General features: G+C 58.4%; 104 protein-coding genes, 1 other RNA gene and 1 pseudogene (1 of these 106 only partly in view). 61 read left to right on the top strand and 45 right to left on the bottom strand.

Going from position 1 to position 115,343, the window contains the following annotated elements:
• From L861_RS19255 to argC, 14 genes are all read right to left on the bottom strand, one after another.
• Positions 1-51: the start of a F0F1 ATP synthase subunit delta gene (locus tag L861_RS19255; protein WP_016418325.1), read on the bottom strand. The gene continues 486 nt to the left of window position 1, outside the view; 51 of the gene's 537 nt are visible here — the first part of the coding sequence; the start codon lies at positions 49-51; its stop codon lies beyond the left edge, outside the window.
• 11 nt (positions 52-62) lie between these two features.
• Positions 63-533, bottom strand: coding sequence for a F0F1 ATP synthase subunit B (locus L861_RS19250; RefSeq protein ID WP_016418324.1), 471 nt, complete (start codon positions 531-533; stop codon positions 63-65).
• Between the two features lie 65 nt (positions 534-598).
• Positions 599-847 carry a F0F1 ATP synthase subunit C gene (gene atpE / locus L861_RS19245; protein ID WP_016418323.1) on the bottom strand — a complete coding sequence of 83 codons (249 nt, stop codon included), beginning with the start codon at positions 845-847 and terminating at the stop codon, positions 599-601.
• A gap of 52 nt (positions 848-899) precedes the next feature.
• On the bottom strand, positions 900-1,763 hold the full coding sequence (atpB, locus tag L861_RS19240) for a F0F1 ATP synthase subunit A (protein WP_016418322.1): 864 nt from the start codon (positions 1,761-1,763) through the stop codon (positions 900-902).
• A 14-nt stretch (positions 1,764-1,777) separates the two neighbouring features.
• Positions 1,778-2,176 (bottom strand): F0F1 ATP synthase subunit I, encoded by a 399-nt coding sequence (locus L861_RS19235; protein ID WP_016418321.1) that lies wholly within the window; start codon positions 2,174-2,176, stop codon positions 1,778-1,780.
• A 197-nt stretch (positions 2,177-2,373) separates the two neighbouring features.
• Positions 2,374-3,306: a ParB/RepB/Spo0J family partition protein gene (locus L861_RS19230; RefSeq protein WP_016418320.1), complete on the bottom strand. Its 933-nt coding sequence runs from the start codon at positions 3,304-3,306 to the stop codon at positions 2,374-2,376.
• Between the two features lie 30 nt (positions 3,307-3,336).
• Positions 3,337-4,107: a ParA family protein gene (locus tag L861_RS19225; RefSeq protein WP_016418319.1), complete on the bottom strand. Its 771-nt coding sequence runs from the start codon at positions 4,105-4,107 to the stop codon at positions 3,337-3,339.
• A 55-nt stretch (positions 4,108-4,162) separates the two neighbouring features.
• Positions 4,163-4,825 carry a 16S rRNA (guanine(527)-N(7))-methyltransferase RsmG gene (gene rsmG / locus L861_RS19220; RefSeq protein WP_016418318.1) on the bottom strand — a complete coding sequence of 221 codons (663 nt, stop codon included), beginning with the start codon at positions 4,823-4,825 and terminating at the stop codon, positions 4,163-4,165.
• Positions 4,822-6,717, bottom strand: coding sequence for a tRNA uridine-5-carboxymethylaminomethyl(34) synthesis enzyme MnmG (gene mnmG / locus L861_RS19215; RefSeq protein ID WP_016418317.1), 1,896 nt, complete (start codon positions 6,715-6,717; stop codon positions 4,822-4,824). Before mnmG ends, rsmG begins: the two co-directional genes overlap by 4 nt.
• A 549-nt stretch (positions 6,718-7,266) precedes the next feature.
• Positions 7,267-8,037: an amino acid ABC transporter ATP-binding protein gene (locus tag L861_RS19210; protein WP_016418316.1), complete on the bottom strand. Its 771-nt coding sequence runs from the start codon at positions 8,035-8,037 to the stop codon at positions 7,267-7,269.
• Positions 8,038-8,046: 9 nt separating this feature from the next.
• Positions 8,047-8,718: an amino acid ABC transporter permease gene (locus L861_RS19205; RefSeq protein ID WP_016418315.1), complete on the bottom strand. Its 672-nt coding sequence runs from the start codon at positions 8,716-8,718 to the stop codon at positions 8,047-8,049.
• Between the two features lie 112 nt (positions 8,719-8,830).
• On the bottom strand, positions 8,831-9,562 hold the full coding sequence (locus tag L861_RS19200; RefSeq protein ID WP_035568941.1) for a transporter substrate-binding domain-containing protein: 732 nt from the start codon (positions 9,560-9,562) through the stop codon (positions 8,831-8,833).
• A 195-nt stretch (positions 9,563-9,757) separates the two neighbouring features.
• Entirely contained in the window at positions 9,758-10,126 is a 369-nt protein-coding gene (gene erpA, locus L861_RS19195; RefSeq protein WP_016418313.1) for an iron-sulfur cluster insertion protein ErpA, read from the bottom strand.
• 91 nt (positions 10,127-10,217) lie between these two features.
• The gene (argC, locus tag L861_RS19190) at positions 10,218-11,252 is read right to left on the bottom strand and encodes an N-acetyl-gamma-glutamyl-phosphate reductase (RefSeq protein WP_016418312.1); all 1,035 of its coding nucleotides are present in this window, start codon (positions 11,250-11,252) and stop codon (positions 10,218-10,220) included.
• Positions 11,253-11,386: 134 nt separating this feature from the next.
• Between argC and L861_RS19185 the strand changes: the two genes are divergently transcribed.
• The 10 genes from L861_RS19185 (at position 11,387) to L861_RS19140 (ending at position 21,576) form a co-directional block, all read left to right on the top strand.
• On the top strand, positions 11,387-13,138 hold the full coding sequence (locus L861_RS19185) for a chloride channel protein (RefSeq protein WP_016418311.1): 1,752 nt from the start codon (positions 11,387-11,389) through the stop codon (positions 13,136-13,138).
• A gap of 59 nt (positions 13,139-13,197) precedes the next feature.
• Positions 13,198-13,629 carry a protoporphyrinogen oxidase HemJ gene (gene hemJ / locus L861_RS19180; protein WP_016418310.1) on the top strand — a complete coding sequence of 144 codons (432 nt, stop codon included), beginning with the start codon at positions 13,198-13,200 and terminating at the stop codon, positions 13,627-13,629.
• Positions 13,629-14,471, top strand: a complete 843-nt coding sequence (thiD, locus tag L861_RS19175) for a bifunctional hydroxymethylpyrimidine kinase/phosphomethylpyrimidine kinase (protein WP_016418309.1) — start codon at positions 13,629-13,631, stop codon at positions 14,469-14,471. The genes hemJ and thiD overlap by 1 nt, the downstream gene beginning before the upstream one ends.
• On the top strand, positions 14,468-15,157 hold the full coding sequence (thiE, locus tag L861_RS19170) for a thiamine phosphate synthase (RefSeq protein ID WP_016418308.1): 690 nt from the start codon (positions 14,468-14,470) through the stop codon (positions 15,155-15,157). Before thiD ends, thiE begins: the two co-directional genes overlap by 4 nt.
• A 73-nt stretch (positions 15,158-15,230) precedes the next feature.
• Positions 15,231-16,526, top strand: coding sequence for a glutamate-1-semialdehyde 2,1-aminomutase (gene hemL, locus L861_RS19165; RefSeq protein WP_016418307.1), 1,296 nt, complete (start codon positions 15,231-15,233; stop codon positions 16,524-16,526).
• Entirely contained in the window at positions 16,523-18,091 is a 1,569-nt protein-coding gene (locus L861_RS19160; protein WP_016418306.1) for a bifunctional aminoglycoside phosphotransferase/ATP-binding protein, read from the top strand. Before hemL ends, L861_RS19160 begins: the two co-directional genes overlap by 4 nt.
• A gap of 441 nt (positions 18,092-18,532) precedes the next feature.
• Positions 18,533-19,672, top strand: a complete 1,140-nt coding sequence (locus L861_RS23745; protein ID WP_016418305.1) for a hypothetical protein — start codon at positions 18,533-18,535, stop codon at positions 19,670-19,672.
• Between the two features lie 101 nt (positions 19,673-19,773).
• A complete protein-coding gene (locus tag L861_RS19150; RefSeq protein WP_016418304.1) occupies positions 19,774-20,154 on the top strand; it encodes a hypothetical protein in 381 nt (126 codons plus the stop codon).
• Between the two features lie 73 nt (positions 20,155-20,227).
• Positions 20,228-20,929, top strand: coding sequence for a C39 family peptidase (locus L861_RS19145; protein ID WP_016418303.1), 702 nt, complete (start codon positions 20,228-20,230; stop codon positions 20,927-20,929).
• A 26-nt stretch (positions 20,930-20,955) separates the two neighbouring features.
• Positions 20,956-21,576, top strand: a complete 621-nt coding sequence (locus L861_RS19140) for a hypothetical protein (RefSeq protein ID WP_016418302.1) — start codon at positions 20,956-20,958, stop codon at positions 21,574-21,576.
• 51 nt (positions 21,577-21,627) lie between these two features.
• On the opposite strand, the gene L861_RS19135 is transcribed toward L861_RS19140, so the two are convergent.
• The 4 genes from L861_RS19135 to L861_RS19120 all read right to left on the bottom strand — a co-directional run bounded on the left by L861_RS19135 (position 21,628) and on the right by L861_RS19120 (position 26,883).
• Positions 21,628-22,518 (bottom strand): hypothetical protein, encoded by an 891-nt coding sequence (locus L861_RS19135; RefSeq protein WP_016418301.1) that lies wholly within the window; start codon positions 22,516-22,518, stop codon positions 21,628-21,630.
• A 324-nt stretch (positions 22,519-22,842) separates the two neighbouring features.
• Entirely contained in the window at positions 22,843-24,240 is a 1,398-nt protein-coding gene (locus tag L861_RS19130) for a sigma-54 dependent transcriptional regulator (RefSeq protein ID WP_016418300.1), read from the bottom strand.
• A gap of 454 nt (positions 24,241-24,694) precedes the next feature.
• Positions 24,695-26,056, bottom strand: coding sequence for a sigma-54 dependent transcriptional regulator (locus tag L861_RS19125; protein WP_016418299.1), 1,362 nt, complete (start codon positions 26,054-26,056; stop codon positions 24,695-24,697).
• Between the two features lie 152 nt (positions 26,057-26,208).
• Positions 26,209-26,883 (bottom strand): LuxR C-terminal-related transcriptional regulator, encoded by a 675-nt coding sequence (locus L861_RS19120; protein WP_016418298.1) that lies wholly within the window; start codon positions 26,881-26,883, stop codon positions 26,209-26,211.
• A gap of 403 nt (positions 26,884-27,286) precedes the next feature.
• On the opposite strand from L861_RS19120, the gene rdgB reads away from it, so the two are divergent.
• The 4 genes from rdgB to L861_RS19100 all read left to right on the top strand — a co-directional run bounded on the left by rdgB (position 27,287) and on the right by L861_RS19100 (position 30,708).
• Positions 27,287-27,886, top strand: coding sequence for an RdgB/HAM1 family non-canonical purine NTP pyrophosphatase (rdgB, locus tag L861_RS19115; RefSeq protein WP_016418297.1), 600 nt, complete (start codon positions 27,287-27,289; stop codon positions 27,884-27,886).
• Positions 27,883-29,049, top strand: coding sequence for a radical SAM family heme chaperone HemW (hemW, locus tag L861_RS19110; protein ID WP_016418296.1), 1,167 nt, complete (start codon positions 27,883-27,885; stop codon positions 29,047-29,049). The genes rdgB and hemW overlap by 4 nt, the downstream gene beginning before the upstream one ends.
• Before the next feature lie 45 nt (positions 29,050-29,094).
• Positions 29,095-29,769 (top strand): YiaD family glycine zipper/OmpA-like lipoprotein, encoded by a 675-nt coding sequence (locus L861_RS19105; RefSeq protein ID WP_016418295.1) that lies wholly within the window; start codon positions 29,095-29,097, stop codon positions 29,767-29,769.
• A gap of 87 nt (positions 29,770-29,856) precedes the next feature.
• Positions 29,857-30,708 carry a 23S rRNA (adenine(2030)-N(6))-methyltransferase RlmJ gene (locus L861_RS19100; protein ID WP_016418294.1) on the top strand — a complete coding sequence of 284 codons (852 nt, stop codon included), beginning with the start codon at positions 29,857-29,859 and terminating at the stop codon, positions 30,706-30,708.
• A 4-nt stretch (positions 30,709-30,712) separates the two neighbouring features.
• Here L861_RS19100 and mnmE read toward each other — a convergent pair whose 3' ends face one another.
• The 4 genes from mnmE to rpmH form a co-directional block, all read right to left on the bottom strand.
• Positions 30,713-32,086, bottom strand: coding sequence for a tRNA uridine-5-carboxymethylaminomethyl(34) synthesis GTPase MnmE (gene mnmE / locus L861_RS19095; protein WP_016418293.1), 1,374 nt, complete (start codon positions 32,084-32,086; stop codon positions 30,713-30,715).
• 103 nt (positions 32,087-32,189) lie between these two features.
• Positions 32,190-33,887 carry a membrane protein insertase YidC gene (gene yidC / locus L861_RS19090; RefSeq protein ID WP_016418292.1) on the bottom strand — a complete coding sequence of 566 codons (1,698 nt, stop codon included), beginning with the start codon at positions 33,885-33,887 and terminating at the stop codon, positions 32,190-32,192.
• A gap of 96 nt (positions 33,888-33,983) precedes the next feature.
• A complete protein-coding gene (gene rnpA, locus L861_RS19085; protein ID WP_021029234.1) occupies positions 33,984-34,361 on the bottom strand; it encodes a ribonuclease P protein component in 378 nt (125 codons plus the stop codon).
• Positions 34,362-34,374: 13 nt separating this feature from the next.
• Positions 34,375-34,509, bottom strand: a complete 135-nt coding sequence (rpmH, locus tag L861_RS19080; protein WP_010626003.1) for a 50S ribosomal protein L34 — start codon at positions 34,507-34,509, stop codon at positions 34,375-34,377.
• A 547-nt stretch (positions 34,510-35,056) separates the two neighbouring features.
• On the opposite strand from rpmH, the gene dnaA reads away from it, so the two are divergent.
• From dnaA to gyrB, 4 genes are all read left to right on the top strand, one after another.
• Positions 35,057-36,538, top strand: a complete 1,482-nt coding sequence (dnaA, locus tag L861_RS19075) for a chromosomal replication initiator protein DnaA (protein WP_016418290.1) — start codon at positions 35,057-35,059, stop codon at positions 36,536-36,538.
• An 82-nt stretch (positions 36,539-36,620) separates the two neighbouring features.
• On the top strand, positions 36,621-37,724 hold the full coding sequence (gene dnaN, locus L861_RS19070) for a DNA polymerase III subunit beta (RefSeq protein WP_016418289.1): 1,104 nt from the start codon (positions 36,621-36,623) through the stop codon (positions 37,722-37,724).
• An 84-nt stretch (positions 37,725-37,808) separates the two neighbouring features.
• Positions 37,809-38,912: a DNA replication/repair protein RecF gene (gene recF, locus L861_RS19065; protein WP_016418288.1), complete on the top strand. Its 1,104-nt coding sequence runs from the start codon at positions 37,809-37,811 to the stop codon at positions 38,910-38,912.
• A gap of 3 nt (positions 38,913-38,915) precedes the next feature.
• Positions 38,916-41,336, top strand: a complete 2,421-nt coding sequence (gyrB, locus tag L861_RS19060) for a DNA topoisomerase (ATP-hydrolyzing) subunit B (RefSeq protein WP_016418287.1) — start codon at positions 38,916-38,918, stop codon at positions 41,334-41,336.
• Between the two features lie 145 nt (positions 41,337-41,481).
• Here gyrB and gmhB read toward each other — a convergent pair whose 3' ends face one another.
• The 4 genes from gmhB to glyQ form a co-directional block, all read right to left on the bottom strand.
• Complete coding sequence (gene gmhB / locus L861_RS19055; RefSeq protein ID WP_016418286.1) at positions 41,482-42,048, bottom strand: D-glycero-beta-D-manno-heptose 1,7-bisphosphate 7-phosphatase; 567 nt, start codon at positions 42,046-42,048, stop codon at positions 41,482-41,484.
• 89 nt (positions 42,049-42,137) lie between these two features.
• The gene (locus tag L861_RS19050) at positions 42,138-42,449 is read right to left on the bottom strand and encodes a hypothetical protein (RefSeq protein ID WP_016418285.1); all 312 of its coding nucleotides are present in this window, start codon (positions 42,447-42,449) and stop codon (positions 42,138-42,140) included.
• Between the two features lie 240 nt (positions 42,450-42,689).
• A complete protein-coding gene (glyS, locus tag L861_RS19045) occupies positions 42,690-44,750 on the bottom strand; it encodes a glycine--tRNA ligase subunit beta (RefSeq protein ID WP_016418284.1) in 2,061 nt (686 codons plus the stop codon).
• 2 nt (positions 44,751-44,752) lie between these two features.
• Positions 44,753-45,715, bottom strand: coding sequence for a glycine--tRNA ligase subunit alpha (gene glyQ / locus L861_RS19040; RefSeq protein ID WP_016418283.1), 963 nt, complete (start codon positions 45,713-45,715; stop codon positions 44,753-44,755).
• A 131-nt stretch (positions 45,716-45,846) separates the two neighbouring features.
• On the opposite strand from glyQ, the gene rfaD reads away from it, so the two are divergent.
• Positions 45,847-46,803: an ADP-glyceromanno-heptose 6-epimerase gene (gene rfaD, locus L861_RS19035; protein ID WP_027947584.1), complete on the top strand. Its 957-nt coding sequence runs from the start codon at positions 45,847-45,849 to the stop codon at positions 46,801-46,803.
• Positions 46,796-47,830 (top strand): lipopolysaccharide heptosyltransferase II, encoded by a 1,035-nt coding sequence (waaF, locus tag L861_RS19030; protein ID WP_016418281.1) that lies wholly within the window; start codon positions 46,796-46,798, stop codon positions 47,828-47,830. The genes rfaD and waaF overlap by 8 nt, the downstream gene beginning before the upstream one ends.
• Before the next feature lie 3 nt (positions 47,831-47,833).
• On the opposite strand, the gene L861_RS19025 is transcribed toward waaF, so the two are convergent.
• The 3 genes from L861_RS19025 to L861_RS19015 form a co-directional block, all read right to left on the bottom strand.
• The gene (locus L861_RS19025) at positions 47,834-49,507 is read right to left on the bottom strand and encodes a sulfatase-like hydrolase/transferase (protein WP_016418280.1); all 1,674 of its coding nucleotides are present in this window, start codon (positions 49,505-49,507) and stop codon (positions 47,834-47,836) included.
• Positions 49,508-49,578: 71 nt separating this feature from the next.
• Complete coding sequence (locus tag L861_RS19020; RefSeq protein WP_016418279.1) at positions 49,579-50,343, bottom strand: glycosyltransferase family 2 protein; 765 nt, start codon at positions 50,341-50,343, stop codon at positions 49,579-49,581.
• Positions 50,340-51,431, bottom strand: a complete 1,092-nt coding sequence (locus L861_RS19015) for a glycosyltransferase family 9 protein (RefSeq protein WP_016418278.1) — start codon at positions 51,429-51,431, stop codon at positions 50,340-50,342. Before L861_RS19015 ends, L861_RS19020 begins: the two co-directional genes overlap by 4 nt.
• A gap of 14 nt (positions 51,432-51,445) precedes the next feature.
• On the opposite strand from L861_RS19015, the gene L861_RS19010 reads away from it, so the two are divergent.
• Complete coding sequence (locus L861_RS19010) at positions 51,446-52,570, top strand: glycosyltransferase family 4 protein (RefSeq protein WP_021029233.1); 1,125 nt, start codon at positions 51,446-51,448, stop codon at positions 52,568-52,570.
• Here L861_RS19010 and L861_RS19005 read toward each other — a convergent pair.
• Positions 52,562-53,272 carry a 3-deoxy-D-manno-octulosonic acid kinase gene (locus L861_RS19005; protein ID WP_016418276.1) on the bottom strand — a complete coding sequence of 237 codons (711 nt, stop codon included), beginning with the start codon at positions 53,270-53,272 and terminating at the stop codon, positions 52,562-52,564. The genes L861_RS19010 and L861_RS19005 overlap by 9 nt on opposite strands.
• On the opposite strand from L861_RS19005, the gene L861_RS19000 reads away from it, so the two are divergent.
• The 3 genes from L861_RS19000 to waaA are packed head-to-tail and all read left to right on the top strand — an operon-like array spanning position 53,271 to position 57,095.
• A complete protein-coding gene (locus tag L861_RS19000) occupies positions 53,271-54,356 on the top strand; it encodes a glycosyltransferase family 9 protein (protein ID WP_016418275.1) in 1,086 nt (361 codons plus the stop codon). The genes L861_RS19005 and L861_RS19000 overlap by 2 nt on opposite strands.
• Positions 54,346-55,776: a bifunctional D-glycero-beta-D-manno-heptose-7-phosphate kinase/D-glycero-beta-D-manno-heptose 1-phosphate adenylyltransferase HldE gene (gene hldE / locus L861_RS18995; protein ID WP_016418274.1), complete on the top strand. Its 1,431-nt coding sequence runs from the start codon at positions 54,346-54,348 to the stop codon at positions 55,774-55,776. The genes L861_RS19000 and hldE overlap by 11 nt, the downstream gene beginning before the upstream one ends.
• Positions 55,776-57,095 (top strand): lipid IV(A) 3-deoxy-D-manno-octulosonic acid transferase, encoded by a 1,320-nt coding sequence (gene waaA / locus L861_RS18990; RefSeq protein WP_016418273.1) that lies wholly within the window; start codon positions 55,776-55,778, stop codon positions 57,093-57,095. Before hldE ends, waaA begins: the two co-directional genes overlap by 1 nt.
• 4 nt (positions 57,096-57,099) lie before the next feature.
• Here the strand turns inward: waaA and rpiA are convergent, their stop codons facing one another.
• The gene (gene rpiA / locus L861_RS18985; RefSeq protein ID WP_027947581.1) at positions 57,100-57,771 is read right to left on the bottom strand and encodes a ribose-5-phosphate isomerase RpiA; all 672 of its coding nucleotides are present in this window, start codon (positions 57,769-57,771) and stop codon (positions 57,100-57,102) included.
• A gap of 206 nt (positions 57,772-57,977) precedes the next feature.
• Between rpiA and ilvA the strand changes: the two genes are divergently transcribed.
• Positions 57,978-59,498, top strand: coding sequence for a threonine ammonia-lyase, biosynthetic (ilvA, locus tag L861_RS18980; protein WP_269078965.1), 1,521 nt, complete (start codon positions 57,978-57,980; stop codon positions 59,496-59,498).
• Positions 59,499-59,923: 425 nt separating this feature from the next.
• Here ilvA and L861_RS18975 read toward each other — a convergent pair whose 3' ends face one another.
• From L861_RS18975 to L861_RS18970, 3 genes are all read right to left on the bottom strand, one after another.
• Positions 59,924-60,559 carry a 5-formyltetrahydrofolate cyclo-ligase gene (locus L861_RS18975; protein ID WP_027947580.1) on the bottom strand — a complete coding sequence of 212 codons (636 nt, stop codon included), beginning with the start codon at positions 60,557-60,559 and terminating at the stop codon, positions 59,924-59,926.
• A 65-nt stretch (positions 60,560-60,624) separates the two neighbouring features.
• Positions 60,625-60,809, bottom strand: a non-coding RNA gene (ssrS, locus tag L861_RS24300) — 6S RNA.
• Between the two features lie 44 nt (positions 60,810-60,853).
• Entirely contained in the window at positions 60,854-61,159 is a 306-nt protein-coding gene (locus tag L861_RS18970) for a cell division protein ZapA (protein WP_027947579.1), read from the bottom strand.
• Positions 61,160-61,416: 257 nt separating this feature from the next.
• Between L861_RS18970 and L861_RS18965 the strand changes: the two genes are divergently transcribed.
• The 4 genes from L861_RS18965 to L861_RS18950 all read left to right on the top strand — a co-directional run bounded on the left by L861_RS18965 (position 61,417) and on the right by L861_RS18950 (position 66,093).
• Entirely contained in the window at positions 61,417-61,983 is a 567-nt protein-coding gene (locus tag L861_RS18965) for a UPF0149 family protein (protein ID WP_016418267.1), read from the top strand.
• 9 nt (positions 61,984-61,992) lie between these two features.
• Positions 61,993-63,330, top strand: coding sequence for a Xaa-Pro aminopeptidase (gene pepP, locus L861_RS18960; protein ID WP_016418266.1), 1,338 nt, complete (start codon positions 61,993-61,995; stop codon positions 63,328-63,330).
• A 106-nt stretch (positions 63,331-63,436) separates the two neighbouring features.
• Positions 63,437-64,642 (top strand): 2-octaprenyl-6-methoxyphenyl hydroxylase, encoded by a 1,206-nt coding sequence (ubiH, locus tag L861_RS18955; protein ID WP_016418265.1) that lies wholly within the window; start codon positions 63,437-63,439, stop codon positions 64,640-64,642.
• A 233-nt stretch (positions 64,643-64,875) separates the two neighbouring features.
• Entirely contained in the window at positions 64,876-66,093 is a 1,218-nt protein-coding gene (locus L861_RS18950; protein ID WP_016418264.1) for a UbiH/UbiF/VisC/COQ6 family ubiquinone biosynthesis hydroxylase, read from the top strand.
• A 49-nt stretch (positions 66,094-66,142) separates the two neighbouring features.
• Here the strand turns inward: L861_RS18950 and L861_RS18945 are convergent, their stop codons facing one another.
• The 3 genes from L861_RS18945 to gpmI form a co-directional block, all read right to left on the bottom strand.
• On the bottom strand, positions 66,143-67,423 hold the full coding sequence (locus tag L861_RS18945; protein ID WP_016418263.1) for a S41 family peptidase: 1,281 nt from the start codon (positions 67,421-67,423) through the stop codon (positions 66,143-66,145).
• Positions 67,424-67,519: 96 nt separating this feature from the next.
• Positions 67,520-68,659, bottom strand: coding sequence for a murein hydrolase activator EnvC family protein (locus L861_RS18940; RefSeq protein ID WP_016418262.1), 1,140 nt, complete (start codon positions 68,657-68,659; stop codon positions 67,520-67,522).
• A 39-nt stretch (positions 68,660-68,698) separates the two neighbouring features.
• The gene (gene gpmI / locus L861_RS18935) at positions 68,699-70,273 is read right to left on the bottom strand and encodes a 2,3-bisphosphoglycerate-independent phosphoglycerate mutase (RefSeq protein WP_016418261.1); all 1,575 of its coding nucleotides are present in this window, start codon (positions 70,271-70,273) and stop codon (positions 68,699-68,701) included.
• Positions 70,274-70,557: 284 nt separating this feature from the next.
• Here gpmI and L861_RS18930 point away from each other — a divergent pair, with 284 nt between their 5' ends.
• From L861_RS18930 to L861_RS18920, 3 genes are read left to right on the top strand one after another with little or no spacing between them, the layout of a single operon-like run.
• Positions 70,558-70,980, top strand: coding sequence for a rhodanese-like domain-containing protein (locus tag L861_RS18930; RefSeq protein WP_016418260.1), 423 nt, complete (start codon positions 70,558-70,560; stop codon positions 70,978-70,980).
• 45 nt (positions 70,981-71,025) lie between these two features.
• Positions 71,026-71,538 (top strand): protein-export chaperone SecB, encoded by a 513-nt coding sequence (gene secB / locus L861_RS18925; protein WP_016418259.1) that lies wholly within the window; start codon positions 71,026-71,028, stop codon positions 71,536-71,538.
• Between the two features lie 54 nt (positions 71,539-71,592).
• Positions 71,593-72,321, top strand: a complete 729-nt coding sequence (locus L861_RS18920) for a 16S rRNA (uracil(1498)-N(3))-methyltransferase (RefSeq protein WP_016418258.1) — start codon at positions 71,593-71,595, stop codon at positions 72,319-72,321.
• A gap of 27 nt (positions 72,322-72,348) precedes the next feature.
• Here L861_RS18920 and L861_RS18915 read toward each other — a convergent pair whose 3' ends face one another.
• Positions 72,349-72,636: a GYD domain-containing protein gene (locus tag L861_RS18915; protein ID WP_016418257.1), complete on the bottom strand. Its 288-nt coding sequence runs from the start codon at positions 72,634-72,636 to the stop codon at positions 72,349-72,351.
• A 201-nt stretch (positions 72,637-72,837) separates the two neighbouring features.
• Between L861_RS18915 and folD the strand changes: the two genes are divergently transcribed.
• The 6 genes and pseudogenes from folD (at position 72,838) to ruvX (ending at position 77,566) form a co-directional block, all read left to right on the top strand.
• Positions 72,838-73,773 carry a bifunctional methylenetetrahydrofolate dehydrogenase/methenyltetrahydrofolate cyclohydrolase FolD gene (gene folD / locus L861_RS18910; protein ID WP_016418256.1) on the top strand — a complete coding sequence of 312 codons (936 nt, stop codon included), beginning with the start codon at positions 72,838-72,840 and terminating at the stop codon, positions 73,771-73,773.
• 112 nt (positions 73,774-73,885) lie between these two features.
• Positions 73,886-74,590: a CvfB family protein gene (locus tag L861_RS18905; RefSeq protein ID WP_027947575.1), complete on the top strand. Its 705-nt coding sequence runs from the start codon at positions 73,886-73,888 to the stop codon at positions 74,588-74,590.
• A 76-nt stretch (positions 74,591-74,666) separates the two neighbouring features.
• Positions 74,667-75,633 (top strand): annotated as a pseudogene (gene gshB / locus L861_RS18900) (glutathione synthase).
• 15 nt (positions 75,634-75,648) lie between these two features.
• Positions 75,649-76,533 carry an energy transducer TonB gene (locus tag L861_RS23740; protein WP_016418254.1) on the top strand — a complete coding sequence of 295 codons (885 nt, stop codon included), beginning with the start codon at positions 75,649-75,651 and terminating at the stop codon, positions 76,531-76,533.
• Positions 76,534-76,562: 29 nt separating this feature from the next.
• Positions 76,563-77,120, top strand: a complete 558-nt coding sequence (locus tag L861_RS18890) for a YqgE/AlgH family protein (protein WP_016418253.1) — start codon at positions 76,563-76,565, stop codon at positions 77,118-77,120.
• Positions 77,120-77,566, top strand: a complete 447-nt coding sequence (gene ruvX / locus L861_RS18885) for a Holliday junction resolvase RuvX (RefSeq protein ID WP_016418252.1) — start codon at positions 77,120-77,122, stop codon at positions 77,564-77,566. The genes L861_RS18890 and ruvX overlap by 1 nt, the downstream gene beginning before the upstream one ends.
• 34 nt (positions 77,567-77,600) lie before the next feature.
• Here the strand turns inward: ruvX and L861_RS18880 are convergent, their stop codons facing one another.
• On the bottom strand, positions 77,601-78,248 hold the full coding sequence (locus L861_RS18880; protein ID WP_016418251.1) for a hypothetical protein: 648 nt from the start codon (positions 78,246-78,248) through the stop codon (positions 77,601-77,603).
• A gap of 189 nt (positions 78,249-78,437) precedes the next feature.
• Positions 78,438-79,472, bottom strand: coding sequence for an aspartate carbamoyltransferase (locus tag L861_RS18875; protein ID WP_016418250.1), 1,035 nt, complete (start codon positions 79,470-79,472; stop codon positions 78,438-78,440).
• A gap of 194 nt (positions 79,473-79,666) precedes the next feature.
• Between L861_RS18875 and L861_RS18870 the strand changes: the two genes are divergently transcribed.
• Complete coding sequence (locus tag L861_RS18870) at positions 79,667-80,521, top strand: SDR family oxidoreductase (RefSeq protein WP_016418249.1); 855 nt, start codon at positions 79,667-79,669, stop codon at positions 80,519-80,521.
• Positions 80,522-80,534: 13 nt separating this feature from the next.
• Here L861_RS18870 and L861_RS18865 read toward each other — a convergent pair whose 3' ends face one another.
• Together L861_RS18865 and uraD are read right to left on the bottom strand one after the other, a co-directional pair.
• Positions 80,535-81,383: an IclR family transcriptional regulator domain-containing protein gene (locus tag L861_RS18865; protein ID WP_027947573.1), complete on the bottom strand. Its 849-nt coding sequence runs from the start codon at positions 81,381-81,383 to the stop codon at positions 80,535-80,537.
• A gap of 105 nt (positions 81,384-81,488) precedes the next feature.
• On the bottom strand, positions 81,489-82,016 hold the full coding sequence (gene uraD / locus L861_RS18860) for a 2-oxo-4-hydroxy-4-carboxy-5-ureidoimidazoline decarboxylase (protein ID WP_016418247.1): 528 nt from the start codon (positions 82,014-82,016) through the stop codon (positions 81,489-81,491).
• A gap of 151 nt (positions 82,017-82,167) precedes the next feature.
• On the opposite strand from uraD, the gene uraH reads away from it, so the two are divergent.
• The 3 genes from uraH to L861_RS18845 all read left to right on the top strand — a co-directional run bounded on the left by uraH (position 82,168) and on the right by L861_RS18845 (position 84,634).
• Positions 82,168-82,521, top strand: coding sequence for a hydroxyisourate hydrolase (uraH, locus tag L861_RS18855; RefSeq protein ID WP_016418246.1), 354 nt, complete (start codon positions 82,168-82,170; stop codon positions 82,519-82,521).
• Between the two features lie 54 nt (positions 82,522-82,575).
• Entirely contained in the window at positions 82,576-83,781 is a 1,206-nt protein-coding gene (locus L861_RS18850; protein ID WP_016418245.1) for a urate hydroxylase PuuD, read from the top strand.
• Between the two features lie 94 nt (positions 83,782-83,875).
• On the top strand, positions 83,876-84,634 hold the full coding sequence (locus tag L861_RS18845) for a GntR family transcriptional regulator (protein WP_016418244.1): 759 nt from the start codon (positions 83,876-83,878) through the stop codon (positions 84,632-84,634).
• A gap of 72 nt (positions 84,635-84,706) precedes the next feature.
• On the opposite strand, the gene L861_RS18840 is transcribed toward L861_RS18845, so the two are convergent.
• The 3 genes from L861_RS18840 to L861_RS18830 all read right to left on the bottom strand — a co-directional run bounded on the left by L861_RS18840 (position 84,707) and on the right by L861_RS18830 (position 88,491).
• Positions 84,707-86,164 carry an NCS1 family nucleobase:cation symporter-1 gene (locus L861_RS18840; RefSeq protein ID WP_016418243.1) on the bottom strand — a complete coding sequence of 486 codons (1,458 nt, stop codon included), beginning with the start codon at positions 86,162-86,164 and terminating at the stop codon, positions 84,707-84,709.
• 85 nt (positions 86,165-86,249) lie between these two features.
• A complete protein-coding gene (locus L861_RS18835; protein ID WP_016418242.1) occupies positions 86,250-87,617 on the bottom strand; it encodes an NCS1 family transporter in 1,368 nt (455 codons plus the stop codon).
• 115 nt (positions 87,618-87,732) lie between these two features.
• Entirely contained in the window at positions 87,733-88,491 is a 759-nt protein-coding gene (locus L861_RS18830) for an aspartate/glutamate racemase family protein (protein WP_016418241.1), read from the bottom strand.
• A gap of 483 nt (positions 88,492-88,974) precedes the next feature.
• On the opposite strand from L861_RS18830, the gene puuE reads away from it, so the two are divergent.
• From puuE to L861_RS18730, 19 genes are all read left to right on the top strand, one after another.
• Entirely contained in the window at positions 88,975-89,916 is a 942-nt protein-coding gene (gene puuE, locus L861_RS18825) for an allantoinase PuuE (RefSeq protein WP_016418240.1), read from the top strand.
• A 250-nt stretch (positions 89,917-90,166) separates the two neighbouring features.
• A complete protein-coding gene (locus tag L861_RS25190; RefSeq protein ID WP_016418239.1) occupies positions 90,167-91,879 on the top strand; it encodes a methyl-accepting chemotaxis protein in 1,713 nt (570 codons plus the stop codon).
• Between the two features lie 16 nt (positions 91,880-91,895).
• The gene (locus L861_RS18815; protein WP_016418238.1) at positions 91,896-94,457 is read left to right on the top strand and encodes a sensor domain-containing protein; all 2,562 of its coding nucleotides are present in this window, start codon (positions 91,896-91,898) and stop codon (positions 94,455-94,457) included.
• Between the two features lie 92 nt (positions 94,458-94,549).
• Complete coding sequence (locus tag L861_RS18810) at positions 94,550-95,392, top strand: MurR/RpiR family transcriptional regulator (protein ID WP_016418237.1); 843 nt, start codon at positions 94,550-94,552, stop codon at positions 95,390-95,392.
• A gap of 269 nt (positions 95,393-95,661) precedes the next feature.
• Positions 95,662-96,489: a transporter substrate-binding domain-containing protein gene (locus L861_RS18805; RefSeq protein WP_016418236.1), complete on the top strand. Its 828-nt coding sequence runs from the start codon at positions 95,662-95,664 to the stop codon at positions 96,487-96,489.
• 8 nt (positions 96,490-96,497) lie between these two features.
• Positions 96,498-97,175, top strand: a complete 678-nt coding sequence (locus L861_RS18800) for an amino acid ABC transporter permease (RefSeq protein WP_016418235.1) — start codon at positions 96,498-96,500, stop codon at positions 97,173-97,175.
• The gene (locus tag L861_RS18795; RefSeq protein WP_016418234.1) at positions 97,172-97,828 is read left to right on the top strand and encodes an amino acid ABC transporter permease; all 657 of its coding nucleotides are present in this window, start codon (positions 97,172-97,174) and stop codon (positions 97,826-97,828) included. Before L861_RS18800 ends, L861_RS18795 begins: the two co-directional genes overlap by 4 nt.
• Positions 97,809-98,537 carry an amino acid ABC transporter ATP-binding protein gene (locus tag L861_RS18790; RefSeq protein ID WP_016418233.1) on the top strand — a complete coding sequence of 243 codons (729 nt, stop codon included), beginning with the start codon at positions 97,809-97,811 and terminating at the stop codon, positions 98,535-98,537. Before L861_RS18795 ends, L861_RS18790 begins: the two co-directional genes overlap by 20 nt.
• Positions 98,538-98,953: 416 nt before the next feature.
• Entirely contained in the window at positions 98,954-99,787 is an 834-nt protein-coding gene (locus L861_RS18785; RefSeq protein ID WP_016418232.1) for a bifunctional allantoicase/(S)-ureidoglycine aminohydrolase, read from the top strand.
• Between the two features lie 168 nt (positions 99,788-99,955).
• On the top strand, positions 99,956-100,444 hold the full coding sequence (locus L861_RS18780; RefSeq protein ID WP_027947568.1) for an ureidoglycolate lyase: 489 nt from the start codon (positions 99,956-99,958) through the stop codon (positions 100,442-100,444).
• A gap of 281 nt (positions 100,445-100,725) precedes the next feature.
• Complete coding sequence (gcl, locus tag L861_RS18775) at positions 100,726-102,501, top strand: glyoxylate carboligase (RefSeq protein WP_021029231.1); 1,776 nt, start codon at positions 100,726-100,728, stop codon at positions 102,499-102,501.
• Positions 102,502-102,549: 48 nt separating this feature from the next.
• Positions 102,550-103,326, top strand: a complete 777-nt coding sequence (gene hyi, locus L861_RS18770; RefSeq protein ID WP_016418229.1) for a hydroxypyruvate isomerase — start codon at positions 102,550-102,552, stop codon at positions 103,324-103,326.
• Positions 103,327-103,514: 188 nt separating this feature from the next.
• Entirely contained in the window at positions 103,515-104,399 is an 885-nt protein-coding gene (locus L861_RS18765) for a 2-hydroxy-3-oxopropionate reductase (protein ID WP_016418228.1), read from the top strand.
• A 294-nt stretch (positions 104,400-104,693) separates the two neighbouring features.
• Positions 104,694-106,004, top strand: a complete 1,311-nt coding sequence (locus L861_RS18760; RefSeq protein ID WP_016418227.1) for a glycerate kinase type-2 family protein — start codon at positions 104,694-104,696, stop codon at positions 106,002-106,004.
• Entirely contained in the window at positions 106,001-107,458 is a 1,458-nt protein-coding gene (gene pyk, locus L861_RS18755) for a pyruvate kinase (RefSeq protein ID WP_016418226.1), read from the top strand. The genes L861_RS18760 and pyk overlap by 4 nt, the downstream gene beginning before the upstream one ends.
• 267 nt (positions 107,459-107,725) lie before the next feature.
• On the top strand, positions 107,726-109,798 hold the full coding sequence (locus tag L861_RS18745; protein WP_016418224.1) for a type VI secretion system Vgr family protein: 2,073 nt from the start codon (positions 107,726-107,728) through the stop codon (positions 109,796-109,798).
• A 2-nt stretch (positions 109,799-109,800) separates the two neighbouring features.
• Positions 109,801-110,760, top strand: a complete 960-nt coding sequence (locus L861_RS18740) for a DUF4123 domain-containing protein (RefSeq protein WP_016418223.1) — start codon at positions 109,801-109,803, stop codon at positions 110,758-110,760.
• Complete coding sequence (locus L861_RS18735; RefSeq protein ID WP_016418222.1) at positions 110,757-114,308, top strand: toxin VasX; 3,552 nt, start codon at positions 110,757-110,759, stop codon at positions 114,306-114,308. The genes L861_RS18740 and L861_RS18735 overlap by 4 nt, the downstream gene beginning before the upstream one ends.
• Positions 114,301-115,323, top strand: a complete 1,023-nt coding sequence (locus tag L861_RS18730) for a YhjD/YihY/BrkB family envelope integrity protein (RefSeq protein WP_016418221.1) — start codon at positions 114,301-114,303, stop codon at positions 115,321-115,323. Before L861_RS18735 ends, L861_RS18730 begins: the two co-directional genes overlap by 8 nt.
• Positions 115,324-115,343 lie beyond the last annotated feature (20 nt).

The raw sequence follows: 115,343 nt of genomic DNA, 5'->3' as shown, positions 1-115,343 counted from the left end.
CTCAAACGCCGCCTTGGCGTAGGGTCGAGCGACGGTAGACGTTTCCGTCATGGATCACCTCCTCAAAGCTCTTTGGCGAGTTTGTCGACGAGTTGGCCATGTTGCTTCTCGTCGATGGAGGCCTCCAGTATCCGCTCCGCGCCTTCGATGGCGAGTCGCGATACCTGGGCACGCAGCTCTTCTTTCGCGCGGTTGATTTCCTGCTCGATCTCGGACTTGGCATTATTGATCATGCGCTCACCTTCCAGGCGAGCGCTGTCACGTGCCTCTTCGACCATCTGGGTAGACCGCTTACGCGCCTGCTCCAGAATTTCAGCTGCCTGCTCCTTGCTCTCACGCAGGGTCTCGTTGGCTTGTTCTTGCGCCAACTCGAGGTCCCGCGTGGCACGGCTGGCAGCATCCAAGCCATCGGCGATCTTCTTCTGGCGTTCCTGCAAGGCCTGCATAATCGGTGGCCAGACAAACTTCATGCAGAACCAGACGAAGAACGCGAAGGCGATAGCCTGGCCGATCAGGGTAAGGTTCAGATTCACGCCAGCACCTCTCGCGTTACAAGTTTGGGGGTAAAGTCACAACGGGTCGTGTCGACCACTGTGGCTTAACCGACAAACGGGTTGGCGAAAGTAAAGAATAGCGCAATACCCACACCAATCATGGACACGGCGTCCAGCAGGCCGGCAACGATGAACATCTTCACCTGCAGCATCGGGATCATTTCCGGCTGGCGTGCCGCGCCTTCCAGGAACTTGCCGCCGAGAATGCCGAAGCCGATAGCGGTGCCCAAGGCGCCCAAGCCAATCAGCAGGGACACGGCGATGGCGGTCATACCCAAGATTTGTGCTTCCATGGTGGTCTCCAGTTTCAGTCAAGTGGTTTAGCGGGTTAAGGGGTTAGCGAAATCAGTGTTGTTCCACCGCCATGCTCAGATAGACGATGGTCAGCATCATGAAGATAAAGGCCTGCAGGGTGATGACCAGGAGGTGGAACACCGCCCAAGTGAAATGCAGCGGAAGCTGCCACAGCCCAATGATGGCGATCAAGATGAAGATCAGCTCGCCAGCATAGAGGTTGCCGAACAAACGTAGACCGAGAGAAACCGGCTTGGCCAGTAGGGTCACGGCTTCCAACACGAAGTTGATCGGAACGAACAGGGCCTGGAGCAACTTGTTGGGGGTGTTGAACGGATGCAGGGTCAAATCGCCAATGAAGCCGGTGAAACCCTTGGCACGAATGGTATAGAAAATGACCAGTGCGAAGACCGAGAGCGACATGCCCAATGTGGCATTGACATCGGTGGTCGGGACCACCTTGAAATACACATGCTGGGGATCGGCACCGAAAAACCCACCGACTTTCTGGGCCAGCATAGGCAGGAAGTCAACGGGCACCAGGTCCATCAGATTCATCAGAAAGACCCAGCAGAAAATGGTCAGCGAGAGGGGGGCAATTAACCGACTCTTGCCATGAAAGGTTTCCTTCACGGAATTGTCGACGAACTCGACCATCAGCTCGACGAAGTTCTGCAGACCGGAGGGTACGCCGGTGGTCGCCAACTTGCCTGCCTTGCGGAAGACCAACAGGAAGATTATCCCCAGTCCAATTGACCATCCCATGGTGTCGAGATGGATCGCCCAGAAGCCCATTTCGGAGGCTTCCTCGGCGGAATGGGCCATCGACCAGCCATGTTCCGGATGCCGACCGAAGGTCAGGTTCTGCAGGTGGTGCTGAATATACTCCGTCGGAGTCTGGTTAGTGCCTGCCATGCTCTGCCTCGATTTCAGGTGTGCGACGGTCGTTGCAGTAGCCAGGGTCCCAGCCAATGCACGAACAGCGTCGCCACGTAAGCGCCAAAGAAGAAAGCGGGATTTGAGGGGGGCACTATCACGAACACGAGCGTGAACAATACCACCGTCAAACCAAACTTACCGGCTTCGGCTCGATAGAAGCTCTTGATGATGTTCCTGGTATGCTGCGCACCCTGATAACGAAAAGCACGCCAGGCAAAATAGGCATTGGGCAGCAATGCCACCCCACCACCCAGCAATGCCGAAACCGCTACCGCCAAACCCCCTGTGTACGCTCCCAACCCCGTTACGGCGCACACGACGACGAACTGGGCAAGCAACAGACGCAGGATTCGCGGACGCTTGAGCTTGGCTGCCAGTGGTTTTCCCATGCTCTCCGCCTGCGCTGCTATCTACCAAAATCGCTGCCGCAGTGAATCCGACGGCAAGTCCGACGCGATTATAGGGAAGCCCCCCAGTCCCTTCAACCGAAGTCAGCGCGATTCTGCACGATATCGCGCCAGCTTACGACCAAATGACAAGAAATATCTGATGAATAAATTTAGCTTGCTAACAAAAAAGATAAAAATCAGCGAATATGTTCCAGGATGCCGTCAAGTTCATCGAGGCTCGAATAACGGATAGTCAACCGCCCCTTTCCGCTACGGCTATGCTGGATCTTGACGGGTGCTCCTAGCAATTCACCGAGCTGATTCTCAAGCCGACCTACATCGGCCGGGGGAGCCTCGCGCGATTTCTTGGCCGGTTCGCCATTGACCAGACGCTTGACCAGCGCTTCGGTGTCACGCACCGTCAGATCCTTGTTGACGACTTCATGGGCGGCCTGGCGCTGCTTGGCACCGGACAACGCCAGCAGAGCACGAGCGTGCCCCATATCCAGATCGCCGCGTTCGAGCAAGGTCTGCACTTCGGGATCCAACGCCAGCAGGCGCAACAGGTTGGCCACCTGGGCACGCGACTTGCCAACCGCATCGGCAACCTGCTGTTGGGTCAGACCGAACTCGTCCATCAGACGCTTGTGTGCCAAGGCTTCCTCAATGGGATTGAGGTTCTCGCGCTGGATATTCTCGATCAGTGCCAGCGCCAGCGCGGCCTGATCGCTTACCTCACGCACCACGGCAGGAATGACATCGAGATCAGCCAACTGGGCAGCTCGCCAACGACGTTCACCGGCGATGATCTCGTAGCGATCTTGGCCGACCGGACGCACCACGATGGGTTGCATCACCCCCTGGGCGCGGATCGAATCAGCCAGTTCTTCCAAGGCCTCGGGCTGGATATCGCGGCGCGGCTGGTACTTGCCACGTGACAACTGCCCCAACGGTAGACGTTCCAGACGTTCTTCCGCCGTGGCGGTCATCTCAGGGGTCAGGTCGATGCTGCCATCGACGCCGGAGAACGCGATATCGGTATCGGCTTCGCCTTCCAGCGTCTCACGGCGACGGGCACCGGCACCAATCAGGGCATCCAGGCCGCGTCCCAGGGCGCGTTTACGTGTCATCGGCACTACCTCGCATGGGTTCCGCTGCACCTACAGCGACAGACGACGAATCAATTCCTTGGCCAGCACCCGATGGGCTTGGCTACCGCGCGAGAAACGCGCATATTTGGTGACCGGCAAGCCATGACTGGGAGCCTCGGCCACGCGTACGTTGCGCGGCACCGTGGTCTTGAGCAGGGTGTCGCCGAAATAGTCGCGCAACTGCTTACTGACATCACGCGTCAGGCTATTACGAGAATCGAACATGGTGCGCACGATACCGAAAATCGCCAAGCTCGGATTCACGCTGTCCTTGATCTGGTCGACGGTATCGAGAAGCGCCGAAAGGCCTTCCAAGGCATAGAATTCGCACTGCAACGGGATCAGCACACCGTCGGCGGCAGTCAAGGCATTGACGGTCAGCATGTTGAGCGCAGGCGGGCAATCGATCAGTACCACATCGTACTCACCGGCCACGCTTCCGATAGCGTTGCCCAGGCAACGCTCGCGCCCCTCATCACGGTCGAGCAGATCGACTTCGGCAGCGGTCAGATCGCCATTTCCTGGCAACAATGCATATCCGGCATCGGGGCAGTCGAGGATCACCTCAGCAGCACGCTTGTCGCCCATCAGCACATCGAGCGCACTGCCATCCAGCTCGTGCTTATCGATACCGCTCCCCATGGTGGCATGTCCCTGAGGGTCGAGATCGACCAGCAGAACCCGCCGGTCCAGTGCCGCCAGGCTGGCGGCAAGGTTGACGGCCGTGGTGGTCTTGCCCACCCCTCCCTTCTGATTGGTCAAGGCGATGATCTTGGTCACGAGCGGCTTCCTTCCTGAGTCCGGCTCCCGGTGGTGGGCAGCCTAAATGTTCTCGTTACGGGCTCACATGGCGGCGCAGTGTCAGCAAATGCCGTTGTCCGGGCTCCCCGGGGACCTGCAACGCTTGGCGATCAACAAGCTCAATTCCAGCCGGCAGGCGCTGCAACTCGTCCCCCGGGAAGCGCCCCTTCATCGCCAGCCATTCGCCATCGGCAGCCAACAGGGGCTCAGACAAGAGGACGAAGTCCTCCAGGCTGGCGAATGCTCGTGAGATCACCTGATCGAAAGGGCGGTCTTCGTGGGTCTCGACCCGTGCTTGTACTGGAACGACATTGGACAGTCCCAATTCCAGCACAGCCTGGCGTTGAAAACGCACTTTCTTGCCGTTGCTATCGAGCAAAGTCACTGTCAATTCGGGCTTGAGAATCGCCACGACCAAGCCTGGCAGCCCAGGTCCCGCACCTACGTCGAGCAGGCGCGGCCCATGCACGGCGGGCAGGATCGCGGCACTGTCGAGCAGATGCTTGGTCACCATCTCATCCAACGAGCGTACCGCGGTGAGGTTATAGGCGCGGTTCCACTTGTGCAACAAGACCAGCAATCCCAGCAGTTTCTCTCGCTGCCTGGTATCCGGGCGCAAATCCAGTTCGGCAAGCCCATGATCAAGGCGCGCGATGACGGTTGGCGCGAGACCGGGTATCGCGGTGTCCACGCTCATTCGTTCACCACCCGATTCTCGTCCAACAGACGCCGTTTCTTTAGATGAATCAACAGGATGGATACTGCTGCAGGTGTCACCCCGGAGATACGCCCAGCCTGAGCCAGAGTTTCCGGCCTCGCTGCCTTGAGTTTCTGGCGGATCTCGTGGGACAGCCCTTCTACCCGATCATAATCCAGCGATTCGGGCAATGGAGTGGCTTCATGACGCTTGAGTTTATCGATCTCGTCCTGCTGACGGTCGATATACCCCTGATATTTGGCCTGAATCTGCACTTGTTCGGCAACGGCGGCATCCTCCACTGCATCGCCAACCAGGTTGGCCACATCGTCATACCCCAGCTCCGGACGCCGTAGAAGATCCATCAGACTGTACTCACGGGACAGCGTCTTGCCGGTCTTGTCAGCGACAAATGCCGCCGCTGGTGTGCCGGGCTGGACCCAACTGGCCTTGAGCCGTGCGCTCTCGCGTTCGATGGCTTCACGTTTGGAGTCAAACGCTGCCCAGCGATCGTCGTCGACCAAGCCCAGTTCGCGACCGATCTCGGTAAGCCGCAGATCGGCATTGTCCTCGCGCAGTAGCAGGCGATATTCAGCCCGCGAAGTGAACATACGATACGGCTCCTGCGTACCCAAGGTGATCAGATCGTCGACCAATACCCCTAGATAGGCCTCGTCGCGACGCGGCGACCAACTCTCCTGTCCCTGAACGCGACGTGCGGCATTGAGCCCGGCCAGCAGCCCTTGCGCGCCGGCCTCCTCGTAACCGGTAGTGCCGTTGATCTGCCCAGCGAAGAACAGGTTGTGGATAAATTTAGTTTCCAGCGAGTGCCTGAGGTCGCGAGGATCGAAGAAATCGTACTCGATAGCGTAACCGGGACGCGTGATGTGCGCGTTCTCCAACCCCTTGATCGAGCGCACTACCTCGAGCTGAACGTCGAAAGGCAACGAGGTCGAGATGCCGTTGGGATAGAGCTCATGGGTATCCAATCCCTCGGGCTCGATGAATATCTGATGACTCGACTTGTCCGCGAAGCGATGCACCTTGTCCTCGATAGACGGACAGTAGCGAGGACCGATAGTGTCGATCACCCCCGAGTACATCGGTGAACGATCGAGATTGGCGAAGATGATCTCGTGGGTGCGTTCGTTAGTATGGGCGATATGGCAGCTCACCTGGCGGGGATGCATTCCTCGTGAACCAAGATACGACATCACCGGGGTGGGAGTATCACCGGGTTGCTCCTCGAGCACCGAAAAATCGATGCTCTTGGCATCCAGGCGCGGTGGTGTGCCGGTCTTGAGCCGCGCTACGTTGAACGGCAGCGCGCGCAAGCGTTGAGCCAGGGCGTTGGAAGGGGGATCGCCAGCCCGGCCACCACGGCTTTGATCAAGACCGATGTGGATCACGCCGCCAAGGAATGTCCCGGTGCATAACACTACCGTTTCACTATGGAATCGAATGCCGGTCTCGGTGACGACACCGCGTACGGTGTCACCATCGACGATCAAGTCACCGGCAGCCTGCTGAAAGACCGTCAGGTTGATCTGGTTTTCCAGCATACCGCGAATCGCCGCTTTGTAACGCACGCGATCGGCCTGTGCGCGAGTCGCGCGCACAGCAGGGCCTTTGCGGGCATTGAGCACGCGAAACTGGATACCGCCTTGGTCAGTGGCCAGAGCCATGGCACCACCAAGGGCATCGATTTCCTTGACCAGATGACTCTTGCCGATCCCGCCGATGGCAGGATTGCATGACATTTGGCCAAGAGTCTCGATGTTGTGGGTCAGCAGTAGGGTCTGACAGCCCATGCGGGCAGAGGCCAGAGCGGCTTCGGTTCCCGCATGGCCTCCGCCGATGACGATGACGTCAAAGCGGTCCGGGTAATTCACGTAACACCTCGAATGGCGCGATTCTGCGCCGTAATGAAAAACAGAGGGTGAAATCAGCCGCCCAGTATAAACCTCCTGTGGGTAACCGTCAGGGGTTTTCCACATCCGGATGATGTCCGATAGGAAATAGCGACATTCCCAATATCAATATTAAAGAAAGAGAAAGGAAGTTCTGTTGTGGTAATGATTATTGGTGTGGACATTTTTTGTGGATAAGCCATATTTTATGTTAATAATCAATTCGATAAAATGTTAGCCAAAAGTTGGACAAGGCGCGTAGCACTTGCGTACAGCATGTCATGTGCCTGTGGATGAAATCATGACTTGCCCACATGCGGAACGAATCACCGGTTATGCACTGGTGAGTCCCGTGTTTGTCACCGTGGCTGTGCACATGGTGGGGTAACTGGCTTGATGAGGGCAACCATGCGGCTTTGTGGAAAAGAAGGTGCTGTTTGACGCTGAATTTATCCACATGAAGAAAAATGGGCCTACCGGTCGTCGGTAGGCCCATGGAGATGGCGAATTGAGTGTGGAAGTTGGCACCGTTCAGTGCTTGAGCACACGCGACAGGAAGTTCTGAGTCCGTTCGTGTTGCGGGTTGTCGAAGACCTCGCGGGGTGAGCCCTGTTCGACGATCTGGCCGCCGTGAATATAGATGACGCGATCGGCAACTTCACGGGCAAATCCCATCTCGTGGGTAACGATCATCATGGTCATGCCTTCATTGGCCAGTTCACGCATGGCGTCGAGTACCTCACCGATCATTTCCGGGTCGAGCGCCGAAGTCGGTTCGTCGAATAGCATCAAGCGCGGTTCCATGGCCAGGGCGCGGGCCAGGGCCACTCGCTGTTGTTGGCCGCCAGAGAGCTGGCTCGGGTACTTGTCGGCCTGGTCGCTGATCCCGACCCGCTCCAGTAGCTTGTTGGCAATCTCGGTGGCCCGGCCACGGTCGAGTCGGCGTACCTTGATCGGTGCCAGGGTGACGTTGTCACGCACGCTCAAGTGAGGAAAGAGGTTGAATTGCTGAAAGACCATGCCGACTTCGGTGCGGATGGTCTGCAGGGCCTTCGAACTCTTGCCGTTCGGCAGCAGCTCGTTGCCGTCGACCTCGATATGACCGTTCTGGAATTCCTCCAGGCCGTTGACACAACGGATCAGGGTCGACTTGCCCGAGCCACTGGCACCGATGATGACGACGACTTCCCCAGGGGTGATCTCGAGGTCGATATCTTGCAGCACATGGAGACTGCCGAAATACTTGTTGACCTTGTCCATATGGACGATGGGCTTGTTCGAAGCTGAGTTGGAGTGATTCATGGGCGATCCTTATTGTCCGACCAGGCCCTTGCGTTCCAGCGTACGCAGGATGAGAGAAAGGCTCCAGGTGATAGCCAGGTACAACAAGGCCACCATCAGATAGACCTCGAGGGCGGTGAAAGTGGTGGCAATATACACTTGGCCCTGGCGGACCAGTTCGCCGACGCCGATGACCGAGAACAAGGACGTGTCCTTGATGCTGATGATGGCTTGGTTGCCCAGTGGAGGAATCATGCGGCGAAGGGCCTGAGGCCAGATGATGTAGCGGAAGGCTTGGGTTCTTGACAGTCCCAGCGACAAGCCGGCCTCACGCTGGCCTCGTTCGATGGATTCCACGCCGCCGCGCACGATCTCCGAGATATAGGCTCCGGAATTGACGGCAATGGCGGCGATACCCGCGACCAGGGCATTGATCGGACCGCCGAGAATCTGCGGCAGCCCATAGAAGATGAATAGCACCTGTACCAGCACTGGGGTGCCGCGAAATACCTCGATATACAGGCCAGCCGGAAGCCGCAGCCAGTGAAGGGGGCTGATTCGCAACAGGCCGAAGATGATACCGATTATGAAACCAATGGCCAGGCCACCAAAGGAAATCAGCAGCGTATAGGGGATCCCCGGTAGTAGATGGGGAATCGAAGCCAGGGCGGCTGCCCAGTCGAATTCAAAGGTCACGTCCACGTGAAAATCTCCCGCTGCGACGAGTCAAGCGTGCGCTGTAGGCGTATCGGTGGGACACACAGCAGTGGGGCCGGGTGTGAAACCCGACCCCACCACGCATTGTGTAAAGGGATCATTCGTCGTCAGCGGCACTACCGAACCATTTGGCATAGATCTCGTCGTAAGTGCCGTCCTCGCGCATGGCGGCCAGGGCCTCGTTGGTGGGCTCCAACCACTCACTGCCCTTGTGGAAGACGATGCCATATTGTTGCCCCTCGTAGAGAGGACCTACCACCTTGGTGCGACCTTCCCCACGGGTCTGGGCAAAGTAGCCGACATTGGGAGCATCGTAGAAGACGGCATCGACACTGCCGCCGAGCAGCGCCATGAACATGTCGCTGGTCCCTGGATAAGGGGTGATGTCGGTATCCCCGCCGAACTGTTCTCTCAGGAAGTTGTGGCTGGTGGAGCCGATCTTGGTGGCAATACTGGAGCCGGCCAGATCCTCGATGGTTTCGACGCTGTCGTTGTCGGCACGTACCAGAATTCGCAGGCCACTGTCGTAGTAGGGATCGGAGAAGTCGACGATCTCGGCGCGTTCTTCAGTGATGGTAATGCCGGCGATGGCGATTTCCTGATTACCGGTCTGCACGGCTGGGATGATGCCGTTGAAGTCCATGGTTTCGAGATTGATCTTGAAGCCGGCACGGTCGGCGACCTCTCTGATGATATCCATGTCGAACCCGACCATTTCGCCGCTTTCCTGGTCCATCATCTCGAAAGGGACGAAGCTTGGATCGGTGACCACGTTGACCTCTGGCTGCTGGGCGAATGTCTGCACCGACAGCCCCAGACCCAGCACCATGGAAGCCACTAGTGAGGAAGTCTTGAGGGTATGGTGGGTCAGTTCGTGAAGTTTCATTGGGTTCCCCATTTAGAAATATTGTTTATAGAACTCACCTTTAACCATGGCGAGTCATGGGGAAAGCGTCAAGTTAGAGGGGAATGGTCTGCCTCAGAGGGGGAAAGATCGATGGTGAGGTCATGGTCCGAGTGAAACTCAGACCATGAATGAAGAACCACAGCCGCAGGTGGTGGTGGCGTTGGGATTCTTGATCACGAAACGGGCCCCGGCGAGGCCTTCTTCGAAGTCCACGGTGGAGCCGACCAGATACTGGTAGGAAAGTGGATCCACGATCATGGCAACATCGTCGAACTCGATCAGGGTATCGTCGTCGCTGGTTTCATCGGCGAAGTCAAAGCCGTATTGGAAGCCTGAACAACCGCCACCGGTGACATAGACACGCAACTTCAGGGCGTGATTGCCTTCCTCGGCGATCAAGGTACGTAACCGACCTTGGGCGTTATCGGTCAGCAACATCGGTTTGGGGGTATAGGAAGCTGGTTCGAAGGATTCGGCACCGCTCATGGATTCGCTCCCATGTTGGTAAATAGTAGCTTGCTCATTATTATCCACAATCCCCAGCAAAAGGGTCAACTTTTGCTGGGGCATTCGGCGGTCAGGGCATGAGTGCTGGCGCTTGGAGCCCGGCCATTTCATCGAAACCGAACATCAGGTTGAGGTTTTGGATGGCCTGTCCCGATGCTCCCTTGACCAGGTTATCGATCACTGCCAGCACCACCACGGTGTCACCACCGCCGGGGCGATGCACAGCAAGACGGCAGATATCGGTTCCCTTGACGCTGCGGGTTTCGGGATGGCTACCGAAGGGCATCACATCCACTGCCGGCTCATCGGCAAAGCGTTGCTCGAAGAGTGCCTGCAAGTCGCCCGGTTCGCTAGTGAGTCGAGCGTAAAGGGTGGCATGGATGCCACGAATCATGGGCGTTAGATGGGGCACGAAGGTCAGACCCACGGCTTGTCCTGCCGCCTGTGCCAGGCCCTGGCGAATTTCTGGCAGGTGACGATGGCCACTGGCACCGTAGGCTTTCATCGACTCGCTGGCTTCGGCCAGTAATGAACTCACCTTGGCCCCTCGTCCCGCTCCAGTGACACCAGACTTACAGTCGGCGATGACATGGTCGAGGTCGATCAACCGCTGCTCCAGCAGCGGCAGCAATCCCAGTTGTACGGCTGTGGGATAGCAACCTGGTACGGCTATCAGCCGCGCTTGGCGAATAGCATCGCGATTAACCTCCGGCAAACCATAAACGGCGGCTTCAAGCAGTCCTGGGGCGCCATGCGGTTGACCATACCATTGTGCCCACTCTTCGGCGTCCTTGAGACGGAAGTCGGCGGATAGGTCGATGACCCGAGTGCCGCGCTCTAGTAGTTCGCCGGCCAGGGCATGAGCGACACCATGCGGCGTAGCGAAGAATACGGCATCGCACGCGGCCAGGCGCACAGGATCCGGCTCGGAGAATGCCAGACCGGGATAGTGGCCGCGCAGATTGGGATAGAGCTCGTCGACGGCGAGACCGGCTTCCGAGCGTGAGGTGATCGCCTCGATTTCGACTTCGGGGTGACCTGCCAACAACCGCAGCAATTCGACGCCGGTATACCCGGTACCGCCGACGATACCTACCTTGATCACGAAGGACTCCTTTGATGGCCGGTTGAGACGTGATTCTTTCAATATGATACACCTTTAAGCAGTGTGACATCTTCCTGCACGCTTGACCTCCCTGGAGCCTCGAGCGGCGCCGACTCCACAAGGATTGCGGTATCGTGCCACGACTACGTTTGCCTAATCTGAGCCTGGAACGCTTTCGCCACCAGCTGGCCAATGTCGATGCCTTGCCCCAACTATGCGTGCTGGGACTGGCTTCGGGAGTCGTTACCGGCAGCCTGATGGTGGGATTTCGATTGTTACTGGACTTGGGATCATTGGCACTGATGCCAGGTGACAATCCTGAAGCCTTCGAAGGGCTGGTTCCTTGGGTTCGGGCTGGTTTGCCACTGGTGGCGGTAACGCTGATCGGGCTCTGGTTGTGGCGGCAGCCCCCCGGTGCGCGCAAGCTGGGCATCGCTCATGTCATCGAGCGTCTGACCTATCACCAAGGGCGATTTCCACTGCGCAACTGGATCAACCAATGGTGGGTAGGCGTTGTCTCGGTGGTTGGTGGCTTGTCTGCTGGTCGCGAGGGGCCGGCCATCCACCTGGGCGCAGCGGCCTCCAGTGGGCTGGGTCAACGACTTCGCTTGCCACACAACAGCTTGCGGGTGCTGGTGGCGTGCGGCACGGCAGCGGGAATTTCGGCGTCGTTCAATACTCCCATCGCTGGTGTGATCTTCGCCATGGAAGTGGTGATGATGGAGTACACCATCGCCGGCTTCATGCCCGTGATCCTGGCGTCGACCATGGGGGCATTGGTAGCGCAACTGGTTTATGGTGCCGAGCCAGCTTTCCAGGTACCCAGTATGGTACTGGGGTCTCTGTTCAACCTGCCATGGATCGTGGTCACTGCGCTGGTGATTGGTTTACTGGCCGGGGGATTCATCCATGTGGCCAAAAGTGGGGGGCGGCTGGCGAGCTGGCCATTGTGGCTCAGACTGGCGGCGGTGGGACTTGCTACCGGTGCCGTTGCCTGGTGGTATCCCGAGGTACAGGGTATCGGTTATGACAGCTTGGCCGCATCTCTGGGTGGGGAACTGGCCGTGGATGTGTTGATTGCGCTGGTGATTGGCAAGTTATTGCTCACTGCTTTTACCGTGGCTTGTGGTGTGCCAATCGGCATCATCGGGCCGGTGTTGGTAATGGGGGCGGCTGCCGGTGCCTTGAGTGGCATGCTGGGAAGCTGGATCTGGCCTCAGGTTTCAGCGGAGCCAGGGTTGTTCGCCATGCTAGGCATGGCGGCGATGATGGGAGCGGTGCTGCAGGCACCTCTGGCAGCATTGATGGCGCTACTGGAATTGACTCATAGCCCCAATATCATTCTGCCCGGTATGCTCGCGGTGGTGATTTCGGGGCTTACGGCACGACAATTGTGCCGTTGCGATGGTTTCTTCATCAATCTCACTCGGCATGGCCTGCACCCGCTGCAGTTGCCGCTGAGGCAGGCATTGTCACGCGTTTCCGTGCCAGCGGTCATGGAGCGTAATGTGGCCAAGACGCGGCGTATGGTGAGTCGCGAGGAAGCCAAGAGCTTGCTGGAGAGCAAGCCCTCCTGGATCGTGATCGTGAGTTCCAGCGACGATGAGCCAACCTTGGCGCTAAAGGCGGCAGATCTGGCTCGAGTTCTGCTCGACGAGGAACTATGGGCCAAGGAAGAACGACTGGACTTGCTCGAAGTTCCCGGTCAACGCTTGGAAATGGCGCCTATTCACCTGCAGGCGACGCTCTCGGAAGCGTTCGACCGCTTGAACGATCATGCCGTTGACGCTCTATATGTGGATAATACCTCGACACCGATGATGCGACGAATTTCCGGTATCATCACTCGTGACGCTATCGAGAACTACTATCGTTACAAGCCATAGACGCACGCCTCATGACGATAAGGATGGCAGTGTTGTCACTAGGGGACTAAGGAGCCGGAATGTATTTGTGGATCAAGGCGCTGCATTTGATCGCCGTGGTGACCTGGTTCGCCGCACTGTTCTATTTACCGCGCCTGTTCGTCTACCATGCCTTGGCTCGCGATCGTGGCGACCAACAGGCGATCGACTATTTCCGGATCATGGAACGCAAGCTGTATCGTGGCATCATGCTCCCTTCCATGATTGTCGTGCTGGTGCTTGGTGGATGGTTGCTGGCACTGGTGCCGGCTTTCCTGAGTCAAGGCTGGTTGCATGCCAAGCTGGCTCTGGTGGTGGCACTGATCGTCTACCACCATATTTGTCTGGCGTATCTGAAGAAGTTGGCGGCGGGTACCTGTCAGAAGTCTCATGTGTTCTTTCGCTGGTTCAATGAAGCCCCGGTCATTGCCTTGCTGGGGATTGTCATTCTCGTCGTGGTCAAGCCGTTCTGATGGGGAATACATTGCACACCACCCGATATCTGCCGGTCGTTCTGGTACTGGCGGGGCATGACCCGACCGGCGGTGCCGGTCTGGTTGCCGATGCCGAGGCGATTTCCGCCTGTGGTGGCTGGCCATTGACTATTCCTACGGCACTTACAGTGCAGAACTGTCATGACGTACACCATCTCATGCCATGTCGGGGCGATGACATGCGAGCCATGGCGGCAGCTCTGACTGAGTTCAAGGTGGCGGCGATCAAGGTTGGGTTGATTGCCAGCCTTGACGCATTGGATGCGGTCATGGATATCGTGAACCGTTACCCAGGAGTACCTCTGGTGGCTGATCCGGTACTCAAGGCCGGTGGCGGGAAAATGTTATCCACAGCTGAATTGCTCGATGCATTTCGCAGCCGTCTGCTACCGCTTGTGGATATTCTTACGCCCAATCGTGAAGAACTGGCACAGCTGGTAGGACGCGAAGCGAACAATGATACCGATCGTGCCGTGGCCTTGTTATCGCTGGGTTGCCAGGCGGTACTGGTCACCGGCACCGACACGCCGCCAGCGGGCTCAGCACCCGATCAGGTTGTCCACACTCTGCATACCCCCGACAATGGACGTCAATGGCACTGGCCGAGGCTGACCGGCAGTTTTCATGGCTCGGGTTGTACCTTGGCTGCGGCATTGGCCACTCGTCTGGCAGCCGGTGAGAGTCTGGTATTGGCTTGCGAACAGGCTCAGGCCTACACCTGGCAGACACTCAAGCATGGCTGGTGTCCGGGAAGTGGTCAGTCGCTACCGCGGCGTCTGTGGCAACATTCCGACCTAAGCCGACAGGATGCACCATCATGAGCCATCATGACTGGACCCATGGGGTCTATGCGATTACTGACGCCGGTCTGTTACCGGATGATGCGCAGTTGTTCGACGGTTGCGAGTGTGCACTGCGCGGTGGCTTGGCGTTACTGCAGTATCGTGACAAGTCGATGGATGACGTCAAGCGATGGCGGCAGGCTCGTACCTTGACGGCACTGTGCCAGGATTACGGGGTGCCCTTGATCATCAACGATGATGTCGAACTGGCGCTACGCTTACGTCGTGAAGGACATGCCAATGTTGGCCTTCACTTGGGCCAGGATGATGGCGAACTGTCCGAAGCCAGGCAACGCTTGGGAGGACAAGCGATCATTGGAGCGACTTGTCATGGTCGCTTGGAGTTGGCCGAGCAGGCCGCAAAAGCCGGGGCAAGTTACCTGGCGTTTGGACGTTTCTTCGCTTCGAGCACCAAGCCGGATGCACCACCGGCCAACCTGGCGCTGCTTGGCAAAGCTGCTGATTTCGGCCTGCCGCGCGCCGCGATTGGTGGCATCGGTCATGACAATATCCACTTGGCACGTCGTGCCGGTGCCGAGTTACTCGCTTGTGTACATGCGGTATTCGGGGGCGAGGACATCGAGGCCAGGGTAAGAGCGTTGAATCGGTCATTGTCGCGAGAACCCCCGTTAGAGGCGACGATTCAGGGCTTATCCACAGGGTAATCACGGAAAGTTATCCGCATTGTCCAGATAGTTATCCACAGATCTTTTGTTTTCCCAGACGCAAGAGGCTTCCATGACCACTTCCGCACAGCTCTTCGAACAGGCCTGCCGTCACATTCCCGGTGGTGTCAACTCGCCAGTGCGTGCCTTCAAGGGACTGGAGCGACCGCCGGTATTCATCGAACGTGCCCAGGGCGCCTATTTGTTTGATGTCGAGGGCCAGCGCTATATCGACTATGTCGGATCCTGGGGGCCGATGATTACCGGTCATGCCGATCCGGAGGTACTGGGCGCGGTGCGTGAACGCCTCGACAACGGTCTCTCCTTTGGCACGCCCACCGCCATCGAAACCACCATGGCCGATCTGATCTGCGAGATCATTCCCAGTATCGAACTGGTACGGATGGTCAATTCCGGGACCGAGGCCACCATGTCGGCAATTCGTCTGTCACGGGGGTATACCGGACGCGACAAGATCGTCAAGTTCGAGGGCAACTATCATGGCCACTCGGATTCGTTGTTGGTCAAGGCTGGTTCCGGTGCCCTGACGCATGGTGAACCCAGTTCGCCGGGGGTGCCGGCGGCATTGGCCGAACACACCGTGACGCTTCCCTACAATGACATGGAGGCGGTGGAAGAGTGCTTCGCGAAAATCGGCGATGAGATAGCTTGTATCATCGTCGAGCCGGTGGCCGGTAACATGAATTGCATTCCGCCTGTGCCCGGTTTTCTGGAAGGCTTGCGTCGTGTCTGTAACGAGTACGGCAGTGTGCTGATTTTCGACGAGGTGATGACCGGCTTTCGGGTCGCTCTTGGCGGGGCTCAGAGTCTCTATGGCGTCATGCCGGATTTGACCTGTCTGGGTAAAATCGTCGGCGGGGGCATGCCTGTCGGTGCGTTCGGTGGCAAGCGTGAGATCATGTCACAGATCTCCCCGCTGGGACCGGTCTATCAGGCCGGTACCCTGGCCGGCAATCCACTGGCCATGGCGGCGGGAATTGCACTGCTTTCCAAGATTCGCGAACCAGGCTTTCATCAGGCCTTGGCGCAACGAGTCGAGACCTTGTGTTCGGGTCTTCAGGAGCGGGCTGATGCCGCGGGAGTGGCCATGATCACTCAACGCGTAGGCGGCATGTTCGGCGTGTTCTTCACTGCACAGTCGCAAGTGGAAAACTTTGCCCAGGCCACGGCTTGCGATGCCGATGTCTTCCGGCGCTTTTTCTCGGCGATGCTCGATCAAGGGGTCTACCTGGCGCCTTCGGCCTATGAGGCTGGGTTCATGTCCAGCGCGCACACGCCGGAAGACATCCAGATGACACTGGATGGGGCAAAGGCCGCGTTTGCGACTCTGAGGGAGTCCACTGGGTGAATGACGCACTGATCGAGTCCCTTCGAGATCCAGGTTGTTACGACCATCCGGTAAGTAGGGTGGAAGTATGCGAGACGCATATTTCATGGATCCTGCTCACCGGTGACTATGCCTACAAGATAAAGAAACCACTGGATTTCGGTGGCTTTCTCGATTTTTCCTCTCTAGAACGCCGCCATCGTTTCTGCGACCAGGAAGTCCGCCTCAATCGGCGTTTGGCGCCTAACCTGTATCTGGCGGCGGTACCGATTTCGGGAACACCTCGATCACCACGCGTCGGCGATGCCGGCGCCCCCATCGAATATGCCGTCAAGATGCGTCAGTTCAGCAATCGTCAACTGCTCAGCAATCTGCAACGTAGTGGTGAACTATCGCTTGAGCTGATCGATGACTTGACCGAGCAATTGGTGATATTCCATGAACAAGTTGCCCGGGTCGATGAGAGCTCCACGCTGGGTTCCGCTGATGCTACCCGTGGACTCCTGGCCCGTGAATTCGCCTTGATCATGGCCCGTCTTCCTGACGAGGAGGATCGTCAGCGACTGCAATCTCTTGCCCTCAGGGCCGAGGAGATGCACGCACGTCTATATACCACCTTCGAGCAACGCCACCATGACGGTTTCGTCCGCGAAGCGCATGGCGATATCCACCTGGGCAACGCCGTGTGTTACGAGGGGCGTGTTCTGATGTTCGATGGGATCGAATTCAATGAGGAATTGCGCTGCTGCGATGTCAGTTGTGACCTGGCCTGTTTGTTGATGGACCTCGAAGCACGAGGGGAAATGGCCTTTTCCCGTCATGCCTTGAACCATTATCTGGAACTGTCCGGCGATTATGAGCTGGTGCGTGTGCTTGGTTACTACAAGCTTTACCATGCCGTGGTGCGTGCCAAGGTCGCCATGCTGCGTTATCACCAGCCGGAACTCGCCAATGACCGTCGCCAGGCGATACATGATGAATTCCGCCACTTTCTGGCACTTGCTGAGGAGTACGCCGAATTCCGGTTTCCTTATCTGGTCATTGGTGTCGGCGTTTCTGGCAGTGGTAAGAGTCGTTTCACCGGAGAGATGGTGCGTCGTCTGGGGAGTGTGCGCCTGCGTTCGGATGTAGAGCGCAAGCGTTTGCACGGATTTTCTCCACAGGCGGATAGTCGTCAACAGGGTGTGGACATCTATACGCCCGGGACGACTCGCCTGACTTACCGGCACTTGGCCAAACTCACCGGCATATTGCTGGAATCGGGCTTGCCCGTGTGTATTGATGCGACGTGCTTGAAACGGGAACAGCGTGAACTTTTGAGCCAACAGGCTGAAGCGCGTGGCTTGCCTGTCTTGATGGTCAGTTTCGAAGCCGATGACGCTACGCTCAGAACTCGTATCGAGAAACGAGCCCGTCGTGTTGGCGATCCTGCCGAGGCCAGTCTGGCCGTGCTCGAACGCCAGCTTGCCCAGCGCGACCCTTTCGCCGACGACGAACGGCGCCAACTGGTGCATTTGGATACCACGGCACACAATGCTGGTGAAACCTTGGTGGAATTGATTCGGCAGCATTTGCGCCTGACCTGAATCATCGTCGGCCGTCTGTTTTCCCTTTCATTTGCACAACACTTCGTTTTTGACCTTCTCACGCTCTGTCACAAAAGTGGTAAATGTGACAAAGATGTTAAGTGACTGGTTACAAAGATATTTACTATTCTTAATGCTGATTTTCTAATGAGCTATGTATAGTTTGTGAAACAGAATTGGCATCATTCTCCCTGTCTTCCCGCCTTTTTCTCTCCCTTTTAGATAGTCATGAAAATATATCTATTTGTTTTTATACGAATATTTATATTCCACCTCTTTGTGGCACGTATTGTGCTAATAAGTAATTGGCTGTAAATGAGAGTAATCGAGTTGTGACGATGCATAGCCGCGGCCATTGACATCGTCTTGCTGTGAGTTCGGTATCCGCTCTCATCTTACGCCGTTGGGAATTCATCATCATGCATGATAGGGAGACACACCATGAACAAGTATGTACTAGCGGGAACGTCCGCGTTGGCGTTGGTGATGGCGATATCCACAGCCCATGCCAACCCCTCTGCAGGCGTTGCTGACCAAGTCGATCAAGAGGTCAACTCGGCAGCTATCGCCGTCGGTGGCAGTAGTGGCAGTGCCAATGGTGGCAATGGCGGCGATGGTGGCACCGGTGCGGGTATCGGGCTCTCCAATGCCCAGGTCGCCAATGATGCTGAACTGGACGATGAAAACTCACTTTCCGCGACCAGTGGCGCAGGAAGCGGCACGGGAACCGGTGGTGCCGGCGGCATGGGCGGCTCCGGCGGAACATCCGGGGCCGGCGGTAATGCCAATGCCTGGAGTGAATCCTTCAACACCTCCACCAGCGTGATCGCTCTGCAGGAATTGAGTTCCACCGTCACAGGCGCCCCTATCAACATCAATGGCGGAGCCGGTGCGGCGGGAGCCGCAGGAGCTGATGGCGGTGATGCCATAGCCGCGACTGTGGGCGTTGGCGTTGGGGGAGCCGGCGGCAACGGTAACGGTGGTGACGGTGGAAATGCCTACGCTGGTGACGGCGATGATGGCGGTGATGGCGTGGGCCTTGGTCTGGGCCTGGGAGTCGGTGCTGGCCAAGGCGGCGATGCCAGCTCGACCAATGGCGATACCGATGCCTCGAACGGTGCCCTGGGTGGCTTGGCTGTGGTCGTTGAAGACGACGACAACACCCTGACGGGTGGGGATGCTACCAGCGGTGATGCTACCGCCACATCCGCATCGACCGGTGGAACCGGTGGTGCCGGTTCCGGCACTGGTTCCGGTACTGGTTCCGGGACAGGTACTGGTGGTGCCGGTGGCAATGGTGGCGATGCCCTGGCAGGGAATGGCGGTAATGGCAATGGTGGCGGTGGCGGTGGCGGTACCGGCACCAGCGGCGATGCCATGGCCCAGGCCGGCAACGGCGGTAATGGCGGCGACGGCGGCAATGGCGGCAGTGCCACCCTGGCAACTGGCGCAGCCACGATGGCAGCGGGTGCCGGCACCTTCGGCGGGATCGCCAACATGAACCTGTCGACCGGCATTTACAACTCCCAACTGGCTGCTACCAACGTTGCTGCGCATAGCAACGTCAGTATCGGCAACTGATCGTACGGCTTGTCGTGTGAAACCGGACTGGCGGAGTGTTTCCGCCAGTCCCTTTGCCATCGACAAGCGGGATTGGCGGAAATGACGAAAGGAGGCATTCCATGAATATTCCGTCGAACTTGCGGCGATCACTGACGGGGTTGTTTGTGGCCGGAACGATGAGTGTGGCGGCAAGTGTCAGTGCTGAACCAATCATTGAGGTTTCGGGGTTCGATGCACTGAACAGTATCGATCCCCAGGAATTGGAGCAACTCAGAGGGCGGGAAGGCTTCAAGAATCTGGTCAATGTGCAAAGCATCCAGAACATGGAGTCTGTGGTATCCGGTGCATCTTTCACCGCAGGAACCATCGTCTCGGGTGGGATTACCGTCGAAGCTCAGGCGTTGGACAATTTTTCTGGTGTTGGCCTGTTTAACATGATGACGGGTAACAGCAACGCTGTGGCGATGGGGGTCAATATCAGTGTCTATGCCCCGCAATGAGGTCGATGAATATTGGAGAAGGAAACCAGTATCTCGTGGATGTAATACCGGGGGCAACCGGTCGGGAGGATGCATGATCAAGCCGATACAGATGTTGCTGGTGCTGGCCCTGTTGACGGGAGGGATGCCTCTCGACACCAGGGCGGGGCCGGTCACTATCGCCGGCCCCTTCGGCTCTTTCAATGTCCAGGCCAGGAGCCTCAATGAAATGCGCTGGGATGCCGTCGTCCGCCAGCAGTATGACTATAGTTGTGGGGCGGCCGCTGTCGCGACTCTGCTGACCTACCACTACGGACGCGAGACCACGGAAGCGGAAGTCTTCGAGTCAATGATCCGGAGCGGGAATCCTGAGCAGATTCAGGCACAAGGCTTCTCGATGCTCGACATGAAACTCTATCTCGATAGTCAGGGCCTGAACTCCGATGGGTTCAAACTGACCCTCGATGACTACCTCAAGATCGGTGTTCCCGCGATTACCTTGATCAATACCGGTGGCTACAAGCACTTCGTGGTCATCAAAGGTATAGATGATGACCGAGTCCTGGTTGGTGATCCCGCCGTGGGAACCGTGGTGGTGCCTAAGGAGCATTTTGAAACGCTCTGGCAAGGAACCGTGCTTGGGGCCCGGGCAGATATGCAACTTGCCCAGCAATACTTCAATCATGAACGCGATTGGAAGGTCAGACCTGACTCGCCTCTTCGTCAAGGCGTCCACCGCGCGGGGTTGGGAACCTCTTTATTATTGTTGCCTGGCCCCAACGAGATGGGCCGATAAGCTGCCAAGGCAGGAGCGATCGAATCATGTACAAGCAATGGGCTGGCAAGGTAACCAGGAGGTCGCTGGTAGTGTTCATGCTGACGTCGAGCTCGACCGTCTTCGCCGGCGGATTCTGGGATCACTTGGGCATGCAGCCGGCTGGGGAATATGATGCCTTTGCCGATGCCAATGCCGTAGTGATCGAGACGGAGACGCTTGCCGGGCTGCGAGGTGGTTTCTCGGTCTCGGGGCTAGATCTCGACTTCGGTGCCACACTGCGTACCGTGGTCGACGATATTCTCTACCAGACGGTGATGAATCTCTCTGAATCTGGAGCGAAGGTCGTTTCTCAATCGCTGGTCGATCCCACCGGACAAGCCGTCATCGTCAATCCCCAGGCAGGCCAGTCGATCGTCGACCTGGCCCCCATAACGATCAATGTGCCCGGCCTGAAGCAATTTTCCGGCATTGTCCTGAACGACCAGAATGGTTTCACATCGGTGCTACATAACGTGACACGAAATGCCATTGTGGGAAGTGTCATCAGTGACGCTTCGAACCGGGAAATCGCGCATGAGTTGAATATCGACATCCAGGTCAACAATATCGATGCCTTGCGTCATGCCAACCAGCGTGCTGCAATTTTGAACTCATTGACACGATAGATGGGCGCCAGCATGACATCATGCTGGCGCGTCACCCATCGTCGAAACTGTCTAGAAGGCATTCATGCCAAAGGGAATTCGTAGAGTCAGCAGTGTATCTGGAGCATCGTCGGTAACCCCCAGTTCGAGTGCCAGATTGACTGAAGTATCGCGGCTAATCTGGAAGGACCAGCCAAGTAGCAACGAACCGATGTTTAGTGAACGGGAACTCACTGTCGCTGAATCGCCATTATCAGGATTTACGAATTCCGTTTTGGTCTTGCCGATAAAATCGTTCTTGAACCCTAAGGTGAAGGACGAGCGCTCGTTGATGGCATAGGCCATCCCGAAACTGAGCCGGATGGCATCACCGGGATCGACATCGCCTACGAGTATGTCATCGGTTATCCGTTGATTGACGTTATCTTCTAAGTTGAACATGTAACCGAGGTTGGCAAAATAGACGGCCGGGTCGGATGGGTAGAGCATGGTAATGCTAGGTTCGATGGAGTGAAAACCTGACCCCGTCGCCAGTTCCTGCTCGATGCCGTCGGAATCGCGGCGAATATCGAAAGGGCCTTCACCGGTAGTCGATTTGTAGCGCAGGTTGGCGATGAAATAGGGCCACCCGTCCCGGCCACTGTTCATCTGATAGTGGGCCGCCACTTCGATATCACCCATACCATTGCCGGATAGATCCCGATCGATATCGAATTCCGTTTGACCTTCCGTTGTTGCCACGGTGGCAAATAGGGTGTCGTTGCGATAGACATAGGGCACCTTGAGTTCCAACTCCAGGCGATCGCTGACGCCCAGGCGACCGGTGAGTGCTGCGGTCCAAGTATCACGGTCGGCATCCTCGGCTTCGAACACACCGATCAGCAAAGTGCTGAGAATCTCGACACCGCGAAAGGTCAAACGGTTGACGCTGGCATGGGAATACTGCAGTGAGGGCTCAATCACCAAACGACCTTTTGGTGTCAAAACGCCCCCGATATCCGGGATGGACTGAACCTCGGGTTGTATTTCCTGCTCCGGCGGAGCCTGACCGACAGGCCCTTGTTGTGGTGTGACATTGTCGCTTGACGATGTCGTACCGTTTGCTCCCCCCATCTGAGCAAGTACAGGCCCTGAAAGCATCAGGCACATTATGCTGATGCCATATGTTGTAACCTTTCTCTTGATTCTCATGACAATGATCCCCTTCCATGTTTTTATGATGCCTTTATGGCTTGCTCATAGTTATAATCCTACTTGAAATTTCTTATTAGGCTATTTAAGCACTTCTTAAGCTCTTTGGATTATTTCGCTTGCCTCATGATGATTGTTGAAGGTAATATTCTCACTCCTGTTGATGTTGTGTTTTTCTATCAAACGATAGAGAGTCACCCTTGATATGCGCAGCTCTCTTGATGCATGCATTACATTGTTACGATTTCTAATCAATGCGGCCTCCAACGCTGATTTCTCCGCCATGTTTCGGGCTTTTTCCAGTGTGATGATAGTATCTGGGGATATATGTTTTTCTAATTCCAAGTCGTCAGGACGAATGAAATTCTCTTCGCACATGACCATGGCTCTACGAACTCGGTTAATAAGTTCTCGGACATTACCTGGCCACTTATAGCTTTTCATATGTTCAATGGCTTCATGAGTAAAGCCACGCAATCTCGAAGATTTTTCATCAGAAAACTTGTCAAAAAACAGATTGACCAATACTTCGATGTCTTCTTTACGCTCTCGTAACGGAGGTATATGAATTCTCAGAACATTGAGTCGATGATAAAGGTCTTCCCGAAACTTACCCATCTTGACAGAATTCTCAAGATCAACATGAGTAGCAATTATTATCCTGATATCGACAGGTATTTCTTCAAGGCCGCTCACCCGCCTTATCCGGTATGTCTCCAGAAATCTCAGCAGATTTATCTGCATATCGAGAGGAAGATCACCAATTTCATCGAGAAATAACGTACCGCCGGAGGCCGCTTCTATCCGTCCGATATGCCGTTGTCTAGCATCGGTAAAAGCGCCCTTCTCATGGCCAAAGAGCTCAGACTGAACTAGCCCACTGGGCAAGGCACCGCAATTGACCGCAATGAAAGGACCGTTCTTTCGACATGAGTGCTGATGAATGGCCCGTGCTGCTAGCTCTTTACCTGTACCAGACTCGCCACTGATAAAGACGGGGGCATCTACCGAGGCTACCTTGCGGATGGTCTGGAAGAGCTTCTGCATACTCGGGGTAACACTAATCATCTCATTATTATCGGTATCTATCTGATTTATCTCTTCCTGGAGAATGGGAAGTTTTATCATTTTCATCATATGATTTAGCAAACAATCGAGTTGCCTGGCATTGATCGGTGCAACATGATATGCATAGAAAAGCTGGCTAATAACCTTTTTGATACCAGAATTTTCCAAAAGCATTTCATCAATGATTGCTATCCACTCAATGTTTTTTTTATCAACCAGATTTTCGATGTCGGCTTCTCGTATTGTCGTCTTTCTAGCTAAGCGGATCATCCCGATAGAGAAACTATCGCTTTCTATAGTGCTGCAAGCATCCCTTATATTTTCCTCACACTTGACATGCCAATCAAAGATAGCCATATGTTGAGATATAATATGGCGATCATGTGGTGACTCGTCGATTAGCAGTAGTCGTTTGGCGTCTCCCATTGCACCTTTCTCCTTGATGCATGGACCAGTCATTGTGTCGTCTTATCACTGACTCATAGGAATGTGGAAAGTGATTTTATATTTGCGATTATAGATTGATTGAATGTGAACCCTAATCCTCAGGAACGTGATTAATCATGATTCTCTTACCCAGCTTTGTAAAGTTATGTTTCTTGGTAAAGATTAATGATTTACATTTGATGATAATATATTAATGCCTTCTTAAATTATTTTTATTAGAATATTGACCTCAAGCACTCCGGCTCCGAGATTTAAACCAAAGGAATTTTATTAGATATTTAATGCTTCAGGGGTTATGTTTTTGCTTTAATTTAACCATAAGCAGCATGCATGACAGTCTCTGTTTCCACTATACAATTAGATTTAGATAGGGTTATCGTTATATATAAAATGGGAGAAAATCTAGATGGAAAGGAAATGATAATGGAGGAAATCATTTAATATCAGATGGGATCTGGCGTTCGATGCCGTGTTTTTCTAACAGACGATATAGAGTGACGCGCGATATGCCCAATTCCTTGGCAGCATCTTGTATCTTATATTTGTTACGTGACAAGGCGGCCTTGATAGCGTTGCGTTCGGCATTATCTCTTACTTGCTCAAGCGTCATGATATGACGAGGTGTCTTTCGTCTTTCCAGACCCAGATCACAGGGTCGAATCAAGCGATTTTCGCACATTACGATGGCACGACGAACACGATTAATGAGTTCGCGTATATTCCCGGGCCACTCATAGCATCGCATCAACGCCAATGACTCCTGGCTGAATCCCTTGACCTGGAGTGATTTCTCATTGGAAAATTTGTTGAAAAAGAACTGGGCTAGGATGTCAATATCTTCCTGACGTTCGCGAAGAGGCGGAATTTGAATTTGCAATACGTTTAGCCGGTGATAAAGGTCTTCTCGAAAGCTACCCTCCTTGACTGCTTTATTCAGATTGATATGGGTGGCGGCAAGAATCCGGACATTCATGGGAATTTCCTTGAGACCGCCAACGCGTTGAATATGGTGATCTTCAAGAAATCGCAACAGATTGACCTGCATCTCGAGCGGCAGGTCGCCGATTTCGTCGAGAAACAAGGTCCCCCCTTGAGCGGCTTCGATGCGTCCGATTTTTTTCTGACTGGCACCGGTAAAAGATCCTTTCTCATGCCCGAATAGCTCGGACTGAATCAAGTTGCTAGGTAAAGCTGCACAGTTGACAGCGATGAAAGGAGATTCGGCACGTGTTGAGTGTTCGTGAATGGCTCGGGCGGCAAGTTCTTTCCCGGTACCCGATTCTCCACTGATGAATACCGCGGCGTCTACTGCAGCCACACGGCGGATGGCCTTGAAAAGCTTGTGCATGACCGGTGTGGCCCCCACCATTTCGTATTCATCCGTTGGTAGTTGCCCATCGCCTTGTGTAGAGAGGGATAAGGCCATCATGGCACTGGCATGGCTTAACAGGCAGTCGATCTGTTCCGCATCGATCGGCAGCGTGTGGTAAGCATAAAAAATCCGTTTCAACGTTAGGCAGTTTTTGCTGTCATCCAGTATGGATTGGTCGATCAAGGCTATCCATTTGACTGGGATGACGGATAACCGCTTTTCGAGCTCCTTTCTATTTTCAAGAAGCTTAGCATCCAGATATACCAAACCTACTCGAAGGGAGGGGTCGCTAAGGGCCTCTTTCACCTTGTTGAGACTATTCGAATGATATATTTTCCACCCTCGTTGCTGCATCTCATGAATTAACCAATGGGAATTTTCCTCTGCCCCCCCCACAATCAGTATGCTTTTTATCACACTCATTGCTTACCTTTCCTCTATCTCTCAGGTGGAGTGGATAAAAACCTTAATTACAAAGTGAATGATATTTCAGTATTAACTTGCAAAAGGAAACGAAGTCGAAATCAAGGCGACTTAAAGATATTGTTAAGTTGTCTTTACCTTATCTTTCTTGATTAATTATGCTGATGGTGTCTGCCGACATGAGGGGGGATTGCCACCAGGTTCTGCCGTGCCCAGTTCATGGCTTGAATTCGGTTGTGTACCTTTATTTTACGGAAAATATTGTAGAGGTGTGATTTCACCGTATGCTCGCTGACAAACAGCCGATCAGCGATCTCCGAGTTGGACGCTCCTGAGCCCAGTAAGCCAATGATTTCGAGTTCGCGATGGGTCAGCCCGCAAACTGGTCGGTAAGCATTGCGCTGCTGGCGACGATAGAAATCGATGAGCCGTGTCATCAAGGTCCGTGACATCCAGAGATCGCCTTCCAATAACTTGCTGATCCCTTTGCAGATCAACATCAGGTCATCACTGCGATAAAATACCCCTTGCAGGTGCAAAGTCGCGAGTACGTCGGCGGAATGGTCTTCGTCACGAAGGTTGAAGGCAGCCATGGCGATGTTGTCGTAATCGACGACCTTCGCTTGCCAGGCCTGCATGGTGTCGTCATCGACGTGATCGGCATCGAGCAACAACACAGCTCTCTCTTGCTTGATCTCTCCCATTCCGTCATGCGGAGCGACAGCCGTCACGGGGCAGTCGAGCTGGTCGTGAATGTAATCGATAAAAAGCTGTGACTGCGGGTTGCTGTCTGTCACCAGCAGCACCATCCCTTTCCCTTGGCCCATGATGTCTGCTCCACGATTATGATGTGCTACAGGTTGTTGGTATGATGTATTTAGAGGAAGTCCACCATTCTAAGAGTTGACCCTTAATGCCGTTTTGTAAAGTTCGGTTACACAATCTTTCTGAGACTCCTTTCTCCCTGTAGTCTGGCCATCCAAATCTTGCGGGGAAAATTTTCATATAAAACAAATTGTTGTAGGTTTTTCTTTGCTTCTTTTTCATGTTCGATCATGCGCTATTGCCTAGCGAAATCATTAACCTTTCAATGTATCAGAATTGTTATCTAATACTTTTACACTAATTCACTGATGACTATCCCAAGAAGCTTTTATCCTTATGATTTATAAGGACTCATGGAGAAATTTTCCAACTGGAACGCTTGGTTCAATCAATCGGGAGCATGAGATGTCGACCGCACAACCGTTGGTGCTAGCGAGTGGGAACAGGGGAAAACTGCGTGAGTTCCATGAATTGCTGGTTCCGCTGGGCTACATGGTACGGCCACAGTCGGATTATGCTGTCCCCGAGGTCGAGGAGACGGGGCTGTCCTTCGTCGAGAATGCTCTGCTCAAGGCTCGAGAGGCTTGTCGCGTGAGCGGGTTGCCGTCTCTTGCCGATGATTCGGGGCTGGAAGTCGATGCCCTGCACGGCGCACCGGGCATTCACTCGGCCCGCTACGCTGGAGAGCCCAAAAGCGATGATGCCAATAACCGCAAGTTACTGGCAACACTTGCCGATGTCGGCGAGGGTGAGCGCAGTGCTCGATACTGGTGCGTGCTAGTCTATCTGCGCCATGCTGAGGATCCGGTACCCTTGATCGTCCAGCGTAGCTGGGAGGGAACGATCCTGGCACAGCCACGTGGCAATGGAGGCTTCGGTTACGATCCTCTGTTCTGGGTTTCGGAATGTGGCATGAGCGCGGCCGAACTGTCGGGCGAGGAGAAGAATCGCCTTAGTCACCGTGGACGTGCCATGCGTGAGCTGGTGGAGTGTCTTGCGTCATGAGATTGCCGCCACTATCGCTTTACGTACATATCCCCTGGTGTGTGCGTAAGTGCCCCTACTGCGATTTCAACTCACATGGTATGGGCCGTGGTGTGGAACTTCCCGAGAGGGAGTATCTCGAGGCCTTGATTGCTGATCTCGAGGCCGATCTTCCATTGGCCCACGAACGTGAACTGATCAGTGTGTTCGTGGGCGGGGGAACGCCAAGTCTGATGTCGGCCAAGTTCTACCGGGATTTCTTCGAGGCATTGGCCGAGCGTCTGCCACTTGCCTCGGATATCGAGATCACCCTCGAAGCCAACCCCGGTACCGTAGAGCAAGGACGATTCACCGGCTACCGTGCTGCTGGGATCAATCGTTTGTCGCTGGGGGTGCAAAGTTTCCAGCCGATGCAGCTCGAAGCATTGGGCCGTATTCATGGTGCCGAGGAAGCCCGCATGGCTGTACACAGTGCACGCCAGGCGGGTTTCGACAATCTGAATATCGACTTGATGCATGGTCTGCCCGGACAGGATCTCGAACTGGCACTGGCCGATCTCGACGCGGGCCTGGCATTGTCACCGGAGCATTTGTCGTGGTACCAGCTCACCTTGGAACCGAATACCGAGTTTCATTCCCATCCACCTGTGCTGCCTGAGGACGATATTCTGTGGGATATTCAGGATGCTGGGCACGAACGGTTGGAAAATGCTGGTCTCAAGCGTTATGAGATATCGGCCTACGCCCAGGCTGGTCGCCGCTCGCGTCATAATCTGAATTACTGGGGATTTGGCGACTACTTGGGTATCGGTGCAGGGGCGCACAGCAAGACCAGTACTTGGGATGAGGCCGGCCGTCTACGGATCGAACGTCGTTGGAAGAGTCGTCAACCTGACGCTTATCTACACCGACGTCACGATCCACGAGGTTTTGTCGCTGGGCATGCACAGGTAGAGGAGGAAGAATTACCGCTGGAATTTGCCATGAATGCCTTGCGTCTGGTCGAGGGGGTATCACTCGAGAGCTGGGAGACTCATACCGGCCGCCCCTCCCATGAGTTGCAGGAGCACTTGCTTGAAGCACGCAAAAAAGGACTTCTTGTGGAAGATGCCAATCGTCTTCAGGCATCATCCCGAGGTCTATTATTCTTGAACGAACTTTTGACCATGCTCAGTGACGAGTGATGTCGAAAGCGTTTGATCCCGTAAATCCCAAGGAGTGGCAACGTAATGCCCAAGACATATCGACTGATTTATCCACTCGCTGCTGCCGTGCTGTTGGTAGGATGTGCCACCAGCGATCCCTATGGTGGCCAGACCCAGCGCAGCAAGACATTGACCGGGGCTGGCATCGGGGCTGCGATAGGAGCGGCAGCCGGGGCGCTCAGTGGCGACGGATCTACCAGCCGGCGTGATCGTGCCCTGATCGGTGCGGCCGTGGGAGCTGCGGCAGGTGGCGGCATCGGCGCCTATATGGACCGCCAGGAGGCGCAGTTGCGTGAGCGGATGCAGGGAACCGGCATCGGCGTCGATCGCCAGGGTGATGACATCATCCTCAATATGCCCAGTAGTGTGACCTTCGGGTTCGACTCCAGCGAACTGACACCCAGTGCTCGTTCGGCCCTCAATGATGTTTCGGGGGTACTGTTGGAGTATCCAGAGACACGCGTCAACATCGCTGGGCATACCGATAGCACCGGTTCCGCTGAATACAACCAGCGCTTGTCAGAGCGGCGAGCGCAATCGGTGGGCAACTACTTGGCTCAGCAGGGCGTTCAGCAGTATCGCTTGAGCATGAGTGGCTACGGATTCACTCAGCCTGTTGCCAGCAACGATACCGAAGCGGGGCGGGCGCAGAATCGTCGTGTCGAGATCACGCTGACACCCATGCAACAGCAGATGTAATGTAATACCTGGCTATCTTGCCAACCAGGTTAATCGACGACCCGCGAGCTTTCTGAGTTGCGCGGGTCTTCTTTCTGGAATGCCGCTATGCTTGCCTATCAACACGCCTACCATGCCGGCAATTTTGCCGATATTCACAAGCATTTGACGCTGTTCGCCGTCATCCAGCATGTTTTACGTAAAAATTCGGCCATTACATATATTGATACTCATGCTGGTCGTGGCTGTTACCCGCTGAACGCGACGGAGAGTCGCAAGTTGATGGAGTATCGTACGGGGGTCTCTCCCTTGTGGCAGGCTCGCCGTGAGCTGGGTGCTCGTAACGCCTTGGTGAACGCCTGGCTGGAACAGGTGGAAAGTGTCCAGCAAGGTCGTGAAGAGGAACTGACGCATTATCCAGGCTCACCTTGGTGGTTGGCCCAGGCTCTACGGCCTCAGGACCGTCTCAGTCTGTTCGAATTGCACCCCGGCGAACATCGCCACCTGGATGCTCAACCACTGCCTGCCAATGCCCGACGTATCCACGGCGATGGCCTAGTCGGCATGACTCGCATGTTACCAGTGGGCACTCCGCGTCTTTGTGTATTGATCGATCCCAGCTACGAACGCAAAGAGGAGTACCAGGAAGTTGCCACGGCCTTACGGGATCTGGCACGCAAGGTGCGTCATGCCGTGGCATTGGTGTGGTACCCCCTGCTGCCGGCCGGTCGTCACCGAGAGATGCTTGAAAGGATGCGTGACGATGGACTATGCAAACTATGGCAGGCCGAGTTGCAGCTTGCTGCGCCGAGTGACTCGCACGGTATGTATGGCAGCGGGATGCTGGTGCTCAACCCGCCTTGGGGGCTGGAGAAGGAACTAACGGCGGTAATGGAGGCAGTGGTTCCTCTCCTGGCTGCTTCAGCGCACTATCGAAGTGGCTGGTGGGTCGGGGAGTAGGGGGCTACTTGCCGATGCAGAAGCTGCCGAAGATTTCTCCGAGTAGGTCGTCAGCACTGAACTCACCGGTGATCTCTCCCAGTGCTTGCTGGGCATCGCGCAGATCTTCGGCGAGTAATTCACCGGCCCCGTAGCCTTGTAGCTGCTCTTCGCCGTTAGTGAGTGCTTGCTTCGCTCTATCCAAGGCATCCAGATGGCGTCGACGGGCGGAAAAGCGTCCTTCTGTGGTAGTGCAAAAACCCATTACCGTCTTGAGATGGTCCTTCAAGTTATCCACACCCGCCCCGGTTTTTGCCGACAGTCGCAATACCGGAGGGGTTGTGGATAAGTCGAGTCCGGGGAGTTCTTGGCTGGTATCGATCTTGTTGCGCACCAACGTAAGCTGGGAGGGGTCATTGAGGCGGGCGACGAACTCAGGCCAGATAGCCATGGGATCGATGGCCGGGGTCGTGGTGGCATCGACCAGCAGCAGTACGCGATCGGCCTTCTCGATTTCGGCCCAAGCACGTGCCACGCCGATTTTCTCCACGGCGTCGGGGGTATCACGTAAGCCAGCGGTATCGATGATATGCAGCGGCATGCCATCAATGTGGATATGTTCCCGCAATACATCACGGGTGGTGCCCTCGATTTCGGTAACGATAGCGGTATCCTGCTCGGTGAGGGCATTGAGCAGGCTGGACTTCCCAGCGTTGGGGCGTCCGGCTATCACCACATTCATGCCTTCGCGCATCAACGCCCCTTGGCCAGCGGCCAAGCGTACTTCGACCAACTCCGCGACCACGGTCTCGAGCATGGCAGCGACCTTGCCATCGGCGAGGAAGTCGATTTCTTCTTCGGGGAAGTCGATGGCAGCCTCGACATACATGCGCAGCTCGATCAGTCGCTCCACCAGAGCCTGGACACGTCGCGAGAACTCTCCTTGCAGCGAGCGTAACGCGTTCTCAGCAGCGGTTTTAGAGCTGGCGTCGATCAAGTCGGCAATGGCCTCGGCCTGAGCCAAGTCGAGTTTGTCGTTGAGGAACGCGCGTTCGGAAAACTCACCAGGACGAGCCAAGCGTGCTCCCAAGTGCACGCAGCGCTCGAGCAGTAAGTCCATGATCACAGGGCCGCCATGACCGTGCAGTTCGAGAACGTCTTCACCAGTGAATGAATAGGGCCCTTCAAAATACAGGGCAATACCCTCGTCGATGAGCTCCCGTGCACCACGGAAAGGGCCATAAAGGGCATGACGCGGCGCAGGACAGCATCCCAGGATTGCAGTGGCGATATCGCGACAGCCTGGGCCCGAGACACGAACGATACCCACCCCACCGCGCCCAGGAGGGGTAGCGAGTGCTGCGATGGTGTCCTGAGTATAGAGGGGGGGATGCGACATGATACGAATCCTGCTTGGCTGATGACGGCATTGTCCCGTTGATGGCCTGCAAACGCCAGACCCCCGCATGAGCGGGGGTCTGGTGCTGGTGTGAGCGAGAAGATCAGCTCTTGCTCTTCGCTCTCTTGCCGACGGTCGGGTCGTTTTCGATTCTGCGTGTGATGGCCCACTGCTGGAAAATCGAAATGACGTTGTTGACTACCCAGTAGATAACCAAGCCTGCCGGGAACCACAGGAAGAAGAATGTGAAGACGACCGGAAGCATCTTCATGATTTTTGCCTGCATGGGGTCCGGAGGCGTCGGGTTAAGCAACTGCTGCACGAACATCGAGGCCCCCATCAGGATTGGCAGGATGAAGTATGGATCCTTCATCGACAAATCCTGGATCCAGAACACGAACGGGGCGTGACGCAGCTCCACGGACTCCAACAACATCCAGTACAAGGCGATGAATACCGGCATCTGCACCAAAATAGGCAGACAGCCGCCCAGAGGATTGATCTTCTCCTTCTGGTAAAATTTCATCATCTCCTGGGACATCTTCTGCCGATCGTCGCCATACTGTTCCTTGAGACGCTGCATCTCAGGGCCCAGTTTGCGCATGCGTGCCATCGACTTATAGGCCTTGGCCGACAGCGGCCACAAGGCCATCTTGACCATGACGGTCAACACGACGATCGACCAACCCCAGTTGCCGAGCACGTCATGGATTTTGTCGAGCAACCAGAATAGCGGATTGGCGAGGAACCATAGCCAGCCGAAGTCTACGGTCAGCTCAAGATGAGGCGCCACTGCTTCGAGACGTTCCTGAACCTTGGGCCCCATATAGAGCGTGGCGCCCAGCGTGCTTTCTCCCTCGGCGGCGATAGTTTGCGTGGGGCCGGCAAAGGCAGCGACGTTGCGTCCGCGCGAGTCGGTGGTAGCGTAGTAGAGATTTTGCTGGTTCTGGGGTGGCGCCCAGGCCGAAGCGAAATAATGCTGGATGATGGCGACCCAGCCGCCCTCGGCGTCGCGGTTGTTGAAACGCCCGTTCTGGATATCCTCGAAATCGATCTTCTCATAACGAGTTTCCGGAGAGGAATAGGCTGCCCCCAGGTACGATTTCATGCCCATCGATACGCCACTGGAGGGGTCCGGGCTATTGTCTCGGGCCAGTTGGCCGATGAAGCGGGCCGTGACCGGCTCATCGCGGTTGTTGGCCAGGTGATAGGTGACATCGACCGCGTAGTCATCGCGTTCAAAGGTAAAGCGCTTGATGACATCGACCCCGTTGACATTGGCTGTCAAGTCGACGACCAGAGTGTCTGCGCCTTCCGCAAGGCGATAGTCGGTACGTTCCGAACTAAAGGCGACACGCCCCTGATGGCCTTCGAGCTGTAGACCGGATTTGGCCACATAGCTGCGAGATGCACTATCGGTAAGCAGAACGAAGGGGCGATCGGAGTTGAGTGCCAATTTATGCTTTGGCAAAGCGGCATATACGATGTCACCGCCTTGAGGATCGATTCGCACATTGAGCACGTCAGTGACTACTGCGATCAGGTCGCGACTGTCGGTAGGGGAGGGAGTCGCTCCTGGTAGGTCGCTGTCGGAAATCGGTTCCGCGTCACTGGGGGTTGCGGGAGCCACTAAACCTTCCTCCCCTGGCGCTGTCTCGCCGTTACGAGGGGCATCATCGGTAGTGATGGCGGGAGCTTCCGGTTCAGGTGTGACCTGACCGTAGTCCTGATTCCATTGCACGACCAGCAAATAGGCCAGTACGGCAAGTGGAATCAATAGCAGAAGTCGTTTTACGTCCATGAGGGGCCTGCCCGGTGGGTAATGAACAGTCTGACGGCATAGTGCATGAATAAAATGACACACGAAAGCCTGCCGAGGCAGGCCGCCGGTGTCCCGTCAGGTGGTATTGGCCGATTGCTTGCGAACGTCCTTTTCCAGACGCCGCCACATGCCGTAGAGCTGGCGATGCAGGGTGTCACTGTCCAGTTCCCGTACGCCACGCCGGGATAGGACAACGATGTCCACGGCGGGTAGGCGGTGTTGCTGGAGGCGAAAGGACTCGCGAACGAGACGCTTCAAGTGATTGCGATCGACTGCGCGTCGCACGTTCTTCTTGCTGAATACCAAACCGACCCGTGGGTGACCCAGATCGTTGTTGCAGGCCAATGCCAGCAACCCCTTGCCGTGAACCTTGAAGGCGGCCTGGTCGAAAACGCGTCGGTAGTCCCCGGCGGTCAGCAGTCGCAGCTGCCGGGGAAAGCCCTGACGGGACACACGCAATCCGAGATCAGGCGCTCAGACGCTTGCGACCCTTGGCGCGGCGGCGGGCCAGGACGGCGCGGCCGTTCTTGGTGGCCATGCGGGCACGGAAGCCATGCACACGCTTGCGCTTGAGAACGCTGGGTTGAAAGGTGCGTTTCATAACAATTGATTCCCACGTGGTTAATTGGACTTTACGTCAACTTAGAGGCGCCCTGACTTCGGAGGAGGCCAGGGGGGATTCGGCTCAAGACCGGGAATTCTAGTGAATTCGCCGTCAAGGTGCAATTTTTCCCGCTACATTCGCACCACTGGATGAAGTGTTATCCCTTGGCCATGATTCATGAGGAACATGGCAGCTGATTTTGAACGATAACTACTATCATTATTGGTTTTTAGATTTCGTTGTTATTAATACTGGGGATAGTTTTTGTGGATAACCATGATTGATGCTTATATTACAATGATGTATAGAGGATACAACCATGTGAGGAAAAGCAGGACAGCCGTTTGGTTCATTGGGGATAGCCTGGGGGAAGATCGATGAGTCTTCCACAATGTTGTCGTTGTGCCCAGTTCGAGCAGAGGTTGTTCAAGCGTAGGTAGGCAAGTTTTCCACAACTACACTTCCTTGGGATCGTCATGTGGATAACCTATGGCTGGAGCGATACAATGGCGGGTCATTTTCACAATCGGGATGGTGAGGTCGAGTGTCGGTCGCTCTTTGGCAACAATGTCTGGATTACCTGCAGGACGAACTGAATTCTCAGCAGTTCAATACCTGGATTCGCCCTCTTCAGGCGGAGGAGGGTGAATCCAATGAGCTATGCCTGCTGGCGCCCAATCGTTTCGTCAGAGACTGGGTCAATGACAAGTATGTGAAGCGTATCAACGAGTTGCTACGCGAGCTGTCCCCTGTCAAGCCGCCCAAGATATCGTTGACCGTGGGCAGCAGGCGTGCAGCACCTTCGCCTCAGCCACGTGAACTGGGTAATCCCGTTTCCGCCAGTCCCCGTCAGCCTGCATCACCTGCCGTGCATACGTCGCCACGCGGAAATTACGCTGATGAGCATGAGATCGATCAGGCTCGTGAGGAGGGGAGCCGTACTGGAAGCAGCCGCACCTCAGGAAGCAGTGAGCGTCAGGTTCAAGTCGAAGGGAGCCTCAAGCATCAGAGTGGCCTTAACCCCAATTTCACCTTCGAAACCTTCGTTGAAGGTAAGTCCAACCAATTGGCCAGAGCTGCTTCACGCCAAGTGTCGGAAAATCCCGGTGGCGCTTATAACCCTTTGTTTCTGTATGGCGGTGTCGGTCTCGGCAAGACACACCTGATGCATGCCGTGGGCAATCAGCTAGCCAATCGTCGCGAGAATGCCAAGGTGGTCTATCTCCATTCCGAGCGTTTCGTTGCCGATATGGTCAAGGCACTACAACTGAATGCCATCAATGACTTCAAACGCTTCTATCGTAGTGTCGATGCCTTGCTGATCGACGATATTCAGTTCTTTGCTGGCAAAGAGCGTTCTCAGGAAGAATTCTTCCACACCTTCAACGCCTTGCTTGAAGGTGGCCAGCAAATGATCTTGACATCGGACAGATACCCCAAGGAAATCAATGGGGTAGAGGAGCGTCTGAAGTCCCGTTTCGGATGGGGGCTGACGGTAGCCATTGAGCCTCCAGAGCTGGAAACGCGGGTGGCGATCCTGATGAAAAAGGCTGATCAGGCAAAGGTCGAACTTCCTCATGATGCTGCCTTCTTTATCGCTCAGAAGATTCGCTCAAATGTGCGCGAACTAGAAGGCGCCCTGAAGAAAGTGATTGCCGACTCCCATTTCATGGGCAAGCCGATCACTCAGGATTTTATTCGTGAATCTCTGAAAGATTTGTTGGCATTGCAAGATAAGCAGGTCGGTGTCGACAACATCCAGCGCACCGTGGCTGAGTACTACAAGATCAAGCTGGCGGACCTGCTCTCGAAGCGACGTTCACGCTCCGTCGCGCGGCCGCGTCAAGTCGCAATGGCGCTTGCCAAGGAATTGACCAATCACAGCTTGCCGGAAATCGGTGATGCTTTCGGTGGTCGCGACCATACCACGGTCTTGCATGCCTGCCGAAAAGTGCAGGCTCTTCAGGAAGAGAGTGCGGACATTCGTGAAGACTACAAGAATCTATTGCGGTTGCTGACGAGTTGACATGCTCGGTTGCAAACTAGACTGTTTGTTGATCGCAACATGCTGAATGTCATCGAATTTCAGGACAAAGAGTGGAGCCCCCATGAAATTTTCCATTACCCGCGAAGCCCTGCTGCGTCCTTTGGCGCTGGTTGCCGGCGTCGTTGAACGCCGCCAGACGTTGCCGGTGCTGTCCAATGTATTGCTTGAAGTACAGGATGCGCAGCTATCGCTGACTGGTACCGACCTGGAAGTGGAACTGATTGGCCGCACGGCACCTAATCAAGTCGATGAGCCAGGTTCTGCTACGGTACCCGCTCGAAAGTTGATGGATATCTGCAAGTCTTTGCCTGACCAGGCCGAGATCAACATCACCTTGGAAGACGGGCGTGCCGTGCTTCGTAGTGGGCGTTCACGCTTTACCCTGTCGACGTTGCCAGTTGCAGAATTTCCCAATATCGAAGATAGCCAGGCCAGTACCGAATTGAGTCTGCCCAGGGGGACGCTCAAGCATTTGATCGATGCGACATCATTCGCCATGGCCCAGCAGGATGTGCGCTATTACTTGAACGGTATGCTTCTGGAACTCCGCTCCAACCTGGTTCGTACCGTAGCCACCGATGGCCACCGTTTAGCGGTGTGTTCGCGTCCGGCGGATATCGAGGTGGAGCCGGCACAGAAGCTGATCGTGCCGCGCAAGGGTGTGCTGGAACTGGTACGCCTTCTCGACGATAGTGATGAGCCTGTTAGCCTGACCTTGGGTGCCAATCATGTGCGCGCCCATACTGGCGAGTTCACTTTTACCTCCAAGCTGGTCGATGGAAAGTTTCCCGACTATGAGCGCGTGGTACCGCGCGGAGGTGACAAGGTATTCATTGCTGATCGCGCCGAGCTTCGCCAAGTGCTGTCACGAACCTCGATTCTGTCCAACGAGAAGTATCGTGGGGTGCGTCTGCAACTCGAAGAGGGCAATCTTCAGGTCATGGCCAACAACCCCGAGCAGGAAGAGGCAGAAGAGAATATCGCAATCGAATATTCCGGCTCTGGCCTGGAAATTGGTTTCAATGTCAGTTACCTGATCGATGTGCTGAACGCATTAGATGAGGATCGTGTCCAAATGACGCTCGCCGATCCTAATAGCAGTGCATTGATGGAAGAGCCCGGTGGCGGTGATGCCATGTATGTGGTCATGCCTATGCGGCTGTAATGTCGTCTCTTGCCTGAGGTTCCCTTGTTTCCTTCCTTTGTTCAATGCGACACCCCGTGAGGGGTGTCGTAGGACTCTTGCTCAATGACCCTCGATCGCCTCAGCTTCATGGGCTTACGTAATCTGGCGCACGTCGAGATGCGGCCCCAGCCAGGGATCAACGTCATCGTTGGTGCCAATGGTAGCGGCAAGACCAGCCTTCTTGAGGGCATCCATATACTTGGTATGGGGCGTTCCTTCCGTACCCAACAGCTAAAGAATGTCATTGGGCACGCAGTCGAGGGTATGACCTTGCATGGGCGTCTGGCCGGCGATCCACCAATTCCCATTGGCATCCGGCGCTTGCGTGATGGCAGTGAAATGGAAATGCGCATGGCAGGTGAGCGTGTCACCAAAGTTGCGCAACTGGTGGAAGCGCTTCCCCTGCAACTGATCAACCCTGACGCTTTTAAGCTGTTGGAGGGGGCTCCAGCAGTGCGGCGCGAGTTTCTCGACTGGGGGGTGTTTCACGTGAAACACGATTTCCTGGAGACTTGGAAGCGTGTTCGACGAGCCTTGAAACATCGGAATGCACTGCTCAGGCATGGTAGAATTGATGAACGTTCCCTCTCGGTGTGGGAGGGTGAGTTGGTGCAATGGAGCGAACGACTCGATTCGTTTCGCAGCGACTATGTTCGGGAGTTTCTGCCGATCTTCGAGGAAACTCTGCAGGAGCTTTTGCCGCTACCAACACTGACACTGCGATACTCGCGGGGTTGGGATCGACAGCGGTCGCTGGCAGAGGTGCTTCACCAAGGCCGTGACACTGATCGACAAATGGGTTTTACCCAACAAGGGCCTCAGCGTGCTGACCTGAGACTGCGAATCGAACGCCGGCCGGCGGCGGAGGTTCTGTCACGAGGTCAGCAGAAGTTGGTAGTCAGTGCAATGAAACTGGCACAGGGACGCCTTCTGGAACAACTGACGGCCCAAACCTGTACTTATCTGATTGATGACCTGCCGGCGGAATTGGATGCACGTCATCGGCATGATTTTTGTCGCTGGCTGGAGCGGATGGGATGTCAGGTGTTTATCACCAGTGTCGACCCAGAAGCCCTCGAAGGAATGTGGCAACCGGACACGTCAGTCGCAATGTTTCACGTGAAACATGGTCGTCTCGACACACTGAAAGACTTCACGACGGAGTAGTCAATGAGCGAACAGGCTTACGACTCATCGAGTATCAAGGTTCTCAAGGGCTTGGATGCTGTACGCAAGCGCCCTGGCATGTACATCGGCGATACCGATGATGGAACCGGCTTGCATCACATGGTATTCGAGCTGGTGGACAACTCTATCGATGAAGCCTTGGCGGGATACTGCAGCGAAATCCGCGTAATCATACATCCTGATGAATCGGTTACTGTCAGTGACAATGGCCGTGGCGTTCCCACTGATATTCATGAAGGAGAGGGAGTGTCAGCCGCGGAGGTGATCATGACGGTGTTGCATGCCGGCGGCAAGTTCGACGATAACTCCTACAAGGTCTCCGGCGGGCTTCACGGGGTAGGGGTATCAGTGGTAAACGCCTTGTCTGAAGAATTGAAACTGACCATCTGGCGAGCCGGACAGGTATATGAGCAGATTTATCACCATGGTGTACCGGAAGCACCGCTGGGAGTGGTAGGCAAGACAGAAAAGAGCGGCACGCGAGTCCATTTCAGACCGTCGCCGCTAACTTTCGGCAATATCGAATTTCACTACGATATTCTTGCCAAACGCCTGCGCGAACTGTCGTTCCTGAACTCTGGCGTGGCGATTCGTTTGCTTGATGAGCGCAGTGGTAAAGAGGAGCTCTTCCACTATGAAGGAGGGCTCAAGGCATTCGTCGACCACTTGAATACCAACAAGACTACCTTGAACCCGGTGTTCCACTTCGATGCGCAGCGCGAGGATGGCGTAGGTGTGGAAGTGGCGATGCAGTGGAACGACACCTTTGCCGAGAATATTTTTTGCTATACCAATAACATCCCGCAGCGCGATGGTGGGACTCACCTGGCTGGGTTCCGTGCATCGCTGACACGCACCTTGAACAGCTATATCGAAGCGGAAGGGTTGCTCAAGAAGACCAAGGTCAACACCTCTGGCGATGACGCACGAGAAGGCTTGACGGCGATCATCTCGGTAAAGGTCCCGGATCCCAAGTTTTCCTCCCAGACCAAAGACAAGTTGGTTTCCTCCGAGGTCAAGACGGCTGTCGAGCAGGAAATGGGGCGGATGTTTTCAGAATACCTGGTCGAGCGTCCCAACGAGGCCAAGGCGATCGTCAACAAGATGCTCGATGCGGCGCGCGCTCGCGAAGCGGCGCGTAAGGCTCGCGATATGACGCGTCGCAAGGGGGCCTTGGATATTGCTGGCCTGCCAGGCAAGCTTGCGGATTGCCAGGAAAAGGATCCCAGCCTGTCCGAGCTCTACTTGGTAGAGGGTGACTCAGCTGGTGGCAGTGCCAAACAGGGCCGCGATCGTCGCACCCAGGCGATTTTGCCGCTCAAAGGCAAGATTCTCAACGTTGAGAAGGCGCGCTTCGACAAGATGCTTTCCTCCGCCGAGGTCGGCACTTTGATTACTGCGCTGGGCTGCGGTATCGGGCGCGAGGAGTTCAATCCTGACAAGCTGCGTTATCACTCGATCATCATCATGACCGACGCTGATGTCGATGGGTCGCATATTCGCACACTGCTCTTGACCTTCTTCTTCCGGCAGATGTCCCAGTTGATCGAGCGCGGGCATGTGTTCATTGCTCAGCCGCCACTTTACAAGATCAAACGTGGTAAGCAGGAAAGCTACCTTAAGGACGAACAGGCGCTGATCGATTATCTGACCACGACGGCACTGGATGGAGCCCGTCTCTATGTCAATGCTGATGCCCCAGGTATTGGGGGAGAGCAGCTAGAATCGCTGGTTAATCAGTACCGCGATGTGATGAACCGCATCGAACGTTTGTCACGTGTCTACCCCAATGAAGTATTGCGTAAGATAGTGCATGCAGCACCATTGGAAGGCGAGCAGAGCCTTAAAGATCACGTCACCATGCAGAATTGGATCGATTATCTGCAAGGTGAAATGGACGCTCTGGTTGCCTACGAAGGCGGGCCACGTTACACCTTCCAACTGCATGAGGATAGCGAGCGCGGTTTGTTCTTACCTGGGGTTTCCCTGACTGCGCATGGTGTAACGACCGACTATGTATGGGGCATGGATTTCTTCCGGAGCGCAGACTATCGCGCTATGGCCAGTCTGGGTGAGACACTGGATGGCTTGTTGGAAGAAGGGGCTTATGTTGCTCGAGGCGAACGGCAACAGCCAGTAGACAGCTTCTACGGTGCCTTGGAATGGTTGATGAAGGAAGCCCAGCGCGGCTTCTCGATCCAGCGCTACAAGGGATTGGGCGAAATGAATCCTGACCAGCTTTGGGATACCACCATGAATCCTGAAACTCGTCGCATGCTGAGAGTATCGATCGAGGACGCGGTCGCTGCCGATATGATGTTCAATACCCTGATGGGCGATGAGGTTGAGCCACGTCGTGACTTCATTGAACGTTTTGCCCTGGTAGCTAATCTGGATGTGTGACTCTAAAGGCAAGCTCAAGGAAGTGTTTCACGTGAAACACTCCCCGATATAAAGCCAGAGCATGCAGGTTAAGTTAGAATCTATACAAGAAGGCCGGCATCAATGCCGGCCTTCTTGTATCCAGGAGATTTTCATCTGGCAGGAATCAACTTGCGTCATCTTCTGCCGAAAGTAGCCACTCGGTAAAGGCTGCAAGATCGTCAAACACCATCACTCCCTCCAGATTGAAACCCTTGGACTCGGTCAAGAACCCCTTCCCGGTGCGAACCAGGGCAACATGACATCCCATGGCTGAGCCCGCTTGCAGGTCGCGCAAGCTGTCACCGACTACCCAAGCTTTCTCCAGACTTTCCAAACCCAAGTGCTGCTGAATCTGTCTCATGAGACCGGTTTTAGGCTTGCGACAGTCACAGTCGTCATCGGGGCCATGGGGGCAATAAGCGATATGTGAAATCTGGCCCCCGGCCTTTTCAACGAGCTGGTTCAGGCGGTCATGCATTTCAGTGAGTACGGCTGTATCGTAATACCCACGCGCGATGCCTGACTGGTTAGTCGCTATGGCGACTGTCCACCCTGCTTTGCTCAGTTGAGCGATGGCCTGTATCGCTGTGGGATAAGGAATCCATTCGTCGAGGGATTTGATATAGGCATCTGAATCCTGATTGATGACACCATCTCTGTCGAGAATCACCAACCTTTGGTGTGATAGCATTAGCTAGTCCTGATTTGTGTGGCAGCCACGGCAGTTGACGAAAGAGTCTAGGCTAGTGTTTCACGTGAAACAATGTGTTCTGACTTTCGCTAAGATGCCTTGAGCAGCTCTTGGACAATAGCCTGCCATTCGGTATCGAGGCCAAGTTCATTGTCCGGCATTGAACGACCGGCATTCCGATACCAGTAGGCAGCATTGCTCAAATCACCTTCCCACCGATGTAGATAAGCATGTATCCAGGCCGCATTGGCTCCTGGAAGTGCGGCAATCTGGTCATGCGCAGTTACCCATTCCCCTTTGCCGGCCCACCAAAGTGCAGTGAGTAGCGGAGATAATCCGCCGGGTGGAAAGGGCTGCTGTAAGCTGTCATGAAAGCTGGCTAAGGAAGTATCGTCACTCATAGAAGCATCTCCTTGATGACACAAAGAAAGGATGGCGCATAAGTGAGCGTTGGTAAAAACGGCCTGATATTAACCCTGTGGCGCAGAAACTCACTTTACGGGCGGGGGACGGATACCTGCAGCGCATGACACTAAAGCACCTGCATAGGAGGGTGTTTCACGTGAAACACAATAAAAGAAGCCGGCTGAAAGCCGGCTTTTCACACACCAGGCGCCCGGTGAGGGACCCTGGGCTAGCTGTTAGAGTTCAGCGATATCCGCCACTTCGAGGAACAAGGCCTGAAGGCTGGCGAGTAAGGCCAAGCGATTGCGCCGTACTTCCGTGTCATCGACTACGACCATGACAGTATCGAAGAAGCGGTCGACTGGATCACGTAAAGACGCCAGGATGTCCAAGGCTTCAGCATAGCGAGCATTACGTACGAGCGGCTCGACCTCGGCGCGCTGCGATGTCAGCGCATCGGACAGAGCGCGCTCTGCATCTTCATGCAGCAGATCGGCTCTCACGACAGTCGAACCATCGTGCTCCTGCTTGGCCAGAATGTTCGAGACACGCTTGTTGGCCGCAGCGAGAGCAGCAGCTTCTTCGCGTTGACTGAAAGCGTGCACGGCATGAATGCGCCGTGCAAAGTCGAGCGGCTTGGTGACCGGGCGAGCACGGACGGCGAGATAGATCTCAACGGGAATATCCTCGTCCTGGGTCCAGGCGCGAAGTCGCTCGAGCATGTAGTCAAGAACATCGTCGACAAGACCCTCTTTCTTGGGCAAGTCCTGATGCTGAGTAGCGGCCAGTGCTAGCAATTCCCGCAGGTCGAGATCCAATTCACCCTTGATCAGGATGTTGAGCACCCCGATAGCAGCACGTCGCAAGGCAAATGGATCCTTGGTACCAGTGGGGCGCTGGCCAATACCGAAGATGCCGGTCAGTGTGTCCAGGCGGTCAGCCAGTGCCAGTGCAAGGCCGGTACGACTCTGAGGGATGACGTCACTGGCGAAACGTGGCAGATACTGCTCGTAGAGCGCCTGGGCAACGTCTTCCGCTTCACCATCGTGGCGGGCGTAATAACAGCCCATGATGCCCTGTAATTCAGGGAACTCCAGCACCATTTCGGTCACCAAGTCGCACTTGGCAAGCTGGGCGGCACGCTCGGCATGCGAGACATCGCCACCTATTTTCTCGGTAATATGACAGGCCACCACCGCACTACGGCTGGCCTTGTCAGCCAGCGTGCCGAGTTGCTGCTGGAAGACGACGTTGGCCAAGCCTTTACGGCGCTCATCAAGAGGGGTCTTGCGATCCGTGTCGTAGAAAAAGGCAGCATCGGCCAGACGCGGCCGGATGACCTTTTCGTTACCTTCTATGACCAGTTGTGGGTCCTGGCTATCGATGTTGGAAATCGTGATGAACAAGGGTTTCAGACGACCCTGCTCGTCGAGCAGGTGGAAATATTTCTGATTGGCCTTCATCGATGAGATCAAGCATTCCGGTGGAACCTCGAGGAAGCGTTCATCAAAGCTCCCGGTCAATGCCACTGGCCATTCCACCAGTCCACTGACTTCTGTCAGTAGGTCCTCGTCGATCACTGCTTGGGCTTCGTGGCACTCGGCCTCGGCCAATACCTGCTCGCGAATACGCTCGCGACGACGGTCACGGTCAGCCAGTACGTAAGCATTCTCCAGTGCTACCAGATAGTCGTCGGGACGTTGCAGTTCAATGGCGGTAGGGGCATGAAAACGATGACCAAAAGTGGTGCGGCCAGCCTTCAGGCCCAGTACCTCGGCATCGACCACTTGCTCGCCATAGAGCATGACCAGCCAGTGTACCGGGCGAGAGAACTCGACTCGCGATGCACCCCAGCGCATGTTCTTGGGCACCGGCAGAGCGCCAATCGCCTTTGAGACGATCGCCGGGAGCAGCCGCTCGGTGGCTTCCCCTTGTTGTCGTTCGCGATGACCGAGCCAAGTCCCTTTATCGGTTTCCAGATGGATCAACTCATCGACTTCCACCCCACAGGAGCGTGCGAAACCCTCGGCTGCCTTGGTCGGCTTGCCATCCTTGAACGCTGCCGCCAAGGCAGGGCCACGACGTTCGATTTCACGGTCGGGCTGCTTATCGGCCAATTGGGTGATGTATACCGCCAAGCGTCGTGGTGTCGCATAGGCGTGCACGGAGCCGAAGGTGACTTCGGACTCGCTCAGGCCTTCGGCAATGCCCTGTGCCAGTGCGTCGGAGAGCAGGTCGATGGCCGTGGGGGGGAGTTCCTCGACACCGAGTTCGAGCAGAAAGGAGGTGGATACCATGCTCAAGCGTCTCCTTGTTCGGCAAGTGGCTCTTTGGCCAGTAATTCATTGCGCAGGGCTTCCGGCGCCATGGGGAAGCCAGCGGCCTGGCGCGAGTCGTAGTAGGCATGAGCTACGTCACGGGCCATAGTACGCACCCGTAGGATATAGCGCTGCCTCTCGGTGACGGAGATGGCATGACGGGCATCCAACAGGTTGAAGGTGTGCGAGGCCTTGAGAACCATCTCGTAGGCTGGCAGCGGCAGGCCGGCTTCAAGTAACTTGGTGCATTCACGCTCTTGGTGATCGAAGGCAGCGAATAGTGCCGGTACATCGGCATGTTCGAAATTATAGGCAGACTGTTCGCGCTCGTTCTGCAGGTAGACATCGCCATAGGTGACTCGTGTACCATCAGGAGCCAGGGTCCAGGTCAAGTCGTAGACGCTGTCGACATCCTGCAGGTACATGGCGATGCGTTCCAGCCCGTAGGTCAGCTCTCCGGTAACAGGGAAGCATTCGATGCCCCCGGCCTGCTGGAAATAGGTGAACTGGGTGACTTCCATGCCATTGAGCCAGACCTCCCAACCCAACCCCCACGCACCTAGGGTAGGAGATTCCCAGTTATCTTCGACGAAGCGGATATCATGGACCAGTGGGTCGATGCCCACATGCGCCAGAGAGCCCAGGTACAGCTCTTGCAAATTGATGGGTGAGGGTTTCATCACCACCTGGAACTGGTAATAGTGCTGCAGGCGGTTGGGGTTCTCGCCGTAGCGCCCATCGGTGGGGCGACGCGAGGGCTGGACATATGCCGAGTTCCAGGTTTCCGGGCCGATGGCTCGTAGAAAGGTGGCCGGGTGGAAGGTGCCGGCCCCGACTTCCATGTCCAGAGGTTGCATGATCACGCAGCCCTTTTCGGCCCAGTATTGCTGCAGGGCAAGGATCAGGCCCTGGAAGGTTGTCACGTCAGGCGTCGACTGTGTCATTGGAGAAGCACCGTTGGCCCATGAATTCAAGAACCGCCAAGTATACAATTAGTGGCTAATCGGTTATAGGCACAGGTGATGATGCGTTCATGACGCACCTGGAGTCGAAAGACGACAATGAGGAATCACAGATGATCGTAGTGACAGGCGGTGCCGGCTTCATCGGTGCGAACCTGGTCAAGGCTCTCAATGCCCGAGGCCATCAGGACGTGTTGGTGGTCGATGACCTGAGCGATGGTACCAAGTTCGTCAATCTGGTGGATTGTGCCTTGGGAGATTACCTGGACAAGGATGACTTCCTGGCGCGAGTTCAAGCCGAGTTGCGTGGCGAAGAGGGCGGCCTGCCACCCATCGAGGCGATCTTTCACGAGGGGGCTTGTTCCGATACCACCGAGTGGGACGGTCGCTTCATGCTCGAGAACAACTTCGAGTACTCCAAGGTGCTGTTGCACTACTGTCAACGTAAGGGCATTCCGTTCCTGTATGCCTCCTCGGCAGCTACCTACGGCGGCAGCGAAGTTTTCGTCGAGGCTCCCGAGCATGAGAAGCCGCTCAATGTCTACGGCTACTCCAAATTGCTGTTCGACCAATATGTGCGGGCGCGCTGGAACGATTTCACCAGTCAGGTGGTGGGGTTTCGCTACTTCAATGTCTATGGCCCACGAGAACAGCACAAGGGCAAGATGGCCAGCGTGGCCTACCACCACCACACACAGGTGAGTGCCGGTGAGAATCCCAAGCTGTTCGGGGCTTGGGATGGCTTCGAGGCTGGCATGCAAAGTCGCGATTTCGTGTTTGTCGGTGATGTGGTCGACGTCAATCTGTGGTTCCTCGATCACCCTGAGCACTCAGGAATCTTCAACCTGGGCACCGGGCGCGCCGAACCATTCAAGGCCATCGCCGAGGCTGTCATCAAGTTCTATGGCAAGGGTGAGATCGATTACATCGATTTCCCCGACGAGCTCAAGGGACGCTATCAGAGCTATACGCGAGCCGACATCTCACGACTACGTGAAGTTGGCTACACTGCCGAGTTCAAGACCGTGGCCGAGGGAGTGTGTGACTACCTGGAGTGGCTGAATGGCTGATCCCTCCGGGGCGGTTCGCAACCCCGGGCGTATCCTGGTCGTGGGGCCTTCCTGGGTCGGTGACATGGTTATGGCCCAGAGTCTGTTGATGACGCTGAAACAACGTCATCCGGGATGCCGTGTCGGTGTCGTGGCGCCTGCCTGGTCGCAGCCGATTCTCGAACGCATGGAGGAAGTCGATGAAGTCGTGCCGCTGGACGTGGGTCACGGTCAGGTGGGATGGAGCGTACGACATGCTGCGGCACGTGGTGTGCGTGGCCGTTACGATCATGCCATCGTCCTGCCACGCTCCTGGAAATCGGCTCTGGTGCCATTCATGGCACGAATTCCTCATCGAGTAGGCTTTCTGGGTGAACAGCGGCTGGTGCTGCTCAACGAGCGGCGCCGGCTCGACAAGACAGTGCTGAATCAGACGGTGAAGCGTTTCGTGTCCCTGGGGCTGAGCGAAGAAGAGGCCGCAGAGGGTAATTTTGCCATCCCTCGCCCTCGACTCCGGGTGGACCCGGATAACTTGGTCGAATTGCGTCTGAGGTATGAGTTGTCATCGAGACCGGCGATCGGCATGATGCCGGGAGCCGAATATGGACCTGCCAAGCAGTGGCCGTTGCAATATTTTCATGAATTGGCAGCAGCCTTGGTGACAGAAGGCTACGAGGTACGAGTGCTAGGGGGTGGGAAGGATGTGGCAGCCGGCGAGGCCATTTGCCAGGACCTTCCCCATGCGGTGAATCTGTGTGGTAAGACGCGACTGGCGGATGCCGTTGACTTGCTGGCCGATTGCCAGCAAGTGGTCACCAATGACTCGGGGTTGATGCATGTTGCCGCTGCTGTGGGAAGCCGGGTGCATGCTATTTATGGCTCGTCTTCGCCCGACTATACGCCACCACTCACGGCCAATGCCGAGATCCATTATCTTGGGCTCACTTGTTCACCCTGCTTCGAGCGGAATTGCCCGCTGGGGCATACCAATTGCCTCAATACGTTGATGCCTGAGCGGGTGCTGAATGCCATCCACGCTGCCAAGTAGGCCTTAGGGAATTCCCGAGGCATCGTCGCCCGCCACCTCGTCGGCAGGTGTCTCGGTTATCTGTTCGGGGGGAGATTCATCGTTCTGACGACGTTGCGGCTCCAATCCGTCCCACAAGCGTTCTTGCAGCGCGTACTCTTCACGCAACCGGCGGTTGATCTCTTCTTGGCCATTGCGCTCGACCAGAGTCCGTAATGGTGATAGCAAGGAGACACCAAGACCGGCTCGGTGTTGATCGATGGTGAAACCCATGCCCTCCAGTATCGTGGGAAAGAGATCGAGTGTTGACGCTTCCCGCTGGATACGGGCTGGAGCCAGGCCATTGCCGATCAGGATGAAGGTGTTGTCACGCGGGCTTTCGATCAACTTATCCCAAGCTGACACTTTCATTGTCAGGTGATCACTGGCGACGACCACCAGCGTATTGTCGAGCAGACCGTCACTCTCCAAGCGGTTGAGGAAGACACGTGTCAACCAGGCACTGCACTCGACCGAGTAAAGGATATCCTCGCCATCAAATTCCCCTTGCCGCTTTTGGCAACTACGTGCGGGATTGCCGTAAGGGGGATGAGTCGTGAGGGTCAAGGCAAAAAATCCCCATGGCGCGCCCTTGGCATCAAGCTTGCGAATTTCCTCGAGGGCGAAGTTGAAAAGCGTATCGTCGTAGAGTCCCCAACTGTTGAGATAGTCAGGGTTTTCCATACGCGGGACAAGTTCCTCGCGGCCGTAGATGGTGTCAAAACCATGACCACGATAGAAAAGTCCTTTGCCGGCAAATTCTTTACTGGCACCACCCATGTAGGTCAGGTTGTAGCCTTCTTTACTGAGCAGGTCGCCCATACACTCGAGCCCAGGCACGACCTCTTCGAGCGGCTCGAACTGACGGTCATGCAGCAGGCCAGCAGGCATCAAGGGGGTTCCGCACTGGCTGGCGATCATGCCGGCCATGGTCCAGCCGGTATTGTCTAGCTGACGCACTCCATCGAAAACAATGCCCTTCTCTCCGATCGCTTCCAGGTCGTCATAGGCATCGCCGAATCGTTCTTCGTCGGAATAGGTGCGCTCGGTGCTCTCCAGATAGAGAACCAGCAGATTGGGCAGCTCGGCAGGCCGGTCGACGAGGGCCGGCTCGACATATCGCCGGTCCAGCCATTCACCGTCTTCAGTGACAATGGCTGCCCCGCGCTGGGTGATACCGAACAGCAACGGATTGGTGGCCAGCAGAAACAGCACCAGGATGCGTTCCCAAAGGCGCCAGCGATGATCGTGGCGAACCAGCCAGGTATAGGCCACCAAGCTGATAATGGCCGATAGAGAAAAGAGAATGGCGGCGCTGATACGGCTGACACCACCATGCGCGGTTATTCCGGCCTGAAGGTGAAAGTAGATGGCTCCCAGGTCGACCTTGCCAAAACTATTGGCCAGATAGAGATACACCCACCATAACGCCAGCGGTAACAGTGACCAGGGCCAGACGTGCTTGGGAGCGTGTGGGTGCGGCGGAGCGCCCCAGTGGAAGCGATGAGCGGCGAATAGCCAAATGGCCAGCACCACCAATGCCAGACCCAACGGCAGTGGTGTCAGGGTGACGACAGCATAGCCGAGGCATGACCCAAGGATGGTCAAGGCCCACCAGCGAGGTTGGCGTAATAGAGGACTTTTCAGTAATGAACGCATGCCGATATCGCTTGAAGGAATAGTTAGCTAGCTTATCAAGACTACGCATGGTTGAGCAGGGACTTTCCACGTCAGCGTTCCTGCCGAGTATGTTCGTTCTCATAAAGCTCATTCAGCTTGGCGTACTTCATGTAGGCATGAAATGCGGTAGTCATGGCGACTGTCATTCCATCGCGACCCTGTAGCAGTCCTCCCTTCAAGACCAGCTTTCGGATTGTGGCGCTCAGGGCATGCAGGGTTGGGCGCCAAGTCGAGGGTGGAATGCCTCGCTCCTTCATCGCCCAGGCATCACGTGAGGAAAGTTGATCGATCCGCTGTATCCAGTGGGATAAATCCTGGTACGTGAAGTGCCGAATGTGGGCTGAAGTCTGCAAGGTTTGGGGTGCTTGTACGGCGGAATGCGCTTTCTTGGGCAGATAACCCGCCTGGGTCCGGTTATAAAGACGTACGACGGCGTCCGGGTAAAAGCCTGCCGCTCGGATCCAGTGATGACCAACGAAATTCTTGCGGCGAAAGCCATAAGCGAGCCCTGCATCACTCAAGTCCAGAGATTTGATCAATTCGACTGCATCGTCATCCAGTCGTTCATCGGCGTCTAGTGCCAGGATCCAGTCGTTCTTGGCATAAGGGACACCAAAGGCCTTCTGAGGGCCGTCACCAAGATAGGCTTGCTCGATGACTCTGGCACCCTCGGTGCGGGCGATATCGACCGTGTTGTCTTGACTGAGAGAGTCCACCACGATCACTTCATCGCAAACAAGAAACAACGAACGGATGCAGCAAGCGATGTCGTTCTCTTCATTCAAGGTAATGACGATACCTGTAATAGGCTTCATGGATGGATCTCGTGGCTGAATTGGGTGCTCATCAAATCGATGATAGCGTTGGCCGCTGCTTCGAGGTCTATCTGCGACATATCGGTTTCGCTCTCAGAGCCTGGTGGCGGACAAAACGCGAGGCGTCGCTCGGCAGCGTTGCAGGTCTGCCAGCGCAGCGGCGTCGCGGAGCGCTTGGCCGGATAAAAGCCTGCAGTCGGAACGTCCAGGCAGCCGGCGATATGCAGTGGGCCGGTGGAGCCGGCAATGAACAGGTCGGCAGCGGCCAGGGTTAAGGCAAACTCTTCCAATCCTTGACGCGGTGGTACCACGATGGCTTCGAGTCCTTGCTCGGAAAGGGCGTCACGCAGCTTTCTGGTGGTATCCTCCTCCCCGGGACCGGTGGTCAGTAGCCACAGTGGACGTCGATTGGAAGGTGTCTGGCGATCAATGACGGCAGCCAGGGTAGCATATTGGGTCGAGGAGAGATTGACGGCGGAACCACCGCTGCCGATATGCAGAAAGAGCCACGGGCGCGAGCGGTCCAGGTTGAGCGTATCGGCCAGCAGCTCTCGTTGGGTGTCTCGCGTTGTGGCAGGCAATGGCCAAAAAGGCGGCGCGAGGGGCTCAGGACGCGGTTGTCCCAGCTTGTCGAGCAGTGCTTCGGCCAATTCAAGGTTGTATTGATACTCGGGCTTTCGTGACCGCGACCTGCGCTGGACGATGCGATGGTTGTAGAATATCTGCGCCCACTTGGTGGCCGGTGCCGTTCGCCGGGGAATGCCCGCACGCCATCCCAGCCAACCGATACGTGGTGTCGAGTACAGTGTCAGCAGAGCATCGAAGTGTCTCTCGCGGAGCTGGTCGAGTAGGTCGCGTTGGGCGGAGCGGTTGCCATGGGGACCCGGGTCGAGGAGCACCTCGTCGATCCAGGGACAGGCTCGGGCCAGCGGAGCGGTATAAGAGGGTACCAGTACGCCGATATGATTGTCGGGTAAGGCTCGCTTGAGGCAAGCCAAGGCTGGCCAGGCGAGCATGAAGTCGCCGAGCTTATCGTTTCGAACCACCAGGATGCGTCGCGCACGGGGTCGTATTTTGGGTTGAGTCATGAAAAGGAGTTCCCTTGCCTTCCAAGGTTCTACATATCTGTCTCTCGAGTGGCTGGGGCGGTCTGGAAATGTATCCGTCACGGATTATACCTGAGCTGAGTCGACAGGGGTGGCAGGTGCATGGATTGGCGTTGAGCGGTTCGAGAGTCGCCTCTAGTCTACAGGAAGCGGGGATCGAGCCTTTGACGGTTGCTTCGCGGGCGCGAGCGTTGGTCGAGGCGATGGGTATCTTGGGTTATCTCAAGCGCCACGATATCCGTGTGGTGCATTGTCACAAGTCCAGCGATTTGCGTTTGGGGGCTCTGCTGAAGACTCTGCGACCCGGGCTCCGGTTATTCTTCACCGATCATATGGGAGTTACACGTCCCAAGAAGGATCTCTATCACCGTTGGGCCTACGGTAAGCTCACCCGGCTGTTTTCGATTAGCGAAGCGACCCGCGAACGCAACCTCAAGGCCTTTCCCCTGCCCTCAGAGCGGATCCATCGCCTCTATCTGGGTATCGACCCCGATCCCTATCTGCCGGTGCTCGATGAGGCCGCACGTGAGGCCTTACGTGCGGAACTTGGCATTTCGCAAGGGGCGGTCGCCATCGGTTTACCGGGCCGTTTAACGCTGGGTAAAGGGCAGCAGCTGTGGCTCGAAGCCCTCGCAGTGCTACGTGACCGTTATCCCGATAGGCATTTCCACGGCGTGATCATTGGGGGAACCCGTGCCGACGATGGGGCCAACGTGCCTTATGTCGAAACGCTCGAGAAACTGGTGGTGTCGTTGAGATTGGCGGATTGCGTGAGTTTTGCGGGTTTTCGACGTGACTTGCCCCGCGTGTTCGAGGCGTTGGAGATTGTCTGTGTGCCTTCACGCAACGAAGCCTTTGGCTTGACAGTGATTGAAGCCATGGCCGCCGGAAAAGCGGTGATCGGTGCTGATAGCGGGGCCATTCCAGAACTACTTACGACCCGCTGTGGGCGTCTGGCGCCGCCCGGCGATGCTGGTGCCTGGGCTGAAGCCATGGCCGAGCTGGTTGCAGATGGTGCCTTGCGTGAGCGCTTGGGGCGAGAGGCCTGCCTCGTTGCCCGCAACGATTTTACGCTTGGCGCTCATGTCGAGAGGTTGATTGCCGAATATGAATCAGCTTGAAGCCGACACCCCATAGCCGCGGCGGATCGCGGTCATGGCCTGCGCGGCACCAAATTTGGCCAGCGATCGTTCAAGGCGCTCGAGGTTGGCTTCGCGCCAAGCACCAGGTCGGCGTAAGCGACAACGGTCCAGGTCGATCATCCACGGGCAATCATCGGCATCGATGAGCAGGTTGCGAGCATTGAGGTCGACATGGTCAAGGCCTGCATCGTGAAAGCGGCGAACGGTGGCGCCGATGCGCTCCAGCAAGGCGTTGTCAGCTTGGGCAAGGCTTTCGGCCAGGGTTCTGGCTCCGGGCAAACGAACGGTGATAAGTGCCGCCTCGTAGGCCAGCCCATGGCGCCATACGCAGGCCCCGATGGGTCGGGGAACCGGCAGGCCCTGTTCATGCAAATGAGCGGTGAGGCGTAATTCGCGAAAGGCACGGCTTCGCTCAGCGCCCGTCCAGACATAGCGCGATTCACAGAAGCGCGCCACCAGGCCTCCGCGTCGGTAGGGCCGCAAGACCCAATCTTCGTTACCGGCCTGGACGAACAGGCTCGAGCCGCGCCCGGGGGCTACACCGGTTACTGCATCACGTGCTTGCCAGAAGGCGGGAGTGAAGGTTTCCGGTCCAATTTGTGGCCGACCAGTGGCGTCACATACACTGTGCGCATCATATAGAATGAAAACCTTTCCCTTTTGGAATCTCGTCAAACGCATGAAGCATCCTCTGCCTGCCCATCCCGAGCGCATCTGTGTGCTGCGACTTTCCGCGCTGGGTGATGTCTGCAATCTGGTGCCCACCGTACGGGCCCTCCAGCGCCAATGGCCCCAGGCGCGCATCACTTGGATCATCGGCAAGGGCGAGCACAGTCTACTGGCCGGCTTGTCCGGGGTCGAGTTCATCGTCTACGACAAAGGCTCGGGGTTGGCCGGGATGCGCGAACTCTGGAGGCGATTGAGCGATACCCGGTTCGATGTGTTATTGCACATGCAGCAATCGCTACGCGCCAGCATATTGTCGCTGGGGCTCAAGGCCAAGGTCCGGATCGGCTATGACAAGGCGCGTGCCAAGGATTGGCAGCACTGGTTCACGCGCTATCACCTTGCGTCACATCCCCAGGCCCATGTGCTGGAGTCGTTCATGGACTTTGCCCGGCGCTTGGGCGTGGATCCCACCATTACGTCGCAGCGTCCCGAATGGGGGGTGCCGATTCCCGATGAAGCTTACGATGAGGCTCTTCGGATGACAGGTGAGGAGCCTTACCTGCTCATCAGTCCCTGTGCCAACCCTCGGCTACGCAATTTCCGCAACTGGTCGGCTGAAGGGTATGCCGCTGTCATCGATCATGCGTGGAGCCAATATGGCTTGAAAGCCGTACTGACTGGCGGCAGTTCCACCAAGGAGCGTGAGATGGGCGCACGTATCTCCGCCTTGGTGCCGCCAGAGGCGACCATCGATACTATCGGCCAGGTTTCGCTCAAGACGTTGCTGGCACTTATCGAGCGTGCCAGGGTGGCAATCGCCCCGGATTCTGGGCCAGTTCACATGGCCAATGCCTTGGACACCCCAACCATTGGCCTTTATGCCACTACCAACCCCGACCGTGCCGGCCCCTTTCTGTGGCGCCATATGGCCGTGAACCGTTACCCCGAGGCAGTGCGCACTTACCTGCACAAGGAAGTCGACGAGATCCCTTGGGGGCAGCGTGTGCGGCACCCCGATGCCATGTCATTGATCCATGCCGAAGACGTCATCGAACGTCTGGATACCCTGTTGTCGGAGTCTGCCGATGAAACTTGATCTTACTGCCCTGGAACAGGCCCGCTTATTGGTGGTGGGCGACGTCATGCTTGATCGCTACTGGCATGGCGGCACTTCGCGCATCTCCCCCGAGGCCCCCGTGCCCGTGGTCAAGGTTGGCGAGGCCGAGGATCGCCCCGGCGGCGCTGCCAACGTGGCGCTGAACATCGCCGCCCTGGGGGCAAATGTTGCGTTGGCTGGCCTGGTCGGCAACGATGCCAATGCCGATCTTCTCTTTGCCAGGCTCGAAGATGCCAATGTGAAGACGCACTTCCAGCGCAGCGAGGTGGTGCCTACCATCACCAAGCTGCGAGTGATGAGCCGCAATCAGCAGTTGATTCGTCTCGACTTCGAGGAAGGGCTCGGTAACGTGGATACGCAAGACCTGCTGGCACGTGTCGAACGGGCCTTGTCAGGGGTCGATCTGGTCATCCTCTCCGACTACGGCAAGGGCACCCTCAATCGTGTCGAGGCGCTGATCGCCATGGTTCGTGCCGCTGGCAAGCGGGTCCTAGTCGATCCCAAGGGTGGAGACTTCGCCAAATACCGCGGTGCCAGCGTGATCACACCTAACCTCACCGAATTCGAGGCCGTGGTCGGACCTTGCCGCGATGATGAAGAACTTGCCATAAAGGGCGAAGCGCTGCGCGCCGAGCTGGATCTGGAAGCGCTATTGATCACTCGCAGTGAGAAAGGCATGACCCTGATCCGTGAAGATCATGCGCCATTGCACCTGCCGACTCGTGCCCGCGAGGTGTTCGATGTCACCGGCGCCGGCGATACTGTGATCGGCGTGCTGGGGCTGGCGCTGGCCGCCGGCCATGGCTTTGCCGAAGCCATGACACTGGCCAACCTCGCCGCGGGTCTGGTAGTTGCCAAGCCAGGCACCGCCACGCTCTCCATCGCTGAACTCTACACGGCTCTGCATGGTGATAAACTGGCCGAATTCGGGGCGATCGAGGAAGCGGCCTTGGTGGAGGCGGTGAGAGCCGCCCAGGCGCGTGGTGAACGGGTGGTAATGACCAATGGTTGTTTCGATATCCTGCATGCCGGTCACGTGGCCTATCTCGAGCATGCCCATCAGCTTGGCGACCGATTGATCGTAGCCGTCAACGACGATGCGTCCATCGCACGTCTCAAGGGGCCCAAGCGACCGATCAACCCCCTTGCCCGTCGTATGCAAGTGTTGTCGGGCCTTGGTGCGGTGGACTGGGTGGTGCCCTTTAGCGAGGATACGCCTGCACGGCTGATCGAGGCGGTGCTGCCCGATGTCCTGGTCAAGGGCGGCGACTATCGTCCCGAAGATATCGCTGGCGGCGAGGCGGTGATCGCCAATGGCGGTGAGGTCAAAGTGCTGGGGTTCGAGGATGGCGTGTCCACCACGGCGATGATTGCTACCATTCTCGACCGTGAGCGCTGATGAAGGCTCGTGAAGCATCGCGGCATCGAGCCCGGTGGGCACGCTGGCTCTATTCCGCGGCACTTTATGCTCTTTCGCCACTGATTTGGCGACGCGTATGGCGTGAGCAAGTGTTCGCTTACTCTCGCTGGCAGCGGCTAGGCAGAATTCCGGATGCCCCCACTGCGGGGAATGCTATTTGGTTACATTGCGCGTCGGTAGGTGAAGTCCAGGCGGCAAGGCCATTGATCGAGGCATTGGTGGCACGCTATCCCAGCCAGTGCCTGGTACTCACCACCATGACCGCTACGGGGGCCGAACGAGCCTCCGCGCTGGCTGAATCGCTAGGAAAGAATGGAGCTAAAGGCAAAGTGAAGCATTACTTCGTGCCTTTGGACTTTCCTGGTGCCGCGTGGCGGTTCGTGGCGCAGTTGCGTCCTCGCCTGGCGATCTTCTTCGAAACCGAACTATGGCCCAACCTGTTGCATGCCTGTGAGCGTATCGGCGTGCCGGTGACGGTAGTCAATGGACGACTCTCGCCCCGTGCCTTTGAGAGATATCGCAAGTTTCTGCCCTTGTTTCAGGATGCCCTGTCGCGTATCGACTGGCTGGCCGCTAAATCTCAGTCCGATGCCGAACGTTTTCGGATGTTGGGTATGCCCCATGACCGGATCACCGTCGTCGGTTCTTTGAAGTATGACTTGATGGTCGATGACGAGCTTTTTAAGCGAAGTAAGTGCTTACATACTTCATGGGGTGAGCGGCCAGTATGGATTGCTGGCTCGACCCATCCAGGAGAAGATGAGCAGCTCCTACTGGCCCATGCCCGAGTGCGCGACGTTCTTCCAGAAGCCTTATTGATCCTGGTGCCCCGCCATCCCCAACGTTTCGATGACGTGGCGCAGCTCTGTCGCGACCACGGTATGAAAGTGGCGCGGCGTTCCTGGAACGAGCAGCCTGAGCTCCAGACAGCCGTCTATCTGGGCGATACCATGGGAGAATTGCTGTGTCTTTACGGGGCGGCCGATATCGCCTTTGTTGGCGGTAGCTTGGTGCCGGTGGGTGGCCACAACCTGCTCGAACCCGCGGCGATGGGGACACCGGTAGTCACTGGCCCCGAGCTTGCCAATTTCAGTGACGTGGCCGAGACGCTACGTGAGGCAGGCGCCTTGGTCGAGGTAGCGGATGGTGAGGCGTTGGCACAGGAGCTCGTGCGCCTGTTGGGGGATGAGCCGGAATGCCAGCGCCTGTCCCATGCGGGGCAGGCGGTGGTAGAGGCCAATCGAGGGGCGTTGGTCAAGACATTAGAGGCTATAGACCAATATCTACCGCCGAAGTGAGCGCTCACTTTTCGAAGCGCTCGACCCCGTTTTCAGTGCCCAGCAGCAGCACGTCCGCGCCACGGGCAGCGAACAGACCATTGGTGACCACGCCGACAATGGCATTAAGTCGCGCTTCCATGGCTACCGGGTCACTGATCATGAACTCGTAGCAGTCGAGAATCTGGTTACCGTTGTCGGTGACTACTCCTTCGCGGTAGACCGGGTCGGCCCCTAGCTTGACGATCTCGCGAGCCACATAGGAGCGGGCCATGGGAATCACTTCCACCGGCAGAGGGAACCCTCCCAAGGTGGTGACTCGTTTCGAGGCATCGGCGATACAGATGAATCGCTCGGCACAAGCGGCAACGATCTTTTCGCGGGTCAGTGCCGCCCCCCCGCCCTTGATCATGTGCAGTTGTGGATCTATCTCGTCGGCACCGTCGATATAGAATGGCACTGTGCCGACGCTGTTGAGTTCGAAGACTTCGATGCCATGTTCGCGCAGGCGCTCGGCGGTGGTCTCGGAACTGGCTACGGCGCCCATGAAGTCATGGCGCAAGGTGGCCAGGCGGTCAATGAACCGGTTGGCGGTAGAGCCGGTGCCGACTCCCAGGATGGTGTCGCGATCGAGCCGGGGGCGGATCTCGTCTATGGCGGCGGCGGCAACGGCATCCTTGAGTTCGTCTTGGGTCATGACAGGGTCCTGGTTGTGGTCGGTGAACATCGGGTGCTCATTATAGATCAGGGGCATCGATCTGTAGACGATGCGACGTCCGGAGAACGGCGACAGCGCTGGACGAAGTCGCTGCCGGTCTGTTATCAATAGTGGTTTTGTCAACTTTTGGTTGATATGCCAACCTGTCGTTGCGCGCACGGCTTGCCCGTGCCCTGCCTTGGAACATCAGAATGCTCGAAGATACCGTCAAGAAGATACTCCAGGCCCGGGTCTATGATGCGGCCCGGGAAACGCCGATTTCACCGGCATCCTTTCTGTCTCGGCGGCTCAACAACCGAATTCTGATCAAGCGCGAGGATCTGCAGCCGGTCTACTCGTTCAAGATACGCGGCGCCTACAACAAGATGACGCAATTGACCGCTGAGCAGAAGGCCAAGGGCGTCATCGCCGCCTCGGCTGGCAACCATGCTCAAGGGCTGGCCATGGCAGCCAAGCTGATGGGGGTCAAGGCTGTTATCGTCATGCCGCGCATTACGCCAGAGATCAAGGTCCAGGCGGTGCGTGCCCGGGGCGCCAAGGTGGTGCTCAAGGGTGATGCTTTCTCCGCCGCGGTGGCGCATGCTCAGGAATTGATCGCCGAGCACGGCTATACCTACATACCCCCTTTCGATGACATCGATGTGATCGCCGGCCAGGGCACCATCGGCGTCGAAATCCTGCGCCAGCACAGTGGACGCCTGGATGCCGTCTTCGTGCCAGTCGGCGGTGGTGGTCTGATCGCGGGGGTGGCCGCCTATATCAAGTACCTGCGACCGGATATCAAGGTGATCGGCGTCGAGGCCGAGGACAGCGCCTGTTTCAAGGCCGCGCTCGAGGCTGGCAAGCGAGTGATCCTCGATCAGGTCGGGGTGTTCGCCGAAGGCGTCGCCGTGGCGCAGATCGGTGAAGTGCCGTTCGCCATTGCCCGCGGTCTTGTGGATGACGTGATCACCGTCAACACCGATGAGATGTGTGCCGCGGTCAAGGACATCTTCGAGGATACCCGGGCGGTATCGGAAACCTCCGGGGCACTATCGCTGGCCGGGTTGAAAAAGTACATTCAGCAGACCGGTGCCCAGGGCGAAACCCTGATGTGCATCAATTCGGGAGCCAACACCAATTTCGACCGCTTGCAACACATCGCCGAGCGTACCGAGTTGGGCGAACAACGCGAAGCGATCTTGGCGGTCACCATCCCCGAGCGTCCGGGCAGCTTCAAGAAGTTCTGCAAGACCATCGGCAAGCGTATGGTCACTGAGTTCAATTACCGTTATGCCGATCCCGAACAGGCACATATCTTCGTTGGTGTTCAGGTCAAACCGGGTGGAGAGGATCGGCAAGCGGTCATCGACAAGCTGCGTGAAGGCGAATATCCGGTAGAGGATCTTACCGACAATGAACTGGCCAAGTTGCATATCCGTCATCTTGGCGGCGGTCGTCCCAAGCAGTTCTTTGACGAAGAAGTCTATCGTTTCGAGTTCCCTGAACGCCCCGGGGCCCTGATGAACTTTCTGACCCATCTGCCGGCCGACTGGAACATCTCACTGTTCCACTATCGCAACCATGGCGCGGCTTATGGTCGTGTGCTGGTGGGCATGCAGGTGCCTAATGGCGATCGCACCCATGTCGAGGAGTATTTCGACAAGATCGGCTATCGCTACTGGAAGGAATCGGATAATCCGGCCTATAGGCTATTCATGGCTTAAGGAAGAGCGGAGTGAATGATTACGCGCCTTGTGCTTGATGCCGCTGGTCGACTCCTTCAGAACTTTCTAGGGCCCATTCTTACGGAGTAAGTACAAACTTACTCCGTAGGCAGGTTGTGCCAAGCGTTTCATTATGTAACAGACGGCTGTATGATATTGTCATTCAATCGACTTAGGCCTATAGTCGGGCGAGTCGCCAGAGGGCGACACTTACCGCTATCGATAACAACGAGCTCTACGGAGTCAGGCAATGAAACGCAAGCCCGATCTGGTCATGGCACTGGTGTTGGTTTTCGGCATTGGTGTGGTGGCAACCGGCTATGCACAAGCCCTGGTGGGTAGCTAGTCTCGAATAAACAAATCGCAGGGCGCCATGACACGTCAGTGTCATGACCAGAACCTCCTCAACACCGGCGAATGAGCGATCATTCGCCGGTTTTATATGATCGGCCAGCCTTTCGTGGTCGAATAGTGCCGGTGTCACTGACGATGGCATCCAAGGGAACGTCCCAGGAAGCGGTGGGCAGTGCACGGACCTGCTGGATCTCGTGGGCTACCCCGATCAGATGAGGGCGAGGTCCTGAACCGCGAGTGAAGGCAAAACTACGATCATAGAAACCACCTCCCATGCCCAGTCGCCTGCCTGCGTCATCGAATCCCACCAGTGGCAGCAATACCAGGTCGAGAGCCCATGCCGGTAGCCGTCGGGCACGATGCGCGCCATGGCGGGTGTCGGGCTCGCTGATGCCGAAGCGATTGCGCACCATGGGGGTTGAGACCTGATAGTGTACGAACCACAAGCGATTATGGGTCAGGGGCTGCAATACCGGTAGATAGACTCGTGCACCGCGGCGCCGGCACCAGGCGATAAGTGGTGTGATATCGATTTCGCCGTCGTTGGGCAGATAGAGAGCAATGCGACGTGCACGCCGGACTTCCGGTAATTGGCGCAAGCGGCGGCATAGCTTCAGGGAAGCTTCGCGCTGCCGGGTGGCACTGAGTGTCCGTCTGCGTTTGCGCAAGGCACGGCGTAGTGCCTGACGTCGTGCCATCTCGGGCATGTCCGCCCATTCGGCGGGTATGTCGAAAGGAATGGAATCAGGCATGGTCCGTCGCGGTAGGTGAAGAGTTCCCCAGAGTGCCGCTGTCGTTCTGGCCCTTGAACCCATTGGTTCAAGGTGGGTGGCCGCAGACAGACCGTCAGGCTTTCCGTCGCACGGACATGCACACGGGTCTGTCTAGCATTTGGCCCCCTGGGTACTGCGCATAGGCTCGAGGGACGATAACGACTGGCGCACACTCCAGGGAACAGGGGTATCGTAACAGAGCGGGCCGGCTGGCCAAAGCGCCGATTGTCAGCGTGACGAAGCATCGTTGCCCAAGGCTCTCTCGAGGCGCTCGTTCAAGCGCGCCAAGGTGGCTTCGCTTTCCTTGCGTTCTTCCAGAACCTGCAGCAGCTCATGGGTGATATTGAGCGCCGCCATGATGGCAATCTTTTCGGCTCCTAGCACCTTGCCGCGAGCGTGGATACCATGCATGGCGCGATCGAGATAACGAGCGGCTCGGTTGAGCTGTTCCTGTTCGTCCGGGGGGCAGGCGATGACATAACTACGCCCCAATAACGTGATTTCGGTAGTCGTCGGTCGTGAGTCGTCGGTCATGACGGGCTCCTGGCGGGCCATGAGGCTTTCCTTTGCATGACCCCTGGCGTTGAGCGAAGCGCTGCACGAGCGGGCGATGCTCGCCGACGCTTCTCCCAACGCCTAGAATGTCGGGGTATCGATTCACTATACGAGGGCCGTTCACGAGCGGTCAACGCACTCGATGTCCGCCATGCCCAGAGCAGGGGTGGAAGCTGCGCAAGATGAGCGTCCATTACCGGGCGTCGGGTACATCCATCGAATCCATGGAAAGCTGCATGTCTTTGATCAACGAGCGTCTTGATTTTTCCACTATCGCCGATGTCTTTCTGGTGCATGGCAGCCTGCAATCTCCGGCTTTTCTCGACGGCCGTCTCACCGCCGAGTTGGCATTGAGGGATATCGGTGCCGAGGCTTGGCTGGAGGAGGTCTGCGCCGCATTGGGTGTCGAACAACCCCGGGATCCAGCCAGCGCCGAAGCTCTGCTCGGCTGGCGCCGTCAAAACTTGGAGGCTTTGGGAGCAGCCGAACTGAATTACGAGCCACTGCTGCCCGACGAGTTGTTTTCACTGACCGAGCGTGCGCGGGGGTTGCAAGAGTGGACCCTGGGGTTTCTCGAAGTGTTGGCGGAAGTCGATGCGGACATCCGTCAGGCTTGGTCGTCCAATCTACGTGAAGCCGTGGAGGATCTCGAAGCCTTGGCGGCGATCGATGTTGAACTCGACGATAGCAGTGACAACGAGAATGATCTGTTTGCCCTGACGGAACACGTGCGGATGGCTGCCATGCTGCTCTACACCGAACAACACCCTGGCCAACCCCAGGTCGAACAACCACCGGAGTAAGGAGTCCCGATGTCCCGTGACATCCTGCCACGTCCTGAACCAATCGCGCTGGACGAGTACCGTGCGCGACGCCAGGCATTGATGGCTGCCCTGCCCCCTGACAGTGCTGTATTGCTGCCATCCGCATCGCTGGTGACGCGCAGTCGCGATAGCGACCACCCTTTCCGCCAGAACAGCGATTTCCACTACCTGACCGGTTTTCCTGAGCCGGACGCCCTACTGCTGTTGTTGCCGGGGCGCGAAGGCGGTGAATCGGTACTGTTCTGCCAGGGCAAAGACCCGGCCCTCGAAGCCTGGACCGGGATTCGTCTAGGGGCAGCCGGTGCCATGAAAGAATATGACATCGACGAGGCATTCGAGAATGCCCAGCGAGACGAGCGATTGAGCGGATTGCTGGATGGTCGGCAGTCGCTGTATCTGCCTCTCGATGATGAGGCGGCTATGGCATTGGCCCAACAAGTGCGCAGTGAGCTGATGGGCAAGCAGCGACGCGGTGCCATGGCCCCCACCCGCTTCGTCGATGTCTGTGCTTTCATTCATGAACAGCGTCTGATCAAGAGCGAGGCCGAACTGACCTTGATGCGTCATGCTGGCGAGATCTCGGCGCGTGCTCACTGCCGTGCCATGCAGGCCGTGCGCCCGATGCTGCACGAGTATCACCTGCAAGCTGAGTTGGAGCATGAATTCCTGTGGCACGGAGCCAGTGGGCCCGCCTATGCCAGTATCGTTGGTAGTGGCGCCAATGCCTGCGTGCTGCACTACATCGAAAATCGCGACCTGCTGCGAGATGGCGAACTGGTATTGATCGATGCTGGTGCCGAGTTCGACCTCTATGCCGGTGACATTACCCGCACCTTCCCCATCAATGGTCGTTTCAGCGCCACCCAGCGAGCGGTATACGAAGTCGTGCTGGCCGCCCAGGAACGCGCCATCGCGGCTGTCACTCCCGGTGCCACGTTGGCCGAGCTCCATGATGGCGTGGTACGCGACCTGACTCACGGGCTTATCGAACTGGGTTTGCTGGAGGGGGATGTGGAGAACTGTATCTCGGAAGAGAGCTATCGACGCTTTTATCTGCACTCCACCTCTCACTGGCTGGGGCTGGACGTACACGACGTTGGGAGCTATCGCCACGGTGGCGAACCTCGGCGCTTGGCTCCCGGTATGGTGTTGACCGTGGAGCCTGGGCTGTACATTCCTGACGAGGATGATATTCCCGAGGCGTTACGTGGGATCGGTATCCGTATCGAGGACGATGTTGCCGTTACCGTTGGGGGGCATGAGGTACTGTCGCAAGGAGTACCCAAGAGCGTTGAGGATATCGAGGCCTTGATGCGCAAGAATTGATCACCCGAGAAGCGAACGAACCGTCATTACGTAAAATACGTAATTTCAGGCATGGTAATATCGAAGGCCTCGAACCGAAGGCCACCGATAGCAAGGATGGAAATCAATGCAGTCACGACGGGTGGATATTGCCATCATCGGTGGTGGGCTCGTGGGGGCCAGTCTGGGTGCCGCTTTGGCGCCAACGATCGCGCGCCGTGGCCTCGAAGTGGCGGTGATCGAGGCCGCGCCATTGCTGACGAATCCTGACTCAGATGGTTACCAACCCAGCTTCGATGCCCGGGCCAGCGCCATCGCCCAAGGCTCACGGCAACACTTCGAACGCTTGGATGTATGGGGGTCGATGGCCCAGGAGGCAGAGCCTATCCATCGCATCCATGTCAGCGAACGTGGGCGGCTTGGCGTCACTCGACTCTCCGCCGCCGAGCTGCATACGGAGGCCTTGGGCTACGTGATCCCCAATGCCTGGATGGGGCATGTACTGCACGAACGGCTCGCTGCCCTACCCTTGCGCTGGCACTGTCCCGCCAAGGTGGAGGATATCACCGCTGTGCCTGGCGGATATCGCCTTCGGCTTTCCGATGACAGTCTGCTGGAGGCCGGGTTGACGGTGCTGGCCGATGGAGGCCGTTCGGGGCTCAAGGAGCGCTTGGGGATTGCCAGCCGCGAAACCCCTTATGCTCAGGTCGCTCTGATCGCCAACCTGGAAGTCAGTCGCCCCCACCATGGAATGGCTTACGAACGCTTCACCGATGAGGGGCCGATTGCCTTGCTGCCGTTGACCGGCAATCGTATGGCGCTGATCTGGACCCATCGCATCGGTGACGAGCAGCCACGGCTAGCGCTCGGCGATGGTGATTTTCTACGCGAGTTGCAGCAAGCCTTTGGGGACCGAGCAGGGCGCTTCCGGCGAGTCGGGGCGCGCCACGCCTATCCCTTGTCGTTGGTAACTGCCGAAGAGACGACGCGTCCGGGATTGGCGGTATTGGGGAATGCTGCTCATGCCTTGCATCCCGTGGCAGGCCAAGGGTTCAACCTGGCGCTACGGGGCGTGATGGATCTGGTGGCGGCCCTGGAAGCGGGACTGGTACACGGACACCCTCCCGGCAGTATGGTCACGCTTGGAGACTTCGAGCGCCGCCGCGAGGCTGATCGCCACAACGTGATTCGCTTCAGCGACGGCCTGATCCGACTGTTCGGCATTGACCATCGATTACTGTCACATGCCCGAGCCGCAGGATTGGTGGGGTTGAATTTGATCGGGCCATTGCGCAGAACATTGGCCAGGCGCGCCATGGGCCTCGAACGCTAGGCGACTTTTACACCGAGCTCTTCAGGAGACCTTTTGCCTGGCAAATCGACCACAGCCCGGCAAAGGCTTTCAGTGATTACGTAATGTGTGGCGCGATGGTTATGAGATATCTGGACTCGTACCCGATGATGTCGATTCGTCGATTTAGCGGAGCGAAGGCGTAAGAGCGTTCGGCGTGCGACAATGCAGCAAACGACAAAGCAGCAGCAACGGGACAGTCGAAAGGAGGCGGCATGCAGGCCGAGGTGATCGTCGTGGGCGGTGGCATGGTAGGAGCGACATTGGCCGCCTTGTTGGGAGAGGCCGGCGTGGCAGTGCACGTGCTGGATGCCAGACCTCACGCCGTGGACCAGGACACCGGCCGCGGACATCCGGCTTTGCGTGTCAGTGCCGTGACGGAGGTTTCGCGCCGTCTGTTCGAGCACCTGGGGGTTTGGTCGAACATGGCAGCCATGCGCGTAACGCCCTATGTCGGCATGCAAGTGTGGGATAGCCAGGGAAGTGGAGAAATCCGTTTCGCTGCCGAGCAGGCGGGGGTACCGACGCTTGGGCATATTGTCGAAAATGATGTCATCCTGGCGGCGCTGGAAACCAGGCTGGCTGACCTTCCTTCAGTGGAGCAGGTATTCGGTGCGCGTGTTGCCGAGCTGCAAGGCAATAGTGATAGTCAACGACTGACGCTCGCCGATGGTCGCACCTTTACCGCACCATTGGTGGTGGCGGCCGATGGCGCCAACTCCCGAGTGCGTGAGCTGGCCAGTATCGAGGCCGAGCCACGCGATACCGGACACTGCGCAGTGGTGACTACCGTTCGAGTGACGCATTCTCATGCTGGCGTGGCTCGCCAGGTCTTTCTGCCCACTGGGCCGCTGGCCTTTCTGCCACTGACAGTGGATGGCGAAGATCGCTATTGCTCGATCGTATGGTCGACCTCTCCCGCTGAAACCGAGCGCCTGACCGGTTTGACACGCGAAGCCTTGGGAGTCGAACTCGAGCATGCTTTCGAGCGACGCTTGGGGAGCGTCGAGGTCATCGACAAGGCGGTTGGCTTTCCTCTGGCCCAGCGTCACGCGACGAATTATGTGGCACCTGGGTTAGCACTGATCGGTGATGCGGCCCACAGTATTCATCCATTGGCCGGTCAAGGGGTCAACTTGGGGCTGATGGATGCAGCAGTGCTGGCTGAAGAGTTGGTGAGTGCTCGCTTGCGTGGTGGTCGCCAAGGGGATGTGCGCGTTCTTTCGCGCTATGCACGGCGCCGACGTGGCGATAACGCCACTATGCTGGCGTTGATGGATGGATTCCGCTTGCTATTCGGTGCTCGCCATCCAGCGTGGCAGTTGGCGCGCAATCTGGGATTGTCTGGGGTCGATCGTCTGACACCACTCAAAAGAGTATTGATACGACAGGCCATTGGAGAGCGAGGGCGACTGCCCGCTTCCTGTCGCTAAGCTGTCTTGCCATCGCCCGACGCACTGGCGTCGGGCGACATCCCGCAGGTCATCCGTTGGCAGCATTCCTCTGCCCCAGGACATTCAATGCCTTGAGCAGGTTCAACGCCTCACCAAGCTGGTAATCCTCACGCAGACGCTCGGAGCCTTCTTGTTGCATGCGTTTCTCGCCGTTGCCTTGCAGGTGACCTTCCAGATCGGCTTCCCGCAATTGCTCGCTGCTCTCGGCGACTTCCAGGCGTCCACGTACCACTTCCACGTCGGGTTCAATACCTTGCGCCTGGATCGAGCGACCGTTGGGCGTGTAGTAAAGCGCCGTGGTCAGCTTGAGCCCATCGCCATTGCCCAGAGGCATGACCTGTTGTACCGATCCCTTGCCGAAGCTGTCGGTGCCCATCACCACGGCGCGCCGTTGATCCTGCAGAGCGCCGGCGACGATCTCAGCCGCTGAGGCGCTTCCACCGTTGATCAACACCACCATCGGAACGTCCGAAGCGGGAGTATCGGCACTGGCGGAGAAACTCATATCGCTGTCGGGGAGACGCCCTTCGGTATATACGATCAGGCCACTGTCGAGGAAGACATCGGCCACTGCCACGGCTGACTGCAGCACGCCGCCGGGATTGTTGCGCAGGTCGAGAACCAAGCCTTCGAGCGGTGCCTCGCTTTCCAGGCTGGCAATGGCGCTGCGCACCTGTTCGCCGGTGCGACTTTGAAACTGACTGACGCGAAGATAGCCGTAGCGTGGTTCGAGCAGTTCGCTTCTGACGCTTTCCGTGCGAATGATCTCGCGCGTCAAGGTGACCGTGCGCGGCGCTTGTTCACCGCTGCGCAGGATGGTGATTTCCACCTCAGTGCCGGGCTCACCGCGCATCAGTGTGACCGCCTCCTGGAGCGATAGGCGGTCGGTGGATTTGCCATCGACACGCAGAATGACATCCCGTGATTGCAGGCCAGCACGCTGTGCGGGCGTGTCGTCGATGGGTGAAATCACCGTGAGCTGACCATCTTCCATGCCGACTTCGATGCCGATGCCGCCGAACTGGCCCTCGGTGGACTCTTTCAGGCTCTCGAACTCCTCGCGGCCGAGATAAGCCGAATGTGGATCGAGCTCGCCCAGCATGCCGCGCATGGCGTTGCGCAGTAGCGTACTGTCGTCGACTTCCTCGACGTAGGCGCGCTTGATGCGCTCGAACACCTCGACGAAGGTCTGGACATCTTCTACCGGCAGCTCATCGTCGGGCGGTGGGGTCTGGGCCTGGACGGGTAAGGCCAGCAGCGCCACCGGCAGCAGCCGGGCCAGGAAATACTTGATAGGGGTGACGGACATGCGGACTCCGGTCGGAAAAGCACGGATACGGAAGATTCAGCATAGCCGTTGGGACAGTCGATAATCCATAGCTTGCTGAATCGCGGTCATCATGGATCAGCGGCTTACGATCCAGCGTTGGGGGTCGATGGGGTCGCCGTTACGCCGAACCTCGAAGTAGAGTGCCGGGGTGTCACGTCCCCCACTGGCGCCCACCACGGCAATCGTTTCTCCTTTTTCCACGGCAGCGCCGACACTCACGATGAAGTGCTGCAAGTGAGCATGCAGCGTCATGATGCCGTCACCGTGGTCGATGATCAGCAGGTTGCCGAAGCCGCGCATCCAGTCGGCGAACACCACGCGACCGGCGTGCACGGCTTTGACCGGACTGCCTTCGGCGGCATTGATTACCATACCATTGCGGTTGACACCCTCGCCGCGACCAAAAGTCGAGCTCACTGGTCCCTGTACCGGCCAGGGTAGATCGCCTTGGGTACGCTCGATGGCGGTAGAGGGTGGCGGACGCTCGAGACGAGCCAATTCCTCTTGTATCTGGCGCAGGATCCGCTCGGCATGGGCGCGGTCCTGGTTGAGATCTTCCAAACGCGCTTGCTCGCTGGCGTAACGGGACTCGAGATCAGCGACCAGGCGTTGACGTTCAGCCATCTGTTCAGCCAACTCGCTGCTGCGGCGCTGCAGTTCTTCGGCCAGGGCATCCAAGCGTGAGGCGTGCTGGTCCAAGGCCGCACGATTGACAGCCAAGCGTTCGTCGAGCCGAGCCAGCTCGTCCAGGCGCGCATTACGTGCTCGCGAGAGGTGGTTGAGGTAGGTTTGTAGGCGATCCAGACGTGCCGGATCGTCCTGATTGAGCAATAACTTGAGCTGTGGGGTCAGGCCCAGGCGATAAAGGGCCTCGAGTTGGCCTTCGAGCGCCTCGACCTGGTCTCGGCGCTCCTCCTCGAGTGACCGGCGAGCCTGTTCCAACCGATAGACTTCATCGTCGAGCTGACGCCGTTCGGCGTGTAGCTCGTCCAGTCGACGGTGTGTGGCAGCCAGCGAGGTCTCCACCTCACGCAGTGCCTCTTGAGCATCGTCGCGAGCACCACGAGTCACGTCCAGGCGTTTCGACAGCGCCTCGATTTCGCTACCAATGGTATCGAGGCGCGCACGCGCTTCCCGCTCGTTGGGCTGGGCTGCCAGAGGCGGTGCCGTCATCAGCAGACACAGCGCGATTCCTAGCCACAGCCGCTTACTCAAGAGGTTGCTCCAGACACTTGCTCACTGTCGTCTCAGGGCTCACTGGAAGTCGATCAGCACCTGGCCGGTCATTTCCTGCGGCACCGCTTCGCCCATCATGGTCAGCAGGGTCGGCGCGATATCGCACAGGCGTCCATCGTCGCGCAACGTGGCCGCCCGTTTACTGACATAGATCAGCGGCACTTCACAGGTCGTATGGGCTGTCTGGGGGGCACCGGTCTCGGGGTTGACCATCTGCTCGGCGTTGCCGTGGTCAGCGGTGATCAGGCATTCGCCACCAGCGCGTTCGATGGCTTCCACCACTCGCCCCACGCATTCATCGACAGCTTCGATGGCCTTGACGGCTGCGTCGAACTTACCGGTGTGGCCGACCATATCGCCATTGGCGTAGTTGCACACGATCAAGTCGTACTTACCGGAATCGATCGCCGCCACCAACTTGTCGGTGACCTCGACGGCGCTCATCTCGGGCTTCTCGTCGTAGGTCCTGACCTCCTTTGGCGAGGGGATCAGTTCGCGGGTCTCGCCTTTGAACTCCGCTTCGCGACCGCCTGAGAAGAAAAAGGTCACGTGGGCGTATTTCTCGGTTTCGGCGATGCGTAGCTGGGTCTTGCCACGCTTTTCCATGACTTCGCCGATCGTATTGTGCAGGTCTTCCGGCGGAAACGCGGCGGGGGTCGGGATGTCGGCGGCGTACTGAGTCAGCATCACCAGGCCATCGGCAGCCAGCCGTGGGCGCGCCTGGCGCGCGAAGCCAGAGAAATCGTTCTCGGCGAAAGCGCGGGTCAGCTCGCGGGCACGGTCGGCACGGAAGTTCATGAAAATGGCAGCGTCGCCATCCTCCATGGTCACCGGTTGGCCATCGGGACGCACGCTGGTGGCGGCAACGAACTCGTCAGTTTCGTCACGCTCGTAGGCGGCGGCGAGTCCTGCCACGGCAGTGCCAGCCACGTGTTCGCCCTCACCCTGGGTGACCAGGCGATAGGCCTTCTCCACGCGGTCCCAGCGATTGTCGCGGTCCATAGCGTAGTAACGGCCGATCAGCGAGGCGACGAAGCCGTTGCCTTCACCGACCAGTTCGGCGAGCTTGGCATCGGTGCGCTCAATCGACGCTCGGGCGCTCTTGGGCGCGGTGTCGCGACCGTCGAGAAAGCCATGCACATAGATACGCTTGGCCCCTCGCTGGGCCGCCAGCTCAGCCATGGCCAGAATGTGGTCCTCATGGCTGTGCACGCCGCCGGGTGACAGCAGTCCCAGTAGGTGCACGGCCTTGTTCGCGGCCACGGCGGCGTCGATAGGTGCCGTCAGCACCTCGTTGGAGGCAAGCTCGCCATCCTCGATCGCTTTAGTGATGCGAGTGAAGTCCTGGTAGACGATGCGACCGGCCCCCAGGTTCATGTGTCCGACCTCCGAGTTGCCCATCTGGCCATCAGGCAAGCCGACATACTTGCCGTCGGTATGGATCAGATCGCTGGGATATTCGCGTTTCAGGCGGTCCATCACCGGCGTACGGGCGGCGGCAATGGCGTTGGACTCGGTGTCTTCGTTATGGCCGTAGCCATCGAGAATGATCAACGCCACCGGACGGGGGGCGGTGCTTTGGGCATCGGACATGCTGTTTGGCCTCGTTGTTAAGCGTCGACAAGGGCCGGTCCCCAGAGAAATATGGGAACCGGGGTCGCGACTCACGGCTCGTTGCGGCATCATATCGCACAGCAGCACCCAGCGTCAGCCGGGCATTGAGTCCGTACATTCGAGTTCAACGGATCGGCCGGACGCCCCAGGGCCAGTGGTGTATACTGTGCGCCGCCCGAAGCAACCGTGGTTCATGCCCGAGTCCAGGGGTGGTCCCGCAGTTGCCCTAATGTGGAGTTTACCAACGAGAGTTATCCGGACCCATGATCGATCAGTTGTTCGAATTCGTACTGAACCACCCGCTGCTGGTGGGGGCCTTCCTGTTGGTACTGGCCGCTTGGATCGCCTATGAAGTGATGACCGGCACGCGCAGTGGCGTATCCTCGGGTGAGGCGACGCAACTGATCAATCGTGAAGATGCCGTGGTCGTCGACATTCGCGATGCCAATGACTTCAAGGCCGGGCATATTGCCGGTGCCCGTAACATTCCCCAGAGTCGTCTCGACGCTCGCCTGAACGAACTGGAGAAGCACAAGGACAAGCCGCTGATCGTGGTTTGCAAGCATGGTCAGGCCTCGGGCATCGCCTTGGGTAAGCTCACCAAGGCCGGTTTCGAGCGCGTGTTCAAGCTCAAGGGCGGCATGACTCAGTGGCAGGCGGATGGTTTGCCGTTGGTCAAGAAATGATCGCGCCAGACATTCATTCCCTACAAGGTTTCAAGGATCTACAGCATGGCGGAAGACAACAACCAGAGCGCAGGTAGTAATACTCAAGGAACGGCCTCGGACCAGCAGAAGCCGCAACTGCAGTTCGCCCTGCAGCGTATCTACGTCAAGGACATTTCCTTCGAGTCGCCGAACGCACCGCAGGTGTTTCAACAGCCGTTCAAGCCCAAGGTCGGCCTCGACCTGAACACCACCAGCAATCAGGTTGGCGATGGCCTTTACGAAGTGGTGGTCAAGGTCACGGCTCAGGTGTCGCACAGCGAGACCGGTAACACTTCCTTCCTGGTCGAGGTCGAGCAGGCAGGCATGTTCCGCATTTCCGGCATCGAGGGTGAGCAACTCGAGCACACCCTGGGGGCTTTTTGTCCCAACGTGCTGTTCCCCTATGCTCGCGAGTGCATCGACAACCTGGTCAACCGTGGCGGTTTCCCGCCGCTGATGCTGGCGCCGGTCAACTTCGAGGCCATGTACGCCCAGAAGAAGCAGCGCGAGGCGCAGGGCGTTGGTACGACTCAGTAGATGGGTACTAGCCAGTAAATTGCCACTAGCCAGTAAGCGAGGCGCAGCGCACCGATGAGTGCTCCGCGTATTCATGTCGCCGCCGACTTTGCCGTCGGCGGCGACCTCGTTCTACCCGAAGGCGCGGCACGCCACGTCGCCTTGGTGCTGCGCTTACGTGAAGGTGCTGAACTGACCCTGTTCGACGGCCGTGGACAGGAAGCTCGGGCTGTATTGATCGAGACTGGTCGCAAACGCGTGACGGTGCGCATTGACGCGACCGGCCCCGGGATGGCCGAATCCTCGCTAGCCGTGCACTTGGGACAGGCGGTATCCAAGGGCGACCGCATGGACTATGCCATTCAAAAGGCGGTGGAGCTGGGTGTCGCCGAAATCACCCCGCTGTATACCGAACATGGCGACGTGCGCCTCAAGGGCGAGCGCGAAGCGAAGAAACTGGCCCATTGGCAAGCAGTGGCGGCTAGCGCTTGTGAGCAGTGCGGCCGCGCCGTCGTCCCACCCATACATCCCCCCGTGATGCTCACCGACTGGCTCGCCGTACGTGATGAGCCGCTGCGCCTGGTGTTACACCCCACCACTGAAGGCGGCCTCGAACGGCACGCTTCGCCTTCCTCGGCTGCCCTGCTGATCGGCCCTGAAGGTGGCCTGTCCTCACAGGAAGTCACTGCCGCCTTGGCATCGAGCTTTGCTCCCCTCACCCTCGGCCCGCGTATCTTACGCACCGAAACCGCCCCCGTGGTGGCCTTGACGCTGCTGCAGTATCACTTCGGTGATCTGGGGTAACCGCCCCGTCTCAGGCCTTCGCGGCATTCACATTGCCTCGAGAAATTCCTTCCACGGTGTCGCAAGCAGCGTTTCCGTGCTGCCGTGGCCATACGAGCGAATGATCATGGCCGCCCGTTCCACTTCCTTGGGGTCATCGCTCTCTACTAAATCGATGACGTCGAATTGTCCCAGCGTGGCGTAGCTGTCTTTCCAATCGACACTTGGGCAGCGCTCTTTGATCTTTGCCTTTACGGTCTCTGCAATCGTCTTTAATTCGGCGGGGTCTGATACCGCCGTTGGTTCCAGGCGAGTAAGTATCAGATACATAGCCATGACGAGTATCTCCCATTTCCTCGGTTCATGCGCTTGATGGGCATTAACCTTGTTGGACCAGGATGGAATTTAGCCTCCGTGCGCGGTATTGATGCTTGTCCATGAGACAAGCATAGATGTTCCATTGGGCAATGGGGTTGAGTCCTTCTGGACGAAGGGCCGATCATCGAGCAGGATGGGCAGCATGTCGACCATGCGGCCATGGCCGTGAAACTCCACCTCGATACCGAATTCTGCTCAATGACGATTGCACCATCATCTTCTGACAAGCCTCGTATTCTTGATGGCAAACGCACAGCGAACGCCATCACCGCTGAAGTGCGTGAGGCCGTCGAACGCGAAGGGCTCACCCCAGGACTAGCGGTGGTACTGGTTGGCGACGATCCGGCCAGCCAAGTCTATGTGCGCAACAAGGGACGGCGCGCCAAGGCGTGCGGCTTTCTCTCTCGCCAGTACGACCTACCGGCCACGACAACCCAAGCCGAACTTCTGGCGTTGGTCGAGTCGCTCAATGGCGATTCCAAGATCCACGGCATTCTGGTGCAGTTGCCGCTGCCGGCGCAGATCGATGCCGATTGCGTGATCCAAGCCATTGCGCCCGACAAGGATGTCGACGGGTTCCACTACGTCAACGTGGGCCGTCTGGTCACCGGTGCCATCGGCGCCGCACTACTGCCGTGCACACCCAAGGGGGTCATGCACCTGATCGAGCAGGCGTTGGGGCCTGACCTCAGCGGTAAGCGAGCGGTGGTCATCGGCCGCTCCAATATCGTCGGCAAGCCAATGGCCAGTCTGTTGCTGGCGCACAACGCTACCGTGACCGTCATTCACAGCCGCACACCATCACCGGCAGAGATCTGTCGCCAGGCAGACATCGTAGTCGCCGCGGTGGGCGTGCCCGGCTTGGTCACTGCTGAATGGGTCAAACCTGGCGCGGTGGTAATCGATGTCGGTATCAATCGCGTCGAGGATGATGACGGCTCGGCGCAACTAGTGGGAGATGTCGATTTCGAAGTGGTCGCGCCGCTGGCTTCGGCCATCACCCCCGTACCGGGCGGCGTCGGCCCAATGACCATCGCCATGCTGATGCACAACACCCTGCAGGCGGCGAGACGTCAAGTGGCGGTATCCACCTGATCGCGCCATCTACAGGGTCTTGGACGAAATGCACGGCATTGACGTAAGGCTTTGCGAAGATCGCTCTTCGGATGCCATCATATCCGCCCCTTAGCGATAGCAGACAACCACCATGAGTCGGTCTCCCAGAGAGCGTTCCTCCGCCCGTCGTCACTCCGCCGATCACCCACCCTTGGTGTGCCCCGGCCAGGTGGCTTACCTCCAGGTGGTGACGGTCAACGATACCGGTGCTTTCCTTGACTGGGGGCAACCCAAGGATTTGTTGCTGCCTTATGGCGAGCAGCGCTTTCGGCCCGAGCCCGGTAAGCGGGTGCTGGTCATGGTCTACGAAGACGATCGTGGCCGCCCGGTGGCATCACAGCGGCTAGACCGCTTCATTACGGACGAAGCTAGCGGCCTGGCTCCGGGAGACGAGGTCGAACTGATGATTGCCGATCGCACCGACTTGGGCGTCAAGGCGGTGGTTGACCATCGTTTCTGGGGGCTGCTCTATCACGATGACCTGCCCCAGGCGCCGCGTCGTGGGCAGCGCTTGACCGGCTACGTGAAACGCGTGCGCGACGATGGTCGGTTGGACTTGTCGCTGTTGCCGCCCGGTACGGCCAGGCTAGACATGGTGGGTGACAAGATTCTCGAGCTGCTGCGCCGCCATCATGGCTATCTGGCGCTTTCCGACAAGAGCCCGGCATCGGAGATCAAGGCACGTCTAGGCGTGAGCAAGAATGCCTTCAAGCAGGCCATTGGGCGGCTCTACAAGAAGCGCCTGATCGTCATAGAGAGCGAGGGAATCCGGCTGCTGGCGGAGCAAGAGGACTGAGCCTCTACCTTGGTCTTCTCCTTCTCCCTGCGGCATACTGCGCTCATTACTCCCCTTTCGTGGAAGGCTGCCTGAAATGAGTCAACGCGCTCTCAAGGTCGGCGTGGTCATGGATACCATCGCCAATATCACCTACAAGAAGGACACCACCCTGGCCATGCTGTGGGCGGCCCAGGAGCGTGGTTGGTCGCTGTACTATTTGGAGCAGGAAGACCTGTTTCTGCACAATGGCCGCGCTTGGGGGCGGATGTGCGAACTCGAGGCATTCCGCGACCCTGAGCACTGGTATGCCCTGGGCGAGCCGGAAAGTCGACCACTGGCCGAGTTGGATGTGATCCTGATGCGCAAGGATCCCCCGGTGGATAGCCACTTCCTCAATGCCGTGCATCTACTGGGCTTCGCCGAACGCGAAGGCGTGCTGGTGGTCAACCCCACCCGTGCTCTGCTCGAATGCAACGAGAAACTCTTCGCCCAGCAGTTCCCACAGTGTTGCACACCGACCTTGGTGTCTTGCAGCGATAAGGTATTGCGTGCCTTCCATGCCGAGCATGGCGATGTGATCTACAAGCCGCTGGATGGCATGGGCGGCACCGGCGTGTTCCATGTGCGCCCCGAGGGTCGCAATCTGGGCGCGATCATCGAAATGCTTACCGAGCGCGGCAAGCGTCAGATCATGGCGCAGCGTTATATCCCCGAGATCACCGATGGCGACCGCCCCCCGTTTTCTGCTGATCGAGGGGGAGCCGGTACCTTATGGCTTGGCACGCTTGCCGATGGCCGGTGAAACGCGCGGCAATCTGGCTGCCGGTGGACGTGGCGTCAGCCGTGAGCTGACCGAACGCGATCATTGGCTGATCGAGCAGGTCAAGCCGATGATCCAGGAGAAAGGCCTGATGTTCGTCGGTCTCGATGTGATCGGTGACTACATCACCGAGATCAACGTTACCAGCCCCACCTGTGTACGCGAGATCGACGATCAGCGTGGTACCGATATCGCGGGCATGCTGATGAATGCCATCGCCCGTCGTCGGGCATTGGCCTAGGGGTGGGGCGTCGCCATGGCGCTGACAGCCACCGATCCGGTATATCATTCGGCGGTTACCCGACCCTACCGTCACTGGCTGGCCTGGGTGGCATCACTGCTGCTGCATGTGGCTGTACTCGGAGCGGTGGCCAGCTGGACGCTGGCACCTGAGACCCCACCAGTACGGTACTCCAGTATCGATGTGACTCTGGTCACTCAGCCGTCGGTGGCGGCGGAAGCCGTCGAGGCCAGTGCCGAGGCGAATCAGCAGGCCAGTGACGATGAGGTTGGCAAACCGTCTGAGCGTGAGATGACTCCCGAGACGCCGGATGTGACGGTGCCCGATGAGGCGATCGAGCAGGCTGCCAAGCCCGAGCCTGCCGAGTCGACTTCGCCGAGCCCCGCAGCAAGCGTGCCGAAGCCAGCCAACTCATCATCGTCGCCGCCATCGGAGCCAATATCCCGAACCAACGAATCGTCCTCTTCACCTTCTACCACGTCCCCGCCTGCGAACGGCCGTGACCTACTGGCGCAGGCTACCGCCAGTGTGCGTCAGCAAGGCTTCGATGCCAGCCATATGGGGGCGGGGAACGAGAGCCCCGAGCAACAGGCAGCCAAGGCGCGCTATATCGATGCCTGGACGCGACGGGTCGAGGAATACGGTAATCGCTTCCATCCGGCACCGGCGCATATTGCCGGCCAATTGCGAATTCGTGTGGTGATTGACCACGAGGGTCAGTTACTTCAGGTGGAAGTGGTACAATCGTCGGGACATTCCGAACTCGATCAGGCGGCACTGGATACCGTGCAAGGTGCAGCGCCTTACCGGCCCTTCGATCGCGGTATGGCCGGTTTGGAACGTCTGACCATCACACGTGTCTGGCGCTTCGGTAACGGCAACAATTTCGGCGTGCGATAGGGTGATCGACCCTGCCGCCCAGGAGGCCCATGCAAAGCTTGAAGAATCATTTTCTGCTGGCGATGCCTCATCTCGAGGATTCCAACTTTGCCGGTAGCCTGAGCTATCTGTGCGACCACGATGACAACGGCACCATGGGCGTGATCGTCAATCGTCCGCTCGACCTCACACTGGATGCCTTGTTCGAACAGCTCGATCTGGGTGGCGATGACAGCCCGCACCGCGATGCCCTGGTCTATTACGGTGGTCCGGTGCACAAGGATCGTGGCTTCATTCTACATCGCGGCAGTTGCCAGCCCTGGGACTCGAGCATCCAGGTGGCTGACGATATCGCATTGACCACTTCAATGGACATGCTCAAGGCACTCGCCGCTGGCGAGGGGCCGAAGGATTTCCTGGTTTGTTTGGGGTGTGCCGGCTGGGAGGCTGGTCAGCTCGAGCACGAGCTCAAGGAAAATTCCTGGCTGACGGTGGAAGGACGTGCCGATATTCTGTTTGACGTACCACCCGAGCAACGGCTGAGTGCAGCCGCCGGTATCCTGGGGGTCGATCTTAATCTGATGAGTCGCGATGCAGGTCACTCTTGATGGCAACGGCAGGACAACGGCTGATCCTGGCCTTCGACTTCGGCGTACGACGCATCGGGGTCGCGGTGGGCAACGAGATACTTGGCCAGGCCACGGTACTGGAGCCGTTACCGGCACGTGATGGTATTCCCGACTGGAACGAGATGACGCGCTTGGTCGATGAGTGGCACCCCGATCTGTTCGTGGTCGGCCTGCCGCTGAACATGGATGGCAGCGAATCCGAGATGAGTACGCGGGCGCGCAAGTTCGGCAAGCGCCTATATGGTCGCTACGGCAAGCCGTGTGAGATGGTCGACGAGCGCGGCTCGACCCGCGAGGCCAAGGCCATCGCTCGAGAGCAGGGCCATCGTGGCAACTATCGCGAGGAAGGGGTCGACGGCATTGCCGCACAGTTGATTCTGGAGAGCTTCTTCGCACTCAGGGAAGGGCTGCCGCCCCGCGCATGAGTGGCTTAAGGCGGCAGTGTGAACCCGCGTATGGTTACGCGATGCTCATGGGGCTTACAGCGTACTTATGACCAAAGTCTCCTATCGTGATGCAGGTATACTTCTCGATGAAGAAGGCCAGTGTCGAGAGGCTTGAGAAGTGCTCCTCGAAACGTTCTTCGGCTTCTCCTCGTGCCCTGACGACGCTGGCGCGATACCGTTCCCCCACCTTGGACACGTTAACGATGGCCTGTCTGTCCTGTTCCTGCTTCTCCATGACCAGTTCCTGCTGCTGGGAAAGCAGTTCACCCAGCACCCGGCCGCCTTCGATCTCCTCGGGCGTGGCCCATAGCTCCTGATCGCGATCGCCATACTGATGCAGAATGAAGATCACCAGTGCGGAAAAGACGGCACTAATCAGCATCCAGGTAATGTCCACCGAAGAGAGTGAAGCCGTGAAGGTCGCTACCAGTTGCAGAACGATACCGGCACCCAGGGCATAGGCGAGTTGCCGCCATATACGTGGATTGAGAAAGCCTTTGTCAAGGATGTAGCCCCATAGTCCGATCACCGTCAGGGCGCCAATTGCCACCTGTATCAGCGACATGGGAGAGCCGGCCCCGATCAGCAATGCGATGGCGCCCAGCAGGACAAGCAAACTGTAGAAGATACCTAGCAGGATATAGGCTCGATTCAGATTCATTGGCGCAACACCTCCCTTCACGACTGGCAGTCGGTTGGATCGTTGACTCGAAATCGATACGGGTTGACGCAATATGGGCCAAGGGTGGGCAGCCCTTCCCGCTCGCGGCAGTCTGGCATATCCCGACCTACCGCGCAGCCATCCAAAAGTCTAGGTTCTGTTGGGCAAAGCCTTGTCCTGTGCTGGCTGTCAGCCGGGTTGACCATCGTCGACGCCAATTTTCTTCGGCACGAACCAGCGTACCTCGCGCAGGTCCTTTTCGATCAGTTCCTCTACCTTCAGCAAGGTGGCGAAGATCGCCATGCGCATGGGGATGCCATTATCGGTCTGGCGGAAGATTGCCAGACGGGGGTCGCCGTTGAGGTCGACGTCGAGATCGTTGGCACCGGGGCGGCTATCACGAGGCAGTGGGTGCATGACGATGGTGGTGGCGTTGCAGCGCGATTCAAGGAAGGCGCGATTGACACTGAAATCCTGGGAAATGCCGTTGAAGCTCTCGCTCATCTCGTCGGTGAAGCGTTCTTTCTGGATGCGTGTGGTATAGATCACATCCAGATCCGAGAAGTCATTGGCCAGGCTTTCTCGCTGCTCGACACGGTGGCCTCGGGAGGTAACCAGGTCGATCAAATGGCTGGGCATTTCCAGTCCCGGCGGCGATACCAGGGTGATACGCATGGGGTCGTAGAGCGACAGCAGCTTGATCAACGAATGCACAGTACGCCCGTACTTGAGATCCCCGGTCAGAAGTAGGTGGGCGCCGACAAGCGACTTGCCGAGCCGGGCAAATTCCTTGTCGATAGTGTAGAGATCGAGCAGTGCCTGGCTGGGGTGTTCACCAGGGCCATCGCCACCGTTGATCACCGGCACATGGGTGGCAGCGGCGAACTCCGCCACCGACCCCTGTTCCGGATGGCGCATCACGATGGCGTCGACATAGCCGCTCATCACTCGGCTGGTATCGTAGAGCGACTCGCCCTTGGCCATCGACGAGAAGGTGAAGCCGGTGGTGTCGCAGACACTGCCGCCCAGCCGGCAGAAGGCGGCATTGAAGCTGACCCGGGTGCGCGTGCTGGCCTCGAAGAACAGGTTGCCGAGTACCGCGCCTTCCAGCACCCGCGTGATCTTGCGCCTCTGGGCGATTGGCTCCATGCGGGAAGCGACGCGCAGCAGGTGATCGACCTGGTCACGGGATAGGGAATCGACGGACAACAGATGGGGACTCATCGCAGGCCTCGGCATGGTGATAGGAAATGGTCGCTAGTGTAACGCCATTTCCGCACACTTCACGAGAGTACGCCAACCACTTCGCTTGTTGCCAGAAGCGAAGTCCTTCTATCTTCACAGGCAAGTATCCACGGCAAGAGGTGCCTTATGAAAATGGTGCCTGGCGTCCGCAGTGAAGCAAGGAGGGATGGTACATGGTCGAGCATAAGCAACCTCCCCAAGAACAGCATAAGCAACCTGGCGACGAGCACCGTATGCGCCCGGAGCCAGAGTTCATTCGTGAAAGCTATCGTGGTACCGGCAAGCTAGAGGACAGAGTGGCGATCATCACCGGTGGTGACAGTGGTATCGGTCGCGCCGTAGCCTTGCACTATGCCCGCGAGGGTGCCGACAGCGTGCTCGTCTATCTTGACGAGGAACGCGATGCCGAGGACAGCCGAGCGCTGGTCGAGGCGGAGGGTCGACGTTGCCTACTGATCAAAGGGGATGTCGGTAAACCAGCTTTCTGCCGCGAGATCGTCGACACGACGCTGGAGACCTTTGGCAAGCTTAATATCCTGGTCAACAACGCTGCCGAGCAGTACGACTGGGATGACGTGACCCAGATCCCTGACGACCAGCTCGAACGTACTTTTCAGACCAACATCTTCAGCCATTTCTATATGGCCAAGGCGGCCCTGCCGCACATGGACGAAGGCGATACCATCATCTCCACATCGTCGATCAATGCCTTCAAGGGGCATGGCTCGCTGATTGACTATACCTCCACCAAAGGCGCTATCCAGGGGCTGGTACGTTCGCTGGCCACTTCATTGGTGGAGAGGGGGATTCGCGTCAATGCCGTAGCACCGGGCCCGGTATGGACGCCGCTGATCCCGGCTAGCTTTCCCGCGGAGAAAGTCGAGTCCTTTGGCGAGCAGGTGCCGATGGGCAGGGCCGGCCAGCCTAGTGAGATGGGGCCGGCCTACGTTTATCTGGCCAGCGATGACTCTTCCTACATGACCGGCCAGACCCTGCATCTCAATGGAGGGGTGGTGCTCAATACCTGACGGAGGGCGCGGCTCAGCCTTGCTTCGCCGCTTCCTCATGTCGCGGCACGTAGCCGCCGAGCTGGATGGTGATCTCGCGTGCTGCACGACTGACCAAGCCGCCGAGTTCAGCCAGGCGCGATTCGGGGATCCGCGCTACCGGGCCGGACACCGAAATCGCTGCTAATGGGTGGCCCTGTTCGTCGTGGATCGAGGCCGCCACGCAATGTAGCCCCACGGCGTGTTCCTCGCGGTCGCAGGCGTAGCCCTGACGGCGAATTTCGGCCAGCCCCTCGCGCAGGCGTGCCGGGGTGTCGATGGTATTGTCGGTGACGCGCGACAGGCCGCGTGCCTGGAGGATACGTTCGACCTCCTTGTCCGGCAGCCATGCCAGCAGCGCCTTGCCGACCCCGGAAGCGTGCATTGGGGCACGCGAGCCGAGCCGGGTGATCATGCGCATCATTTGCGGCGATTCACTCTGGGCCAGAAATACCGCCATACCGTCGTCACGAATGCCAAGATTTGCCGATTCACCGGTCTCTTCGGTCAAGCGGCGCAGGAAAGGTCGGGCGGTGGCCACGAAGTCGCGGGCTTCCAGAAAGGTATTGCCGATCTGGAAGGTCTTGACGCCGATCTTCCACAGGCCGAGCTCAGCATCTTGGGAAATGAACCCTTGCTTATGCAGGGCTTGTAGCAGGCGGTGGGTCGTGGATGGGGCCAGACCAACGATCTGGGCAATATCCGACAAGGCCAGGCCACCGGGTGCTGCGGCCAGTCCCTCGAGAATGTTGAGCCCGCGAACCAGCGACTGACTGTGTCCACCGCTGCTCTTGCCCGCCCCAGCGGGGCGCCCCACCGGTTTGCGTCTGGTCTCCGTCGTCACACCTTCGTCTCCGTCACGCTCATGGTGCCAACATGCGTTCGTTTGCAGCGTCATAGCATACACGCTCATGAGCGTGCTGTCGTGATGACGGAAAACACTTCCATTTTATTTGCCGGCCCGATCCTCTAGCCGCAAGCGGGCAATGCGGTTGATCTGCTCGACAGCGGTGCGGCGTTCCTCATCCGGCGAGTTGTTCAGGCGTCGTTCGAAGGCCGCCAGAATGGCATGACGATCGTTACCCTTGACCGCCATCACGAAGGGAAAGTCGAAACGTGCCTTATAGGCCTCGTTCAAGCATTCGAAACGGGCCAGTTCTTCAGGCGTGCACTGGTCGAGTCCAGCACCGGCCTGCTCTCGGGTGGAGTCATCGGTGAGATCGCCTGCCAGGGCGGCCTTGCCAGCAAGGTCGGGGTGAGCGCGGATCACTTCGAGCTGACGCTCGGCGCTGGCTGTGGCCAGCGCGTTCCCCATGGCGTCGGCAAGCCCCGCAGGGGTGTCCTGCGCAGTCGTCAGCCCCCTCTCCCAAGTCAACTCGGCGACCCAGGGAGAATGTTCGTAGATATCGCCGAAGCGTGCCACGAAGGCGTCGCGGTCCAGCGTGCGAGGTGGCGGAGTCAGTATCTTGTCGCTCATTGTGTGAGTCTCCTGGCGTGGTTCAATGTCATATAGAAAAAGGCGATACACTAACTGTATACAAAAAAACTTTGAAATGTACTCTTTTTAGAGCTAAAACTGTCTTCAAGAGGATGAGGTACAGCCTACACCATAACAATAGGAGTTCCCTATGGGACGCTTGACGACGCATGTACTGGATACCGCTCGGGGATGCCCAGGCCAGGGCATTCGGATTGAGATATTCCGTCTGGAGGACGAGCAACGCATACGCCTGGGCGAAGTCGTGACCAACGACGACGGCCGTTGTGATGCGCCGATTCTCGAGGGTGAGGCCTTCACTTGCGGTGAATATGAACTACTGTTCCATGCTGGTGAATACCTGCAGCGCCAAGGCGTGCCGGGTCGTGAACCGCGCTTCCTGGATCGCATCCCGTTGCGCTTCGGAGTGGCCGATGCCTCCGAGCATTATCATGTTCCCCTGTTGCTTTCGCCGTATAGCTATTCCACTTATCGGGGAAGTTGAGTCGCACCACTCCCGAGACGATAGACAACAACCGCACAAGACGAGAACCGAGTTATGGAAGCTTACTTCCTCGATTTCGCCAATATGCTGCTCAGGTGGCTGCATGTCATTGCCGCCGTTGCCTGGATCGGTGAGTCGATCTACTTCGTGATGCTGGATAACAGCCTGAAAACGCCTCAAGACGAGAGTGCTCGTAAGAAAGGCGTATTCGGCGAAATGTGGGCCGTGCATGGCGGCGGCTTCTACCATAACCAGAAATATGCCACTAGCCCGGGAAAACTTCCCGACGATCTGCATTGGTCGTTCTGGAAGTCCTACACCACTTGGCTGTCGGGCTTTGCCCTATTCACCCTGCTGTACATGACCAGCCCCGGAGTTTATCTGATCAATCCCAACAGTAGCTGGGAATGGGCGGCCAACATGACGGGCTGGCAAGCCAATATCGTGGCGCTGGTGTTCCTGCTACTGGGGTGGGTCGTCTACAACGAACTGTGCAAACGTCTCAGCCCCAACATGGAACGTGATGGCATCCTGAGCCTGGCGGTGGCAGTGCTGATGGTGGTGATTGCCTACCTGAGCACGCAGATCTTCGCGGGACGAGCGGCCTTTTTGTTGACCGGAGCGGTGATGGCCACCGCCATGTCGGCCAATGTGTTCTTCTGGATCATTCCTGGACAGCGTCGCATGGTCAAAGCGATGGAAGCCGGTGAAGAACCCAATCCATTGGATGGCAAACGCGGCAAGCAGCGCTCGGTTCACAACACCTACTTCACCCTGCCGGTGGTATTGCTGATGTTGAGTAATCACTATTCATTCATGTACAGCCATGAGCTGTCGTGGGTCATCATGTCGCTATTCATCTTCGCCGGTGCATTGATCCGTCAATTTTTCGTGGTGATGCACAGCGGCAAGATCCAGCCGGCCTACCCTGTGGCAGGGGTAGCATTGATTCTGCTCAGCGTATGGCTTGCCGCACCCGCCAGTAGTCCAACTTCCAATGCCGTGGCGGCAACCGAAGGCCCGACGCTGAATGAGGTACATGCCATCGTCACCGACCGGTGTGTGGCGTGCCATTCGCAAGCGCCGACACAGCCCGGTTTCGCTTCTGCCCCTGCCGGTGTCGTGTACGACACCCAAGAGCAACTGCTGCGTCAGATCGATCGCACCAAGCAAGTGGTGGCAAGCAAGTACATGCCGTTGGGTAACATGACCAACATGACGGATGAAGAGCGAGAGGTCATTGCGGCTTGGTCGGAGTGATGTCGCTGACGGGCCACAGGTCGTATCGACAGGCATAAAGCGTATACAATGGAGATATTCCTTGATGTCCAGTCGATGTGGAGTGTTGCCAATCATGACCGAGCGAAATCAAGCGCCGTCCCCATCGCTGGTTCAAGACGACAAGGCGGGTGAGCGCCCCAAGCGTCGAGGCAAGAATGGCGACGGTGCTGAGCGTCATGATGCGATCTACCGCTCGATCAGCGATGCCATCATCGAACATCGCCTGAAACCGGGAGCGCGCCTGCGCGAGGATGCGCTATCCGACGTGTTCGGCGTCAGCCGCACCGGTATTCGCAAGATCCTGCAGCGTCTGGCACTAGAGCAGTTGGTGACCCTGACGCCACGTCGAGGAGCCAGCGTGACGCGGCCCACTGCCGAGGAAGCCAAGGATGTCTTCGAGGCGCGCCAAATGGTGGAGTGCGGTTTGATGCCAGAGGTCGCTCGCCGCATCACTGACATCGATATCCGCGAATTGCGTGACATGGCCAGCCGCGAACGCCAGGCACTGCGTGCCGGCGAGCAGAGCACGGCGATCAAGTTGTCGGCTGCCTTTCACGAGCGTTTGGCCAAGCTTTCCGGCAATGCAACCCTGGCCGAGTTCGTTGCCCGCCTGTGTTCACGCTCGTCGCTGATCCTGGCCGTTTACGGCAGTTCAGGACATCTGGGCTGTGAGTCGCATGATCATGACGAGTTGATCCGCTTCCTCGAAGAAGGCAATGGCGAGCGCGCCAAGGCCTTCATGAGCCGTCATCTCAAGACCATCGAGTCATCACTGTCGATCGTCGAAGAAGCGGATGAAGTTCCCGACCTGCACCGTATCTTCATGGGGTGACATCATGTGGCTTCCCTCAAGTGAACGCCCCGCGCCAATGGCGCGGGGCGTGTGTCATCGAAGGGAGGGAACTCAGGACTTGGCCGTAGGAACGGTTACCGGCTGGCGCTGCATCAGGAAGTAGTAGAGTGCACCGCCGAGCCCTGCACCGATCAGCCAGGCATAGCCGGTCAGTGCCGCCAAGGCAGGAACCCACACCGAAGAGATCGAGAACAATGCGGCCAGACCGAAGGCCATCAGGGCTTTCTGGTTCCAGCCCTTGACGTAGTAGTAGGCACTGTCCGGTGCCGCAGAGAACATCTGCTGGATATCCAGCCGCTTATGCTTCACCAGATAGTAGTCGACCACGATGATGCCGTAGAAGGGAGCGACGACGGCGCCCAGGGCATTGACGAATCCAGGAACACCGATCTGGCTGATCACCGATACCCACAGTGCACCGATGAAGAACGCGACGATGGCGGTGATCAATCCCCCTATCTTGAAGCTGATCTTGCTGGGGAAGAGGTTGGCCAGATCGTAGGCCGGCGGAATGAAGTTGGCGACCAGGTTGATGCCTACGGTAGCGGCGAAGAAGGTCAGCGCCGCGATGATAGTCAATGGCAGGGAGTCGACACGCTCGACGATATCCGCCGGGTTGGTTAGCGCCTCGCCGAACAGCACCAGGGTGCCGGCAGTGATGATCAGTGCGATGAACGAGAAGAAAGCCACGTTGAGTGGCAGGCCGAGCAGGTTGCCGAGCTTCATGTGCCGCTCGCTTTTCACGAAGCGGGTGAAGTCGCCAAAATTGATCACTACCGCTGCAAAGTAGGCGACCATGGTGCCGACGATGGCCAGGAAGGCGGCAATGGAACTGCCGGAGTGCTCGCCCGAGGCACTGAAGATGGTGGCGACGGCAGGCAGCAGTTCATCACCGGCCTGGACCCACACCACGACCATCAATGCCACCATCACCACGTAGACCAATGGGCCAGCCCAGTTGAGGAAGTGCTTGATGCGGTCGATGCCTTGCCAGAAGATCGCGATCTGGAAGATCCATACGATCACGAACGAGACCCAAGCCACGCCGGACAACCCCAGGAACGTGCTGCCATCGCCGGCGCCGACGAAGGCGGTGATCAGCAGCGCCACCGCCGTGGAGGCGAAGTAGGTTTGTACGCCATACCAGAAGATGCCGATGATCGCGCGTAGCATGGCCGGCAGGTTGGCGCCTCGCACCCCCATGCTGGCCCGGATCATCACAGGGAATGGGATGCCGTACTTCACACTGGGTTTGCCGGTCAGGTTGACCAGCACCATGACGATGACGCCGGCCAGGATGATGGCGGCCATCACCGCCCAGCCATTCAGGCCATAAGTCAGGAACAGCGAGGCTGCCAGGGTGTAGCCGAACAGGCTTTGGATGTCGTTGGACCATACATTGAAGATTTCGAACCAGCCCCATGAGCGCTTGCTGTGCGGGATGGGGGCCAGGTCCTCGTTGTACAGGGTTGGATCGATCCTCTGGATATCCAGATCGTTGTCGTTCATGTGGGCACCCTCATGATTGTCTTTATGATGATAGGCCCCGTTCGGCTATACCGAACGGGGCGATGACACGTCCCACCGCGTGTGATCAGCTACGGAAGCGCTGGCACGGGGCCCAGTGCTGCATCAACAGATAGTAGGTGGCGCCAGCTGGGATCAGGCTCGCGTACCAGGACACCGCGGAGAAGCTAAGCGCCGCAACGATGCCAACAGCCGTGGCGACCAAGGCGGCGTAGTTGACGCCCCGGTAGGGCCCTTGCTCGTCATACAGCTTGGTAAGATCCAGGGTGCGACGACGGATCAGGAAGTAGTCGACCACCAGGATGGCGAAGATCGGGCCCAGGAACGCCGAGTAGGTCTGCACGAACAACTGCAAGCCGGCGGCGGATTCGTCCTGCACCAGCTTCCAGGGGAAGGTGGCGAAGGCCAGCAGGCCGACGATCACCGTGGCGGTGCGGAACTTCAGCTTGAAGACATCCATCAGCACATAGGTCGGCGGTACCACGTTGTTGAGCACGTTGGTGGTGACCTGGGCGAAGGCGATGAACAGCAGCGTGGTCATCAGCAGCGGCGTGTTGTCCACCGCATTGGCGAACACCTTGATCGGGTCGGCGACACCGGTGGCTTCGGAGACCATGAAGCCGATCAGGCCCATGAACAGCGTGCAGGGTAGGATCGACATCGAATAGATGGTGGTCAACAGCCCCGGGCCGGTACCGTGCTTGTGCTCGCGGGCATAGTCGCCGACGTTGAGGATCATGGTGCTGTAGATGCCCAGGAACAGCATGGTGGCACCCCAGAAGGGCAGGCCCCAGGAGCCTTCCATGGTCAGCAGGTTGGCCGACAGCACGTCACCGTAGCGCTGCACCGTGCTGTAGAACATGTAGACCAGCGAGGCGAGGATGAAGGCGCTACCGATGTTTTCCAGCCACTTGATGCCCTGGAAACCCATCACCGACAGGCCGATCTGCAGGAACTGGAAAGTGATGAAGTAGAACACCAGGTTGTCGAAGCCGAACAGTGTCGCCGAGACCATGTTCAGGGCACCGGCCCCGATCCAGCTCTGGAAGCCGTACCAGACGATGGCTGGAACCGCGCGCACCAGCCCCGGCAAGCGGGTGCCGGCAAAGCCGAAGGCGCTGCGCGCCTGGACCATGAAGGGAATGCCGTACTTGTAGCCAGCGGCACCATTTAGTGCCAAGGCGATACCGATCACGAAGCAACCGATGGCGATCGCCAGGGTGGCTTGGATCAGGTTGAGGGTACCGACGACGCTGGAGCCCATGGTGAAGGTCCCGATCGATACACACCCACCGAACCAGGCCAGCAGGTAGGAAGTTCGACCCATGATACGGGTCTTCTGGGGCGCCAGTGACTCTTCACCCGGAGCCTTGGTCGTTGGGCTGCCGGGCTGGCCGGCCACGGTGGCTTGGGCCTGAAGCGGCTCGTTGTTCATGATGGTGTCCTCGCAAGGGTTGAATGAATTGTTGTTGTCTGTCCGGCTTGATGGCCGGAAGGTGCTCTTGCGGCGTGCTCGTATTGTTGGTGTCGTTGGTATCTGGCTGTCGTCGTTACCCCCTATCCTTGGACTGGAGGTCGAGGTACGACAAATGCTCGTAACGCCCGACGAAGGATTTCGGCCGAGGGAAGGCCAGGTCGCCGTGCTTGCTGGTCTGCAGGCCGAGACCGGCTAGTGCTTCGGCTAGCTTGACGGCTGCAGTGACGCCCTCGACCACGGGTAGTCCTACGGCGTCACGAATCTGGCCGGTCAGCTTGGCCATGCCTCCGCAACCCAGCACGATGGCGCCGATATTGTCCTCCTCCTTGGCGCGCTGGCACTCGGTAATCACGCGATCCAGCGCCGCGTCGGCGTTTTCTTCAAGATCGAGTACCGGGATTTCAGCGGCGCGGACTCGCCGGCAATGATGACGAAAACCGTATTGATCCAGCAGATGCTCGGCGATGATGCCGGTGCGCCCCAGAGTGGTGACGATCGAGAAACGGGTGCTGATCAAGCTGGCCATGTGGAAGGCTGCCTCAGCGATACCGATCACTGGGGCGCGCGTCAGTTCTCGCGCTGCCTGCAGGCCGGGATCGCCGAAGCAGGCGATGACATAGGCATCGACCTGTTCGCGTTCACCGGTCAGAACTTCTTCCAGTACCCCCACGGCGCTGATCGCTTCGTCGAAGTGGCTTTCGATGGAAACAGGACCGTGAGCTGGCTGGGTGGTGGTGACATGCGTGCCGGGGGCGGCAATGAGGCGGGCCGCTTCACCGATTGCCGACGTCATGTCGGTAGTGGTGTTGGGGTTGATGACGCGGATATGCATCGCCTGTTGTGCTCCTGATATGTTGATTTATTGTTGTGAACAAAAAAAATTGTCTTTGTACACAAAATAGGCGATGGCAATGATCGACGCAAGTCCGAAATGATATTTTATGGAATTGAATATTTGTCTATAAAAATCAGATGGATATATTGCTCTATGTAATACGGTAAGCGATTGGTCGACATGTAGCACACTATTGCCGCTACTTTTCAAATCATTATGTCGCCAATATTCTTGTATTTTTGTATACATTATTGAGGTGCGCCATGCTGAGCTGCGGTGGGAGAGGTAAAAAACCGCTTTCTCATGCGGCTGCAGCCTGCAGTCAACGATGCTAGGAAAGGAAATTGACGTGGAGACTGTCTGGTTTCCGTTGCTCTGGCTTGCACAAAGAGTGGATACACCCTATCTTTTCTTTGTATACATAGTGATGGCTGTTTGGCCACGAGAAACAAGTCATGAGAAAACAAAAAGGATGCCGCCATGAGCTCGATACCCAACGATACCTATCCCCGTGACCTGATCGGCTACGGTCGCACTCCACCACAAGTCAACTGGCCGGGTCGGGCTCGCATTGCCGTTCAGTTCGTCCTCAATTATGAGGAAGGCGGTGAAAACTGCGTGCTTCACGGTGATAGCCATTCCGAGAAATTTCTTTCTGAGATCGTTGGTGCCGAGGCTTACCCAGAACGTCACATGAGCATGGAGTCGATCTACGAATACGGCTCTCGTGCCGGTGTGTGGCGCGTGCTCCGTGAGTTCGAGCGTCGCGGTTTGCCGTTGACGGTGTTCGGGGTGGCCATGGCCCTGGAGCGTCACCCTGAGCTAGCCCTTGCTTTCAAGGAGCTGGGGCATGAGATCGCCTGTCACGGCTGGCGTTGGATCCACTATCAGGGGATGTCAGAGAACATCGAGCGCGAACACATGCAGCGCGCTATCGAGATTTTCCAGAGACTCTATGGGGAAAAACCGCTGGGCTGGTATACCGGCCGTGACAGTCCCAATACGCGGCGCCTGGTACTGGACGAAGGCTCCTTCCTCTATGACAGCGACTACTACGGCGACGATCTGCCGTTCTGGACTCGCGAACGCGACAGCCAGGGCGAAGAGCAAGCTCATCTGGTGGTGCCCTACACGCTGGACACCAACGACATGCGCTTTGCCACGCCGCAAGGCTTCAACACCGGCGAGCACTTCTTCACCTATCTGCGCGACGCCTTCGACGTGCTGTATGCCGAAGGCGAAGAGTCACCCAAGATGCTCTCCATCGGCTTGCACTGCCGCCTGATCGGTCGCCCTGGCCGCTTCCGTGGTCTACAACGTTTCCTCGATCACATCGAGGCTCACGATCGGGTGTGGGTCACGCGTCGAGTGGACATCGCCCGTCACTGGATCGAGCACCATCCCGCTCCAATGGTGCGCTGAAACTGCTACAAAAACATTTTAACTATCCCTGAGTGCCACATTCCAGCCGGCTGGGGTGTGGCGCTTTGGCATGTCATGGAGTCCGAACTTCTCCCCGAGACGAGGCCGCTGTGAAAACACTATCCAGTTTCCGTTGAGGACTGGGGGCGACTATCCGTTTCGCGCTACACACCTTCCCATAACGCTCAAGAATCATCCCTTACGGCCGAGAATCCATGTGTGGTTCCATTCACCCATAGGGACATGCAACATGCTGCGCCGAATAAGTCTCCACACGGCCGTGATCGCCGTTCTCACCTGTTTCGCTCTGTTCGTGGGCATCATTTTCACGCTGGCATTCATCAATGATCGCGATGCCAGAGCAACGCAGGCAGGCCTCCATGCCAGCCACCTGCTGCAAGAGAAGAATTTCATGACGGGGAGTCTCTTCCTGGAGGCGCGGGGGCACCTGGACGCCGCTTCCCATTACCGCGAGGAAGGTCGCTCGCTGGAAGCGGACCGGCAACTGGAGGCCTTCGAGGGCACTATCGATAAGGCGCAGGCAAGCATCGACGCGCTGATGGCCACCCCCCTGGAAACGGGGCAAGGGGAGCGCCTGAGAGAAGAGATGAGGGCCGACTATGCAAGGATGCTATCACTGTTGGAGCGTCAGCGGGAGGCGCTGGATCAGAGCGATTCTGCCAACTTCATGGTGTTGAGAGATGAAGTGAGTGCCGTGGCGAATATCCTTGCCGTCAGCGGTCGTGATTTTACCGAATACCTGAAGTCCCAGTCTCGGGAACTGATGCGTCAACATGCCTCTCGAAGCGAACTTTACGCCTGGATAGACCTCGGCGTGATCGCGTTGACTGCACTGGTATTGGTACTGCTCTATGTGGGGCTGAGAAGAGTCGTCATTCAGCCGGTTGCGCAGGCCGTCGCCATGGTGAATCGCATGGCCGAAGGCGATCTGTCGCACAAGATCCTCACCACCAGCGAGAACGAAATTGGCAAGTTGCTCAATGCTTTGTGCCAGATGCGACTGAGGATGGTCGATATGATCGGCTCGGTGCGCGAGGGCAGTGGCGCGATCCTGGTGGGCAGCCAGGACATCGCCAGTGGCAATGCCGATCTTTCCTTACGCACCGATCAGCAGGCGGCGTCGCTCGAGGAGACGGCGGCGAGCATGGAGCAGTTGACCGCCACCGTGAAGCAGAATGCCGACAATGCCTTGCAAGCCAGCGGGCTGGCCCAGGAGGCCTCAAGCACTGCCGAGCATGGCGGCGAGGTGGTGCAGCAGGTGGTCGCCACCATGCAGGACATTTCCGAGGAATCGCGGAAAGTCGCCGACATCACCGGCCTGATCGACTCGATTGCCTTTCAAACCAACATCCTGGCGCTCAACGCTTCCGTGGAAGCCGCCCGGGCTGGAGATCAAGGTCGAGGCTTCGCCGTGGTGGCGGGAGAAGTCCGTAACCTCGCCGGGCGCTCGGCGGCGGCCGCCAGTGAGATCAAGCAACTGATCGAGCACTCCGTGGGGCAGGTCAGCCGAGGTTCCGCGCTGGTGGAGGATGCCGGCAAGACCATGCAAGAGATCGTCACGGCGGTCAAGCGTGTCACCGACATCATGGATGAGATTTCCTCCGCGTCACAGGAGCAGAGCGATGGCATCGACCAGGTGAACCAGGCCGTGAGTCAGATGGATGGGGTGACGCAGCAGAATACCGCCTTGGTTCAAGAAGCGGCTGCTGCTGCCACCACCCTGGAGAAGCAGGCACAGCAACTGGAGCAGGCCGTGGCGGTATTTCGCTTGAATGAACACGAAGTGCGGGCCAGGCGGGGGGCTTCCCAGCCGGCGATAACGCAAGACCGGCCAAGCTCCAACGAGAAGGCGCCATCTTCGGCATTCCGCTCCGCTGCATTGCCGTCTGCGTCCGGAACCACCACGAAGACTCCTGCCGAGGACGAGTGGCTGGAATTCTAAGGAAACGGCGAACCACATGACTCGATCCAATGACAACGACAGGCCCTTGCAGCGCTCCGCTGAGATGGCGGATCTCACTGAGTGCAAATATCGGGAAAGGGATCTCAGGGAGGCGCTCGAGCTGGTGGAGGGGATCATCAACGCCATCCCCGACGTGCTATTCGAGGTGGACCGAGACGGAACATACCTGAATGTCTGGACGAAGAACCCCGACATGCTGGCGGCGCCGAAGGAAGAACTGCTGGGCAGGACGGTCCACGAAGTACTGCCACCCGAACAAGCTGTCGACGCGCTGAAGGCCATCGCCGAGGCCGACGAGAAAGGGGTGACTTACGGCAATATCTTCAGCATCCCCCTGCCGGACGGCGAGTGCCTCTGGTTTGAGCACTCGCTGGCGAAGAAGCCCGGCAGCACGCCGTCCGCCGACACCTTCCTGGTGTTGTCGCGCGACATCACCGAGCGCAAGCAGGTGGAACACGCCCTCGACGAGACGCGCACACGTCTGCTCAGTGTGGTTCAGGCCATTCCCGACATGGTGTGGTTGAAGGATGTCGAGGGCATCTTCCTGTTTTGCAACCAGGCGTTTGCCCAGGCAGTGGGGAAACGCGAAGCCGAGGTCGTCGGGGGAACGGATTACGACCTGTTCGAGCCCGAAGAGGCCGCTTGCTGTCGCGAGTCCGACCGGGCCGCGATGGAGGCCGGGCGCCTTTGTCTCGACGAGGAATGGATCACGCATCACCTCACCGGCCAGCCTGTATTGCTGGAAACGCGCAAGGTACCGGTATTCAACGCACACGGCAGGATGACCGGGGTGCTCGGTGTCGGCTGCGACATTACTGAGCGCAAACGGATGCAGTCGGCGCTGGCCGCGCGCGAGCGGGAATTTCGTACCCTGGTCGAACACTCCCCTGATATGGTGGCACGCTATGACCGTGACTTGCGGCGCCTGTATGTCAATCCGGCTTTCGCTGCGACGCTGGTAGGGGATGACATGGCTGCATTACTCGGCAAGACGCCATCGGAATGTCCGGGTGGGTCATATGCCTCCATCTACGAACAGAACATGAGTGAGGTGTTCGAGACCGCGAAGGGCCGCGAATTCGAGATGACATGGAAAGACAGAAGCGGCCGCGAACTCTGTCATCTGGTCCGTATGACCCCGGAATTCGCTGAAGATGGCAGTGTGGAAAGCGTGCTCATGGTAGGGCGCGATATCACCGAGTTGAGCGATTCCCGCCAGAAAATCCATCGGATGGCCTTTTACGACTCGCTCACGTCGCTGCCGAACCGTGCGCTGTTCAACGACCGCTTGCAGCAGATGATCGTCGATGCCTCGTGGCATGGCCAGATGGCGGGTGTGATGCTGATCGACATGGATCAATTCAAGGCCGTCAACGACACCATGGGTCACGCCGTCGGCGATGAGTTGTTGCGCGAAGCGGCTGCACGACTGAGTGCATGCGTGCGCAGCTACGACACCGTAGCGCGCTTTGGGGGCGACGAGTTCGCCATCCTGCTGCCGGAAGTTCGTCATGGCGATGATCTCGCCCGCATCGCCGACAAGATACTCGGAAAGTTCGAAGAATGCTTTCTGTTGGACGGCAGGGAGGTCTTTGTGTCGTGCAGTATCGGCATCGCGGTTTACCCCGACGACAGCAGCGATGCCGGAGACCTGGTGAAATATGCGGATGCAGCGATGTATTTCGCCAAACGCAGTGGACGCAATAATTTTCGTTATTACTCAAAAGACCTGACGGCCAGCGCCAAACAGCGCCTGACCCTGGAATCGGAACTGCGACGCGCCGCCGAACGCATGGAGCTCGAACTGCATTACCAGCCCAAGGTGTCGCTGGACGACGGAGCGATGGTAGGTTCGGAAGCCTTGCTGAGATGGTGCCATCCGCGGCTTGGCATGGTGCCCCCCACTCAGTTCATCCAGATTGCCGAGGATACCGGGCTGATCGTCGATCTGGGCCAATGGGTGCTGCGCGAGGCCTGCAGGACGGCCGCAAAATGGAACGCCGCAGGTATGGCTCCTCACAAGGTGGCGATCAATTTATCGGCCAGACAGTTCCAGTCCCAGAATCTGGCTGGGGTGGTGGCCGATATCCTGAATGACACCGCTTGCCGCCCGGAGTGGATAGAACTTGAAATCACCGAAAGCCTTCTGCTCGACGATAACGGCAAGACACTGGATGCACTTTCGGAACTTCGGTCCATGGGCGTTTCCATCGCTATCGACGATTTCGGTACCGGCTATTCGGCACTGAGCTATCTGGCGCGGTTCCCCATCGATACGTTGAAGATCGACCGCTCGTTCATACAAAGCGTCATCACCGACCATTACGGGGCTGAACTCGTGAAAGCCATCTTGTCCATCGCGCGCAGCCTCGGTCAGCAGGTGGTGGCGGAAGGTGTCGAAACGATCGAGCAGGCAGCCTTCCTGGCGGCCCACGGCTGTCAGTTGGCACAAGGGTTCCTCTACAGCAAGCCTATGCCCGAGGCCGAGATCGCTGCATTGCCGCGGAATTTCAGTGATGGCTATCCCACTTCCAAGGCGCTCAATCTCGAAGGCTGAGCATGTCCTTGCCTTCCTTTCTTGGATTGCATGGTTGGTCGCACGGGTGTGAAATATGGCGCAATTCCCTTTTGGCAACGTCACGGATAGTCATGACGCCACACATCGGTCAGCGGATCACGGCCCAGTACGCCGAGCTGAGTACCCAGGAGCAACGGGTTGCGGCCTTCATCCTCGATCATTTCGATGATCTGGCGATGTACAGTGCCGCCGACCTGTCGCGGCTAACCGGGGTTTCCAAATCCACGGTCAGTCGTCTGTTTCGGCGTCTCGGCTTCGATAATTATCAGGCTGTGAAGGTGCATGCCCGGCAACTACGCAGTCTCGGCATGCCCCTGGTCACCGATGCCGATGCAATGGCGGGTGATGGCGAGCGCTTCAAGCGCCATCTGCAACGCGAAGAGGAAAACCTGCGACGGGTGCTGGCGGGTATCGAACCACAGGTTTTCGAAGAGATCGTGCGTTGTCTGGATGGCGCGCGCCAGGTCGTGACGGTTGGGTTTCGCAATAGCTACCCACTGGCGATGCATTGCCGGCAGCAGTTGATCCAGGCGCGAGAGCAGGTCAGGTTGGCACCCGAACCCAACCAGTCGCTGGCCGAGGAACTGATTGGCCTGGGCAAGGAAGACCTGGTGATCCTGTTCGGTTTCCGGCGTCGGCCACGGATTTTCGAAGATGTGGTAAGCGCGTTCGATAGCATTCCCTGCCGTGTATTGCTGATCGCCGACGCGACGGCGGCCGGTTTCGAAAGGCAGGTCGACTGGCGGTTGGAGTGCCCGCTCGATAGCATCTCCGCTTTCGACAGCTATGCCAGCGCGATGAGTCTTATCAGCCTGTTGGCCAATGGTTTGTTGCATCATCGCCTGGCCCAAGGGCGTGCCCGCATCGATGCGGTGAGTGAACTCTATGGACGATTGGATGAGTTGGCTCCTTGATGCCCCTTGATGGTGCGCCACCTATCTCTTTCCCCTCCTTGGCGCCCCAAAAAGGTGCCATGATGCCACCCCCTGCCACGACAACATGAAATTTGTGTTTCGCTAATGAGTTGATTGGAAAAGCGTATTCGATCTTCTGGTATGCACATTGCTCTATTGTGAAACGAAAGTTTCTCAAGTATCACCGTTGAGACGTTAGTTTCGCAATTCGCGTATATAAAGCTATAGCTATATAAGCAGAGCAGTTGATCCCACCAGGAGAACAATCAATGAGATATCTGGATCGTGGTTTCAAGAGCATGAAAGGGATTCTCGCCGCTGGCCTGTTCGCTGTGGCGGGCTTGGGTGCTACTGTCGTCAGTCAGCCGGCCCAGGCCGATGCCTTGTCCGAGATCGAACAGCGCGGCACCTTACGAGTCGCCGTGCCCCAGGATTTCCCGCCATTCGGCTTGGTGGGCACCGACCTGCAGCCGCGTGGTTACGATATCGACATGGCAAACTACTTGGCCGAGGGGATGGGGGTCGAGTTGGAATTGGTGACCGTGACCAGTGCCAACCGCATTCCCTTCCTGCAGACCCGCCAAGTGGATCTGGTGATCTCGAGCCTGGGCAAGAATCCGGAGCGCGAGGCCATGATCGACTTCTCCTCTGCCTATGCACCCTTCTTCCTCGGTTTGTTCGGCACGGATGAGGCGGCACGGTTGGGCTCGGTGGACGAGCTCGCTGGCATGACCATCGGCGTGACCCGGGGTTCCGTCGAGGACATGGAGCTCAGCGACATCGCGCCCGCCGACACGACGATCAATCGTTTCGAGGACAATGCCACCACCATTGCCGCTTTCCTCTCGGGGCAAGTCGACTACATTGCCACCGGCAACCTGGTGGCCGCCGAGATCGCCGAGCGCTACAGCGACCGCGCACCAACCTTGATCTATCAGCTCAAAGACTCTCCCTGCTACGTCGGCATGAACAAGGAAGAACCGGCGCTGATGGCGAAGGTCAATGAACTGGTCGCCCAGGCCTTGGATGATGGCACCCTCGAGTCGCTCTCCCAGAAGTGGCTGCATGCCAGCCTGCCCGATAACTTCGGCATGTGAGGTCGAACATGGGGCTGACTCTGGACTTCCTCGCGTTGTCGCCCTATGCCGGTGAGCTGGCGAGAGGGCTGGTCACCACGGTCGTACTGACCGTGGTGACTACCCTTTCCGGATTGATGCTGGCCATCGTCGTGGCGTATCTGAAAGTGCATGCCGCCACCTGGGTACGCCGGATCCTGGGAGGCTATGTCGAGCTGACGCGTAACACGCCCTTCATCGTGCAATTGTTCTTCATTTTCTTTGGCCTACCGGCATTCGGCATCAAGATCGACGCGATCACCGCGGCATTTCTGGCCATGACGTTGAACCTGGCGGCGTACACTGCGGAGATCCTGCGTGCCGGGATCGAGGCCACCGGACGGGGGCAACTCGAGGCGGCCCGCACCTTGGGCATGTCGAAACTCCAAAGTTATCGGCATGTGGTGCTGGTGCCGGCCTTCGCGCGCATCTATCCCGCGCTGACCAGCCAATGCATCATCGTCATGCTCGGTTCGGCGGTGGTTTCGCAGATCTCGGTGTTCGACCTGACCTTTGCGGCGAACTTCATCCAGTCGCGTAACTTCCGCAGCTTCGAGGCGTATCTGCTGGTGACGCTCGTCTATCTACTGCTGGCGGTGGGCATGCGTCAGCTCTTCCTGCTGGTCGGTCGTCGGTTGTTCGCCTTTCGGCAAGGGGGGCTGGCATGATCGAGTTCACGCTATGGGATATCGTGCGCAACCTGCTGCTGGCGGCCCGCTGGACTATTGTATTGTCGCTGATCGCCTTCATCGGTGGCGCATCGCTTGGCTTGCTGTTCACCGTACTGCGACTGTCCGGCAACAGATTGCTAAAGGTCATGATCGGTATTTACGTGGACGTCTTCCAGGGCACGCCCTTGCTGATGCAACTGTTTCTGGCCTACTTCGGTACCGCGGCTCTGGGATTCAATGTTTCGGCCTGGGCTGCCGCCTCCATCGCGCTGACGCTGTTCACCAGCGCTTTTCTCTGTGACATCTGGCGGGGCTGTCTCGAGGCGGTTCCGCGAGGTCAGTGGCATGCCTCCCGCGTTCTGGGGATGGATTATCTGCAGACGATGCGTCATGTGATTCTGCCTCAGGCGTTGCGGCTGTCGGTACCACCCACGGTTGGCTTCTCGGTGCAGGTTATCAAGGGCACGGCGCTGGCATCGGTGATCGGCTTCGTCGAGTTGACCAAGGCCGGGACCATGCTCAACAACGCCACGTTCGCCCCCTTCACCATCTTCGCGCTGGTGGCCCTGATCTATTTCGCACTGTGCTATCCCCTTTCCCGCTATTCACGCTACCTGGAGAGACGCCTCTATGACGCTGGTATGCGTTAAGGACCTGCATAAATCCTTCGGTGACCTGGAAGTGCTCAAAGGGGTCGACCTGGACGTTGCTCCCGGCGAGGTGGTCGCCATTATCGGACGCAGTGGCTCAGGCAAGAGCACGTTGCTGCGTTGTCTGAACCAGCTCGAACAGCATGATGGTGGCGATATCGAAATCGCGGGCCAGCGACTCGATGCCGATGCCATGGCGCCAAGCGACCTGAGCCGCAATGTCGGTATGGTCTTCCAGAGTTTCAACCTGTTCCCCCACAAGACCGTGGGGGAGAACGTGATGCTGGCGCCTGTCGTCGTGCGTGGCGTGGACAAGCTGGAGGCAGCGCGCGTGGCCCGGGAAGTGCTCGACAAGGTCGGCATGTTGGAGAAGTTCGACGCTTACCCTGCGCAGCTTTCCGGTGGCCAGCAGCAGCGTGTCGCCATCGCCCGGGCCTTGGCCATGAAGCCCAAGGTCTTGCTGTGTGACGAAGTCACCTCGGCACTGGACCCGGAACTGGTAGGTGAGGTGCTCCGTGTGCTGGAAGCCCTCGCCGAGGAGGGCATGACCCTGATCCTGGTGACCCACGAGATGAAGTTCGCGCACGACGTGGCCGATCGAGTCGTCTTCATGCATCACGGGCGCATTCACGAACAGGGCGATCCCAAGACGCTGTTTAACCATCCCAGCACTCCTGAACTAAAGCAGTTTATCTCGGCAGTACTTTAAGGAAACACTGAATAAATGTCTGCGCCGCTCAATCGCTGCGTTGCGCGGTGCTCGGAAGCCTCACCTATACCCCATAGGCTCCGGTTGACTCGAAACCTGCGGTTTCTCGCCCCTTCGGGGCCATCCTTCGGATGTTTGTCGCTGCGCTCGGTTCTGTGCTCCGTGCGCCTTGCGCTTGAGCATGCTCGTCGGTTCATTCAGCACTTCCTTGAAACCGATGAGTCCGTCCCGCATTCCGGGGGATGTGGAGCGGGCTCGCCCATCCTCTATCTCCTATCCTATGCTTTAGGCTACGGGTGGATTCATTTTTATGAGTTTTTGTATACGATATGTTCGTGAGCTTGCTTTGCTGCTGATCGGAAGCTAATCTGAAAATAGATTCCATATTTATAAGAAGCTTGATGAAAGGACGAATGATGGCCAGCCGAAACTACTATGCACCCCAGGGTGGGCACCCCCCTCAAACCCAACTGTTGTCGGATCGCGCGGTATTCACCGAGGCCTATGCGGTGATCCCCAAAGGTGTGTTGCGCGATATCGTGACCAGCAACCTGCCGTTCTGGGACAAGACCCGTTTGTGGGTGCTGGCCCGCCCGTTGTCCGGCTTCGCCGAGACCTTCTCGCAGTACATCGTCGAGATATCGCCGGGTGGTGGTAGCGAGAAGCCGGAACTCGACCCCGCGGCAGAAGGCGTGCTGTTCGTGGTCGAAGGCGAGCTCTCCCTGACGCTGGCCGGTGAACGCCACCACATGCTGCCGGGCGGCTATGCCTTCATTCCGCCGGGCAGCCACTGGCAGGTGCATAATGAGTCGGACGCCCCGGTGCGCTTCCACTGGGTGCGCAAGGCCTACGAGTTCGTCGAAGGGATCGAGGTGCCAGAGGCCTTCGTCACCAACGAGAACGATATCGAGCCCACCCCCATGCCGGACACAGAAGAGCGCTGGGCTACCACACGCTTCGTCGATCCGCAGGATGTACGACATGACATGCACGTTAACATCGTCACCTTCCAGCCCGGCGGGGTGATTCCGTTCGACGAGACACACGTCATGGAACACGGCTTGTACGTGCTGGAAGGCAAGGCGGTTTACCACCTCAACCAGGATTGGGTCGAAGTGGAAGCCGGTGACTTCATGTGGCTGCGCGCTTTCTGCCCGCAGGCTTGCTACGCCGGTGGCCCGGGACCGTTCCGCTATCTGCTGTATAAAGATGTCAACCGCCATGCGGCTCTGCGTCTGGGCGCCCGCTGAAAGAACGGCGCCGCCAGGGGTATCGGGGGCAGGCCGAAGAGGAGGTCCGATGCCATGGATGGCATCGGTAGCGCCCAGGGATGGGTTCACAGCGCCTCCTCGCAGACCTGCTCCCGAATCAGCCCCACCGCTGAGGCAATGGCAATAGGCCTGCTGAAGGACAACGACATGTTGGAATTGAAAGCCGAGCCGCTGACGCCGGAGGCCTTCGCGCCTTTTGGTGACGTGATCGATACGCGCGGCGCCGATTACTTCCCGATCAACGCCGGGCGGACCCGGCGTTACCACGACCTGGCCAAGGTCGAGACCCTAGGCGAGGAAGCGCGAGCACTGATCAGCATCTTCGTCAGCCAGCCGGTCGATGTGCCACTAGAACTCGACTTTCTCGAGCGCCACCCGCAGGGTAGTCAAGCGTTCATGCCATTGCACGAAGAGCGCTTCCTGGTGGTCGTCGCACCACCGGGGGATGAAATAGATACAAACGATGTGCGTGCCTTCGTCACCGATGGCCGCCAGGGCGTGAACTATCGCGCTGGTACCTGGCATGCCATCCAGTCGGTGCTCGAGCGTGAAGGTGAGTTCCTGGTCGTCGATCGCGGTGGCCGGGGCAGCAACTGCGACGAGTACCCGCTCAACGTGCGAGTCACGCTGGACTGAACCGACGGCGTCTGCCGATATTTCCATAAGCTCTTTCTTCTATCTGGCCAACAGTATCGCTGTTGGCCTTTTGGCGTTGCTGAGTGTTGAACGCTCCTTGTGACAAAGCGTTGTCATCCCGCTTCACCTGCCCTTGCGCGGCTATCTCACTGAAAAGGGAGGTGGTTTCGTGTATTCGATTTTGTTATTGGAAATATTTTCCATAAAATATTGACAGCTTGCTGTGAGCGGCCTAGTTTTGGATACAAGAATAATGATCACGTCACCGAGGAGGTATCGTCGTGGCCAGAATGACCGCAGCAGAAGCCGCCGTTCACGTCCTGAAGAAAGAGGGCATCGATGTCGCCTTCGGCGTGCCTGGCGCCGCCATCAATCCCTTCTATGCCGCTATGCGCAAAGTCGGCGGTGTCGATCACGTGCTGGCGCGCCACGTCGAGGGCGCTTCACACATGGCCGAAGGGTATACACGCACCAAGGCTGGCAATATCGGAGTATGCATCGGCACTTCCGGCCCCGCCGGAACCGATATGATCACCGGGCTCTATTCTGCCTCCGGCGATTCCATCCCGATCCTGTGCATCACCGGTCAGGCGCCGCGTGCGCGCCTGCACAAGGAAGACTTCCAGGCGGTGGATATCCAGGCCATCGCTGGCCCGGTCACCAAGTGGGCCGTCACCGTGCTGGAGCCGGCCCAGGTGCCGCGTGCCTTCCAGCAGGCTTTCCACCTGATGCGCTCGAGCCGCCCCGGGCCGGTATTGATCGACTTGCCGCTCGACGTGCAGCTCAGTGAAATCGAGTTCGATCCGGACACCTACGAGCCGCTGCCGGCCTACAAGCCAGCGGCAAGTCGAGCGCAAATCGAGAAAGCGCTGGACATGCTCAATGCCGCCGACAAGCCATTGATCGTCGCCGGTGGAGGGATCATCAATGCCGATGCCAGCGAGTTGCTGACCGAATTCGCCGAGATCACTGGCGTGCCGGTCATCCCCACTTTAATGGGTTGGGGCACCATCCCCGACGATCATCCGCTGATGGCCGGTATGGTCGGTTTGCAGACCTCGCATCGTTACGGCAACGCGACGATGCTGGCCTCGGACTTCGTGCTGGGTATCGGTAATCGCTGGGCCAACCGTCATACCGGCTCGGTGGAGACCTATACCAAGGGCCGCAAGTTCGTTCATGTCGATATCGAGCCGACCCAGATCGGGCGCGTGTTCGGCCCCGACTACGGCATCGTTTCCGATGCCGGGGCGGCACTGTCGTTGTTCGTCGAGGTGGCCAAGGCGTGGAAAGCCGATGGGCGGCTCAAGGATCGCAGTGCCTGGGTCGAGGAATGCAGAGAACGCAAGCGCACCCTGCTGCGCAAGACCCACTTCGACAACAAGCCGGTCAAGCCGCAGCGTGTTTACGAGGAGATGAACAAGGCGTTCGGCAGAAATACCCGCTACGTCAGCACCATTGGCTTGTCGCAGATCGCCGGCGCACAGTTCCTGCACGTCTACCATCCACGCCACTGGATCAACTGTGGCCAGGCGGGGCCTCTTGGTTGGACGATTCCGGCGGCGTTGGGGGTACGCAAGGCCGACCCGGATGCCGAGATTGTGGCGCTGTCCGGTGACTACGACTTCCAGTTCATGGTCGAGGAATTGGCCGCCGGCGCTCAGTTCAAGCTGCCATACTTACATGTACTGGTGAACAACTCTTACTTGGGGCTGATTCGCCAGGCCCAACGCGGTTTTGATATGGACTACTGCGTGCAGCTCTCATTCGAGAACATCAACTGCCCGGAAATCAATGAGTACGGTGTCGACCATGTCTCGGTAGTGGAAGGGCTGGGTTGCAAGGCGTTGCGTGTCACGCGGCCTGAGGACATCGCGGCTGCTTTCGGTGAAGCACGCGAGTTGATGCGCGAGCACCAGGTGCCAGTAGTGGTCGAGATCATTCTCGAGCGTGTCACCAATATCTCGATGGGCACCGACCTCGACGGCGTCAACGAGTTCGAGGAACTGGCCGAGAACGTTACCGATGCACCGACCTCGATTGCGTCGTTGACCTGACAAAAGGCCACATGAGCAAAAGACAAGCAACACGACAAGGAGCGGACCATGCCTAAATTTGCCGCCAATCTCAGCATGCTGTTCACCGAAGAGGCGTTTCTCGACCGCTTCCAGGCCGCTGCGGAGGCTAGCTTCACCGGTGTCGAATACCTCTTTCCTTACGACTATCGGCCGGAAGAGCTCAAGGATCGACTTGACGCTCATGGTCTGACACAAGTGCTGCACAACCTGCCGGCTGGTGATTGGGGGGCTGGAGAGCGTGGCATTGCCTGTCACCCGGGGCGGGTCAGCGAATTCCGTGAGGGAGTCGATCAGGCTATCGAATATGCCACCGTGCTGGGCTGCAAGCAGGTCAACTGCCTGGCAGGCATCCAGCCGGAGGGCGTCAGCCACGACCAGGCCCGCGAAACCTTGATCGACAACCTGCGTTTCGCTGCCGACAAGCTGTCGCATGAAAACATCCTGCTGCTCGCCGAGCCGATCAATATCCGCGACATTCCCGGCTTCTTTCTCAATCGTACCGAGCAAGCGCTGGCACTATTCGATGCCGTAGGCAGTGACAACCTGAAGCTGCAGTACGACGTTTATCACATGCAGATCATGGAAGGGGATCTGGCCCCGACGATCGAGAAGCATCTGGCGCGCATTGCCCATGTGCAGATCGCCGACAACCCGGGACGTCATGAGCCAGGCACCGGTGAGATCAACTACCCGTTCCTGTTCGCCCATCTCGATCGCCTCGGCTATGACGGTTGGGTCGGTTGCGAATACAAGCCCAAGACCACCACCCGCGAAGGGCTAGGCTGGTTGGATGGCGTGCGCTGACAGGACGTACGGCGCTCGGCAAGCGATGAGCTGTTCCGGCGGCAAGCCTACGCGAGGGCACTGTGACCCCATCCCTGGCAAATGACCCTCGCTTCGCTTTGCCTTGACGCTCATCTCATCGGGTGTTTGGAAATGAACGCTAAGTCAGAAATCACCATGACCATGACAGTTCGAGAAGGAGAGAGATCATGAGCAAGATAGGTTTCATCGGCCTGGGCATCATGGGCCGGCCCATGGCCGGCCATTTGCTGGATGCCGGCCACGAGATCGTCACCGTTGAGCATCGCAAGCCACTGCCCGCCGAGCTGGCCGACAAGGGTGCCAAGGCCGTGGCCAATCCCAAGGCGGTGGCTGAGGCCTCCGAAGTGGTCATCACCATGGTGCCGGACACCCCTGACGTGGAAGAAGTGCTGTTCGGCGAAGGCGGGGTGATCGAGGGTTTGCAGCCCGGCACCCTGGTCATCGACATGAGTTCCATCGCCCCGTTGGCGACCCAGGAATTCGCCAAGCGCATCACCGATGCCGGTGGTGAGTACGTCGATGCTCCGGTATCCGGCGGTGAAGGCGGAGCCATCAATGCCGCCCTGACCATCATGGTCGGTGCCACCGAGCAAGGCTTCGAGCGTGCCAAACCGATTCTCGACGTGATGGGCAAGACCATTACCCATATCGGTGGCCATGGCGATGGCCAGACCTGCAAGGTGGCCAACCAGATCGTCGTTGCCCTGACCATCGAGGCAGTGGCTGAGGGCCTGCTGTTTGCCTCCAAGGCTGGCGCAGACGTGGCCAAGGTGCGTGAATCGCTGCTCGGTGGCCTGGCGCAGTCGAAAATCCTCGACGTACACGGCGAACGCATGATCAAGCGTACCTTCGACCCGGGCTTCCGCATTCGCTTGCACCAGAAGGATCTCAACCTGGCTCTGGAAGGTGCGCGCAGCCTCAATCTGGCACTGCCGGGCACTGCCAACGCCCAGCAGCTGTTCCAGGCCTGTGCCGCGAATGGCGGCGAGGACTGGGATCACGCCGGTATTCTGCGTGCACTGGAGAAGCTTGCCGGTCACGAAGTCGGCTAATAAGCCAGGAGGGGGCGCCAAGCGTCCTCTCCACCAGACTCGCATGAACGAACCCCCTGGAGCCGGTCGGATGTGAAGGCGACCGGCTTCCCCTGAGTCGGCAGGCGTCGGGTCGTCGCCTGCCAACGCCACGGATGAGTCGCTTTAGCCCTTTCCGCGGCAGCGCGAGAGGCTAGTGCCCTTTCCCTGTGGCCTTGTCCCGGTGGCAGGTTCCCCTGTGTGTATCATTTTCTGTCGCCGGTCTTTTGCTCATCGCTCCGTCGCCTGTGGCGCCATTCGTAAAGGAGTTCATCGATGAATGCCCCAGCTCCCTTCGCCCCCTTCGACAGCGAGGCAGCCACTCGCCAGTGGCTGACGCGTCTGGCCCAGACGGTGGTGGCCGCTGTGCATCCCGATACCCTGCTGCCCAACCGCTTGCCCGAGCCGCCGGCCGGGCGCACCGTGGTGGTTGGCGCTGGCAAGGCTGCTGCGGCCATGGCACATGCCTTGGAAACGGCCTGGCAGCGACATTATCCGCAAGCCGAGTTGTCCGGTTTGGTGGTGACCCGCTATGGTCACGGCGAAACCTGTCGACATATCGAGGTGCTTGAAGCGTCGCATCCAATGCCCGATGAGCTTGGTGAGCAAGCTGCCCGGCGCATGCTCGATATCGTACGTGACCTGGGGCCGGACGATCTGGTGATCGCATTGATCTCCGGAGGTGGTTCGGCTCTGATGAGCCTGCCGGCACCCGGCCTGACACTGCATCAGAAACAAGCCCTCAACAAGGCCCTGTTGCGCTGTGGCGCACCGATCCGCGAGATCAATACCGTGCGTCGTCACCTGTCGGCAATCAAGGGTGGGCGTCTGGCGGCCTGCGCGCATCCGGCACAGGTGGTGACCTACTTGATATCCGACGTGCCGGGCGACGATCCCACCCTGATCGCTTCCGGCCCGACTCTGCCCGACGACTCGACTCCGATGGATGCCTTGGCGATTCTCGAGCGCTACGGTATTGATATTCCCGATAGTGTACGCCGGCATCTGATCGCCGATAGCAGCGCACCACGCCGCGATGATCCTGGTTTCGCTCGTGACGAAGCGGCCGTATTGGCGCGAGCCCACGATGCTCTGCAAGCGGCCCGCGAGAGCGCCAAGTGTCGTGGCCTCGAGGTGCGTGTTCTCGGCGATGATCTGGAAGGGGAAGCCCGTGATCTCGGCCGGGCTCAAGCGCGCATGGCACTTGTCGCCCAAGGCGAGATCGAGCGGCCGTTACTAATCCTTTCCGGCGGCGAGACCAGCGTCACCGTGCGAGGCGACGGTCGTGGTGGTCGCAATGTCGAATATCTGCTGGGACTGTTCGAGACGCTCAAGGGGGCCGAGGGCATCTATGCCTTGGCCATCGACACGGATGGTATCGACGGCTCCGAGGACAACGCCGGCGCCTTGATTGGCCCCGAATGCTGGGTACATGCCCGGACGGCGCGACTGTCGCCCGCCGACTACCTGGCGCGCAACGATGCCTACAGCTTCTTCGCTGAACTCGATGACCTGATCGTCACCGGGCCAACACGAACCAACGTCAACGATTTCCGCGCCATTCTGGTGCTGCCGAGGATTTCATGAACGCTGCGACATCCACTCCCATCCGCCGTACCAAGATCGTCGCCACCCTGGGCCCGGCCAGCGACCGCGAGGGAGTGCTCGAGGCCATGATCGAAGCCGGGGTCGACGTGGTGCGCTTGAACTTTTCCCACGGCTCGCCCGACGATCATCGCCGCCGCCTGGCCCGGGTCCGCGAGATCGCCGACCGCCTGGGTAAGAGCGTCGCCGCGCTCGGCGACCTGCAGGGCCCCAAGATCCGCATCGCCCGCTTCCGCGACGGCGCCGTGCGCCTCGAGGAGGGCCAGGCCTTCGTCCTCGACATGGCGCTCGACGGTGAGGCCGGCGATGCGGCACGCGTGGGTTGCGACTACAAGCAGTTGGTCGACGACGTCGTCGCCGGCGACCGCCTGCTGCTCGACGATGGCCGCCTGGTGCTCGAGGTCGAGCGAGTCACCGGCCCCGAGGTCCATACCCACGTGGTGGTGGGCGGCAAGCTGTCCAACAACAAGGGTATCAACAAGCAAGGTGGCGGGCTCTCCGCTGCGGCGCTCACCGACAAGGACAAGGCCGACCTCAAGACCGCCGTCGACATTGGCGTCGATTACCTCGCCGTGTCCTTCCCGCGCTCGGCCGCCGACATGCAGGAAGCCCGTGCCCTGCTCGGTGAAGCCGGCGCCGAGATCGGCCTGGTGGCCAAGGTCGAACGCGCCGAGGCGGTGGCCGACGACGCCACCCTGGACGGCATCATCGAGGCCAGCGAGGCGGTGATGGTGGCACGCGGCGACCTCGGCGTGGAGATCGGCGATGCCCAGCTGATCGGCGTGCAGAAGCGCCTGATCAAGCGCGCCCGCACCCTGAACCGTGCGGTGATCACCGCGACGCAAATGATGGAGTCGATGATCACCGCCCCGCTGCCAACCCGCGCCGAGGTGTTCGATGTCGCCAACGCGGTACTCGACGGCACCGATGCGGTGATGCTCTCCGCCGAGACCGCCGCCGGCGATTACCCGGTGGAAACCATCGAGGCCATGCATCGCCTGTGCCTGGGGGCCGAGCGCGAGCGCATCGCCCAGGAGTCGGGCCACCGCATCCACGAAGGCTTCTCGAAGATCGACGAGACGGTGGCACTGTCGGCAATGTACGCCGCCAACCACCTTGAGGGCGTGGCGGCGATCGCCTGCATGACCGCCACCGGCTACACGCCGCTGATCGCCTCGCGCATCCGCTCGGGGCTGCCGATCGTCGGCCTGGCCCACAGCCCCATCGCCCAACGGCGCATGGCGTTGTACCGCGGCGTGGTGTCGCTATTGTTCGATACGGCCGACATGAATCCGACCGAGCTCAATGTGGCAGCGCTGAAGGTACTGACCGAGCGGGGTATCGCCAAGCCCGGTGATCACGTCATTCTTACTCGAGGTGATCACATGAACGCCCACGGCGGCACCAATACGCTGAAGATTCTCGAGGTGCGTTAGAGGGTCGTTACCGCAAAGGTGGCGTTACCTAAGCTAACTCTCGAGCTGTGAAAGAGGCCGTGATTTGTAAGATATCTCTTACATACTTGTCAGTGATTTGCCACAGACATTCCATATAGCGATTGTTATGCTCATCGCCTTTCAAAAACACTAAATAAGCGTGTTCCATAACAGACACCTTGAGCAGCCATCGGTGCATGCCAGACATAAGGCACTCGATGGAGGGGCACTGATTCAGGGAGTTCATTACGCAGGGAGGCATGCCCCATGGCCAACCACACTGGCCTGCAGTTCACCCTTCAACTCGCCGAACGGGACGATCTCGACCTGGCGGTTACCGAATTCATCCTCGAGGAGGCGCTGTCCGAGCCGTTCGAACTGAAGGTCACCTTCGCCAGCCGCGATGGCGGCCTGACCTCCCGCGATTGGCTGGAGAGCAGTGCCACGCTCACGATATGGCAGCATGGCGAGGTCGTGCGTCACGTCAAGGGCGTCGTGGCCCGCTTCGTGCGGGGTGACACCGGCCACCGCCGTACGGGCTACGATATCGTGATTCGCCCGGCGCTGTGGCGCCTGTCGCTGCGCCACAACTCACGTATCTTCGAGAACGCTCCGCCGTTGGGGGTCATCCAGACCCTCTGTGAAGAACACGGCATTACCGAGGTAGCGTTCGCCGTCAAACGAGAACCCGAGACGCGCGAATACCTGACGCAGTATCGTGAAAGCGATCTGGATTTCGTCAAGCGCCTGGCGGCGGAAGAGGGGATTTTCTTCTACTTCGAAACGGCCGCGAGAGGCGAGCGGCTGGTGTTTGCCGACGATGCCCAACTGCTGCGCCACCTTGGCGCCAAACGCTATCACGCCCGGGCCGGTGGTTCCATTCCCGACGCGCGCTATCTCTATCGCATGCGCCAGGCATCCACGGTGGCCCCGTCCTCGGCCGTGCTCAAGGACTACACCTTCAAGAACCCCGCTTACGCCCAGTTGCACGAGTACCAGGCCGACGGGCTCGACGAGCACGCCCAGCGCAGTGTGTACGAGCATTACGATGCCCCTGGCCGCTACAAGGCCGACGTCTCGGGAAAGCCGTTTACCCGTGTGCGCCTCGAAGCACTGCGCCGCGACGCCTATATCGCCGAAGCCGACAGCAACCTTCCCGACCTGCTACCGGGGCACCGCTTTCTTCTGACGGGTCATGATGTCGACGAGTACAACACCGACTGGCAGGTGGTCGAGGTGACGCACACCGGCACCCAGCCCCAGGCCGTGGAAGAGGACGCCGTAACGGCGGCAGGTCACGACACGACGCGCCTGAGCAACGAACTGATCATGATGCCGGGCGACCGCACCTGGCGGCCCGAGCCTCGGCCCCGGCCGCGTGTCGATGGCCCCCAGGTGGCTCACGTGGTCGGCCCCGAAGGCGAGGAGATCCATGTCGATGAGTACGGCCGCGTGAGGGTGCTGTTCCCGTGGAACCGCGAAGGCACCGCCAGTGCCTGGCTACGTGTCAGCCAGGGCTGGGCGGGGGGCGGCTACGGGATGATGGCGATTCCGCGAATTGGCCATGAGGTGATCGTATCGCATTTGGACGCAGACCCCGACCAACCGATCATCACCGGCCGCACCTACCATGCCGTCAACCTCCCGCCCTACGCGCTGCCCGAGCACAAGACACGCACCATCATCCGCTCGAAATCTCATAAAAGTCAAGGCTTTAATGAAATTCGTCTGGAAGACAAGAACGGTGGGGAGGAAATCTGGATCCACGCCCAGAAGGACCTCAACTTCCTGACCCTGAACGATCGTCGCGAGGAGATCCGCCACGACAGCCACCTCAAGGTCCATCACGATCGCATCGCCGAGGTGGATCATGACGACCATCTGACCGTGCACGGGCAGCAGCACCGCCAAATAGAGGGCGACGATCATGCCCGAATCGGCGGCACGGCTCACCGCCACTATGGCCAGGCACTGCTGGCCGAGGCCGGCGAGGAAGTCCACGTCAAGGCCGGCCACAAGGTCGTCCTCGACGCCGGCGCCGAGCTCACGATCCAGGCTGGCGGCAGCTTTGTCAAGCTCGACCCCAGCGGCGTGACCATCGTCGGTCCCAGTGTCAAGATCAACAGTGGCGGCAGCCCAGGCCGCGGAGCCGGGCAGGCAGCGCAGGCGGCCATGCTACCAGGTCATGTGGCACCGGAAGCGCCCGCGTTGCCCGGCGTTACCGGCCATCGCCTCGAACAGGCAGCAGCGGTCCGCTCGCCGATCATCGAAGCGTGCCAGAAGCCCGCCGATGGTAGCGCCTGTCCACTGGGTGAACGCTGCCCCTGCGGGGAGGGTTAAGGATGCCGACCCTCTACCATGCGCCCGAACTTGCCCCCCTGCTGTCCGGCGACCTCCCTTGCTGGCTAGTGCTCGACCGGTTGCCCGATACGCTGAAACGGCTCTACGAACTCGAGGAGGCTCCCCAGTACGTGCCGCTGTACGCGCGCACCCGCTATGCCGATTGCCTCGCGCAGAGTCCGCTTTTGGTACGGGTCAGCGATGCGCTGCCACCCCTCTGGCAGACCTTCGTCAATGGGCATGGAGAAGCCCCGCTGCGTGGCGTGATCGTTACCAGCCAGGCCTCAACGGCCGAGGTGGTCGCCCACCTGCGCTCACGCCTGGAAACCCGCTTCTATGGCCAGCGCCGGGGCCTGTTGCGCTTCTACGACCCATGGATCGCCGCCCACCTGTTCTCGCATGCCGTCTCGGACAGTGCTTGGCTGGGACCGCTGCAGCGGGTGGTTTGGCACGGCGGTACCTTCGAACAGCGGGCCGAGGTGGGCGCGCAGTGGTACGCCCTGTCCGCGACGGACGCACCCACGTCGCTGGCCGTGCCGGACGACGAGATGCCACTGGGCCTGGCGCCGGCGCAAGAAACCGCCATGGAGCGCTACGCGACCCGCTGGCCGCTGTGGCGGCAACGAGTCGAGCGTCACGGGCTGCGGGAAGACTCGCGGGAGCAAGCCCGCCTCTTCGTCACGGCTTGCGAGGAAGCCGAGCGCCTGGCATTGCCGCGCGAGCAGTGGCCCGACTACCTGACGTGGCGTTTCGAGGCCCCCGAGGCCACATGGCCCGAGGGCATTGTCGACACGCCTGCCGAGAGGCGCCTGGCACGCTTGCAACGGCATATCGAGAGCAAGAAGGCGAGTCTGCCAGCCGATCGATGGAACGAGGACGGTGACACGTCACGGGACAAGGCCGATGACGCTGGTACCGACGTGCTGGCGTTGCTGGGGACATTCGCAGGAGACAAGGAATGAGCGACGAGATACGCCATGGACCGCTGAGCGAGGCCGGCCCCGCTTGTGAGCCCAAGACGCTGTTCGTGCAGGTCATGGGCAAGGCGCACCCCGAAGGGCAGAACATCGTCCTGTTCGATCGCTATCGAGGGGGCTATATCCGCGAACCGGCGAAAGAGGGCCTGGAATCCCTGCCGGCACCAAACAGCGTACTGCACAAATGGCGCTGGGAAGGCACACGGCCGGTCGACATCCATCTGGAGATCGCCAGCGAATCCGGTGAGCCGATTCGCTTGCCATTGTTCGAGAGTCTCTGGGAATCGTCGCGACAGGAGCGCTATCAGGACAATATCGTCCAGCCGGTGATGCCCATGGCGCTCTGGCACGCTGTCGAAGGCAATGAGCGCCACGCCTTGCCACTGCGCTCCGGCTACCTCTACCTGTTCTATCGCGAAGCGTTATGGCGCGAGATCGAAGTCACCGCCAACGCCGATACGGGACAGCTCGAATTTCGCGATATCGACCTCGCGGCCCACCGCGGTGACGACGAGCGTTACCAGGACGACCGCCGGCCGGCGGCCGGGGTCGCCCTGGCGGAAGTATGGCTGCCCCACCGGGAGCGTGAGCGCTATCTCAACGGCACCGTGGAGATCGCGTTCTCCGAAGTGCAATGGTCGGCGGCGCGCCTCAACTACCTGCTGGACGACAGTCGTGCCTGCCGCACGCGCTGTCACACCCTCAACCTCTCCTCGACCAACGACTACGCCTCCCTGGGCAGGTTATATTCGCTCTCCCAGGAGGAACCCCAACGCCTGCGGGTACCCTTCGTCGAACAGCAAGTGGCGCGCCCGGAGCGGGTCACCCGGGACCTGGCCGGTGAGTACCTGCCGCAACTCGCCGATCAGGCTTGGAACGAAGGCCACGCGTTCGGCGATGCCCAACGCGCCGTGCAATATGCGCAGGAAGCCCGCGATCCCGACTCGCTGCTGTACCTCAACGCCAAGGCACGTATCGATGCCCTCACCGCGCTGAGCGCCCACGACGCCGGTGAGCCCTCCCCGGACGACACCCTGTGGCAAGGCGAGAGCGGCAAGGATTGCCTGACCGATGCCAGCTCGCGCGGTATCCCGGGGGTGCTGATCGCCGACCCGCTGTTCGCGCTGCGCCAGGCCCTGAGCGGTTGCCGGGCCAGCTTGCAATATCTGCAAGCCATCCCAGGCCTGGCCGCGCAGGACGACTTCTACGAGTGCGCGGCCCTGGTCAACCAGACGATCCTGCCTCGCCAGCACCGCGGCGGCGGCGCCAACGACCTGCACCGCTTCGCCGAGTGTGCCGACCTCAGCGACACCGGCGAACTGCAGCGACTCCTGCGCAGTGCACAACGCGAGGTGGGGCGCGCGCAACTCGCCGCCTACCAATCGCGCCTGCACCGGTTATTGCTTTCACGCGAGACGACCGCGCTGCTGGCCGATCTGTTCTCGCTGGAGGGGCACGACTATGTCGGCGCCTATGCCCTGATGGCCGATCTGCTCGAGGCCCTGCGCGTGGCTCCTGAGCAGGCCGACGCCCTGTATCCCGAGCCGCTGACGACACCTTCCCCCGAGCAACGCTTTCTGGTCGACGTGCTCAAGGAAGGCAGCGGCTACACGCTGCATGCCCTGCTGTTCCCCAGCGATGACGTCTCATCGCTGGCTGCCCCCCTGAGCTTGCCCGAGGAAGAACACAACCCCGGCGACGGCCGCGTACGCCTCAAGGCCCTGGCCGGGCAGGCCGAGTTGGAGGTACCGGGCGCCACCGACGACATACAGTTGCTGGAGACCGCGTTGCTTGCCGGCTTGGCCAACGACTCGGCATTTCCCTGGAGCGGCGAGCTCAAGCGCTGGGCCAATGCCGTGGACCTGATCATGGGGCGCTTCGCCGAGTATGGCATGGCGCTGTCCGAGCAGATGGCGACCGCCGCGCTGGCGGTACCGGCCCAGCGTCTGGCCCGGGTCGGCCTGGCCGAACTCCTGGGCGATGTCACGGCCAGGCAACGGGCGGGAGTTCCCGCGAACGCGGTGATCCTGGGCGTGCAGGACTCGGCAGGCGGCATCGTCAACGGCCTGAGTGAGACCGAGCGCCTGACGCCGGCTCGCGCCATGGGCCTGGCGGGAGCGGCCAACGCGATCGGCGATCAGAACCTGACCGTGCTGGTGGCCGAGCCCGACGCCAAGGCGGCGCAGTTATCGCGACGGGTGAGGCAACACGCCGAGCGCGCCCGGGACCTGGGGCGGGCGACCGAGGCGATCCGCTTGCCGTATGTGCTGGTGGTGTTTGAGTTTTTTAATCTTCGACAGGAGTTAAGTAGCTACGAGCTTAACCAAACTACAAGAGGTGCTTTCGGGGCTGGTAGTGCCGCCCTCGACTTGACTATCGCGTCTTTTAAAGTATTGGAATTCTATGGTGAACGCCATAATCGGCTCAATGCACTGCGCACCAGAGGCATCAGCCGCGAGTTCCCGCTGGGCGAGGCCCTCAGGCGCTCGCAGTCGACAGTGCTTTCTGCTCTCGGAGGGCAGTTGAGGGGCGTCATCAGCGTGGTCAATTTCGTCGGTGTGGCGGCCGGTCTGCTGACCTCGGCCCTGCTGGCGGTGGATGCCTGGCAACGTTTCCAGCATGGCAATCTGGGCGCGGGTATCGCGCTCAGCGTGGCAGCGGCAAGTACCGCCGTGGTGGCCGGTACGGCGCTGTTCAAGACCAGCCCGCTGTGGCTGGGCCTGGGCCCAGTGGGCTGGATCGCCCTGGGGCTGTCGGTGGCGGCGGTGCTGGCCTCGCTATGGCTGATGGACAACGAACTGGAAGAGTGGCTGCGCCTGGGCCCCTTTGGCACCAACGAGCGCTATGCGTGGCGGCGCGATCCGGCGGCCGCCTTCGACCGCCTGGTCAGCCTGTTTGCCGGTATCCGCATCCGTATCGATGCCATCGGCTTGGCTACACCCGAATCGGTGGCCGCCGACTCGGCGCGGCGTCCGGCAATCGGCGTGCTGAGCACGGTCCCGCCGGTGCGATATGTCGAATCTCTTGCCGCCGAGAACGCCTTGTGTAATGTGCCGGGGCCCCTTGCCAACACCCGGGTGGTGGTCAAGAGCAATATCCCCGGCCTGGCCGAGGGCTGGGAACAGGTGGCGAAGATGCGCTTCCAGATCGTCACCGAACGCAAGTACGAGTACCGCAAGGATGGCTACTCTCAATGGATGGAGGAGCGCCGCCGCTGGAGCGATCCGGTTCCGCCGCTGTTCGAGCGCAGCACCACCGATGGCCGCGAGTACTATCTGTGGCTTCCACCGCCCGAGGTAACGCCCGGGAATTGGTGGCGTGCCGAGCGCCGGACGCGATGCGAGCTTGCCGTGCGCGTGCAGTGGCGCCAACCGCATAGCGCTTCCGACGCGCTGCCGCGCCTGCTGCCGGCGCCGGGCCCCACCGAAACGCCGAGCGTGGCCGAGTCACTGCAACCCGATTTCGAGCGTACCGATCAGCCCTACTGGGCCGATGAAACCACTCATCGAGACGATAGGGAGTCCCATGGCTGAGCAGCCGATCACTTACACCGCCGAGGCCTATACCGCCGAACGGGCACTGGGAACGCGCTCCCAGCAATGCCAGCACTCGCGGCGCTTCCGGTTGGCGGCCGCCAGCGGCCAGCGGCTGCCGCATCGCCAGCCCACCGTGGATATGGCGCCGATGTCGCGGGGCATCCGCCTGGTGCCACCCCAGGAACTGCGTGAGATCGAGAGCCAGTCGTATTATCGCGTCCGTCCGGAAGACCGTCCCACGCACCCGCTGCGGATGGACGAGGAGTGCCTGCGTTATACCAGCCAGACCAAGCGGAACTTCTTTTTTGGTGTTATTCGTGGCTTGGGAACAATAGGAGCTCTGTTAGTAACTCCTGTTTTTTTCTTAACCGCAATTATGCTGGCAGTGATAGATACTAATAATGCACGACTTGGAAGTTTTCTATCCAACTTTATTTCTTCCTTTAGGTGGGAAATGGTTCTAAGCGTGCTAGCTATAAGTGTAGTGTGTTGGGGGGGGGCAACCTTAATCTATCGTCTCTTTCCCAATTGGGCCGCGGGTTATCAACCGGGCCCCATGTGGGAGCTGAACCGTCGCACCGGCAAGGTGATCGTGTTCGCCAATCCCGCCAAACGCCGTACTGCCTGGCAGGTGGCCCACGAACTGCCCTTCGACGAGTTCGACTGCTACCTGCAGTCGACGCCCAGCCCTCAAGGCCTACCACAGTTCAATCTCAGCCTGGTGCACTACCGCGAGGAGGCCCATGTGGCGCTGGTGGGCATGTTCGGTGCCACCAGCAGCCATGTCGAGCAGCGCGCCGCCTGGGATATGGTTCAGCGCTATATGGACACCTCCCAGCCATTGCCGGAGATTCCGGTGTTCGAGATCTACCGCCCACTCGACCCGGCCACCATCGCGCATGATCGGCGTACGGGGCGTAATCCACGTTTCTGGCGGGACATGGACGATGCCACCTACGAGCGGCACGTCAGCGAACACCAGGACAAGCTGAATGCCTTCTATCGGGGATGAGCCGCCGATTACCTACGGTT

The sequence above is a fragment of the Litchfieldella anticariensis FP35 = DSM 16096 genome (assembly GCF_000409775.1).
In the GTDB taxonomy this organism is placed as follows: Bacteria; Pseudomonadota; Gammaproteobacteria; order Pseudomonadales; family Halomonadaceae; genus Litchfieldella; species Litchfieldella anticariensis.
The sequence above is the reverse complement of the archived record's forward strand: the minus strand, read 5'-3'. Positions and strand labels throughout refer to the sequence as shown.

What these genes read in the sequence shown, in the direction of transcription:
- atpE (WP_016418323.1), bottom strand. Translation starts at nt 847, where the DNA reads ATGGAAGCACAAATCTTGGGTATGACCGCCATCGCCGTGTCCCTGCTG.
- atpB (WP_016418322.1), bottom strand. Translation starts at nt 1,763, where the DNA reads ATGGCAGGCACTAACCAGACTCCGACGGAGTATATTCAGCACCACCTG.
- L861_RS19235 (WP_016418321.1), bottom strand. Translation starts at nt 2,176, where the DNA reads ATGGGAAAACCACTGGCAGCCAAGCTCAAGCGTCCGCGAATCCTGCGT.
- L861_RS19230 (WP_016418320.1), bottom strand. Translation starts at nt 3,306, where the DNA reads ATGACACGTAAACGCGCCCTGGGACGCGGCCTGGATGCCCTGATTGGT.
- rsmG (WP_016418318.1), bottom strand. Translation starts at nt 4,825, where the DNA reads ATGAGCGTGGACACCGCGATACCCGGTCTCGCGCCAACCGTCATCGCG.
- L861_RS19210 (WP_016418316.1), bottom strand. Translation starts at nt 8,037, where the DNA reads ATGAATCACTCCAACTCAGCTTCGAACAAGCCCATCGTCCATATGGAC.
- L861_RS19200 (WP_035568941.1), bottom strand. Translation starts at nt 9,562, where the DNA reads ATGGTGCTGGGTCTGGGGCTGTCGGTGCAGACATTCGCCCAGCAGCCA.
- erpA (WP_016418313.1), bottom strand. Translation starts at nt 10,126, where the DNA reads ATGAGCGGTGCCGAATCCTTCGAACCAGCTTCCTATACCCCCAAACCG.
- hemJ (WP_016418310.1), top strand. Translation starts at nt 13,198, where the DNA reads ATGTATTTGTGGATCAAGGCGCTGCATTTGATCGCCGTGGTGACCTGG.
- thiD (WP_016418309.1), top strand. Translation starts at nt 13,629, where the DNA reads ATGGGGAATACATTGCACACCACCCGATATCTGCCGGTCGTTCTGGTA.
- thiE (WP_016418308.1), top strand. Translation starts at nt 14,468, where the DNA reads ATGAGCCATCATGACTGGACCCATGGGGTCTATGCGATTACTGACGCC.
- hemL (WP_016418307.1), top strand. Translation starts at nt 15,231, where the DNA reads ATGACCACTTCCGCACAGCTCTTCGAACAGGCCTGCCGTCACATTCCC.
- L861_RS23745 (WP_016418305.1), top strand. Translation starts at nt 18,533, where the DNA reads ATGAACAAGTATGTACTAGCGGGAACGTCCGCGTTGGCGTTGGTGATG.
- L861_RS19150 (WP_016418304.1), top strand. Translation starts at nt 19,774, where the DNA reads ATGAATATTCCGTCGAACTTGCGGCGATCACTGACGGGGTTGTTTGTG.
- L861_RS19145 (WP_016418303.1), top strand. Translation starts at nt 20,228, where the DNA reads ATGATCAAGCCGATACAGATGTTGCTGGTGCTGGCCCTGTTGACGGGA.
- L861_RS19140 (WP_016418302.1), top strand. Translation starts at nt 20,956, where the DNA reads ATGTACAAGCAATGGGCTGGCAAGGTAACCAGGAGGTCGCTGGTAGTG.
- L861_RS19130 (WP_016418300.1), bottom strand. Translation starts at nt 24,240, where the DNA reads ATGGGAGACGCCAAACGACTACTGCTAATCGACGAGTCACCACATGAT.
- L861_RS19125 (WP_016418299.1), bottom strand. Translation starts at nt 26,056, where the DNA reads ATGAGTGTGATAAAAAGCATACTGATTGTGGGGGGGGCAGAGGAAAAT.
- L861_RS19120 (WP_016418298.1), bottom strand. Translation starts at nt 26,883, where the DNA reads ATGGGCCAAGGGAAAGGGATGGTGCTGCTGGTGACAGACAGCAACCCG.
- rdgB (WP_016418297.1), top strand. Translation starts at nt 27,287, where the DNA reads ATGTCGACCGCACAACCGTTGGTGCTAGCGAGTGGGAACAGGGGAAAA.
- hemW (WP_016418296.1), top strand. Translation starts at nt 27,883, where the DNA reads ATGAGATTGCCGCCACTATCGCTTTACGTACATATCCCCTGGTGTGTG.
- L861_RS19105 (WP_016418295.1), top strand. Translation starts at nt 29,095, where the DNA reads ATGCCCAAGACATATCGACTGATTTATCCACTCGCTGCTGCCGTGCTG.
- L861_RS19100 (WP_016418294.1), top strand. Translation starts at nt 29,857, where the DNA reads ATGCTTGCCTATCAACACGCCTACCATGCCGGCAATTTTGCCGATATT.
- mnmE (WP_016418293.1), bottom strand. Translation starts at nt 32,086, where the DNA reads ATGTCGCATCCCCCCCTCTATACTCAGGACACCATCGCAGCACTCGCT.
- yidC (WP_016418292.1), bottom strand. Translation starts at nt 33,887, where the DNA reads ATGGACGTAAAACGACTTCTGCTATTGATTCCACTTGCCGTACTGGCC.
- rpmH (WP_010626003.1), bottom strand. Translation starts at nt 34,509, where the DNA reads ATGAAACGCACCTTTCAACCCAGCGTTCTCAAGCGCAAGCGTGTGCAT.
- dnaN (WP_016418289.1), top strand. Translation starts at nt 36,621, where the DNA reads ATGAAATTTTCCATTACCCGCGAAGCCCTGCTGCGTCCTTTGGCGCTG.
- recF (WP_016418288.1), top strand. Translation starts at nt 37,809, where the DNA reads ATGACCCTCGATCGCCTCAGCTTCATGGGCTTACGTAATCTGGCGCAC.
- gyrB (WP_016418287.1), top strand. Translation starts at nt 38,916, where the DNA reads ATGAGCGAACAGGCTTACGACTCATCGAGTATCAAGGTTCTCAAGGGC.
- gmhB (WP_016418286.1), bottom strand. Translation starts at nt 42,048, where the DNA reads ATGCTATCACACCAAAGGTTGGTGATTCTCGACAGAGATGGTGTCATC.
- L861_RS19050 (WP_016418285.1), bottom strand. Translation starts at nt 42,449, where the DNA reads ATGAGTGACGATACTTCCTTAGCCAGCTTTCATGACAGCTTACAGCAG.
- glyS (WP_016418284.1), bottom strand. Translation starts at nt 44,750, where the DNA reads ATGGTATCCACCTCCTTTCTGCTCGAACTCGGTGTCGAGGAACTCCCC.
- glyQ (WP_016418283.1), bottom strand. Translation starts at nt 45,715, where the DNA reads ATGACACAGTCGACGCCTGACGTGACAACCTTCCAGGGCCTGATCCTT.
- rfaD (WP_027947584.1), top strand. Translation starts at nt 45,847, where the DNA reads ATGATCGTAGTGACAGGCGGTGCCGGCTTCATCGGTGCGAACCTGGTC.
- waaF (WP_016418281.1), top strand. Translation starts at nt 46,796, where the DNA reads ATGGCTGATCCCTCCGGGGCGGTTCGCAACCCCGGGCGTATCCTGGTC.
- L861_RS19025 (WP_016418280.1), bottom strand. Translation starts at nt 49,507, where the DNA reads ATGCGTTCATTACTGAAAAGTCCTCTATTACGCCAACCTCGCTGGTGG.
- L861_RS19020 (WP_016418279.1), bottom strand. Translation starts at nt 50,343, where the DNA reads ATGAAGCCTATTACAGGTATCGTCATTACCTTGAATGAAGAGAACGAC.
- L861_RS19015 (WP_016418278.1), bottom strand. Translation starts at nt 51,431, where the DNA reads ATGACTCAACCCAAAATACGACCCCGTGCGCGACGCATCCTGGTGGTT.
- L861_RS19000 (WP_016418275.1), top strand. Translation starts at nt 53,271, where the DNA reads ATGAAGCATCCTCTGCCTGCCCATCCCGAGCGCATCTGTGTGCTGCGA.
- L861_RS19005 (WP_016418276.1), bottom strand. Translation starts at nt 53,272, where the DNA reads ATGCGTTTGACGAGATTCCAAAAGGGAAAGGTTTTCATTCTATATGAT.
- hldE (WP_016418274.1), top strand. Translation starts at nt 54,346, where the DNA reads ATGAAACTTGATCTTACTGCCCTGGAACAGGCCCGCTTATTGGTGGTG.
- waaA (WP_016418273.1), top strand. Translation starts at nt 55,776, where the DNA reads ATGAAGGCTCGTGAAGCATCGCGGCATCGAGCCCGGTGGGCACGCTGG.
- rpiA (WP_027947581.1), bottom strand. Translation starts at nt 57,771, where the DNA reads ATGACCCAAGACGAACTCAAGGATGCCGTTGCCGCCGCCGCCATAGAC.
- L861_RS18975 (WP_027947580.1), bottom strand. Translation starts at nt 60,559, where the DNA reads ATGCCCGAGATGGCACGACGTCAGGCACTACGCCGTGCCTTGCGCAAA.
- L861_RS18970 (WP_027947579.1), bottom strand. Translation starts at nt 61,159, where the DNA reads ATGACCGACGACTCACGACCGACGACTACCGAAATCACGTTATTGGGG.
- L861_RS18965 (WP_016418267.1), top strand. Translation starts at nt 61,417, where the DNA reads ATGTCTTTGATCAACGAGCGTCTTGATTTTTCCACTATCGCCGATGTC.
- pepP (WP_016418266.1), top strand. Translation starts at nt 61,993, where the DNA reads ATGTCCCGTGACATCCTGCCACGTCCTGAACCAATCGCGCTGGACGAG.
- ubiH (WP_016418265.1), top strand. Translation starts at nt 63,437, where the DNA reads ATGCAGTCACGACGGGTGGATATTGCCATCATCGGTGGTGGGCTCGTG.
- L861_RS18950 (WP_016418264.1), top strand. Translation starts at nt 64,876, where the DNA reads ATGCAGGCCGAGGTGATCGTCGTGGGCGGTGGCATGGTAGGAGCGACA.
- L861_RS18945 (WP_016418263.1), bottom strand. Translation starts at nt 67,423, where the DNA reads ATGTCCGTCACCCCTATCAAGTATTTCCTGGCCCGGCTGCTGCCGGTG.
- gpmI (WP_016418261.1), bottom strand. Translation starts at nt 70,273, where the DNA reads ATGTCCGATGCCCAAAGCACCGCCCCCCGTCCGGTGGCGTTGATCATT.
- L861_RS18930 (WP_016418260.1), top strand. Translation starts at nt 70,558, where the DNA reads ATGATCGATCAGTTGTTCGAATTCGTACTGAACCACCCGCTGCTGGTG.
- secB (WP_016418259.1), top strand. Translation starts at nt 71,026, where the DNA reads ATGGCGGAAGACAACAACCAGAGCGCAGGTAGTAATACTCAAGGAACG.
- L861_RS18920 (WP_016418258.1), top strand. Translation starts at nt 71,593, where the DNA reads ATGAGTGCTCCGCGTATTCATGTCGCCGCCGACTTTGCCGTCGGCGGC.
- L861_RS18915 (WP_016418257.1), bottom strand. Translation starts at nt 72,636, where the DNA reads ATGGCTATGTATCTGATACTTACTCGCCTGGAACCAACGGCGGTATCA.
- folD (WP_016418256.1), top strand. Translation starts at nt 72,838, where the DNA reads ATGGCCGTGAAACTCCACCTCGATACCGAATTCTGCTCAATGACGATT.
- L861_RS18905 (WP_027947575.1), top strand. Translation starts at nt 73,886, where the DNA reads ATGAGTCGGTCTCCCAGAGAGCGTTCCTCCGCCCGTCGTCACTCCGCC.
- L861_RS23740 (WP_016418254.1), top strand. Translation starts at nt 75,649, where the DNA reads ATGGCGCTGACAGCCACCGATCCGGTATATCATTCGGCGGTTACCCGA.
- L861_RS18890 (WP_016418253.1), top strand. Translation starts at nt 76,563, where the DNA reads ATGCAAAGCTTGAAGAATCATTTTCTGCTGGCGATGCCTCATCTCGAG.
- ruvX (WP_016418252.1), top strand. Translation starts at nt 77,120, where the DNA reads ATGGCAACGGCAGGACAACGGCTGATCCTGGCCTTCGACTTCGGCGTA.
- L861_RS18880 (WP_016418251.1), bottom strand. Translation starts at nt 78,248, where the DNA reads ATGAATCTGAATCGAGCCTATATCCTGCTAGGTATCTTCTACAGTTTG.
- L861_RS18875 (WP_016418250.1), bottom strand. Translation starts at nt 79,472, where the DNA reads ATGAGTCCCCATCTGTTGTCCGTCGATTCCCTATCCCGTGACCAGGTC.
- L861_RS18870 (WP_016418249.1), top strand. Translation starts at nt 79,667, where the DNA reads ATGGTCGAGCATAAGCAACCTCCCCAAGAACAGCATAAGCAACCTGGC.
- uraD (WP_016418247.1), bottom strand. Translation starts at nt 82,016, where the DNA reads ATGAGCGACAAGATACTGACTCCGCCACCTCGCACGCTGGACCGCGAC.
- uraH (WP_016418246.1), top strand. Translation starts at nt 82,168, where the DNA reads ATGGGACGCTTGACGACGCATGTACTGGATACCGCTCGGGGATGCCCA.
- L861_RS18850 (WP_016418245.1), top strand. Translation starts at nt 82,576, where the DNA reads ATGGAAGCTTACTTCCTCGATTTCGCCAATATGCTGCTCAGGTGGCTG.
- L861_RS18845 (WP_016418244.1), top strand. Translation starts at nt 83,876, where the DNA reads ATGACCGAGCGAAATCAAGCGCCGTCCCCATCGCTGGTTCAAGACGAC.
- L861_RS18840 (WP_016418243.1), bottom strand. Translation starts at nt 86,164, where the DNA reads ATGAACGACAACGATCTGGATATCCAGAGGATCGATCCAACCCTGTAC.
- L861_RS18835 (WP_016418242.1), bottom strand. Translation starts at nt 87,617, where the DNA reads ATGAACAACGAGCCGCTTCAGGCCCAAGCCACCGTGGCCGGCCAGCCC.
- L861_RS18830 (WP_016418241.1), bottom strand. Translation starts at nt 88,491, where the DNA reads ATGCATATCCGCGTCATCAACCCCAACACCACTACCGACATGACGTCG.
- puuE (WP_016418240.1), top strand. Translation starts at nt 88,975, where the DNA reads ATGAGCTCGATACCCAACGATACCTATCCCCGTGACCTGATCGGCTAC.
- L861_RS25190 (WP_016418239.1), top strand. Translation starts at nt 90,167, where the DNA reads ATGCTGCGCCGAATAAGTCTCCACACGGCCGTGATCGCCGTTCTCACC.
- L861_RS18815 (WP_016418238.1), top strand. Translation starts at nt 91,896, where the DNA reads ATGACTCGATCCAATGACAACGACAGGCCCTTGCAGCGCTCCGCTGAG.
- L861_RS18810 (WP_016418237.1), top strand. Translation starts at nt 94,550, where the DNA reads ATGACGCCACACATCGGTCAGCGGATCACGGCCCAGTACGCCGAGCTG.
- L861_RS18805 (WP_016418236.1), top strand. Translation starts at nt 95,662, where the DNA reads ATGAGATATCTGGATCGTGGTTTCAAGAGCATGAAAGGGATTCTCGCC.
- L861_RS18800 (WP_016418235.1), top strand. Translation starts at nt 96,498, where the DNA reads ATGGGGCTGACTCTGGACTTCCTCGCGTTGTCGCCCTATGCCGGTGAG.
- L861_RS18795 (WP_016418234.1), top strand. Translation starts at nt 97,172, where the DNA reads ATGATCGAGTTCACGCTATGGGATATCGTGCGCAACCTGCTGCTGGCG.
- L861_RS18790 (WP_016418233.1), top strand. Translation starts at nt 97,809, where the DNA reads ATGACGCTGGTATGCGTTAAGGACCTGCATAAATCCTTCGGTGACCTG.
- L861_RS18785 (WP_016418232.1), top strand. Translation starts at nt 98,954, where the DNA reads ATGGCCAGCCGAAACTACTATGCACCCCAGGGTGGGCACCCCCCTCAA.
- L861_RS18780 (WP_027947568.1), top strand. Translation starts at nt 99,956, where the DNA reads ATGTTGGAATTGAAAGCCGAGCCGCTGACGCCGGAGGCCTTCGCGCCT.
- hyi (WP_016418229.1), top strand. Translation starts at nt 102,550, where the DNA reads ATGCCTAAATTTGCCGCCAATCTCAGCATGCTGTTCACCGAAGAGGCG.
- L861_RS18765 (WP_016418228.1), top strand. Translation starts at nt 103,515, where the DNA reads ATGAGCAAGATAGGTTTCATCGGCCTGGGCATCATGGGCCGGCCCATG.
- L861_RS18760 (WP_016418227.1), top strand. Translation starts at nt 104,694, where the DNA reads ATGAATGCCCCAGCTCCCTTCGCCCCCTTCGACAGCGAGGCAGCCACT.
- pyk (WP_016418226.1), top strand. Translation starts at nt 106,001, where the DNA reads ATGAACGCTGCGACATCCACTCCCATCCGCCGTACCAAGATCGTCGCC.
- L861_RS18745 (WP_016418224.1), top strand. Translation starts at nt 107,726, where the DNA reads ATGGCCAACCACACTGGCCTGCAGTTCACCCTTCAACTCGCCGAACGG.
- L861_RS18740 (WP_016418223.1), top strand. Translation starts at nt 109,801, where the DNA reads ATGCCGACCCTCTACCATGCGCCCGAACTTGCCCCCCTGCTGTCCGGC.
- L861_RS18735 (WP_016418222.1), top strand. Translation starts at nt 110,757, where the DNA reads ATGAGCGACGAGATACGCCATGGACCGCTGAGCGAGGCCGGCCCCGCT.
- L861_RS18730 (WP_016418221.1), top strand. Translation starts at nt 114,301, where the DNA reads ATGGCTGAGCAGCCGATCACTTACACCGCCGAGGCCTATACCGCCGAA.